The organism is Nocardia sp. NPDC058480, assembly GCF_042720495.1.
Lineage (GTDB): Bacteria > Actinomycetota > Actinomycetes > Mycobacteriales > Mycobacteriaceae > Nocardia.
This window is the reverse complement of the sequence record NZ_JBHXMN010000003.1, coordinates 524,195-626,848: the sequence shown is the minus strand read 5'-3', so window position 1 is coordinate 626,848 and position 102,654 is coordinate 524,195. Positions and strand designations below refer to the sequence as shown.

88 protein-coding genes and 1 tRNA gene are annotated in these 102,654 nt (G+C 66.7%); 40 read left to right on the top strand and 49 right to left on the bottom strand.

Annotation, left to right across the window (positions count from 1 at the left end):
- Nucleotides 1-180: 180 nt before the first annotated feature.
- Together ACFWO8_RS11685 and ACFWO8_RS11680 are read right to left on the bottom strand one after the other, a co-directional pair.
- On the bottom strand, nucleotides 181-558 hold the full coding sequence (locus ACFWO8_RS11685) for a hypothetical protein (RefSeq protein WP_378948137.1): 378 nt from the start codon (nucleotides 556-558) through the stop codon (nucleotides 181-183).
- Between the two features lie 14 nt (nucleotides 559-572).
- On the bottom strand, nucleotides 573-1,097 hold the full coding sequence (locus ACFWO8_RS11680; protein WP_378948134.1) for a DUF3558 domain-containing protein: 525 nt from the start codon (nucleotides 1,095-1,097) through the stop codon (nucleotides 573-575).
- An 88-nt stretch (nucleotides 1,098-1,185) separates the two neighbouring features.
- Here ACFWO8_RS11680 and ACFWO8_RS11675 point away from each other — a divergent pair, with 88 nt between their 5' ends.
- Nucleotides 1,186-1,551 (top strand): hypothetical protein, encoded by a 366-nt coding sequence (locus ACFWO8_RS11675; protein ID WP_378948132.1) that lies wholly within the window; start codon nucleotides 1,186-1,188, stop codon nucleotides 1,549-1,551.
- A 7-nt stretch (nucleotides 1,552-1,558) separates the two neighbouring features.
- Here ACFWO8_RS11675 and ACFWO8_RS11670 read toward each other — a convergent pair whose 3' ends face one another.
- Nucleotides 1,559-2,203 carry a maleylpyruvate isomerase family mycothiol-dependent enzyme gene (locus ACFWO8_RS11670; protein ID WP_378948130.1) on the bottom strand — a complete coding sequence of 215 codons (645 nt, stop codon included), beginning with the start codon at nucleotides 2,201-2,203 and terminating at the stop codon, nucleotides 1,559-1,561.
- Nucleotides 2,204-2,262: 59 nt separating this feature from the next.
- Here ACFWO8_RS11670 and ACFWO8_RS11665 point away from each other — a divergent pair, with 59 nt between their 5' ends.
- Nucleotides 2,263-2,697, top strand: coding sequence for a MarR family winged helix-turn-helix transcriptional regulator (locus ACFWO8_RS11665; RefSeq protein WP_378948127.1), 435 nt, complete (start codon nucleotides 2,263-2,265; stop codon nucleotides 2,695-2,697).
- Nucleotides 2,698-2,865: 168 nt separating this feature from the next.
- On the opposite strand, the gene ACFWO8_RS11660 is transcribed toward ACFWO8_RS11665, so the two are convergent.
- Nucleotides 2,866-3,717 carry an alpha/beta fold hydrolase gene (locus ACFWO8_RS11660; RefSeq protein WP_378948124.1) on the bottom strand — a complete coding sequence of 284 codons (852 nt, stop codon included), beginning with the start codon at nucleotides 3,715-3,717 and terminating at the stop codon, nucleotides 2,866-2,868.
- A 187-nt stretch (nucleotides 3,718-3,904) separates the two neighbouring features.
- On the opposite strand from ACFWO8_RS11660, the gene ACFWO8_RS11655 reads away from it, so the two are divergent.
- Complete coding sequence (locus tag ACFWO8_RS11655) at nucleotides 3,905-4,240, top strand: helix-turn-helix domain-containing protein (protein WP_378948121.1); 336 nt, start codon at nucleotides 3,905-3,907, stop codon at nucleotides 4,238-4,240.
- Nucleotides 4,241-4,333: 93 nt separating this feature from the next.
- Here ACFWO8_RS11655 and ACFWO8_RS11650 read toward each other — a convergent pair whose 3' ends face one another.
- A complete protein-coding gene (locus ACFWO8_RS11650; protein ID WP_378948118.1) occupies nucleotides 4,334-4,912 on the bottom strand; it encodes a sugar O-acetyltransferase in 579 nt (192 codons plus the stop codon).
- A 234-nt stretch (nucleotides 4,913-5,146) separates the two neighbouring features.
- Here ACFWO8_RS11650 and ACFWO8_RS11645 point away from each other — a divergent pair, with 234 nt between their 5' ends.
- From ACFWO8_RS11645 to ACFWO8_RS11635, 3 genes are all read left to right on the top strand, one after another.
- On the top strand, nucleotides 5,147-7,402 hold the full coding sequence (locus ACFWO8_RS11645; RefSeq protein WP_378948115.1) for a serine/threonine-protein kinase: 2,256 nt from the start codon (nucleotides 5,147-5,149) through the stop codon (nucleotides 7,400-7,402).
- A 211-nt stretch (nucleotides 7,403-7,613) separates the two neighbouring features.
- Nucleotides 7,614-8,771, top strand: coding sequence for an FAD-binding oxidoreductase (locus ACFWO8_RS11640; RefSeq protein WP_378948112.1), 1,158 nt, complete (start codon nucleotides 7,614-7,616; stop codon nucleotides 8,769-8,771).
- Between the two features lie 29 nt (nucleotides 8,772-8,800).
- Nucleotides 8,801-9,559, top strand: a complete 759-nt coding sequence (locus tag ACFWO8_RS11635) for an FAD-binding oxidoreductase (RefSeq protein WP_378948109.1) — start codon at nucleotides 8,801-8,803, stop codon at nucleotides 9,557-9,559.
- 211 nt (nucleotides 9,560-9,770) lie between these two features.
- Here the strand turns inward: ACFWO8_RS11635 and ACFWO8_RS11630 are convergent, their stop codons facing one another.
- The 7 genes from ACFWO8_RS11630 to ACFWO8_RS11600 all read right to left on the bottom strand — a co-directional run bounded on the left by ACFWO8_RS11630 (nucleotide 9,771) and on the right by ACFWO8_RS11600 (nucleotide 17,354).
- Complete coding sequence (locus ACFWO8_RS11630; protein WP_378948106.1) at nucleotides 9,771-10,760, bottom strand: Rpn family recombination-promoting nuclease/putative transposase; 990 nt, start codon at nucleotides 10,758-10,760, stop codon at nucleotides 9,771-9,773.
- Between the two features lie 137 nt (nucleotides 10,761-10,897).
- On the bottom strand, nucleotides 10,898-12,067 hold the full coding sequence (locus tag ACFWO8_RS11625) for an FAD-binding oxidoreductase (RefSeq protein ID WP_378948103.1): 1,170 nt from the start codon (nucleotides 12,065-12,067) through the stop codon (nucleotides 10,898-10,900).
- Nucleotides 12,068-12,682: 615 nt separating this feature from the next.
- Nucleotides 12,683-13,084 carry a heat shock protein transcriptional repressor HspR gene (locus ACFWO8_RS11620; RefSeq protein WP_101468370.1) on the bottom strand — a complete coding sequence of 134 codons (402 nt, stop codon included), beginning with the start codon at nucleotides 13,082-13,084 and terminating at the stop codon, nucleotides 12,683-12,685.
- Nucleotides 13,084-14,280 carry a molecular chaperone DnaJ gene (dnaJ, locus tag ACFWO8_RS11615; protein WP_378948097.1) on the bottom strand — a complete coding sequence of 399 codons (1,197 nt, stop codon included), beginning with the start codon at nucleotides 14,278-14,280 and terminating at the stop codon, nucleotides 13,084-13,086. The genes ACFWO8_RS11620 and dnaJ overlap by 1 nt, the downstream gene beginning before the upstream one ends.
- Before the next feature lie 18 nt (nucleotides 14,281-14,298).
- A complete protein-coding gene (grpE, locus tag ACFWO8_RS11610; protein ID WP_378948094.1) occupies nucleotides 14,299-14,865 on the bottom strand; it encodes a nucleotide exchange factor GrpE in 567 nt (188 codons plus the stop codon).
- Nucleotides 14,862-16,727 (bottom strand): molecular chaperone DnaK, encoded by a 1,866-nt coding sequence (gene dnaK / locus ACFWO8_RS11605; RefSeq protein ID WP_378948089.1) that lies wholly within the window; start codon nucleotides 16,725-16,727, stop codon nucleotides 14,862-14,864. Before dnaK ends, grpE begins: the two co-directional genes overlap by 4 nt.
- A gap of 258 nt (nucleotides 16,728-16,985) precedes the next feature.
- The gene (locus tag ACFWO8_RS11600; protein ID WP_378948262.1) at nucleotides 16,986-17,354 is read right to left on the bottom strand and encodes a MarR family winged helix-turn-helix transcriptional regulator; all 369 of its coding nucleotides are present in this window, start codon (nucleotides 17,352-17,354) and stop codon (nucleotides 16,986-16,988) included.
- Here ACFWO8_RS11600 and ACFWO8_RS11595 point away from each other — a divergent pair.
- The 3 genes from ACFWO8_RS11595 (at nucleotide 17,322) to ACFWO8_RS11585 (ending at nucleotide 19,732) form a co-directional block, all read left to right on the top strand.
- Entirely contained in the window at nucleotides 17,322-19,010 is a 1,689-nt protein-coding gene (locus tag ACFWO8_RS11595) for an MFS transporter (protein ID WP_378948084.1), read from the top strand. The two genes, ACFWO8_RS11600 and ACFWO8_RS11595, sit on opposite strands and share 33 nt — an antisense overlap.
- A 54-nt stretch (nucleotides 19,011-19,064) precedes the next feature.
- On the top strand, nucleotides 19,065-19,367 hold the full coding sequence (locus ACFWO8_RS11590; RefSeq protein WP_378948081.1) for a hypothetical protein: 303 nt from the start codon (nucleotides 19,065-19,067) through the stop codon (nucleotides 19,365-19,367).
- A 92-nt stretch (nucleotides 19,368-19,459) separates the two neighbouring features.
- Entirely contained in the window at nucleotides 19,460-19,732 is a 273-nt protein-coding gene (locus ACFWO8_RS11585; protein WP_378948078.1) for a hypothetical protein, read from the top strand.
- Between the two features lie 62 nt (nucleotides 19,733-19,794).
- Here the strand turns inward: ACFWO8_RS11585 and ACFWO8_RS11580 are convergent, their stop codons facing one another.
- The 6 genes from ACFWO8_RS11580 to ACFWO8_RS11555 all read right to left on the bottom strand — a co-directional run bounded on the left by ACFWO8_RS11580 (nucleotide 19,795) and on the right by ACFWO8_RS11555 (nucleotide 30,146).
- On the bottom strand, nucleotides 19,795-20,082 hold the full coding sequence (locus tag ACFWO8_RS11580; RefSeq protein WP_378948075.1) for a hypothetical protein: 288 nt from the start codon (nucleotides 20,080-20,082) through the stop codon (nucleotides 19,795-19,797).
- Between the two features lie 40 nt (nucleotides 20,083-20,122).
- A complete protein-coding gene (locus ACFWO8_RS11575) occupies nucleotides 20,123-21,268 on the bottom strand; it encodes an LGFP repeat-containing protein (RefSeq protein WP_378948072.1) in 1,146 nt (381 codons plus the stop codon).
- A gap of 133 nt (nucleotides 21,269-21,401) precedes the next feature.
- Nucleotides 21,402-23,546, bottom strand: a complete 2,145-nt coding sequence (locus ACFWO8_RS11570) for a hypothetical protein (protein WP_378948069.1) — start codon at nucleotides 23,544-23,546, stop codon at nucleotides 21,402-21,404.
- A gap of 272 nt (nucleotides 23,547-23,818) precedes the next feature.
- On the bottom strand, nucleotides 23,819-25,288 hold the full coding sequence (locus ACFWO8_RS11565; protein WP_378948259.1) for a dynamin family protein: 1,470 nt from the start codon (nucleotides 25,286-25,288) through the stop codon (nucleotides 23,819-23,821).
- Nucleotides 25,289-25,377: 89 nt separating this feature from the next.
- On the bottom strand, nucleotides 25,378-27,216 hold the full coding sequence (locus tag ACFWO8_RS11560) for a dynamin family protein (RefSeq protein ID WP_378948066.1): 1,839 nt from the start codon (nucleotides 27,214-27,216) through the stop codon (nucleotides 25,378-25,380).
- A gap of 17 nt (nucleotides 27,217-27,233) precedes the next feature.
- The gene (locus ACFWO8_RS11555; protein WP_378948062.1) at nucleotides 27,234-30,146 is read right to left on the bottom strand and encodes an IniB N-terminal domain-containing protein; all 2,913 of its coding nucleotides are present in this window, start codon (nucleotides 30,144-30,146) and stop codon (nucleotides 27,234-27,236) included.
- A 292-nt stretch (nucleotides 30,147-30,438) separates the two neighbouring features.
- Between ACFWO8_RS11555 and ACFWO8_RS11550 the strand changes: the two genes are divergently transcribed.
- From ACFWO8_RS11550 to ACFWO8_RS11525, 6 genes are all read left to right on the top strand, one after another.
- Nucleotides 30,439-32,262 carry an Hsp70 family protein gene (locus tag ACFWO8_RS11550; protein ID WP_378948057.1) on the top strand — a complete coding sequence of 608 codons (1,824 nt, stop codon included), beginning with the start codon at nucleotides 30,439-30,441 and terminating at the stop codon, nucleotides 32,260-32,262.
- Entirely contained in the window at nucleotides 32,255-34,759 is a 2,505-nt protein-coding gene (locus ACFWO8_RS11545; protein WP_378948054.1) for a LuxR C-terminal-related transcriptional regulator, read from the top strand. Before ACFWO8_RS11550 ends, ACFWO8_RS11545 begins: the two co-directional genes overlap by 8 nt.
- A 44-nt stretch (nucleotides 34,760-34,803) precedes the next feature.
- Nucleotides 34,804-35,904, top strand: coding sequence for a hypothetical protein (locus tag ACFWO8_RS11540; RefSeq protein WP_378948050.1), 1,101 nt, complete (start codon nucleotides 34,804-34,806; stop codon nucleotides 35,902-35,904).
- A 122-nt stretch (nucleotides 35,905-36,026) separates the two neighbouring features.
- Nucleotides 36,027-37,460 carry an RNA-guided endonuclease TnpB family protein gene (locus ACFWO8_RS11535; protein WP_378948047.1) on the top strand — a complete coding sequence of 478 codons (1,434 nt, stop codon included), beginning with the start codon at nucleotides 36,027-36,029 and terminating at the stop codon, nucleotides 37,458-37,460.
- 132 nt (nucleotides 37,461-37,592) lie between these two features.
- Nucleotides 37,593-38,954 carry a S1 family peptidase gene (locus ACFWO8_RS11530; protein WP_378948043.1) on the top strand — a complete coding sequence of 454 codons (1,362 nt, stop codon included), beginning with the start codon at nucleotides 37,593-37,595 and terminating at the stop codon, nucleotides 38,952-38,954.
- Nucleotides 38,955-39,045: 91 nt separating this feature from the next.
- Nucleotides 39,046-40,368 carry a S1 family peptidase gene (locus ACFWO8_RS11525; protein WP_378948040.1) on the top strand — a complete coding sequence of 441 codons (1,323 nt, stop codon included), beginning with the start codon at nucleotides 39,046-39,048 and terminating at the stop codon, nucleotides 40,366-40,368.
- Between the two features lie 210 nt (nucleotides 40,369-40,578).
- Here the strand turns inward: ACFWO8_RS11525 and ACFWO8_RS11520 are convergent, their stop codons facing one another.
- From ACFWO8_RS11520 to ACFWO8_RS11510, 3 genes are all read right to left on the bottom strand, one after another.
- The gene (locus ACFWO8_RS11520) at nucleotides 40,579-40,977 is read right to left on the bottom strand and encodes a PIN domain nuclease (RefSeq protein ID WP_378948037.1); all 399 of its coding nucleotides are present in this window, start codon (nucleotides 40,975-40,977) and stop codon (nucleotides 40,579-40,581) included.
- Nucleotides 40,978-40,988: 11 nt separating this feature from the next.
- Complete coding sequence (locus ACFWO8_RS11515; RefSeq protein ID WP_378948033.1) at nucleotides 40,989-41,189, bottom strand: type II toxin-antitoxin system VapB family antitoxin; 201 nt, start codon at nucleotides 41,187-41,189, stop codon at nucleotides 40,989-40,991.
- A 135-nt stretch (nucleotides 41,190-41,324) separates the two neighbouring features.
- Complete coding sequence (locus ACFWO8_RS11510) at nucleotides 41,325-44,510, bottom strand: (Fe-S)-binding protein (protein WP_378948030.1); 3,186 nt, start codon at nucleotides 44,508-44,510, stop codon at nucleotides 41,325-41,327.
- 458 nt (nucleotides 44,511-44,968) lie between these two features.
- Here ACFWO8_RS11510 and ACFWO8_RS11505 point away from each other — a divergent pair, with 458 nt between their 5' ends.
- Complete coding sequence (locus tag ACFWO8_RS11505) at nucleotides 44,969-45,694, top strand: hypothetical protein (RefSeq protein ID WP_378948026.1); 726 nt, start codon at nucleotides 44,969-44,971, stop codon at nucleotides 45,692-45,694.
- Between the two features lie 80 nt (nucleotides 45,695-45,774).
- Here the strand turns inward: ACFWO8_RS11505 and ACFWO8_RS11500 are convergent, their stop codons facing one another.
- On the bottom strand, nucleotides 45,775-46,299 hold the full coding sequence (locus tag ACFWO8_RS11500) for a YdcF family protein (RefSeq protein ID WP_378948023.1): 525 nt from the start codon (nucleotides 46,297-46,299) through the stop codon (nucleotides 45,775-45,777).
- Between the two features lie 240 nt (nucleotides 46,300-46,539).
- Between ACFWO8_RS11500 and ACFWO8_RS11495 the strand changes: the two genes are divergently transcribed.
- Entirely contained in the window at nucleotides 46,540-47,862 is a 1,323-nt protein-coding gene (locus ACFWO8_RS11495; protein WP_378948020.1) for a UDP-glucose dehydrogenase family protein, read from the top strand.
- A gap of 177 nt (nucleotides 47,863-48,039) precedes the next feature.
- Nucleotides 48,040-49,281 carry an Hsp70 family protein gene (locus tag ACFWO8_RS11490; RefSeq protein ID WP_378948016.1) on the top strand — a complete coding sequence of 414 codons (1,242 nt, stop codon included), beginning with the start codon at nucleotides 48,040-48,042 and terminating at the stop codon, nucleotides 49,279-49,281.
- 107 nt (nucleotides 49,282-49,388) lie between these two features.
- Here the strand turns inward: ACFWO8_RS11490 and ACFWO8_RS11485 are convergent, their stop codons facing one another.
- The 3 genes from ACFWO8_RS11485 to ACFWO8_RS11475 all read right to left on the bottom strand — a co-directional run bounded on the left by ACFWO8_RS11485 (nucleotide 49,389) and on the right by ACFWO8_RS11475 (nucleotide 53,774).
- Nucleotides 49,389-50,660: a YibE/F family protein gene (locus ACFWO8_RS11485; protein WP_378948013.1), complete on the bottom strand. Its 1,272-nt coding sequence runs from the start codon at nucleotides 50,658-50,660 to the stop codon at nucleotides 49,389-49,391.
- A 414-nt stretch (nucleotides 50,661-51,074) separates the two neighbouring features.
- Nucleotides 51,075-52,319, bottom strand: a complete 1,245-nt coding sequence (locus ACFWO8_RS11480; RefSeq protein ID WP_378948010.1) for a pyridoxal phosphate-dependent aminotransferase — start codon at nucleotides 52,317-52,319, stop codon at nucleotides 51,075-51,077.
- A 183-nt stretch (nucleotides 52,320-52,502) separates the two neighbouring features.
- Nucleotides 52,503-53,774, bottom strand: a complete 1,272-nt coding sequence (locus ACFWO8_RS11475; RefSeq protein ID WP_378948007.1) for a helix-turn-helix domain-containing protein — start codon at nucleotides 53,772-53,774, stop codon at nucleotides 52,503-52,505.
- Nucleotides 53,775-53,977: 203 nt separating this feature from the next.
- Here ACFWO8_RS11475 and ACFWO8_RS11470 point away from each other — a divergent pair, with 203 nt between their 5' ends.
- Nucleotides 53,978-54,460 carry a hypothetical protein gene (locus tag ACFWO8_RS11470; protein ID WP_378948004.1) on the top strand — a complete coding sequence of 161 codons (483 nt, stop codon included), beginning with the start codon at nucleotides 53,978-53,980 and terminating at the stop codon, nucleotides 54,458-54,460.
- Here the strand turns inward: ACFWO8_RS11470 and dcd are convergent.
- Nucleotides 54,406-55,005, bottom strand: coding sequence for a dCTP deaminase (gene dcd / locus ACFWO8_RS11465; RefSeq protein WP_378948001.1), 600 nt, complete (start codon nucleotides 55,003-55,005; stop codon nucleotides 54,406-54,408). The genes ACFWO8_RS11470 and dcd overlap by 55 nt on opposite strands.
- Nucleotides 55,006-55,185: 180 nt before the next feature.
- Complete coding sequence (locus tag ACFWO8_RS11460) at nucleotides 55,186-55,647, bottom strand: hypothetical protein (protein ID WP_378948265.1); 462 nt, start codon at nucleotides 55,645-55,647, stop codon at nucleotides 55,186-55,188.
- A gap of 283 nt (nucleotides 55,648-55,930) precedes the next feature.
- Here ACFWO8_RS11460 and ACFWO8_RS11455 point away from each other — a divergent pair.
- Nucleotides 55,931-56,001: transfer RNA gene (locus ACFWO8_RS11455), tRNA-Gly, on the top strand.
- Nucleotides 56,002-56,136: 135 nt separating this feature from the next.
- Here the strand turns inward: ACFWO8_RS11455 and ACFWO8_RS11450 are convergent.
- The 5 genes from ACFWO8_RS11450 to ACFWO8_RS11430 all read right to left on the bottom strand — a co-directional run bounded on the left by ACFWO8_RS11450 (nucleotide 56,137) and on the right by ACFWO8_RS11430 (nucleotide 58,840).
- Entirely contained in the window at nucleotides 56,137-56,418 is a 282-nt protein-coding gene (locus ACFWO8_RS11450; RefSeq protein WP_378947998.1) for a hypothetical protein, read from the bottom strand.
- 436 nt (nucleotides 56,419-56,854) lie between these two features.
- Entirely contained in the window at nucleotides 56,855-57,193 is a 339-nt protein-coding gene (locus ACFWO8_RS11445) for a hypothetical protein (protein WP_378947995.1), read from the bottom strand.
- Between the two features lie 109 nt (nucleotides 57,194-57,302).
- The gene (locus ACFWO8_RS11440; RefSeq protein ID WP_266294373.1) at nucleotides 57,303-57,800 is read right to left on the bottom strand and encodes a flavin reductase family protein; all 498 of its coding nucleotides are present in this window, start codon (nucleotides 57,798-57,800) and stop codon (nucleotides 57,303-57,305) included.
- Nucleotides 57,793-58,314, bottom strand: a complete 522-nt coding sequence (locus ACFWO8_RS11435; RefSeq protein WP_378948254.1) for an NADPH-dependent FMN reductase — start codon at nucleotides 58,312-58,314, stop codon at nucleotides 57,793-57,795. The genes ACFWO8_RS11440 and ACFWO8_RS11435 overlap by 8 nt, the downstream gene beginning before the upstream one ends.
- 208 nt (nucleotides 58,315-58,522) lie before the next feature.
- Nucleotides 58,523-58,840 carry a hypothetical protein gene (locus ACFWO8_RS11430; protein WP_378947992.1) on the bottom strand — a complete coding sequence of 106 codons (318 nt, stop codon included), beginning with the start codon at nucleotides 58,838-58,840 and terminating at the stop codon, nucleotides 58,523-58,525.
- A gap of 114 nt (nucleotides 58,841-58,954) precedes the next feature.
- Between ACFWO8_RS11430 and ACFWO8_RS11425 the strand changes: the two genes are divergently transcribed.
- Entirely contained in the window at nucleotides 58,955-59,704 is a 750-nt protein-coding gene (locus ACFWO8_RS11425; protein WP_378947989.1) for a crotonase/enoyl-CoA hydratase family protein, read from the top strand.
- Between the two features lie 167 nt (nucleotides 59,705-59,871).
- Nucleotides 59,872-60,978 (top strand): DUF4185 domain-containing protein, encoded by a 1,107-nt coding sequence (locus tag ACFWO8_RS11420; RefSeq protein ID WP_378947979.1) that lies wholly within the window; start codon nucleotides 59,872-59,874, stop codon nucleotides 60,976-60,978.
- Between the two features lie 75 nt (nucleotides 60,979-61,053).
- Here the strand turns inward: ACFWO8_RS11420 and ACFWO8_RS11415 are convergent, their stop codons facing one another.
- Complete coding sequence (locus tag ACFWO8_RS11415; RefSeq protein ID WP_378947967.1) at nucleotides 61,054-62,379, bottom strand: MFS transporter; 1,326 nt, start codon at nucleotides 62,377-62,379, stop codon at nucleotides 61,054-61,056.
- A 218-nt stretch (nucleotides 62,380-62,597) separates the two neighbouring features.
- Here ACFWO8_RS11415 and ACFWO8_RS11410 point away from each other — a divergent pair, with 218 nt between their 5' ends.
- Nucleotides 62,598-63,269, top strand: coding sequence for a class I SAM-dependent methyltransferase (locus ACFWO8_RS11410; protein WP_378947964.1), 672 nt, complete (start codon nucleotides 62,598-62,600; stop codon nucleotides 63,267-63,269).
- On the opposite strand, the gene ACFWO8_RS11405 is transcribed toward ACFWO8_RS11410, so the two are convergent.
- Entirely contained in the window at nucleotides 63,270-63,872 is a 603-nt protein-coding gene (locus ACFWO8_RS11405) for an alpha/beta family hydrolase (protein ID WP_378947961.1), read from the bottom strand.
- 211 nt (nucleotides 63,873-64,083) lie between these two features.
- Between ACFWO8_RS11405 and ACFWO8_RS11400 the strand changes: the two genes are divergently transcribed.
- The 4 genes from ACFWO8_RS11400 to ACFWO8_RS11385 all read left to right on the top strand — a co-directional run bounded on the left by ACFWO8_RS11400 (nucleotide 64,084) and on the right by ACFWO8_RS11385 (nucleotide 67,886).
- The gene (locus ACFWO8_RS11400; RefSeq protein WP_378948251.1) at nucleotides 64,084-65,919 is read left to right on the top strand and encodes an acyl-CoA dehydrogenase; all 1,836 of its coding nucleotides are present in this window, start codon (nucleotides 64,084-64,086) and stop codon (nucleotides 65,917-65,919) included.
- A gap of 287 nt (nucleotides 65,920-66,206) precedes the next feature.
- Nucleotides 66,207-66,638, top strand: a complete 432-nt coding sequence (locus tag ACFWO8_RS11395; protein ID WP_378947958.1) for a HigA family addiction module antitoxin — start codon at nucleotides 66,207-66,209, stop codon at nucleotides 66,636-66,638.
- Between the two features lie 25 nt (nucleotides 66,639-66,663).
- Complete coding sequence (locus tag ACFWO8_RS11390; protein ID WP_378947954.1) at nucleotides 66,664-67,098, top strand: ImmA/IrrE family metallo-endopeptidase; 435 nt, start codon at nucleotides 66,664-66,666, stop codon at nucleotides 67,096-67,098.
- A gap of 74 nt (nucleotides 67,099-67,172) precedes the next feature.
- Nucleotides 67,173-67,886 (top strand): helix-turn-helix domain-containing protein, encoded by a 714-nt coding sequence (locus ACFWO8_RS11385; protein WP_378947951.1) that lies wholly within the window; start codon nucleotides 67,173-67,175, stop codon nucleotides 67,884-67,886.
- A gap of 58 nt (nucleotides 67,887-67,944) precedes the next feature.
- On the opposite strand, the gene ACFWO8_RS11380 is transcribed toward ACFWO8_RS11385, so the two are convergent.
- Together ACFWO8_RS11380 and ACFWO8_RS11375 are read right to left on the bottom strand one after the other, a co-directional pair.
- A complete protein-coding gene (locus tag ACFWO8_RS11380; RefSeq protein WP_378947948.1) occupies nucleotides 67,945-68,289 on the bottom strand; it encodes a hypothetical protein in 345 nt (114 codons plus the stop codon).
- Between the two features lie 456 nt (nucleotides 68,290-68,745).
- Nucleotides 68,746-69,720 carry a GlxA family transcriptional regulator gene (locus tag ACFWO8_RS11375; RefSeq protein ID WP_378947943.1) on the bottom strand — a complete coding sequence of 325 codons (975 nt, stop codon included), beginning with the start codon at nucleotides 69,718-69,720 and terminating at the stop codon, nucleotides 68,746-68,748.
- A 75-nt stretch (nucleotides 69,721-69,795) separates the two neighbouring features.
- Here ACFWO8_RS11375 and ACFWO8_RS11370 point away from each other — a divergent pair, with 75 nt between their 5' ends.
- From ACFWO8_RS11370 to ACFWO8_RS11355, 4 genes are all read left to right on the top strand, one after another.
- The gene (locus tag ACFWO8_RS11370; protein ID WP_378947940.1) at nucleotides 69,796-70,380 is read left to right on the top strand and encodes a cysteine hydrolase family protein; all 585 of its coding nucleotides are present in this window, start codon (nucleotides 69,796-69,798) and stop codon (nucleotides 70,378-70,380) included.
- 781 nt (nucleotides 70,381-71,161) lie between these two features.
- Nucleotides 71,162-71,611 carry a hypothetical protein gene (locus ACFWO8_RS11365; protein WP_378947937.1) on the top strand — a complete coding sequence of 150 codons (450 nt, stop codon included), beginning with the start codon at nucleotides 71,162-71,164 and terminating at the stop codon, nucleotides 71,609-71,611.
- A 1,105-nt stretch (nucleotides 71,612-72,716) separates the two neighbouring features.
- A complete protein-coding gene (locus tag ACFWO8_RS11360; protein WP_378947934.1) occupies nucleotides 72,717-72,911 on the top strand; it encodes a helix-turn-helix domain-containing protein in 195 nt (64 codons plus the stop codon).
- Between the two features lie 14 nt (nucleotides 72,912-72,925).
- Entirely contained in the window at nucleotides 72,926-74,101 is a 1,176-nt protein-coding gene (locus tag ACFWO8_RS11355; protein ID WP_378948248.1) for a type II toxin-antitoxin system HipA family toxin, read from the top strand.
- A 62-nt stretch (nucleotides 74,102-74,163) separates the two neighbouring features.
- Here ACFWO8_RS11355 and ACFWO8_RS11350 read toward each other — a convergent pair whose 3' ends face one another.
- From ACFWO8_RS11350 to ACFWO8_RS11340, 3 genes are all read right to left on the bottom strand, one after another.
- Nucleotides 74,164-75,462: an acyltransferase family protein gene (locus ACFWO8_RS11350; protein ID WP_378947929.1), complete on the bottom strand. Its 1,299-nt coding sequence runs from the start codon at nucleotides 75,460-75,462 to the stop codon at nucleotides 74,164-74,166.
- Nucleotides 75,463-75,740: 278 nt separating this feature from the next.
- Complete coding sequence (locus ACFWO8_RS11345; protein WP_378947926.1) at nucleotides 75,741-76,610, bottom strand: MaoC family dehydratase; 870 nt, start codon at nucleotides 76,608-76,610, stop codon at nucleotides 75,741-75,743.
- Nucleotides 76,610-77,965: a 3-oxoacyl-ACP reductase gene (locus tag ACFWO8_RS11340; RefSeq protein ID WP_378947923.1), complete on the bottom strand. Its 1,356-nt coding sequence runs from the start codon at nucleotides 77,963-77,965 to the stop codon at nucleotides 76,610-76,612. The genes ACFWO8_RS11345 and ACFWO8_RS11340 overlap by 1 nt, the downstream gene beginning before the upstream one ends.
- 206 nt (nucleotides 77,966-78,171) lie before the next feature.
- Here ACFWO8_RS11340 and ACFWO8_RS11335 point away from each other — a divergent pair, with 206 nt between their 5' ends.
- Nucleotides 78,172-79,509 (top strand): acetyl-CoA C-acetyltransferase, encoded by a 1,338-nt coding sequence (locus ACFWO8_RS11335; RefSeq protein WP_378947918.1) that lies wholly within the window; start codon nucleotides 78,172-78,174, stop codon nucleotides 79,507-79,509.
- Between the two features lie 71 nt (nucleotides 79,510-79,580).
- Here ACFWO8_RS11335 and ACFWO8_RS11330 read toward each other — a convergent pair whose 3' ends face one another.
- The 4 genes from ACFWO8_RS11330 to gnd all read right to left on the bottom strand — a co-directional run bounded on the left by ACFWO8_RS11330 (nucleotide 79,581) and on the right by gnd (nucleotide 83,070).
- Nucleotides 79,581-79,796, bottom strand: coding sequence for a hypothetical protein (locus ACFWO8_RS11330; protein WP_378947913.1), 216 nt, complete (start codon nucleotides 79,794-79,796; stop codon nucleotides 79,581-79,583).
- Nucleotides 79,797-79,935: 139 nt separating this feature from the next.
- Complete coding sequence (locus ACFWO8_RS11325) at nucleotides 79,936-80,913, bottom strand: alpha/beta hydrolase (protein ID WP_378947910.1); 978 nt, start codon at nucleotides 80,911-80,913, stop codon at nucleotides 79,936-79,938.
- Between the two features lie 109 nt (nucleotides 80,914-81,022).
- Nucleotides 81,023-81,721: a hypothetical protein gene (locus ACFWO8_RS11320; RefSeq protein WP_378947907.1), complete on the bottom strand. Its 699-nt coding sequence runs from the start codon at nucleotides 81,719-81,721 to the stop codon at nucleotides 81,023-81,025.
- 317 nt (nucleotides 81,722-82,038) lie between these two features.
- On the bottom strand, nucleotides 82,039-83,070 hold the full coding sequence (gene gnd, locus ACFWO8_RS11315) for a phosphogluconate dehydrogenase (NAD(+)-dependent, decarboxylating) (RefSeq protein ID WP_378947903.1): 1,032 nt from the start codon (nucleotides 83,068-83,070) through the stop codon (nucleotides 82,039-82,041).
- A 356-nt stretch (nucleotides 83,071-83,426) separates the two neighbouring features.
- Here gnd and ACFWO8_RS11310 point away from each other — a divergent pair, with 356 nt between their 5' ends.
- Nucleotides 83,427-85,286 (top strand): VanW family protein, encoded by a 1,860-nt coding sequence (locus ACFWO8_RS11310; RefSeq protein ID WP_378947900.1) that lies wholly within the window; start codon nucleotides 83,427-83,429, stop codon nucleotides 85,284-85,286.
- A 61-nt stretch (nucleotides 85,287-85,347) separates the two neighbouring features.
- Here ACFWO8_RS11310 and ACFWO8_RS11305 read toward each other — a convergent pair whose 3' ends face one another.
- From ACFWO8_RS11305 to ACFWO8_RS11295, 3 genes are all read right to left on the bottom strand, one after another.
- Nucleotides 85,348-86,649, bottom strand: a complete 1,302-nt coding sequence (locus ACFWO8_RS11305) for a DUF5685 family protein (protein ID WP_378947897.1) — start codon at nucleotides 86,647-86,649, stop codon at nucleotides 85,348-85,350.
- 113 nt (nucleotides 86,650-86,762) lie between these two features.
- The gene (locus tag ACFWO8_RS11300; RefSeq protein WP_378947894.1) at nucleotides 86,763-87,362 is read right to left on the bottom strand and encodes a TetR/AcrR family transcriptional regulator; all 600 of its coding nucleotides are present in this window, start codon (nucleotides 87,360-87,362) and stop codon (nucleotides 86,763-86,765) included.
- Nucleotides 87,363-87,448: 86 nt separating this feature from the next.
- Nucleotides 87,449-88,618 (bottom strand): glycoside hydrolase family 3 N-terminal domain-containing protein, encoded by a 1,170-nt coding sequence (locus ACFWO8_RS11295; RefSeq protein WP_378947889.1) that lies wholly within the window; start codon nucleotides 88,616-88,618, stop codon nucleotides 87,449-87,451.
- 114 nt (nucleotides 88,619-88,732) lie between these two features.
- Between ACFWO8_RS11295 and ACFWO8_RS11290 the strand changes: the two genes are divergently transcribed.
- The 4 genes from ACFWO8_RS11290 (at nucleotide 88,733) to ACFWO8_RS11275 (ending at nucleotide 95,031) form a co-directional block, all read left to right on the top strand.
- Entirely contained in the window at nucleotides 88,733-89,200 is a 468-nt protein-coding gene (locus ACFWO8_RS11290; protein WP_378947886.1) for a universal stress protein, read from the top strand.
- An 84-nt stretch (nucleotides 89,201-89,284) separates the two neighbouring features.
- On the top strand, nucleotides 89,285-90,409 hold the full coding sequence (locus ACFWO8_RS11285; RefSeq protein ID WP_378947883.1) for an isochorismate synthase MenF: 1,125 nt from the start codon (nucleotides 89,285-89,287) through the stop codon (nucleotides 90,407-90,409).
- 40 nt (nucleotides 90,410-90,449) lie between these two features.
- On the top strand, nucleotides 90,450-90,620 hold the full coding sequence (locus ACFWO8_RS11280; RefSeq protein ID WP_022566695.1) for a DUF2613 domain-containing protein: 171 nt from the start codon (nucleotides 90,450-90,452) through the stop codon (nucleotides 90,618-90,620).
- Complete coding sequence (locus ACFWO8_RS11275; RefSeq protein WP_378948243.1) at nucleotides 90,601-95,031, top strand: alpha-(1->3)-arabinofuranosyltransferase; 4,431 nt, start codon at nucleotides 90,601-90,603, stop codon at nucleotides 95,029-95,031. Before ACFWO8_RS11280 ends, ACFWO8_RS11275 begins: the two co-directional genes overlap by 20 nt.
- Before the next feature lie 7 nt (nucleotides 95,032-95,038).
- Here ACFWO8_RS11275 and ACFWO8_RS11270 read toward each other — a convergent pair whose 3' ends face one another.
- Nucleotides 95,039-96,256, bottom strand: coding sequence for an acyltransferase family protein (locus tag ACFWO8_RS11270; RefSeq protein ID WP_378947880.1), 1,218 nt, complete (start codon nucleotides 96,254-96,256; stop codon nucleotides 95,039-95,041).
- A gap of 74 nt (nucleotides 96,257-96,330) precedes the next feature.
- Here ACFWO8_RS11270 and ACFWO8_RS11265 point away from each other — a divergent pair, with 74 nt between their 5' ends.
- The gene (locus tag ACFWO8_RS11265) at nucleotides 96,331-97,509 is read left to right on the top strand and encodes a DUF3068 domain-containing protein (protein WP_378947876.1); all 1,179 of its coding nucleotides are present in this window, start codon (nucleotides 96,331-96,333) and stop codon (nucleotides 97,507-97,509) included.
- A 60-nt stretch (nucleotides 97,510-97,569) separates the two neighbouring features.
- Here ACFWO8_RS11265 and ACFWO8_RS11260 read toward each other — a convergent pair whose 3' ends face one another.
- Nucleotides 97,570-98,760 carry a polysaccharide biosynthesis protein gene (locus tag ACFWO8_RS11260; protein WP_378948240.1) on the bottom strand — a complete coding sequence of 397 codons (1,191 nt, stop codon included), beginning with the start codon at nucleotides 98,758-98,760 and terminating at the stop codon, nucleotides 97,570-97,572.
- Nucleotides 98,761-98,968: 208 nt separating this feature from the next.
- Between ACFWO8_RS11260 and ACFWO8_RS11255 the strand changes: the two genes are divergently transcribed.
- Both ACFWO8_RS11255 and ACFWO8_RS11250 read left to right on the top strand, forming a co-directional pair.
- On the top strand, nucleotides 98,969-100,831 hold the full coding sequence (locus tag ACFWO8_RS11255) for a hypothetical protein (RefSeq protein WP_378947873.1): 1,863 nt from the start codon (nucleotides 98,969-98,971) through the stop codon (nucleotides 100,829-100,831).
- 106 nt (nucleotides 100,832-100,937) lie between these two features.
- Complete coding sequence (locus tag ACFWO8_RS11250) at nucleotides 100,938-101,198, top strand: hypothetical protein (protein WP_378947869.1); 261 nt, start codon at nucleotides 100,938-100,940, stop codon at nucleotides 101,196-101,198.
- A 4-nt stretch (nucleotides 101,199-101,202) separates the two neighbouring features.
- On the opposite strand, the gene ACFWO8_RS11245 is transcribed toward ACFWO8_RS11250, so the two are convergent.
- Complete coding sequence (locus ACFWO8_RS11245) at nucleotides 101,203-102,366, bottom strand: glycosyltransferase family 4 protein (protein ID WP_378947866.1); 1,164 nt, start codon at nucleotides 102,364-102,366, stop codon at nucleotides 101,203-101,205.
- Nucleotides 102,367-102,654 lie beyond the last annotated feature (288 nt).

Genomic DNA, 102,654 nt, shown 5'->3' with positions numbered 1-102,654 from the left:
CGTCGGTGTAGTTCTTCTTGGGCATCGGGTAGATCTTCTCGCTTTTCTGGTCTGAGACCAAGATCAAGCGTGTCCATCACCCGGGGTCAAGGCCCGTCGTCGTCGGAGAACGGGGACATGACGAAGTTGCGGAGGTTGCCGAGTAGGTCGACGCCGCCGATGCTCTGCATGCCGGTCATGTCAGCTCACCTGCCCGGTGGCGTAGTCGAGGGCGTTGGCGTTCTCGATGTCTTTGCCTGCGATGCGTTTGAAGGAGATGGAGAAGACCTCACGCAGTTGCTGCACAGCCTCAATGTCCTTCCTCACCACGGCATCGATCGAGTTCTGATCTCCAGTCGCCTGAAGGAGGAACTTCTTCTCGAGATCCTTGCCTATCTGGAAGTCACCGAAGCCGGTGACGCTCTGGACTCGGCGGGTAACAACCAAGATCTCTTGCAAGTCTGCAAGTCGGTCGTCGCACGCCTTGAACATATGGAAGGCCGCAGCCTCGTCGTTCAGATAGACCTCGCCCGCCTTCGCCTGCGCAAGCAAATTGGTGTACGCGGTGTTTTCACTCATGAACCCTCCCCGGTTCAGCTCGGAAAGATCGGAACGAGCACTTCGCCCACACGCTCGAGGTACGTGCAGGGGTCATCCAGCCCCGTCTTCAGCGCCGAGTTGAAAATCTGCAACTGGACGACGCCTTGCTTCGCAGGAAAGACCACGTCACATCCGAGATCCTTCGACGCACCCGTGACCTTGAACTCGCGTCCTGTACGGCCCGCGATGGTCACGTCCCGGAAGTCGACATTGCCAGGCTTCTGCTCAAACTCATCCACAGGCTTGTTCGTCGTGTACACAGTGAGCGAGAAGTCTGGCCCAGCCCATCCGCAGATCTCCCACCCTGATTGCGGAACCCCCGCGACACCCTTCTCCTCCGTCGCCGGATCCACCCCCGCCTCCGTCAACGCAGCATCGGAAATCTCCGTGCACGGATTCCACAGAACCGGCTTAGCCGTAGTCGTCGCCCCCTTCGACGTCGACTCCCCCGAGTCACACCCGACCAGCCCGACAACCGCCAAACCGGCAACCAGCATCGCCGTGCCTGCGCGTTTCATCCCCACCCCTTCCGGCCGAGCACTGCCTTGACCAGGCACATTAGCACGGTCAGCCGCTGCGAGCCGGGGCCGCGTAGGTTGTGTGAGCATGAGCGAACTTCGACTTTCGGCGCCGTTCGACGGGCGTGATCCCCAGGGCAAACCGGTAGTGAACCGATCGGCGGTGGACTCCGACATCCAGGATCAGGTGCTGGCCTACCTCGAGCACGCACCGGTGATTCTGAGCGCCCGCAGCCACGACGCCGACGAGTTCGACCCCACCCAGCGCGACGTGCCGTTGAACTTCCACACCGACGGCGTCTTCGTCTGGCCGGGCGCTGTCGGGTACTACCTGCGCAAGTACGGACTGCCGCCGGAGCCCGCGCTGGTCCAGCACATCGTGGGCAAGGGGTTCGAGATCGGGGACGTCGATGAACAGGCGCGGCAGGCGGCCGTGCAGAAGGTCGTCGGCTGACCCGGTCTCAGCGCAGGCGGTGCGACAGCGCTTCGACGCCCGGTCCACGCAGGTTCGCCACGGCCACTGATCTGCCGGTCATCACGAGCAGTAGGTCGAGGATGGGGCCGTGCACCGGAGTGCCTGCGCCCGTTGACCATTCGATGTCGACGGCGGCCAAGCGCAGGCCGCGCAGGTGGCGCTTGGCCCAGAAGGGCCAGCCCATCGTCCAGACCCGTTGTGCGGCAACGGCGGCCGCGCGCGGGGCGACGTCGACGGTGCGGCCGAGCGGGCGGGCGATGTCCTGGGCGTGGACGATCACGTCGAAGAAGATGTTGCGGTAGCTGGTCACTGCGGGCAATCGGCGCGACGCCGCGTGCGCGCGGATCTCCCCTGCCAGGTCGGGGCGATCCGAATAGCGCACCGCTACATCGTGATTCATTCGATGGAAGCGGCCGCCCGCCTGGATCCCCAGCCGAACCATCGCGGCAGGCCCGGGCGGCTGCGGTGCCATCGCCAGATGTGCGGCGACATCGCGCACCCGCCAGCCCGCGCACAGTGACGGCGATTCCCATTCGGCCGGGGTGAGGTCGTCGAGTAGGTCGGCGACGGCGCGGCGCCGCTGTTCGATGACCTGCCACTGCTGCTCGCGATCCATGATCGGCCTCCGCACAATAGTCAGTGTATCTGACCAATATAGTCAGATACACTGACCGAAACAAGGAGGAGAGCATGGGCGACGAGCTCAACCTGGGCGTGCTCCTGTTCGTCCCGTACCGGGAAATGGAGCGCCGGGTATTCGCCGCGCTCACCGCGGGCGGTCACGCCGAACTCACCCCCGCCAAGGCCCGCCTGGTCGCCCGGATCGCCCCCGACGGCACCCGCCTCACCGACCTCGCCGCCCAGGCCCAAGTCACCAAACAAACCGCGAGCACCCTCGCCGACCAGCTGGTCCGCGCCGACTACCTCGAACGCGTCCCCGACCCCACCGACGGCCGCGCCCGCCTCCTGCGCCTCACCCCCACCGGCCGCGCCGCCGCCGACCTCGCCAACCGCACCGCCGACGAGGTTCAGTCCGAATGGCTCGCCCACCTGGGAAAACGAGCCTCCACCGAACTTCGCAAGACGCTCACCACCCTCCGCGAAATCACCGACCCGTACGCGTGAGCGCGGGTACTGGCGCCTAAGACACGGAGGGCGATCCGGCGGACTCGGCGTTCGATCGCCCCGCTCCGTGCTGCGCTCAGAAGGAGGTGGCCGATGCCGCGTCCTTGGTGGCTTCCGAGGGCGGCGTTGTTGCCGTGTGCGAGCAGAACGTTCCCCGGTGATGTCCGATCAGCGACGCAAGAACTCGATACTCACTCGTTCGAAGGCATCCTTGGCCTCGGTGTTCACCCAGTGGCCGCAGTTGGGGAACACATGCAGTTCGGCATCGGGGATCAACCGCAGTGGGATCGTCGCCATGTCCAGGGGGCACTGCCGGTCGTCGAAGCCCCAGGTGAGCAAGGTGGGGCACTGCACCTTGTGCAGCATCGACCAGTAAGGCGGCACATCCGAATCGGCCAGGAATTGTTGTTGCCGCGCAATCGCTTCCGAGCCGTACATCGCCCGTATTGTCCGCAGCGCACCCGGATCATTCGCCGCCTGCCAGCGCTCCTCGATCAGCTCGTCGGTGACCAATTTCGGGTCGAACAACATACAGTTCAGCCACCGAATCAGTCCGTCCCTGGTGGGATTATCGGCAAATTCCTGCAGCAGCCGCGACCCCTCGCTCGGCCCAGGACTGAAGATGTTGGTGCCCACGCCGCCGATAGCAACGAGCTTGTCGATCCGCGTCGCATGGTTGATGGAGACGTTCGCCCCGACGACACCGCCCATGGAATTGCCCACCACAGAAGCGGATTCGATGCCCAGCGCATCCATGAAGCGCACGACCGAGTCGACGGCAGTGAGGACCGGATGGCCCCGCACCGGGTCACTGACGCCGAATCCAGGGAACTCGAGCGCGTAGCAGTGAAAGTGTTCAGCGAACGCCGCCAGATTGCCGCGATAGTTTCGCCAGCCGTTGACGCCGATTCCAGAACCGTGCAACAGCAGCAACGGCGGCCCGTCACCGACCTCGTGATAGCGCAGCACCCCCTTCTCGGTGCCGACCTCCCTCAACGTGTTCTCGTATGTCACATCCACACATCCAGACTAGAACACGTTTCAGTTTCCGCACCAGGGCCTTACCCACTCGACCAGTTGCCGATCGCACCCACCTCCGATATACCATCAAATGCATGGCCTTGTTCGAGATCCGCGCCGAGCCGGAGGTAGTCGAGTGGTTGCGAGAGCTTGCTCCAGCTCAGCTGGCTCGAGTTGACGAGGTCGAATGATGAAGGGCCACAATCGAATGGCCGACGATCCAGTCTTGGCGGCGAAGCGAGACACCGACGAATATCGCGCAGCGCGAGACATCGCCAGAGTTGAAATCGCGCTCGGCCGGGCCGTTTTCACGCGACGCACCGCCTTGGGCATGTCGCAGACCGAACTAGCTCGACGAGCACAGATGACGCAGCCTGCGGTGTCGCGATTGGAGGGCGGAGGAGGCGGAGTACCGACGCTCTCGGTCCTGGATCGGCTCGGCCGCGCGCTCGGCGTCCGGTTCTCGGTCAGTGTCGGCGCGGACCCCGACACCGCAGAGGAAACACTCGGCCTCATCGCATAGTCAGGGCAGGACCGCGAAATCACCGACCCGTACGCGTGAGGTCGGCGCATTCCGTCGTAGCCGACGGTTCAAGCTGACCGACCGGACACCGCGCTACCAGCTTCGCTGCACAGCCGCCTTGGAGCCAGTCACCAAGCTATTAGCCGGAACGTCGTCGGCGACGATCGCGCCCGCGGCGATCACCGAGTCGCGGCCGATGCTGACGCCCGGCAGGATCATCGCGCCCGCCCCGATCCACACGTTGTCCGCGACGTCGATCGGTGCGCCGGTGAGGAATCGGCGCCGTTCCTCCGGGTCGACGGGGTGGCCCATGGTGATGAAGGTGGCCTTCGGGCCGACCATCACGCCCTTCCCCAACCGGATTCCGGCGTAGTCGAGAAACGTGCAGCCCTGATTGATGAACACCCGCTCGGCCAGGTCCAGGTTCAGCCCGTGATCGGTGTAGAAGGGCGGGTAGATGGTGAGCCCCGACGGGAGCGGGCGGCCCAGGATCTCTTCGAGCAGCGCCGCCTTCCCGGTCTCGTCGTCGAAGGGCAGCAAGTTGAGCCGGGAGGTCAACGCGCTGACCCGCAGAACCCGCTCGTGCATCGCCCTGAACTCGGCCCCGAGAACCCGCTCACCCCGGGCCAGAAGTTCAGGATCGTGAATGTCCATGAAGTTGTCGCTCGCCATCCCCCGATTCTCACACCCTGATCACCGGCGCACGACGTCGAAGACGAACCCCTCGATCGTGACTCCTGGCGCGAACGAGAACGCGATGCCCGTAGGCGCATGAGTCGAGGATCTAGCGGGTCGACCGCGAATCGCCGGGTGTTGATACCCCACCCGGTGCTTGTTCCGTGGCCCGTGCCGGTCGTTTCGAAAGCGATACCCTTGAGCAGGGAGGACTGGCACTGAGGAGATAATGTGGGGCAACCACGATCCTGGGCCGCGCGCGCAGCAGCCACGTTATCGCCCGAGCCGATCGACCTGGTCGATTCGGCTGAACAAACCCGCACCGCGCTTGCCACCGCCGTGGCACGGTTTTCCGAGGCTTGGGCCGCCGGATCCCCACCCGAGGTGTCGGCATACCTGCCCCGTGAACCGGCCAAGCGGCGAACGGTACTGATCGAACTGATCAAGATCGACCTCGAGTACCGCTGGCTTCGGTATCACTTTCCCAAACGACTGGTCGACTATCGTGCGGAGTTCGCCGAGCTGCAAGATGGTCCGCTGCCAGCCGAGCTGGTCTACGAGGAATTCCACGCAGTGCGCCGTGGTTCACCCGCCCCCGATCCGGCTATCGCCGAGGTCACCGACGCGGCGGCCGGCTCCGAGCTCGTCGGAGTCACCGACGATTACCGCAGCACATTGATCGCGCGGCCGAATGCCCAAGTAGTGCTCGACGCCATCGCTGTCGGACACCATGTCGAGGACTTCGACCTCTTGATGCGGATCGGGGCGGGCGCCTTCGCCCAGGTGTATCTCGCTCGGCAGCAATCGATGCAACGATTGGTCGCGGTCAAGATTTCCCACAATCACGGCACCGAGCCGCAGACCCTCGCGCAATTGGACCACGAATACATCGTGCGCGTCTTCGACCAGCGACTCATTGCCGATGGCGAGCTGAAACTGCTCTACATGCAGTACCTACCCGGGGGCACACTGCTCGATGTGCTGCGCTTGGTGCGCTCGACGCCACCGGAACACCGCAGCGGGCAATTGCTGCTCGATGCCATCGACAAGGTACTGGAGAAGAAGGGCGAGGTTCGACCGACAGAATCAGCTGTTCGGATACGGACCGCCGCATTGACGTGGCCGGAGACCATCGCCTGGTTGGGCCGCCGACTCGCGGACGCGCTCGAGCACGCGGCTGAACGGGGGGTATTGCATCGAGACATCAAACCCGCGAACGTGCTGTTGAGCGCCGAGGGGATCCCGAAGCTGGCCGACTTCAACGTCAGCTCCAGCACAGGCGTCAAAGGCACAAATCCCCTGGCCTACTTCGGCGGATCGCTGGCGTACATGTCGCCCGAACAGCTCGAAGCCTGCCATCCGGACCTGCCGACGACCGCCGCCGACCTCGACACTCGAAGCGACATCTTCGCGCTGGCCGTGATGCTGTGGGAGTTGCTCACGGGACACCGCCCCTTCGCGGACGAAACGGCCGCGGGCGAGACGGAGACGTCGCTGTCGCGCATGCTCGAACTGCGGCGCAGACCCGTCGACTCCGAGATTCTGTCGGAGCTTCCGCCCGATTGCCCCATGGCGCTGCGTCTAGTGCTGCTGAGGTGTTTGTCGCCGCACCGCGAAGACCGCTACTCCAGTGGCACGGAATTGGCCCAGCAGCTCGACTTGTGTCTGGAGGAGCGGGCGCGCGACCTGGTCTATCCGCCGCCGAACAGCTGGCGGGCACGACTTGCACGATGGCCGACCCCCATCCTGTGGTCATCGTCGCTGGTCGGCGTCGGCCTGGCTACGATCTACCTGGCGGTGCACCTCCAGGAACTGATCGCCGAGCGCCTGCCCGCTGCCACCGCCGAGCGGCTGTACAACGGCACCACCATTTTCATCCTCTGTGTCTTACCGCCGTCGGTCCTCATCTACCGATACATATCGCGCAATTTGCTCGCTGTCCCTCGCGGTTTGCGCGATGGCAGGCGCTACGACGAGGGAACGCTCGCGCGGGTGCGGTCGCGAACATTGTTGTGGGGCGACCTGTGTGCGATGAACACCCTGTTGTTCGCGGTGCTCGCAACCGTGATGGGGGTGATTCTGCTCGTCTGGTTCACCGAGCTCCCGACGCGGCTGCTGGTCCATGCGGCAACGACGGTTCTGGTGACGGGCACCATCTCGGTCGCCTACACGTTCTTCCTTTCGACGTTCTACATCGTCCGCTGTGTCTATCCCATCTACCTGCGCCACGGCCCCACGACGGTGAACGACTCGGATGAAGTTCGGGCGCTGCGCCGCAGAGCCACGGTCTATCTCGCGGTGACGGCGTCGGTGCCGGTGGTCGGGGTTCTGGCCGGATTCAGCGCCCTCGAACCCGAGGAGCTGCCACTCGTGCGCGATTCGGTTCTCGGTTTGTGCGCGGCCTCCGGGCTCGCGTTCGTCGCCGTCTACTGGTTGTTCAGGAAGCTGGATGCAGACCTGCGCGCGCTCGAGCGGGTGGTCGTGTAAATCAGCCGTGGCTGCTCCGAACAAGATCACTGACACGTATCGATGGCGGGGAGATCGTGCTGATCGGGAGTGGGCGGTTTAGGATCCGTGCGGTTGGGCAAGGCGTGACGAGCATCCCTGCACCAAGACGGCAGTTTCGGGGGATACTGGGAAGGGCGCCACCCACGGGTGAGCCACATTGCGGCAATTGCAGAGAATGGAGCTTGACGACGTGGATGCGCGTTCGCTTGCGCTGGTCCGCGCCGATTTCCGCGGGGTGTCGGAGACACCTGGCGGGTCCGAGCGGCTGATCAGCGCCTTTTACGGTCACCTGTTCGCGCAGGACCCGAGATTGCGTGAGCTGTTTCCGCCTGCCATGGACATGCAGGCCAAGCGGATCACGACGGCGGTGCAGTTCGTCCTCGACCATCTCGAGGACTTCGAACGAGCGCAACGCTTCCTCGAGCAACTGGCCCGCGACCATCGCAAGTACGGGGTCGAAGCCGACCACTACGACCTGGCCGGACGCGCGCTGCTCGCGGCGCTGCGCACCTTCCACGGCAACCGCTGGACCAGGGAGCTCGACGAGGGCTGGCGCGACATCACCCTGTTGATCTCGGCGTCGATGGCGATCGGCGCCAATGAGGACACGTCGCAGCCGTACTGGGACGCCACCGTGGTGGGTCACCGGCGGGTGCTCGACGATCTGGCGATCGTGCGGTTGCAGGCCGACGGGCCCATTCCGTTCAAGGCCGGTCAGTATGTGCCGGTCGCGGTGCCGCAGCGGCCGAATATGTGGCGCTACTTCTCCCCCGCCATCCCCGCGAACCCCTATGGCGAAATCGAATTCCATGTGCGGCGGATCAGTGGTGGCTGGGTGAGCCCGGCGATCGTCAACGACACCAAGGTCGGCGATCGGTGGAAGATCGCCGGACCGCTCGGTGGTTTGCACGTGGACCGGGAGTCGGGGCGCGATGTGCTGATGATCGGCTCCGGCACGGGGATCGCGCCGTTGCGGGCGCAGCTGATCGAGATGAGTCAGCGTGGGATCAATCCGCGCGTGCACTTCTTCATCGGCGGGCGCTATCCCGGCGACCTCTACGACGTGGACAACATGTGGCAGCTCTCGCAATCCAATCCGTGGCTGACCGTGGTGCCGGTGTGCGAGGAACACACCAATCCCTGGTGGTATCCCCAGGATTCGGGCGAGGCGCCGATGGGCATGCCGCGTCGGCTGGTCGGTAATCTAGGAGCGGTGGTGACCAGCTTCGGCGCGTGGTCGGACCGTCAGATCCAGATCGCGGGATCGCCGACGATGATCGCCAACACCCGTTACGCGCTCCAGCGAGCCGGTACACCGAGTGAGATCATCGCCGCCGACCCTGTCTGAACCCGCCCTTCTCTTCGCGAAAGAGGCTGATGAGCAACGCTTTTCCAGACCCCGCATGGACGGCGACCGTCGTCGGTCACCACCGCTTGCGCCACGACCTCGCCGTGATCCGGCTGATCGGCGATTTCGTGCCGTTCGAAGCCGGGGGTTCGGTAGAGGTGGAGGTGCCACAGCATCCCGGAGTGCGGCGGCGGTTCTCCCCCGCGCTGCCGCCCTCGCTGGACGGCAAGCTCGAGTTCCATGTGCGGACGGTGCCCGGTGGGTGGTGTTCGAGTTCTATCGTCGCCGACACCAAACCCGGTGATCAGTGGCGAATCAATGCTCCCCATGGGGTTTTCGCGGTTGATCCCGATGCTGTCGAGGTGGTGATGATCGCCGGCGGTACCGGACTGGCGCCGATGCGCGCCCAGATCCTTGACCTGGCCCGCCGCGATACTCCGCCGCGCACCTATTTGTTCTTCGGCGGACGCTCGCCGCGCGACCTCTACGCCAACGACATGCTGTTCCTGCTGGCGGGCGAATTGCCTTGGCTTTCCGTCATTCCGGTTGTCGAGAACCCGGATGATCCTGCGGTGCGCGATGAATGGCATGAGCAGACCCGCTCCGACGTGGGCTTCGGTCCCGAGGAAATGCTCTACGGCACCCTCGCCGATGTCGCCGCCGCGCACGGTCCGTTCACCAAACACCAAGTCCTGGTGTGCGGCTCACCCGCGATGGTTCGCACCACCGTCGACCGCCTGATCGAATCAGGCACTCCCCCAGCGAACATCATCTCCGAAGGCGCCTGACATCCGCCGTAGGGATCAGCGATGGGTCGACGACAAACGGTGCCGACCTCAACGAGCGGGCCCGCAAGTGGGCAGGAACGATCGGGTTGGACGCCGAGTTCGAGGCTGCCGTCGATGCGATCGATCAGTATGCGATCGCCGACAAAGACAGCGACCCGCGGCAAACCTGATCCTCGATATGGGCGGCTGGTTGGCTTACCCTCAGCAGGGATTATGCGATACGCATGTCGCTCAGAGAGGTGGCGGTCGCGGATCTGGTCGTCCATCGACGCAACTGCTCCTGGTCGGCCCTGGATACCGCGTCGGTGATCTTGGTGGGTAGGTTACCGAACTTGATGGTCAACAGTTCGGTCAGCATCTCTCGCAGAGCGGCAATCCGCCCTTCGACCCGGCCTTCAGCCCGGCCTTCGGTACGTCCTTCGGTTCGGAGTCGGTCGGCGGTTGTCACGAAGGCCTCCTTCGCTTCGGGTCCGATGCTGTCAACGATGGGCTGCAGGCGCTCGTCAGGAGTGTCGCCCACACTCACAATGTACGTCAGGATCGCGATCAAGTCATCGCCAACCAACGCCATCAGGGCTGGTAGCAGCCGTTTGAGATCACTATCAAGGCGCTGATTGTCCGGAGCGGTCTTCAACAGCACTTGCAAGGCAAGGGTCTCGGGGATGTTGGGACGGGCGTAGAGCTCATCGATGGTCGCGGCGGTGAGGTCATCGAGGAGAAATCGTAGGTGGGGAACATGCTGGTCGAAAGCGGCCCGCAGGTCGGGACCGAGGTCGATCAGGTCGGCAACATCGGTCGGGGCGGTCCACCGCTTCCCATCGGGGCTGGCGTGGACGACGATCGGGATAACCAGCGGAAGGGTCTTGCTCTTCGGGTGATCACGCAGGTACCTGTTCCAGATCGACACCATGTAGTCGAGCATGCGTAGCGACATGAAATGGTCGCTGCTGGACTGGTGTTCCAGCAATAGGTAGAGGTATGCGTCACGGCCATCGAAACGGGCGCTGAACAACAGATCACTGTAGGTTCCGCGCAAGTGCCGGGAGACGAAGCTGATCGACTCGAGGGCGAGGCTGGACCAGTCGATGCGCGCGGCTAGAGCGGATGTGATGACCGGGCGAGCTTGGGCGGCTGCGTTGCTCGGCTGGCCGATGAAGTGCCGGAAGAGAGCATCGTGCGGTTTCGCTGCTGAATCCCCCATAGCGACAAGCTATCTCACGAGCTGGCGGCCGCCAAATGCGTGAAGCCGCACCAACCACCAGATGGCAATCCGCTCACCGCTCAGAACAAGGGATCGTGGCGGATCGATTGGGCTTGGGTGCCTGCTGGAATGACAAGTCAGAACAAGGGATCGTGTCTGATCGACTGGGCTTGGGTGCCTGCTGCCATCAAGCGGAACTTGGTGGTTTGGACCATCGAGGGGGAGCCGACTATTTGGACGTCGCGGTCTGCCCAGGGGCCGTAGCTGGCTACTACCTTGCCGATTTGGCCGGTCATGCGGGGTTCGAGGCCGGGGAGTTCGGGGTGGGGTTCGCCGGAGTCGTAGTACCACCAGGGGTTTTCGTCACTTTCGGTGACGGGGGTGACGGTGAGCCATTTGTTGGTGATGGCGAGTTGGCTCAGGACCTGGAGGTCGTAGAGGTCGCAGGGGTGGTGGCCGCCGACGAACAGGTGGACCTTCGGGTTCACCCGGCGCTGGGCCATCGCCATGATCTGGGCGCGCAGGGGGGCGATGCCGGAGCCACAGCCGACCATCAGCATCTTGCGTTTGGTGTTGCGTGGCACGCCGAGGCCGCCGAGGGGCGAGCCGAGTCGCCACTGGTCGCCGACGGCGGTGTGCGCGACCATCGCGGGGCTGACCCAGCCGCCGAGCACTCCGCGAATGTGGAACTCGATCTCGCCGTTGGCATTAGCCGGGTTCGCGGGCGAGAGATAACGCCACATGCGCGGCCGCGAGGGGATCTGCACGCTGAGGTACTGGCCTGCGGCATACTGCATCGGCTCGTCGAGCTGTACCCGGACGATCGAGAGATTGCGCAGCACCTCGCGATGTTCGACGACGGTGCCCGTCCAGGTGGCCGGTGTCGTTTCCTTGTCGGCTGCGCTGATCATCGCGCCGCTGATGGTGGCCAGGCCCTCATCCCACGCGCTGGCGACCTCGTCGGTCCACATCTCCGCACCGGCGAACAACCGCAGCGCCGACTTCAGCGAGTTGGCCACGGCCACATAGTGCGCCGGTTGCACGCCGTACTTGCGATGGTCGCGCCCGAGCTGGGCCAGGAACGGCAGCAGCTTGTCGGGCTCCTCCAGTCGTTCGAGGGCGTAGGCGATCGCGGTGACGAGTCGGTCGCGCTGGGCATCCATGGCAGCCGGGAAGTAGTCGCGGACACCGGGGTAGTCCGTGAAGAGGATCGAGTAGAACGAACTCGACAGCTTCTCGGACCCACCTTCTTCCGCAGCAACCGCCTTGAACGTAGTACGGATCAAAGCGATAGTCCGCGAATCCATATGTGTCACAACCTCGTTTCGCCATCGAACGCTAGCCGCGCCGGCGAGTGACGGGCTGGGAGGACACTCGTCAGCAGCCGATGCGAGAAGTCTAGGCGAGGTTTGCCAGCTTAGGAATCGTACTCTTAAACATCACGCATGTAATTCTTGAAATACCAGGCGGTTCCTAGTAGTTTCCCATGAAAACATACCCGAAGACCGTTAATTGCGGGTGAACACCTGCCCATGATTCCTCAAACCGCCCCGCATGCCAGACACCTGGAAACCAAAATGCCTGGTAGAGCGACTCTTCCGCTACACCTGCCGCCTGCCACAATCCGACGCGCCGGGCCATGACACGCCAGGTAGGTGCACCGGAGTGGCTGGGCGGGCACGGTGAATTGCGTTCCGTTTGATCCGAATTCAGCATCCCGGCAGCAAATTTTTGGACGTCCAGGGTGATAAATCCGCACCTCAGCGCGCCGCGGCACTACTTCCGATCAGCAAGATCATGAATAAGTGAGTTGCTGAATAGTCGCTGTACGGTCGCCGGGGGTTGACCGGAGACGGGCGAGCCCCCGGCTCGCATCCACCGCAGCGGATGTCGAACCGGAGGCTCGTCGCATCGAATACTGCTCAGCGCCGATGCCGTGGCTGCCACACCACGAGCGCGGTACTGCGCGCCGGCGGCGACAGATCGGGCCGGTAGCCCGCCCGCAACCGCTCCAGCTCCGCACTCATCTCCTCGACGCGCTGCTGCAACGCCTCCACCTGATTGGTGAGCTCGATGATGCGCTTGATGCCGGCGAGATTGACGCCCTCGTCCTGTGACAGGCGCTGCACTTCGCGCAGCACCTCCACATCGCGGGCCGAGTAACGGCGTCCGCCACCCGAGGTCCGTTGTGGGGTGACCAAACCCAGCCGGTCGTAGGTACGCAACGTCTGCGCGTGCATCCCCGCCAGCTGAGCCGCCACCGAGATCATGAAGAACTCGGCACGCGAGGTAGCACCCGAAACGGACTTCGGATCATCGGACATCAAGCACCCGCCCATCCTCCACGCGGTTCGAAGCCACTGGCCTTCTCCGCTTCCTGATAGCGCTTGAGCGCATCGGTGGCGTCGGAGTCGAGCGATTGCGGGACCGCGACCTTCACCGTGACCAGCAGGTCACCGGCGCCGCCTGCCGCACCGCGCTTGGGCACACCACGACCGCGAACCCGCAGGATACGCCCGTCGGCGGTGCCCGCGGGCACCTTCACGCCGACCCGGCCGTCCAGCGTCGGCACGGAAACTGTTGTCCCCAGTACCAATTCGCTGTAGCTCACCGGGAGCACCAGGGTGAGGTCGTCGCCCTGACGGCCGAAGACCTTGTCCTGGCTGACGTGCACGGTGACATACAGATCGCCCGAAGGCGCACCGCGCAGACCCGCCTCGCCCTGACCGGCGAGCCGGATCTTCTGCCCATCGCTGACGCCCGGTGGGATCCGGACGGTGATGGTGCGGGTGCGGTTCTGGATACCGGTACCCGAGCAGTCGGTGCACGGGTCGTCGATGATCGACCCGGTGCCGCGGCAGTCGTCGCAGGGCTCGCTGAAACCGAACGCGCCCTGATTACGGCTGACCACGCCAGCACCGTTGCAGTGCGGGCACACGCGCGGGCTGGTGCCCGGCTTGGCACCACTGCCGTGACAGGTGGTGCACGGCGACGGACTTGTCATCCGCAGCGGAACGGTGACGCCCTGGGCGGCCTCGCGGAAACCCAGGGTCGTCTCGGTCTCCACATCGGCACCGCGGCGCGGACGAGCCGCCGCCCGGCCGCCGCCACCCCGGTTGAACAGCCCACCCAGCAGATCGCCGAGCCCGCCGTCGCCCGCGGCGGCACCGGTGCCACCGGCCTGACCGAAGATGTCACCGATGTTGAAGTCCTGCGAAAAGCCGCCGCCGGCACCGGGGTTGAACCCGCCGCCGCCGTAGGCCCGGCCGCCACCGCCGCCGCCCGCGAACAGGCGGCGCGTGTCGTCGTACTCCTTGCGCTTGGCCGGATCCGACAGCACCGCGTTGGCCTCGCTGACGGTCTTGAACCGCTCCTCGGCCTTGGTATCACCCGGGTTGGAATCCGGGTGCAGGTCGCGGGCGAGCTTGCGGTAGGCCTTCTTGATCTCGTCCTGCGAGGCGCCAGAGGAGACACCCAGCTCCTTGTAGAAGTCCTTTTCGATCCACTCCCGTTGACTCACCGGGCATCTCCTCCTTTCTTATTCCTCGTTCGCGGCGGCATCCGCGTCCGATGCCTCCGCGTCGGTTACCCCGACCAACGCGTGCCGAAGCACCCGGTCGCCGAACCGATAGCCCTTGCGCATGACGATGCCGATCACCGGGTCGGCGCCCGAACCCTCGTGCTGCACTGCCTCGTGCAGCGTGGGGTCGAACGGGTCACCGGTGGCACCGAATTCGACGAGACCCTGCTTGGTGAGCGCGGTCTCGAGCTTGTCGGCGACGGACTTCAGCGGGCCGGAATCGAGGTCGCCGTGCGCCCTCGCCCGATCCAGATCGTCGAGCACCGCGAGCAATTCGGTGACCACCGACGCCTTGGCGGCGTCGATGTTGGCCTGCCTGTCACGCTCGACCCGGCGACGGTAGTTCGCGTATTCCGCGGTCAACCGCTGCAGGTCGGCCGTGCGCTCGGCCAGCTCGTCGTGCTCCGGTTCGACGACTTCGGCGTCGAGCGCGGAGTCCGCCGGGGCGGCCTCCGCGTTCTCGTCGGCAGTGTCGTCCAGGATTTCGGTGACCAACTCCTGCTCCGAGGAGTTCGCCTCGGTCACTTCTTGTCCGTGTCGACCGGCTCGTCCACGACCTCCGCGTCGACGACCTGGTCGTCGTCGGCCTGGCTCGGGCCCGCGCCGTTGCCGGACTGCGCGTCGGCGGCGGCACTGGCCTCGTAGATCGCCTGGCCAAGGGCCTGCGACTCGGTGGCCAGCTTCTCCACGGCCGACTTCACCGCGGAGATATCGGTGCCCTCGAGCGCCTGCTTGGCCTCGGTGACCGCGTTCTCCACCTTCGCCAGCTGATCGGCGGAGACCTGTGCGCCACCCTCGCTCAGCTTCTGCTCGTTGATGAACTTCTCGGTCTGGTGCACCAGCGACTCGGCCTGGTTGCGGGTCTCGGCCTCTTCACGGCGCGCCTTGTCGTCGGCGGCGTGCGCCTCGGCGTCGGCGACCATGCGCTCGATCTCTTCCTTGGACAGACCGGAGCCGTCCTGGATCTTGATCTTGTTTTCCTTGCCGGTGCCCTTGTCCTTCGCGGTGACGTGCACGATGCCGTTGGCGTCGATGTCGAAGGTGACCTCGATCTGCGGCACGCCGCGCGGGGCCGGGGGCAGGCCGGTGAGCTCGAAGGAGCCGAGCAGCTTGTTGTGCGAGGCGATCTCGCGCTCACCCTGGAACACCTGGATCTGCACCGAAGGCTGGTTGTCGTCAGCGGTGGTGAAGGTTTCCGAGCGCTTGGTGGGGATGGTGGTGTTGCGCTCGATGAGCTTGGTCATCACGCCACCCTTGGTCTCGATACCCAGCGACAGCGGGGTGACATCGAGCAGCAGGACGTCCTTGACCTCGCCCTTGAGCACGCCGGCCTGCAGCGCGGCGCCGACGGCGACGACCTCGTCCGGGTTCACGCCCTTGTTGGGCTCACGGCCGCCGGTCAGTTCCTTGACCAGGTCGGACACGGCGGGCATACGGGTGGAGCCACCGACGAGCACGACGTGGTCGATATCGGCCACGTTCAGGCCCGAGTCCTTGATCACGGACTGGAACGGCGCGCGGGTGCGATCCAGCAGATCGGAGGTGATCTTCTGGAACTCCGAGCGGGTGAGCTGCTCGTCGAGGAACAGCGGGTTCTTGTCCGCGTCGACGGTGATGTAGGGCAGGTTGATCGAGGTGGACTGGCCCGAGGACAGCTCGATCTTGGCCTTCTCCGAGGCCTCACGCAGACGCTGCATGGCCATCTTGTCCTTGGTCAGGTCGATGCCCGAGGACGCCTTGAACTTGTCGACCAGCCAGGACACGACGCGCTCGTCCCAGTCGTCGCCACCGAGGTGGTTGTCACCGGAGGTCGCGCGGACCTCGACGACGCCCTCACCGATTTCCAGCAGCGAGACGTCGAAGGTGCCGCCACCGAGGTCGAAGACCAGGATGGTCTGCTCTTTGTCGCCCTTGTCCAGGCCGTACGCGAGCGCGGCCGCGGTGGGCTCGTTGACGATGCGCAGCACGTTCAGACCGGCGATCTGGCCGGCTTCCTTGGTGGCCTGACGCTGGGCGTCTTCGAAGTAGGCCGGGACGGTGATCACGGCGTCGGTGATCTCCTCGCCCAGGTAGGCCTCGGCGTCGCGCTTCAGCTTCATCAGCGTGCGCGCGGAGATCTCCTGCGGCGTGTACTTCTTGTCGTCGATCTCCACGTTCCAGTCGGTGCCGATGTGGCGCTTGACCGAGCGGATGGTGCGATCGACGTTGGTGACCGCCTGGTTCTTCGCGGGCTGACCGACGAGAACCTCGCCGTTCTTCGCGAAGGCGACGATCGAGGGGGTGGTGCGCGAGCCTTCCGAGTTCGCGACGACGACCGGCTCGCCGCCTTCGAGCACGGCGACGACGGAGTTCGTGGTCCCGAGGTCGATTCCGACCGCACGAGCCATAGTGGTTTCCTCCTGTTTGACGTTTCGGTTGATGCAACGCTGAGCGTAGTGGGCTCAATCCTGCCTGCGAGATCCACCGCGAGTCAACCCGAAGTTGAGTCAGGGTCGCTCATGTTGTTGATCAGCACAACCAGTAGCTGCGGCGATTCATTCCCGCCACCCGAAAAAATTTCCCGACCCCCGAGCCATTCTTGCCACGAGTGCGCTCAACTGCAGCCCCTGATGCGCGATCGTGACGGTCCGGAGACCAACGACGGGCTATCGGGTGAGGCCGGGATGGATGCCGGGGCGAAGGCCGTTGCCCTCGGCGGTTCGGCGCAGTAGGTCGAGGAAGACGGCACGGTCCCCGGGAGACAGCGGAGACAGGACCTCGGCGTCCAGCTCGACCACTCGCTGCTCGGCTTCGGCCAAGAGGGCATGCGCGGCGGGCAGGAGATAGAGGGCGTGGGCTCGGCGGTCGCTGGGATGGCGGCGGCGTTCTACCAGGTCACGTTTCTCCAGTTCATCGACCAGTCCGACCATGACATTGCGGTGGATACCCAGCGCCTCGCCGAGCTCCTGCTGAGGGGTTCCCCTACTCGAAGAGAGACGATCGTGACTACCTCCCCCACTCCCCCCGCCGCGGATCCGCGGCGCTGGATCGCGTTCGCGGTGGTGCTGGCCGCCGGCTTCATGGATCTACTCGACGTGACCATCGTCAATGTGGCCGTGCCGAGCATTCGCAACGACCTGCGGGCCGAGTACTCACAGCTCGAATGGATCATCGCCGCCTACGTGCTCGCCTTCGCCGCGGTGTTGATCACCGGCGGGCGACTCGGCGACATCTACGGTCGCAAACGCGTCTTCCTGACCGGCATGGCCGGTTTCACGATCGCGTCGGCCGCCTGCGGACTGGCCACCGATCCGACCGTGCTCATCGGCTCCCGCTTCGCGCAGGGCGCGATGGGGGCGCTGATGGTGCCGCAGATTCTGGCCATCATCCAGACCACGTTCCCGAAAGAGGAGCGGGCCAAGGCGATTGCCGTGTACAGCGGTGTCGGCGGGTCCGCCTCAGCGGTCGGGCTCGCGCTCGGCGGCGTGCTGGTGCAGGCCGATCTGTTCGGGTTGGCTTGGCGGCCGATCTTCTTGGTGAACATCCCGGTCGGGATCGCGGGGTTCATCGCGGCGTGGTTCGTGATGAGCGATTCGAAGTCGGCGAAGCCGCCTCGACTGGATCCGGTCGGGATGGTGCTGGCGGTTTCCGCCGTACTGCTGCTGGTCTATCCACTGACCGAGGGGCGTCGACTCGATTGGCCTGCTTGGACTTTCGTGATGATGGGTGCGGCTCTCGTGGTGTTCGCCGCCTTCCTGTTCTATGAGCGCGGGCTCGCGCGGGCGGGGCGATCGCCACTGGTCGACCTCGGGCTGTTCCGGTCTCGGCCGTTCGCGATCGGGCTCGGCGCCTGGTTGCTGTTCTGGATCGCGATGGGTGGATTCTTCCTGGTGTGGACGTTGTTCATGCAGGGTGGTCTCGGGTGGTCGCCGTTGCGGGCCGGGCTCACTTCGGCGCTGTTCGCGGTGGGTGCCGGTGTGGGAGCGGGGCTTTCGGTCGGGGTGCTCGCCGCTCGCTACGGGCGCAAGGTGTTGATGATCGGGGCCCTGGTGAACGCGGCGGGATTCGCGCTGTACGGGGCGATGGGAGTGCGGTACGGGAGTGAGTTCACCTCGTGGCAGATGGCGTTGCCGTTGCTGATCACCGGGGCCGGGTTCGGGATGGTGGTCGCGCCGACGCTCGAGCTGCTACTCGGGCAGGTGCCGATTCGAGAGGCCGGGTCGGCGTCCGGCTTGCTCAACACGGGGCAGCAGTTGGGGACCGCGCTGGGTGTCGCGCTGGTCGGCGTGCTGTTCTTCACCGCACTGGACCGGGATTCGGATCGCGGGGTGGAATCGGTGACGCCGCAGATCCGGGCGGAGTTGGCGGTCGAAGGAGTGCCGGTGGGGGTGCGGGATCAGATCGTGGCCGGGTTCGCGGCGTGTGTGCACGATCGGTCGGCCGAGGACGACCCGGCTGTGGTGCCTGCCAGCTGTCAGCCGAATTCTGTTGGTGACGCGGCAGTTTCGCGAGTTCTCGCGGAAGCGGGCACCGAGGCGAACGCGGTGAACTTCGCCGAGTCGTTCCGGCACACGCTGTTCTACGGCATCGGGATGCTGCTGTTGGTGTGCCTCGGATTCCTCGCCCTGCCGAAGGCCGCGAAGCTGGAACAACGGGTGCTCGATGATGAGCGGGAAAACGTCACAGTATGAAACGGCCAGGGGCGTACGGATTGCCGTGCGCCCCGGCACTCTGGAAGGAATCGCATGTACACAGTTGATTTGCTTGCCGTCGGGCGTGGTCGCGAAGTTGTCGATGCCGCACTCGGCTATGTCGGCGGGCTCGGATTCCGCGTTCTCGGGTCGACCGCCGACGAGGAGGCTCTTGCGGTTCTCGGGCGAGAGCGGGTTCGTCTGCTGGTGATCGGCGGTGGGGTCGAAGCCGAGTCTCGGAAGGTGTTGACGGCTGCGGCCGAGGCGCACGGCGCCACCGTTGTCCAAGCGGAGCGTGCCGGGCGTGGGATCGAGCAGTATCTCGCGGAAGAGGTCGTGCCGGTGCTGGGTGGGTGACCGCACGCTCGAGTCCAAACCTCGCTTTGCCCTTAATATTCGGGGCATCGATACGGGTGCGAACCAGTTGTGGCGGCACTAGTTTCGGGGGTATGCGTGCATTGAGCAAGGTTCAGTGGAAGCGGGCGTTCGGCGGGGTCGCTGTGATTGCCGCGTTGGCCGGGGGCGGGATGGTCGCGTCCGCGGGAAGTGCCGTGGCTGACAGCGGGGTCGCCATTGCCGATGACGGGTGCACGTTTTCTTCGCTCGGCGGGTCTTGCAGCGATCCGGGACCGGTGGGGCATGCGCTGATCGCGGTTCGGGAGTTCGCGAAGAGTCTGGGGTACGGGACCGGAAGTTCTTCGGGCACTGCCTATTTCATCTGACGGCTGTCGGCGACACGACATCGGCGGGCCTGCCAGTGGCAGGCCCGCCGATGCTGACCGACTCACCTGGTGGGGTGGGGCGTCCTGGTGAGGTGGTCAGTGTTGCGGCCTTTCATGGTCAGGCCGATGACCGTCGTCAGGACGGCTCCGACGGCGCCGCCGCCGCCGACCTGACCGATGATCTGACCGAAGTCGAGTCCACTACTGGTGGCCGCCTGGATGATTCCGCCCGTGATGCCGCCGCCGACCGCGCCCGCGGCGCTGCTGGTGGCGACATTGAGGCCGGGTTTACCGAAGCCTGCCAGATTGCCTCCGACGAGTCCGCCGAGTAGGCCGAGTAGCCATTCCATGGTGCTCTCCTCGCGTGGGAACGGGTGAAGCGTTGGGGACCTATCGACGGTGCGGATCGCTCTTGTCGTCGGCGCTGCGCTGATTGCTGCCGACCGCGTTGTTCTCATAGGTAACCGGGATCTCGCCACTGGGTAGGTCGTCGATGTGGCCCATCGCCGGTGCCGCGGCGCGATCCAACGGCGCTCGGCGAACTTCGTCACCGATCGGGCTGCGCTTCTGCCCGGTATCCACCTTGCCTATTGTGTTGGGCCGCAACCGTTCCGTTGATTCGGTCATGCGAGGAGCGGCCACCTTCGGCGGGGTGGGAACGGCCGGCTTCGGGGTTGCCGGACGGTCGAACCGGGGCGGGGCGGGAGCGGCGGCGGTCTGCGGTGCGGTGAACCCACGCGCGTGGGCAGGCGCGGAAACCTCGGCCGTACGACGACGGCGACCGATCATCGCCATGAGCCCACCCGCGAGCGCCGCGATCGCCAATCCGATCGGCAGGCCCCACCATTTGTTGATCCCTGAGTCGTCGGCGACTACCGGGGCGGCCGCGGGCGCGGGGGCTGGCACGGGTACGTTTCCTTCCACATTGGGTGCACCGGCCCGGAATCCGGGCAGGGTCGCCGCGAGTGCGGCAGGCACGGTGGTCAATCCACCGGCTTCCGACCAGTTGATCTCAGTACCCTCCGGACCGGCGAACTGCGCGGTATCGACTCCCTCGGCGCTCACCATGTCGGCGGTGGGGTAGCCGAACGGGCCGGCGACGTCGCCGCTGGCGCGCCAAGCTCCCAGCACCGGGCCCTTGACCACCCAGGCTTGCGATCCCTCGTTCCAATAGATCGCGGCCCCACCGGGTGCGGCGAAATCATTGAAGCGACCTGCGCCGTCACTGGTGGCGGCTTCGTCATTGGTGGGGAACCCGAGAGCACCCTCCGGACCGCCCAGAGCGCGGTATTTGTCACCGATCGCGCCGTACATCACTTTGGCGCCGTTATCCGGCGAGTAATAGATGTATCCACCGGTATAGGCGCGTTCAGCGCCGCCGGGCAGCTCGGTCGCGGCCTCTAGCGGCTGACCGAGGAGTGAACCGGCGCCACCGAAGGCCTCGTATCGGGCGTCGATAGCACTGACCGCATCCGCGCTCGGCTGGGCCATAACGCTCGGCGCGGGGCCGAGCAGCCCGACAGCGAGCACCGTCATGCCACCGATAGCGAGAATACGGCTACGTCGATGGTTTTCGGGTCGGCGATAATGCGCGAGAATACTCATTTTCATAACTCCTCTTCCAGAGTTGCCGCCGCAGCGGTGAAACGCATCTCGAATTCCGCCCGGCTCAACGGCGATGACGGCGGTCCTTCTTGTCGCTCGGCGGGACGTCCTTCCTCGGCTGGCCCGGATCGGCACGGTGAGCTCCGGCCTTCGGCCCATTGCCGGCGATGTTGTCGGCAGGGTGCTCACCGGTCGACCGTTCCACCCATTCCGTGCGCGGTGCCCGATGGCCGTCACCGACATAGATCGCGTGCACGTCCTTGTCCTGCGCCTCCGACTCGTGGACGAACGTGGACGTGGTGTCACCACGGTGCTCGACCACCCGCTCGACCGGGCGCTCCACGTACTTGTGCACGATCACCGGCTTCTCGACGACGACCTCGACGATCTTCTCCACCGGCTTCTCGACAACCCGCTCGACCTCCTTGTAGACCGGCCGTTCGACGATGCGTTCGACGATCGTTTCGATGGGATGCTCGACCACCCGCTCCTCGACGATCTCGACGTCCTTGTGGACAACCTTCTCGATGAGAATCGGGGTCTGCACGGTCTTCTCGAACACCTTCTCCACCGGCTTGTCGACCACCTTCTCGACGATCTTCGGCTGCTCGACAACCTTCTCCACCACCCGATCCACCGGCTTGTCGATCACCTTCTCGATGATGTTGGGCATCTCGACGACCCGGTTGACCACCCTGTCGACCGGCTTCTCGACGATGTTCTCGACAACATGCGGCTTCTCCACGACGGTATCGACGATGCGGTCGACGATCTTCTCGATCACGTTCTCGACGATGTTGGGCTTCTCCACCGTCTTGGCGACCGGGCGGTCCACCGGCTTCTCGATCACCTTCTCGATGATGTTGGGCTTCTCGACAATCCGGGAAACCGGCCGATCGACCAGCTTCTCGATGATGTTCTCGATCAGGTTGACCTTCTCGACCACCTTCTGCACGATGCGGTCGACCGGCTTCTCCACCACCTTCTCGACCACATGCGGCTTCTCGACCACCCGCTCGACCACGCGATCGACCGGCTTCTCCACCACCTTCTCGACGATGTTGGGCCGCTCCACGACCTTCTCGACCACGCGATCGACCGGCTTCTCCACCACCTTCTCGACGATGTTGGGCCGCTCCACGACCTTCTCGACGACACGATCGACGACCTTCTCGACCGGCTTCTCCACGATTCGCTCCACGAGCACTTCCCGCGGCACCTCGACGATCTTGACTACCGGCTTCTCGACGACCACCTCGACGATCCGCTCGACCGGCTTCTCCACGGTCTTGTAGACGATCTTCTCGACCGGCACCTCGATGATCTTCTCGACGATCTTCTCCACCGGCTTCTCGACGATCGTCTCGATGATCTTGTCCACCGGCTTCTCGACGACCCGTTCGACGATGCGCTGGACAGGTACTTCGACGACCTTGTCGACGACCGAGACCACCGGCTTCTCGACCCGACGCTGGACCTTGACCGGCTTGTCGACCACGTTGTCGCGAATATCGACGATCAGATTCTCGACCAGGCGCTGCACCTCGGTGGGCCGGGTCTGCACGTTGTCGACGATGTTGACGACCAGCTTCTCCACCAGTCGCTGCACGTCGACGGGCTTATCGGTGATCTTGTCGACGATGTTGACCACCGGGTGCTCGACATTGCGCCGCACATCGATCGGCTTATCGGTGACCTTGTCGACGATCTTGACGATGGGGTGCTCGACGAGGCGGTGCACATCGATCGGCTTGTCGACGACGTCGTCGACGACGTTGACCACCGGCCGTTCGATGCGGCGGGACACCCGCACCGGCTTGTCCACAACCTCGTCGACGATGTGCACGGCCGGCCGCTCTACCAGGCGGTTGATGGTCACGGGCTTGTCGACTACGTCGTCGTGCACCGAGACCACCGGATGCTCGACCATGCGGTTGACGGTGACGGGCTTGTCGACCACGTCGTCGTGCACAGACACCACTGGATGTTCCACCATGCGGTTGACGGTCACCGGCCGGTCGACCACGTTGTCGACGGTGTCGACAACTAGCCGTTCGATCAGGCGCTCCATCGTGACCGGCCGGTCCACCACCGTCTCAACTGGCTGCTCGACCAGCCGCTGCACGGTGTAAGGGTGGTCGACGACATTATCCGTCACGTTCAGCGGCTGATTCTTCGGCTGCTGCGGTCGATTATCGAAATTAGCCATGACGCCTCCGAGGTGAATTCGTCGTGAGAAACCTCAACGACGGTCAAGAAGGGTGCTACCTGACGATTCCGGTGAACGATGCATCGGATTACAGCCTCCCACCATGCCAAACGGAATGAAAGGCGAGTCACCGACACGTATAGAATTCCTTTTGATAACTTCTTCGCAAATACGCGTGTCGGTCCCGATAGGGGCATCGCCGGGAGAATACACACATAACCCGGCGTAGCGAATAACGATTCCGCATCTCACATCGAATTGATATTCGATATTCAGGCGCGGAATTCGGCTAGAATTCCTTCCGCACTGCGGGCCGCGGCACGGCACGCGGTGGTGGTGGCTTGGTCGGCGAGCGGGTGGGCGGCTCGCGTTCGCCAGGTACGGACGGCGGCGAAGGCCGTGGCGCGCAGGGAATCCGGGTCGGCCTCGGCGGACAGCCCCAAGCGAAGATGCGCCGCCACGCCCGCGCCGCCGAGAATGCGGTGCAGGTCGGCGAGAACTGTTGGGGGCAGGGGTAATTCGTCGGTGCGCAGGCGTCCGAGCAGCCGGAGCTCGGTGAAACCGTGTACGTCGGCGAGCCGGGCCCGCACGCGCGGCCGCAGGCGATCTGCTTCGGTGCCGGGGTAAGCGGCCAGGATCCGGTCCAGCGTACTCAGCGCCGAATGCGCCTTCAGCTCCTCGGCGCGCTGGCCGAACTGGACCTCGAGGACCGAACGTAGTTCCTCGATGCCACTGCGGGCCGCCAATTCCGCTGCCAGCGAAGAGGAATCGCGGACGCCGAGTCGAATCAGCATGGTGGCCATGCGAATACCGAACAAGCCGAAGCGATCCGCCAGCTGCGCACGCAGTTCGGGGGCGACCGGCAACGCGATATCGGCGCGGGCGAATCGGTCCGCCGAGAGCAACGCGATCCCGAGGTCCTCCGCGGGCACCGCGGACAGCGCCTCGAACGCCGCGAACTCCGGCTGCCGCAGCGTCGAAGCGGCGAACGCGAGCAAACCTGCCACCGGAATCACCGCCTGGCACAGGCCGGTTCGTTCCAGCTCGCCGGCGAACCGGGCGGCGACATCGCGGGCCGAATGCAGCGCGTCGATGCGGCCAGAACCGATCTCGTCGGCGCGCGAGACCACCCCGATCACGCCGAGCGGGCCCGCACCACCGGCGCCCGCACCGATCTGCTCGAGAAAGCGCACGTCGGCGGCATCGAGACGGCGCAGCAGATAGACGACGGCGTCGGCGCCGGACACCGAGATCGGCGCGGCGCCTGTCCGCGAATCGTCCTGGGCGTCAGCGGGAGTGAGCAGCCGCGCGGTGCGCAGCGACACCTCACGCGACAGCGACGAGGTGCCGGGGGTGTCGATGATCGTGGTCTGCGACAAAGCCTGCGACGGCCAGCCGACCTCGAGATGGTCGACCTCGCGGGGGCCGCGCGCATCCCAGCGCAGGCCGTTCAGGTCGAAGGTGAGTCCGTGCGCGCCGCTACCGCGTCGCACGATCACATTCGCGCGCGAGCCATCGGCCGCGTGGGCGGTGACCGTGGGGGTGGCGCCGTCGCGGTACCAGGTGACGACGCGAGTGCACTCGGTGGCATCGGTCGGGGCGACCGCCTGGCCGACCAGCGCGTTCAGCAACGTCGACTTGCCCGCCTTGATCGAACCGGCCAGCGCGACGCGCAGCGGCTCACGCAAGCGGTACTCGCATTCGGCGAGCAGGGTGCGCGCGTACTCGTCGCGGCCGAACATCCGCGCCGCCGCGCCGATCAGCTCGTGCGCTTCGGCCAGGATCGGTAGTGTGGTCCGGTCGCCGGGCGCGGCGGTGTCGAAACGGTGGGTCACCCAGATACCGTACCGTCGGCCCGTCTCAGTTCGACCTGCATCGATTCCGCGTAACGGCGCAGCTCGGCGACCGCGTGCAGTTGGCGTTCCAGCACCACAGTGCGCTCGGCGCGGTGCGCGGCCGCCATCGCCGCCGCGTCCTGTGCGGCGCGCAGGGAAGCGTCGATCGAGCGCAGGCTGCGCTCGGCCACTCCGGCGAAATGGTCGCGCAGCGCACGGTGGATGCGGTGCAGCCGGTCCTTGGTGTCCTTGGCCGCCTGGAATGCCACGTCGTCCAGGAACCGGCGCACCTCGCCGTTGGCTTCGATGCGGCGGCGCGCCAGTCGGGCCGACTTGTCATCGCGATAGGCCTTGCCGCCGACGATCAGGCCCGCGCCGAGCGAGATCGGGTTCAGCATGGCCAGGCCGGCGAAGGTCGTGGCCAGACCGATCATCAGCACGCCGCCGTAGGAGCCGCGCATGCCGACCAGCACCTTGCTCGTGAAGCCGATATCCGGCTCGAGATCGGCCAGCGAACCCGAGCTCACCAGGCCGCTCTCGTCGTCCATCCCGGCGCGCACCTCCGGCAGCTCGACCGCGCCGACCTCATGGAAGTGGCCCGCGATCCGTTCGGCGAGCAGTTCGGCTCTGTGGTGGGTGAGCAGCAGGTTGTCGCCGAGCGCGGTGTCGACGGTGCCGGTGAGCCATTCGGTGATCGCGCCCCAATGCCTGCCCGGGTCGTTCTCGTCGATCCACTCCTGGCCGGTGCGGGCGATGCCGCGCAGGCGGTCGCGCAGGTCGTGGTCGACGTCGCCGACGAGATCGGTGATGCCATCGGTGAGGGTCTGCTGCCAGGTCGCGGTCCGTCGCTGCAAGTCCTCGGCGGCGGCGCGGGCCGACTTCAGCTCGTTGACCGCGGCCGTGCCGCTGGCCGGATCGCGCAGCGCGACCAGCTCGCTGCCCAGCACCAAAGCCAGATGTTCTGCCGCCGAATGTAATTCGCGAGCCACTGCCTGCCGGGTGACCGCCTGATCGCGGGCGACCACCCGATCCCGCAGGAAACCGAACAGCACGCCGAAACCGGACTCCATGCCCAGCTCCGCGTCCTGCAGTCGCAGGGCGTGCGCGCGCAGCAGCGCCGACACCGGGATCAAGGTGACATCGGTTTCCGCGCGCAGCAGATGGGCGCGGTCGGCTTCGAGCACCTGGCGCCAGTGCGGGTACAGGTCGGTCTTGGTGAGCAGGACGGCGACGGCGGGACACATTTCGCGGATCTGCCGGACGAAGGTGAGCTCGGGTTCGGTGAGCTCGGTGGAGGCATCGGAGAGCACGAGCACCGCGTCGGCGGCCGCGGCGAGGCTGAGTACACCTGCGGCGCAAGCACTTCCGTGTCCGCCGACGCCCGGGGTATCGATCAGGACGATGCCGTCGGCCAGCAGTTGGCTGGGGAGCTCGGCCTCGATCCGGACGACCTGTCTGCCCTGCGCCAGTGGGCTGCGGGCATCGATGTCGCCGATCTCGTCGAACGGGATCTCCACCCGCGATTCGTCGGTACCCGGCGCGGCGAGCACCAGGTACGCGCGCTGCTGCGCGCCGTCGGACAGCTGCAGGGGCAGCATGGTGGTCGCGTCGTCGCCGACCCGGCACACATCCAACCCGAGCAGTGCGTTCACGAACCGGCTCTTGCCCTGACCGAGCTGCCCGGTGACGACGATCCGGTGCCGCGGGTCGCGTACCCGCTCGGCCACCTTCTCGAGGCGTCCGACCAGGTCATCGCGGCCCGCGGCGTGTGCCGCCGCGACGGTGTCGGACAACACCGTCGTCAGCGGCACAGCGTTCGGTGCGAGAATCGCCATCGCAGCGCCCGTTTCGCTCAGTGGAACAGTCCGTCGGTGTGCACGTCGGCACCGGTATCGGTGACGGTACTCGATTCACCGAACAGCGACGCCTCGGTACCGCCGAGACTGGAACCGTGCAGGCCGGAACCGAATGCGCTCGATACGTCGACCGCGGACCAGGTGTCGGCCGCGGTGGTGACCGCGCCCTGCGTGGTCGCGCCGGACGCGTCGGCCTGAGTCGTCGACGTCGCGGTGGTCTGGCCGGTGAGGCCGCCGGTCGCGGCGGTGCTGCCCTGCGCGGAACCATCGAAGGCGGACGCGAGGCCGCCCGCCACCTGGGTACCGCCGGTAGCCGCGCCCGACAGTCCTGCGCCGAGTCCGGTCTCGAGACCGGTTCCGGCTTGGGCACCGCCGGTCAGGTCCGCTCCGGTCGCCGCGGCGCCACTCAACCCTGTCTGCGCACCGCCGACAGCGGAACCCGCGAGTCCGGCGCCGACATCCGCAGCACCGTTCAGACCCACCTGTGCACCACCGGCCGCCGATCCAGTCAGGCCGGCACCGGTCTCGGCGAGCCCGCCCAAACCAGCCTGCGCACCACCGCCCAGACCCGCACCTGTCTCGGCGAACCCGCCCAAACCAGCCTGCGCACCACCGCCCAGACCCGCACCTGTCTCGGCGAACCCGCCCAAACCAGCCTGCGCACCACCAGCCAAACCAACACCCGATTCGACAGCACCGGTCAACCCTGCCTGCGCACCCGAAGTGACCGAGCCCGCGACGTCGGTGCCGAGAGTCGCGGCGGTGCCGAGACCGCCTTGCAGGCCGGTGGTCAGGCCGATGCCCGTCGTGGTGGACACCGCTGACTCCAACCCGGTCGTGACCTGGGCGCCACCACCGCCGGTGACCAGTCCGTCGACACCGAAGCCGGCACCCGACTCGCCGCTCGCCCCACCGGTGAAGCCACCGATCAGACCGGTACCCGCCGACGCGGCACCGCCGAACCCGGTCTCCAGGCCGGTGCCGAAGTCCCCACCCGCGCCGACCACACCATCGAGACCGGTGATCGCCGTGGTGGTCGCGGCAGCACCGAGCCCACCCGCGGCCTGCGCCCCCGCGTTCGCCGCCGCCCCGAGCCCACCGCTGACGCCTGCCCCCAGTCCACCCACCGCGCCGGTCGCACCGCTCAGCCCGGCATCGAGGCCACCGCCGAGCCCAGCAGCGACATCGCCACCAACCCCGACCGCGCCATCCAAGCCACCGGCGACATCGCCCCCCGCATCGACAGCCCCGGTCAACGCACCACCAAGACCAGCACCCGCACCGACCGCACCCGACAACGCACCACCGAGACCAGCACCTGCACCAGCGGCGCCAGACAACGCACCACCGAGACCGGCACCCGCACCGACCGCACCCGACAGCGCACCACTGAGGTCGGCACCCGCACCAGCCGCACCGGTGAGCACACCGCCAAGGCCGACCCCGGCACCAGCCGCACCATCGAGGGCCGCGTCCAATCCGGTTTCGAGATTTGTGCCCGCACCCACCGCGCCATTCAACGCACCATCGAGCCCAGCGCCGACCGCACCACTCAACGCACCATCGAGGCCCGCACCGAGCCCGGCACCCACACCCGTCACGCCATTCAGGGCACCACCGAGCCCAGCACCGAGGTCCGCATCAGCGCCGACCGAACCATCGAGGCCCGCACCGAGCCCGGCGCCCACACCCGTCACGCCGTTCAGGGCACCGCCGAGGCCGGCAGACAGGTCTCCACCCACGCCAACTGCACCGTTCAGGGCACCACCGAGATCGCCACCTGCGTCGACTCCACTGTTCAGCGCACCGCCCAGACCAGCAGCGAGATCGCCATCGAGGGCACCACCGAGGGCGGCAGCAAGATCGCCACCCGCGCCAACCGCACCGTTCAAAGCTCCATCGCCACCCACACCGACCGCGCCATTCAAAGCACCCCCGAGGCCAGCAGCGAGATCGCCACCCGCGCCAACCGCACCATTCAATGCACCACCGAGATCGCCACCGATGCCGACTGCACCATTCAGCGCACCGCCCAGGCCAGCGGCGAGATCGCCATTGAGGGCACCACCGAGGCCGGCTGCAAGATCGCCACCCACGCCAACTGCGCCGTTCAGGGCGCCGCTGAGATCGCCATCCACGCCGACCGCGCCATTCAAAGCACCACCCAAGCCGGCAGCAAGATCGCCACCCGCACCGACCGCACCATTCAGAGCACCACCCAAGCCGGCAGCAAGATCGCCACCGACGCCGACCGCACCATTCAGAGCACCACCCAAGCCGGCAGCAAGATCGCCACCGACGCCGACGGCACCATTCAGAGCACCACCGAGGCCGGCAGCAAGATCGCCACCGACGCCGACCGCACCATTCAGAGCGCCGTTGAGGCCTGCGCCGAGGTTCGCGCCGAGGTCTGCCGCGCTGTCGATCGCGCCGGTCAGGCCGAGGCCTGCGCCGAGGGCGCCGGTCAGACCGGCGGACAGGTCGGCGCCGAGATCGGCGTTCACGTTGGCGCCGGTGACGGCGTTCAGTGCGACGTCGAGGCCTGCCCCGACCTGCGCGGCGGCTTCGGCGACGACCGAGGCTACGGCGCCGAGGCCGACATCGAGGCCGAGGTCGACATCGGCGTCGGCTGCTGCGGCCGCTGTGACGGCGGCGGCGGCTGTCGCGGTGGAGGCGAGGGCCGCGCTGGTGCTCGCCGCAGCGCCGGCAGCCACGATCGCCTGCAGCTGGGAGCCGCCGCTGACCAGTGCGGATTCCGCCACCATCGGGGCGACCGCGGAGATATCCTCCGGGGTAACCACCAGGCCTGCCTCAGCGAGCGCAAGGCAGGGGTTGGCGCAGTAACTTGCCGCGGCCTCCGGGTCGCGCAGCAGATTGAGGATGAACTCCAGAATCGCGTTCGGTGTCATCGAGATCAGCTCCTCCAGATCATGGGCGGTGGTGCCCGATCTGTTTGTCGTTGGAATGTCTTTCACGCTAGGTGGGTCCGTCGTTACAGGTAACGGGGCGAATACCTAGTTCACGCCGGGGTGCCCCATTAGGGGCCCACCGCCGATTAGGGGAATTTCCCCGTACTTGTCCCATCGCAGGTAACAGCTGCTCCCCAGCAACCGACAGATCGGATGGGACGCCCGCCATCGGCGATCTCGCTGTACACAAGCGTTACCGGTCCACCGGAAGTCCTGCGAACGGGGTTGTCACATGACAGAGCGTCTGGCGCTCGGCATCACTGTCGGAGCGGCGAATTCGGTCGCCGTGGCCACGACGGCCGACGGGACCGGAGCCACTGTTCGCGCACACCGCAGCGCGCTGTTGCTCGGCGCCGACGGATCGGTGAGCTTCGCCGACACGACGCGCCATCGTCGCGGAGTGGTCGTCGACGACTACTTGTCCAGAGTCGGCGATCCGGTAGATCTGCTGGCAGAGGACGGTTCCACCCACGACGCGGCCGATTTGGTCGCCGCCGCGACCAGCGCGCTGATAGCCGAACTCGCCGGCACCGCCACCGACGCGCCGACCACCGTCGCGTGCTGCCCGGCATGGTGGCCGGAGCAGACCGTCGAGGCGGCCAGGTCCGCGCTCGCGCGCTCGGGTCTGCCCGAGGTGACGCTGGTACCCGAGCCGCTGGCCGCGGTGCGCCGATACGAGATCGAGCACGGACCACTCGACGACGGCGCGCTGGTCGTATACGACCTCGGCGCCGGTGGATTGACGGTGACCGTCCTGCGTACCGGCGAGCAGGCCGGGCTGCTCGGCGCCCCGGCGCACAGTACCGCGATCGCCGGTTCGGAATTCGACCTGCTGACCATGCGCTACGTGCTGGCAAATGTTCTGGACGGAAACGATATCGATCCATTCGATCCCGTTGTCGAAGACGAATTGTCAGCATTGCGGAAACGCTGCGGAATTGCGAAAGAAGAACTTTCCAGAATTACCGCGACGGCGATTCCGGTCGGCATGCTCAGCCCTTCCGTCCACACCGAACAGGTCCGACTGACCCGGGGCGAACTCGAAGATCTGCTGCGTCCGATCCTGCTCGACTCGATGAGCCTGCTCCAGGACGCGGTGCGCCGCGCCGAACTCACCCTCGGCGATATCAGCCAGGTACTGCTCACCGGTGGCGGTGGCGCGATCCCCCTGGTCGCCGAGCTGATCTCCACCGAATTCGGCCTGCCCGTGATCGCCTGCGCCGACCCGGCGACCTGTGCGGCACACGGCGCGGCCGAGATCGCCCTCGACGTCGCCGCGATCAGCGTGCCCACCGTGGCCATCCCGGTAGTGCGGGTGGCACCGGCGGCAGCGGCCGCGGCACCGGTCGTCGAGGAACTCGCGCTGCCACCGTCCGAGCCCGTCCGGACCAAGATGTTCACGGCCAAACGCTCGGCGATCGTCGCGGCGGCGGCCTTGACCATGGCCGCGCTGGCCACCGGCACCCTCGCTCTCGGTGGCGCCACACAGTTCTCACCCACCGGACCCGCCGCGACCACCGGCGCCCCACCGGTCCCCGGTGTACCCGCGACGACCAGCACGGGCGGCGCGGCCGGAACAGCGAATGCCACGAACTCCGTGGTCACCGACCCCGCCAGGCCAGGCGCGACCAGCACCGCGGCGCCGTCGGGTGCGATCCCGGTCGGCACGACCGACGCGGGGACTCCTGGCGGCACGCCCGAGGCGGGAACTCCGGCATCCGCGGGAGCACCCGCCGCGGGAGCACCCGCCGACGGAACACCGGCGCCCGCAGGCCAGCCAGGTCCCGCCGCGCAGCAACCGCCGCCCGCTGGGCAGGACCCCGCACCCGCCCCAGCCCCAGCGCCGGCTCCGGCTCCTGCCCCCGCACCAGCTCCCGCTCCCGCTCCGGCTCCTGCCCCCGCTCCGGCACCTGCTCCCGCACCAACCCGGCCGCAGGTTCCCACCATCAAGGTCGACCCCGGTGGTCTGCTCGACGGCGTGGGCGGCGCGGTCGACGAGACCCTCGAATCAGGCACGCAACTGCCGGGCCGGGTCCTCGGAGGCAACGGTGGCTGAGATCGCCCACGAGACCTTCCCGCACGCCCGAACCGTTTTCCGCGATCTCGACACCGCCGCCAAGCAGACGGTGCTGCTGTTGATCCGCGGCCGGGCCGGAACCGGGAAATCGTTCCTGCTCAACGCCATTCGCGCACACTTGCGTGGCCGCGGCATACCGGTCGTCGAATCCGCCGACCACGGCGAGAACCGGGTTCCCGACCGGGCAGTGCTCGTCGTCGACAATGTCCACCGCTACAGCGATGCTGAGCTTCACGCACTCTGTACGGCAATCGAAACCGGGCAACGCTCCGTCGTGCTGACCACCCAGCCTCGCCCACACGATCCCCGGCTGCGCGCGCTGGCCGACGCGGTGGCGCGCAACGGCCGCACAGTGGATCTGCGGGCACTGGGTAGTGCCCACATCACCTCGTTCGCCAGGGAACTCGGCGTGGCCGTTTCCCAGCCGCTCGCGTCGCACATCCATCAGCTGACGGCGGGAATTCCCGGCGGTGTCGTCGCGGCACTGGCCGGTGCCCGCGGGGCGACGCTCGAGACCTGCGAGACAGCGGTCAACGAAGCCGTCACCGCCTGGACCAGGTCGCTGCTGGAGTCGATCGAACCCGAACTGCTCGAAACACTGGTCATCGCGGCGACCGGAACCGGTTTGGACGCGACCGAACTCACCGAGGTGCTCGGGGTCGACACCGCCACCGCGCACGAGCTGATCGACCGTGCCAGGGCGGGCGCGCTGGTCACCGATGCCGACCTGCTCCTCTCGCCCGCCGTCGGTCCGCTGCGGACGCTGCTCGGCGATCGCCGCTACGTCGATGTGCAGCGCAGGCTGCTCACCGCGCGCCTCGACGCCGGTCTGCTGCGCGATCGCACGGCACTGATCCTGGCCGAGTCCGGCGTCGTCGACGCCCGGCTCGCCGAGTTCCTCTGCCGCACAGCCGAGAAGTCGGATCAGGCGGCCCGCTGCTACGCGGCCGCGGCCGCGGCGGGCGCCCCGGTGGAGTCGATCGCGGTGCGCTGGGCCGAGGCCGCCGCGCACGCGGGTGACACCGACACCGCGCTCCGCCTGGCCGAACCGCTGCTGACCGCGGACAACATCGCACGCACCGAACTCGTCGCCGCGGTACGAATCTGTGCGGGCGTGCTCACCCGACGAGGCCTGGTGAGCCGTGCGGCCGGACTGTACAACTGGCTCGGACCCGAGCGAATCGGCGCCGACTGGGCGCCCGCGGCCATGGTCCTCACCCTGGCCGGTGAACAGGCCGCCGCCGCGCGCATGTCCGAATCCGCACGGCACTGGCCGCCGACCGAGGCCGACGCGGGCGCCCGGCTGATCGCGGGTGCGCTCGACGAATCGCTCGACCCGCACGGAACCGGCACGGTCACGGCGATCTCCGCGCTGATCCAAGCGGGCAACACCGACAACGTCGATGATCGCTATCTGCCCTGCTCCGCTGTCTCGATCGCCACCCTGCTCTGTCTCGGCAGCGGCGAGCCCCGCCGCGCCGGTGACGCGCTGCGCCGGGCGGCGGGCATGGGCGGTGGCCGCCAGCTTCCGGTACTCACCGCGTGGACCGCGCTGCTCGGCGGCGACGAACGCCGCGCCGCGAGCACCCTCGCCGAAATCGACATCCCCGCCCTCGCGCCACGCGATCAACTCCTCGCCCATGCCCTCACCGTGGGTCTGGCCCGCCGCGGCGGCGATCACGCGGTCCTGGCTCGCGCGTGGCAAGCGGCCTGCCCACTGTTCGACGAACTGGAAGCCGACCTGCTGAGTCTGTTGCCGATCGGCGAACTGTGGCTGGCGGGCGTCCGCCTCCGCGATGTGCGCCCGATCGAGCCGCTCGTCGCCGCGGCAAGGGCGCTGGTGCGCAAGCTGGGCCGCGCGCCGGCCTGGACCAATTCCTTCCACTGGTACGGGGTGCAGGCCGCGCTGGCCGACGAGTCGCCGAGCACGCTGCTGCCGCACGCCCACGCGTTGAAGACGTCAGCAGAAGCGGGTGACCGGCAGGCAGGCGTGCTGGCCGACGCCGGGCGCACCTGGGTGCTCGTGCTGCGCGGGCAGGTGGTGGCGGCCGATGTTCAGGCCGCGGTGTCGGCGCTGGCCGAACTCGGTCTCACCTGGGATGCCGCCCGCCTGGCCAGTGAGGCCGCCCTCGCGGCGGGCGATTCGACGACCGCCACCGCGTTGCTCAAGCTCGCGCGCTCGGTGCGCGCCCAAGCCCAGCCGGTCGAAACGCCGCGGCCGACCACTCAACCGCTGCCGCAGGCACCCGCCGCGCCGCTGACCAGCGAGGCGGGCACGCTCAGCGACCGCGAACGCGAGGTGGCCGAGCTGGTCCTGCTCGGTCTGACCTATCGCGAGATCGGCGCGAGGCTGTACATTTCCGCGAAGACCGTGGAGCATCACGTCGCGCGAATCCGACGTCGACTAGGCGCGCGCTCACGATCGGAATTACTGTCAATGCTGCGCGCGATGGGACACGGCCAATTGCTGGTGTGACTCGCGCGGACGATGTCGACGCCGAAATGAGGGGTGTTCCGCCGATGGCCACTGGGGTCGGCCTGCGTATCGCCGATGACGAATGCATCGCCGCGGTGGTCACCGAGGACGGCACGGTCCAGGTCATCGAGCGTGCTTCGGTCCTGCACATGTCCGACGACGGTGACGCCGCCCTCGGCGGACCCGCGCCCACCGGACACGCCCACTCGATCGCCGGTTTCGTGCGCGCGATCGGTGACCCGGCCGGTGTCGATGTCGACGGCGGCGAGGCCTACCGCGCCGAAGACCTGCTCGCGACGGCCATGTTCTGCCTGATCGATCTCACCACCGAGCACCTCAGCGGTCCCGCCGAGTTCTACGCGACCCACCCCGCGGGCTGGTCGCCCGAGGTCGTGCGTGGCGTGCGCGAGGCACTGGACTATCTGGGATTGAAGTCGGTGGCCCTGCTCGGCGAGGACGAACTGCCCCAGCCCACCGACGGCGCCGATCCGGGCAAGACCTTCGCCAATGCCGCCGCCCAGGCCGCGCTGGTCGCGGTGCTGGCGACCCCGGCGGGCGCGACCCCGCCCGATCCGATCGTCACCGAGAACGCCACGGTCGCCACCGATGTGATGCCCGCGCTGCAGCAGCCCGTGGCGATCGCGCAGGCCTATTCGGCGGCGCTGCCGGTCTCACCCCTGCCGACGAAGGCGATGGCGCCGATCGCACCCGAGCCGATCGCTGAGCCCGCGGTGGTGCCCGCCGCGAAACCCGCCCGCAGTAAAACGCCCTTCCTGATCGCCGCCGCCGCGCTCATCGGCCTGCTGCTCGGCGGTGTCGCGGTCTCGGTGCTGATCCGCGATCCCGAAACAGTCACGCCCCCGACGATTTCCGATGCCCGCCCGGAAACCCTGCCCCCTACTTCCGCACCCGCGCCGCCCCCACCGCCGGTCATCGAACCGACCACGCCCGCGCCGGTCACCACGACCACCGACGAGCCGGAACCGACGACCACCACCGAAGCGCCACCGACGACCACCCCGGAACCGACGACCACCCCGCCGTCGACCACCCCGGCCCCCTCCCCCACCCGCCCTCGGCTGCCCTTCGGGACCTACCCGCCGGGCACTCTCCCCGAGCCCATGAGGATCCCGGGTTACCGCTGAATCCAGCAGCGGGACCGTAACCGCGCCAGCTGGGCGAGCGTGCATTTCAGATACGTTCTCAACGCATTCCGAGGGAGCGCACGCACGAAGCGTGTCGGTGGCCTGTGTCACACTCGTCGACGATGAGCCGTCACACGACTTTCCGGTACTGCCTCGATCCCACGGTCGAGCAGTCCGTCGTGCTCGCCCGGCACGCCGGGGCGGCCAGGTTCGCGTTCAATCAAAGCCTGCATTTCGTGAAGACCGCGCTCACCACACGCAAAAGCTGCCCAGAGTCTCCGGTCCCGTGGACCAGGTTCGATCTGATCAACGCGTTCAACACCTGGAAGAAGACCGAAGCCGCAGGACGGATCTTCGCGGTCAACGCGGCCGGGGTCACCGAAGTGCGAGTGACCGGGCTGGCGTGGCGTACCGAAGTGTGCCAACAAGTCTTCGAGGAAGCCGCCGTCGACTGCGGTCGTGCGCTGACCGCGTTCTCCGACTCTCGGACCGGTAAACGCGCGGGTAGACGGGTCGGGTTTCCCCGATTCAAGAAAAAAGACAAAACTGTTCCGGCGTTCCGGATCCGCAACAAACACACCAAGGCGGGGCGGGCGGCGATTCGAGTCGGTGACCAGGGCACAGTCCGCTCTGTGACGTTGCCCGGGATCGGCGCACTCCGGGTGCGCGACGACACCCGCCGGTTGCGGCGAATGCTCACCAAAGGCCGGGCGAAGATCCTCTCCGCCACCGTCTCCTATCGGGCGCGACGCTGGTGGATCAGCCTGACTGCCGAAGCATCCGATCTACACACAGCTCACCATCACCGGCCCCGCGAACATGGCGATGACGGTGGTTGGGTCGGGATCGACCGCGGGTTGAACGCGTTCGTTGTCGCCGCGAACGCCGACGGTACCGAGGTCGTCCACATCGACACCGCTCCCAAACCACTGGCCGCGGGACTGGATCGGCAACGACAGCTCGCGAAGTCGGTGTGCCGGAAACAGCAAGGATCCCTCAACCATCGGCAGGCGGTCGCCCGGCTGGCCCGCCACCATCACAAGGTCGCGAATATTCGTCGTCATTTCGCTCATCAGGTCGCTAACCAGTTGGTCAAGGCTCACGACCGGCTCGTTGTCGAAGACTTGAACGTGGCGGGGATGCTCGGCAACCGTCGTTTGGCGCGTGCGATCAGCGATGTCGGCTGGGCCGACTTCGCCCGGCTGTTGGTTTACAAGCAGCAATGGCGTGCTGGCGAAGTCGCCGTGGCGGATCGTTGGTATCCGTCGAGTAAACGGTGCTCGGCTTGCGGCACACTCAACCCGACGCTGTCGTTGGCGGATCGCGTGTTTGTATGCGTCTGCGGGTTTCGCGCCGACCGTGACCACAACGCGGCGGTCAACCTCGCACTTTGGCCGACGATCAACCAGAACCTTTCACGATCCCCGGACCCCCGAGCAGGAGGCCGGGTTACCAATGTCCGCCGACGGGAAGGCGCTGACCGACACCTCATGGGTGTCGGTGAAACCGGCCCGGATGACGCGGGAACCGAGGTTCACACCACGCTGGTGGCGTGAACCGACGACGCCCGAGAAGGGCGGTGTCCGGAGACCATCCAGGTTTCCAGACACGCTGTTAGAGTGATGCGCTGACCGACATGATCGCCGCCGGCGGTGTTCTCGGTCACTGGTTGTAGACGAAGGGATTTCATGCGCAAGCTGGTGGCGCGTCGCGCCGCGGTCAAGGCAGCCTCCGCCGGGTTCGCCGCGACTGTTCTACTCGCACCCCTGCTCGGATCCGGTATTGCGTCATCGGAACCTCCTGCGCCACTACAACTTTCCGCTGATGCGCTGCCCGGCGAGCTGGTGACCGCGCTCTCGCGTGATCTCGGGATGACCCCCGCCCAGTACCTCGATCGTGCCGCGCGCGCCCAGCAGCTGCGCGACTACGCGAACGATTTCCGCGCCGCGAACCCCGACACGTTCGCCGGTGCCTGGCTCACGCCGGAGGGCAAGGCCGTCGTCGCCACCACCGATGCCGAGGCGGGCAAGCTCGTCACCGCCGACGGCTACCAGGCCCACCTCGCGCCGATCTCGGCCGGCGGACTGGAAGGCGCGCTGGTGCAACTGAGTCAGTGGATCGCGAGCCTGCCGCCCGCGATCTCCGCGCCGATCAGCTCGATCGCGATCGACGCGCTCAACAGCCAGCTGGTGCTCAACGTGGCCAACACCCCCACCGGCCACATGCTCAACCTGCCGACCCTGATCGCCACCATCAAGGTGGTGCTCTCGCCCGGCGGCGGCGGTCCGGTGGAGTACAAGCCGATGGGCGGCGACACCTACATCACCGCGAAGAAGGACCTGCACGACGCCGACCTGCGTGGCGTCGATGTCTGCTCGTTCGGTTTCAACAGCACCGACGCCGCGGGCAACGCGCTCAATATCTCCGCGGGCCACTGCAATCCGAATATCGACGGCGGCGGCTCTGCCGCGGTCTACGTACCGAACGTGCGCGATATCCCCAACAGTCCCGAGGTCGGCTCGTTCACCCATTCCGTGCTGGGCGGCGCCGCCTCGCTCGACTACTCGGTGATCAAGCTCAACGAGCGCGCGGTGAACGCGGGCATGGACCAGCCGCGGGTGCGCGGCGCCGAAGGCACCACCCTGACGCTCACCGGCACCGCCGAACCCGTCACCGGCGCACCGGTCTGCAAGACCGGCCAGTCCTCCACCTTCACCTGTGGTTTCGTCTCGGCCGACCACGTGGAGACCCAGCTGTTCACCGAGGCGGGCGTCAGCAAGACGATCCGCGGTTTCGCCAGCACCGCCTGCACCCTCGGCGGTGACAGCGGCGGTGCCATCGTCTCCGGCACGCTCGCCCTCGGCATCACCAGCGGCTCGAACGCCTCGGCCGCGCCCAATTGCACCGAAGCCAACACCCAGCTCGCCCCCTACGGCGGCACCGCCTCCCTCGGCATCCCGATCCGGCCCATTCTGGCCGATATCGAGGCGACCTCCGGTGGCGGCGTCGGCAGCGGAATCATGGTGCGCACCAAGCCCAACGCGGGCTGAACGGGGACAAATCACCGACCGGACCGGGTGAGCGAAATCTCTTGCCCGGTCCGAGTAGGCATAAGTCGCTCGAGCCCATATAGTTCGGATCATGCTCCTGCCACGTATGGGTCGTACCCCGTCCGCGCGAAGCTCGAGAAGAGCTCGGAAATCCGTACTCGCCGCTTCGGCGGCGTTTCTGCTGTTCGGCCCCACGATGGCGGTTGCCGATGCGCAGCCCGCACCCGCAGATCTGCCCGCCCAGCTCATCGAGGCGGTCACCCGAGATCTGAAGATCTCCCCCGACGAGTACCTGCGCCGCGCCGATGTCGCGCAGCAGGTTGCCGCGTTCTCCACCACCGCGCAGCGTCAGTTCCCGCAGGTCTTCGCCGGTTCCTGGCTGAACGACCAGGGCAACGCCGTCGTCGCGCTGTCGCATGGCCCCGGCACCGACCAGGCCCGCGAAGCCGCGCAGTCGGCCGGTTTCGAGGTCCGCAACGTCGCCAAGAGCGAGTCCACCCTGCGCGGCGAGAAGACCGCCTTCGAGAACTGGCTCGCCGCCGCACCGCCGGAGATCTCCGCGCTGGTGCGTGGCGTCGTCGTCGACACCGTGAACAACTCGATCGCGGTGCGCGTGCAGCAGGCCGGGCTCCCGCTGCCCAGCTTCATCGACCCCTCCCGCGTCATCGTCACCGCTCCGCCGGTGGCAGGCGAGCGGATCGACCTGTCCGCCACCCCCGTCGCCGGTGACGGCAACGGCGCGCTGGCGGGCGGCGACGGCTACGCCTCCGTGATCGGCCGCAGCTCGCTGCGCTGCTCGCTCGGCTTCAACGGCACCGACCGCGCGGGCAACGTCATCAACATCTCGGCGGGCCACTGCAACCCCGACCTCGAGGCTGCGGGCACCGGCAACGCGGCCGCCGTGTACGAGGTCAACGGCGACCGTGCCGGTGCCCAGCTGGGCACCTTCCAGAAGTCGGTGCTCGGCGAGCAGGACTACTCGATCATCCGGGTCAACGACAACGCGCGCGCCCGCTTCGAGAACAACCTGGTCCGTGTCCCCGGCAACGCCCCCATCGCCGTCGACGGCGTGGCCGTCCCCGTGGTCGGTGCCCCCGTCTGCAAGTCCGGTGCTCGCACCGGCTTCAGCTGCGGCGTGATCAACGGCATCGATCAGACCGTCCAGGTCGGCGACCGCCAGCTCACCCAGAGCTTCTCGGCCAATATCTGCGCCCTCCCCGGCGACTCCGGCGGCGCCATCGTCACCGGCCGCCTTGCCCTCGGCATCTCCAGCGCGTCCTCGGTCGCCGACTTCCCCATCTGCGAGATCCCGAACATCATCGGCGCCATCACCGGCGACACCCCCCAGCTGTTCGCCCAGCCCCTGACCGTCGTCCTCTCGGACAACCCCGGTCTGTCGGTCCGCACCAACTGACTGTCCCGCCTCTCCGCGACTTCAGCGTGTCGTCCGGAGCTCGACCGTGAGCTCTCGGCCCTACGTCACCTGCGCCGCGACTGAGAGGTGGTCGGGAAGTTACCCATGTACTCACGCGATCAGTAGTAGGCAGTAGAGCAGCCACAAAAGGCCGGTAGCGTTCGCGCTACCGGCCTTTTGCTTGTCCGCCACCGGTTGTTCCGGCGCGAATCAACCCGTCGGGAGACGGTGGTGGGGCTGGCCGGTGATCTCAGCGATCGTTTCGTAGTCGCTGTCGACATGCATGATGGTTGCGCCGTGCACTTCCGCTGTCGCAGCAGTGATCAAGTCGGGGATCGGGAGGCGGTGAGCACCGCGTTCGGCGAGGAGGCCCTGCACCGCCAGGGCTCGATCCATCGCCTCCTCGGTAACAGGCAGCCACACCAGCGACTTCTGATGCCCGATCTTCGCGGAATAGTCCGCTAACGAGCGGGCCGAATACCCGACCTCCAGCGCGGTGAGGTGACATGCCGCGACGAGGGTGCCCGGCTTCTTGGTGACAGCATGGAAATCCGCTGCGGCAGCGGGGTCGCGGAGAACCCACTCGATGGCAGATTTGTCCGCCAGCATGAATATGGTCCTCAGCGCCAAGCCCCCTTCATTCCTTCGGGTGAGAGGTCGGTGTCACTGTCGCGGAACTGTTGCAACATGTTCGCGACAGCACGCCGATTCGCGACTTCACGCAGAGCCGCGTTGACGGTAGCCACCTTGGTCTTGGTCCCCAGCTCTTCCGCCGCGAGGTTCAGCGCGTCGTCGTCGATGTCAATCAATGTCCGGGACATAGCCCACCTCCAGATATCAAAACTATCGACTTCATGATATCAAAACCGGCCGTATGGAGGTACGGGTGCCCAGACAAGCAGTGAGGCGCGGGTTCCGGGGAATCCGCGCCTCACTGGTTGTCGGTGTTCAGTTTGTTAGTTCTTGCGACCCGGAGACTTCGCACCGGACTTGAAGCCGAGGCCGCCGGGCTTGGCGGTCGGCGGAGCCACCGAGGTGCCGTTGCCGTTGGTCGGCTCGGCCTGGGCGGCCGACTCCGCCGCGGGCGCTTCCGGCTCAGCCGCGGGTTCCGCCGGGGCTTCGGGTTCCGGTGCCGCGGCAGGTGCCGCAGCGGTGCCGGGAGCCTTCGGGCCGGGGCGCTTGAGGCCGGACTTCATGGCCAGACCCTTCGCGGGCACCGACGGCTTGGATTCGGCGGGAGCCGAGACCTCGGAGGCGACTGGAGCTTCAGCGGGAGCCGCCTCGGGGGCCGGAGCTGCCGCGGGGGCCGATGCTGTCGGAGCCTTGGCACCCGGAGCCTTGGCCTTGCCCTTCATACCGAGGCCCTTGACCGGCGCGGCCGGTGCGGGAGCGGCTTCGGCGGCAGGGGTTTCCGCGACGGGAGCGGCCGGAGCCTTCGCGCCGGGAGCCTTCGCACCACCCTTCATACCGAGCCCGCCACCGGGAGCCTTCGCTCCACCCTTCATACCAAGACCCTTGACCGCGGGAGCGGGAGCTTCGGCAGCGGGGGCAGCTTCAGCCGCAGGCGCCTTGGCACCGGGGGCCTTGGCGCCACCCTTCATACCGAGCCCACCGCCGGGAGCCTTCGCTCCACCCTTCATGCCGAGCCCCTTGGCCGGAGCGGCCGCAGCGGTTTCGGCGGGGGCAGCCTCAGCGCCGGCCTTCGCACCCGGTGCCTTGGCAGCACCCTTCATGCCGAGCCCACCACCGGGAGCCTTCACGGCACCCTTCATACCCAGACCACCACCGGGAGCCTTGGCAGCACCCTTCATGCCAAGACCGCCACCAGCAGGAGCGGCCTTCGGCGCGGCCGCAGCGGCGACCTCGGCCACCGGTTCCGGTTCCGGCTCGGGTTCCGGCTCAGCCTTGGGCTCCTGGATAACAACCAGATTCGCCGACAACTCAGCAGCGTCGATACGAGTGATCGAGTCCAACATCAGCTGCGAAACATCGACAACCTCGACGCCCTCGCCCTGGCCCTGCTCCTGACGGGCGGTCACACCATCGTTGAGCATGACCCGGCAGAACGGGCAACCCGTCGCGATCTTGGTTGGGTTGGTCGACAACGCCTCATCGACCCGATCGACGTTGATGCGCTTGCCGAGCTGCTCTTCCATCCACATCCGAGCACCACCGGCACCACAGCACATGGAACGTTCGCCGTGCCGCGGCATCTCGATCAGATTCGACCCGGAGGCTTCCATCAGCTCACGCGGTGCGTCGTAGACCTTGTTGTGCCTGCCCAGGTAGCACGGATCGTGGTAGGTGATGTTCTGCGAGACCGTGGCGACCGGGACCAGCGCCTTCTGGCGCACGAGCCGGTTCAGCAGCTGGGTGTGGTGCACGACCTCGTAGGTCCCACCGACCTGCGGGTACTCGTTGTTGAGCGTGTTGAAGCAGTGCGCGCAGGTGACGACGATCTTCTTCTTGGACTGCTCGACACCCTCGAACACCGAGTTGATGACCTCGATGTTCTGCAGAGCCAGCTGCTGGAACAGGAACTCGTTACCCGCACGACGAGCCGAGTCACCGGTGCAGGTCTCTTCCGCACCCAACACCATGAACTTGGTCCCCGCGGTCGCGAGGAGCTCCGCGACCGCCTTGGTGGTCTTCTTCGCACGGTCCTCGTAGGCACCGGCACAACCGACCCAGAACAGGTACTCGTACCCGTCGAAGCTGTCGGCGTCTTTACCGAAGACCGGGATGTCGAAATCGACTTCGGAGATCCAGTTCAGGCGGTCCTTGGAGTTCTGACCCCACGGGTTGCCCTTGTTCTCCAGGTTCTTGAACAGACCGGCCAGCTCGGAGGGGAACTCCGACTCGATCAGCACCTGGTAGCGGCGCATATCGATGATGTGGTCGACATGCTCGATATCGACCGGGCACTGCTCGACACACGCACCACAGGTCGTGCAGCTCCACAGCACCTCGGGGTCGATGATGCCGTGGACATCCTCGCCACCGACCAACGGACGATCGGCCTCGGCACGGGCGGCCTCGGGAATCTTGGCCAGCGCGGCCTCATCGGGCTTGCCATCTGCGTCGACCAGGCCGATCTCGTCGCCACCGGCGTCCTTGCGGCCACCGGCCAGCAGGTACGGGGCAGCGGCGTAACCGTGGTCGCGCAGCGACATGATCAGCAGCTTCGGCGACAGCGGCTTACCGGTGTTCCAGGCGGGGCACTGCGACTGGCAGCGACCGCACTCGGTGCAGGTGGTGAAGTCGAGCCAGCCCTTCCAGGAGAAGTCCTCCATGCGGCCGGCACCAAGGGTGTCGACCTCGGGGTCGACGTTCTCCATGTCGAGAACCTTGCCGTTGGAGATCATCGGCGCGGCCGCGCCGAGGGCGACGCTGCCGTCGGCCTCGCGCTTGAAGTAGATGTTGAAGAAGGCCGAGAAGCGGTGCCAGGCCACGCCCCAGGTGATGTTGCGGCCGACCAGGTACAGGAAGGCCATGCCCGACATCAGCTTGATGAACGCGAAGATCGACACCATGGTCGGGCTCGCGGGCAGCAGCTTCGCGATCTGCATGGTGAAGAAGTCGGTGGAGGCGTGCCCGTTCCCGTAGGTGGCGATCTTGCCCGCCTTGACGAAGATCATGCCGAGGCCCTCCATCAAGACGATCGTCTCGATGACATAGGCGGGCGCCATCTTGGAGCCGGTGAAACGCGACAGGCGCGCGGGAATCCGCGGGTGGTTCAGCTGACGGATGATGATCAGCGCGCCGATGCCGACCACGGTGCCGATGCCGAGGATCTCGTCGGTCAGGTGGTAGATCGCCCAGTTGCCGATGATCGGCCAGTGGAACGAGCCGTCGAAGGTCTGGCCGTAGGCCTCGAACCACAGGATCGCGCCGAGGATGAAGCCGGTCATGACCAGCCAGTGCGCCCAGCCGACGGTGCGGAACTTGTTCATCCGCGTATGGGCCGCGACCTCGATGAACATGTTCTTGAACCGCGGGAAGAACGGTCGCCAACGATCGGGAGCTGACTGGCCGATGGTGATGGCCTTGCCGATGTTCCATGCGCCGCCGATAAACGACGCCCAACAGAACAGGCTGAGCACAGCTCCAATCGTGCCCAACGTGATTGTCAGGGCATTCATGTCGCGACCTTTCTTTCGAGGCAACACGAGGGTCTGAGCGAGGAGACCTCACCCGATTGCTCGTATCGTAACCGCCACTAAGTTACCGGCCAGTAACTACAGCTGTCCACCGTAGGATCGGCTTTTGCGCTCTGACCTTGTTTACTGGGATTTGACCTGTGGTTTGCCTGTGAGCAATCTCACAAAATTGTTTGCTAGGGGGTTCCCGTAACACCTGCTGAACACCGTAAACCGTGCGTGAACTGCGGTGAAGCTAAGGTCAGGCTTACTAACTCCGCCGAAATTCCTTCTGGTCTCAGGGGATTCGGTCCATTAGGCTCCAGCTGTTCTGCATGCTGTGCCGGTCTACACACTGCTCGGGGAGAAGTGGGAGACATCTCATACGGATGCCCTGCTTGACGAGATCTCGCGTGTCGCTCGATCGCACGCCGCACCACACCTGATGGATTGGAACCTGAATGAACTTCCGTAGGACCACTGCGGCTGCCGCGCTGGTTATCGGGGCGATGACCGTTGCCATGGGCACTGCTCATGCCGAAGAGGCACCGCAGGACATCAAGTACTCGGTCAAGCTGGTCGACAAGACCGTCGTCGCCACCGTGAAGAACGGCACCTTCTCGATCGTCGAGCAGGATGGCGAGACCCCCGAGGCGCCCAAGACCAAGATCGCCGAGATCAAGGACACCAGCGGCGCGGTCGTGATCGCCCTGCCGATCGCCTTCTCGATCGGTGGCGCGGAGATCCCGACCAAGACCGAGGTCGTCAAGGACTCCACTGTTCTGGAGCTCACTCCGGAGCGGCCGGCCGGCGTGGCCATCGGCCAGCAGGTCGTCAGCCCGAAGCCGGTCCTGAAGGACATCGCGTCGGCGCAGGAGAACCAGAAGGCGATCAACGACTTCTCCAGCAAGTTCAGCATCGGCACCGCCATCGGCACGTTCGTCGGCACCGCCGTCGGCGCGCTGATCGGCTGCGTCGTCACCATCCCCGTCGGTTGCATCCCCGGTCTGACCGTCGGTGCCGCTGTCGGTGGAATCGTTGGCATGATCGCCATCGGTGGTCCGACCATGGCCGTCACCGGCTGGGAGCTGCTGCAGGTGCTGCAGGCTCCGGACGGCACCACGGTGTGGGCCGACAAGCCGAAGGCCGTCGCGGCTCCGGCTCCTGAGGTCGCTCCGGCCAACTGATAGGGCTTACGCCCCAACAGTTTTCCCGCTAAGGCCCCGCTCCTGTTCGGAGCGGGGCCTTACGCGTTCGGCGATCCCCCTCAGCAATCGGCGAACCAGGCCTTCACGTACCCCGCCGACTGATATACGTAGTCCCACGCCCAGCGGGCGGGCGAGAGGTGTGGTTCGGGGTCGACGAACAGCAGCTCCCCGTCCCAGCATTTCCCGAGGATGTAGCGGGCGCGGGAGATGTGCGGGGTGAAGGTGACCACGATGACGCGGTCCCAGCCGGCACCGAGCCGTGCCAGTTCGCGGCCTTCGCCGAGGGTCGTGCGTGGGTCGGGGTCGAAACAGATGACCTCGAAGCTGTAACCCCCGTGGCAGATTCGATTCACCATCGGGCTGCGGTCGTAGGGGTTGGAGACCAGGACGCGGGGCGCGTACCCCTGCGCGGCCAGCCGCAGACCGAGTTGTTCGCGGCCGTCGTGCGCCCCACCGAGGACGAGAATCGCGTCGGCCATCCGCGGGTCATCCGTGCGCGGCCGCACATACACCGGCCACAGCGCGACCACCGCGATCAACACCACGACCAGCGATCCACCCGTGGCGAACAGGATCCGGCGCATCAGCAAATGCTAGTGAACCGGCATCGACCACGGTCTCGCCCACCGCACCCGGACCTCCCACTACCCGAACAGTGCAGGCCGACGATCCGAACCGTGCACTGTCCGCCACACGCATCACCGCAGGTAGAACACCTGAGCGCCAACCACCCCATCGCGCGTTTCCCCCTGTACACCAGATGTTGCGCCCCCTCTTGCCTCGCTGACGCGGCGTAGCCACGCGCGCCGCTTACCAACAGAACTATGCGATGCACAGTCTTCGGAACGGGGTACCTCGGAGCCACGCATGCAGCGTGTATGGCCGAGTTGGGACACGACGTGGTCGGGGTGGACGTCGATCCCGGCAAGGTGGCCAAGTTGGCCGATGGTGTGGTGCCGTTCTTCGAGCCGGGACTCGAGGAGGTCCTGCAACGCAACCTCGCTGCCGGCCGCCTCCGGTTCACCACCGACTACTCCGATGCCGCGGCCCACGCCGACGTCCACTTCCTCGGTGTCGGAACACCGCAGAAGAAGGGCGAGTACAGCGCCGATCTGAAATACGTTCACGCGGTGGTGGATACGCTCGCCCCGATGCTGGAACGCCCGGCGATGATCGTCGGCAAGTCCACAGTGCCGGTGGGAACCGCCGCCGCCCTTGGTATTCGGGCCCGCGAGCAAGCGAATGTCGAGGTCGAGGTCGCCTGGAACCCTGAGTTCCTGCGCGAGGGTTTCGCGGTTCAGGACACCCTGCGTCCCGACCGCCTCGTCCTCGGTCTCGACCACGACCGCGAACGTTCGGCGTGGGTGGAACAGCACATCCGCGAGATCTACGCCGACCTCATCGCCGCCGAGATCCCCTTCCTGCTCACCGACCTGGCCACCGCCGAATTGGTGAAGGTCTCGGCGAATGCCTTTCTGGCGACGAAGATCTCGTTCATCAACGCCGTCTCGGAGGTCTGTGAGGCCACCGGCGCCGATGTCACCATGCTGGCCGACGCGCTCGGCTACGACGCCCGCATCGGCCGCCGATTCCTCAATGCCGGACTGGGTTTCGGCGGCGGCTGCTTACCCAAGGACATCCGCGCCTTCATGGCACGCTCGGGCGAACTCGGCGCCGATCACGCCGTCGCGTTCCTGCGCGAGGTCGACAACATCAATATGCGCCGCCGCACCAAGGTCGTCGACATGGCCACCCGCGCCTGCGGCGGTTCCCTGCTCGGCGCGAATGTGGCCGTCCTCGGCGCGGCCTTCAAGCCCGAATCCGATGATGTGCGCGATTCGCCTGCCCTGAATGTGGCGGGCATGATCCAGCTGCACGGCGCCGTCGTCACCGTGTACGACCCCAAAGCGGTGGAGAACTCGCGCCGCGTGTTCCCCACGTTGAACTACGCCACCTCGGTCTCGGAGGCCTGTGATCGCGCCGATGTGGTGCTGGTACTTACCGAATGGAACGAATTCACCGCTTTGACTCCGGCCGACCTGGACCCGGTGGTACGTTCCCGTTCGATCATCGACGGTCGCAACTGCTTGGACAGCGCGGCCTGGCGTCAAGCCGGGTGGGTGTACGCCGGACTCGGTACCCCGTAGAGTAGCGAGCCAAGCGGGGGCTGGGCGAATTTCGTGCAGCACGGACGAGATGGGCAGTGGATGAGTTCGGTTCTGGGAGTATCGGTGGGGGCCGGGACGGTTCGCCTCGCGCGTCCGCAGCACGGTGGCCCGCACGATTCCGTCCCACCGTATTCATTCGAGCTGCAATCCATCTCGATGCCCGAACAGCGGGCCGAGGAGTCCGCCGCCGACGCGATCGCCGCCACGCTGGCCGCATCGCCGGAGGTCGTCGCCACCACCGTCACCTTCCGCAGTGAGCCGCAGGCCAGGGCGGTCCGCGCCGCGATGGCACGGCGCCAGCTCACCAACTACCAGCTCGTTCCCGAAGCCGTTGCCGCCGTGCACTTCGCCCACGCCACCAGCGATATGCGCGAAGTATCCACGCTGGCCGTGTACGACCTGGGCAGTTCGGGTCTCACAGTGAGCGTGATCAACGCCCGCACCAGCGATGTGTACCAGTGCGAGCGGATCAGCGACATCAGCGGCGACTACCTGGATTCGCTGATCAGGGAGCAGCAGATCGCCTCGGGCCGGATCGCGCATCCGGCCGACCCGGCGGGCCTGGCCGCCCTCGACGCGCTGTGCCGGGCCGCCAAGGAGCAGCTGTCCAACAGCAACGCGGTGGCGTTACCCAGCGAGCAGGGTCTGGTCCTGCTCACGCAGGAGAACTTCGAAGCGCTGATGATGCTGGCGATCGAATCGTCGGCCCGGATGACCCGCGATGTCATCATCCGCGCGCAGCATCCGGTGCAGGCGGTCATGGTTCTCGGTGGTGGCGCCCGGATTCCGTTGATCGCGCGCGTGCTCGAGCGCACGATCGGCGTGCCGGTGATCGTGCCCGCCGAGCCGGAGACCGCGCTGGCCCGCGGTGCCGCGCTGCTCGCCCGGCCCGCCCAGGTCCAGCAGGCACCCGTCGCCCCGGTGCCGATCCCGATGGGCGAACACGACGACCCGACGCCCGCGTGGCTGACCGCGCCCACCCGCGGCCGCCGCCCGCTCAGCGCACTCACCAACCGCGCTCATTCCCGCCGCGAGCTGAACGTGGCGGTGCTGACGGTGAGTTCGCTGGTGGTCGTCGCGGCGATCGGCCTCGGCCTCGGCTACGGCCCCGAAGTGCTGGAGCGTGGTTCGTCGACGGACGGTTCGCAGGCCGTCCCCGCGTCCACTCCGCCGCGCCCCAGCGCCGTCGGCCCGACGACGGCTCCGGTCGCGACCACCGAGGCCCAACACGAAACCGTCGCCGCCCCACCGGCCAATCCGCGCCAAGCGGAGGTAACCACCACCGCGCCGCCCGCCCAGGGCCCCAACACCTTCACCGTGGTCCCCGGCCTGCCCCCGGTCGTACTGCCCACCCTGCCCCCGGTTGTCCTGCCCGGGTTCCCACCCGCCGGTCAGTAACCGCTCGATTCGAAGGCCTGCCGAGTTCCGGGCGCGGCCCGTGGCCTGCCCCAGTTCCCGGCGCGGTATGCCGAACTGAATTCCGGGTGCCGGTCCGACGCTCGGATTCAGTTCCGGGCGTGCCTGGCCCGCGCGGGCGCCACCGCTGCCTGCTTCGACCCGAACGGCCGGGCCAGCATCACCGCGATCGCCGTCGTCAACGGCACCGACAACGCCAGCGCGATACCACCCACCGCCGATCGGGTGATCTCGATGGCCACCGCGTCCCCGGTCAGCACATCGGTGATCGACCGCCCCGCCACGCTGAACAGCAGCAGCAGTGGCAGCGCCCCACCCGCATAGGCGAGCACGAGCGTGTAGACGGTACTGGCGATGTGGTCGCGCCCGACCCGCATGGCCGCGGTGAAGATCTCCCGCCGCGTCGCGCCTTCGTCGAGCGCGGCTAGTTCGAAGGCCGCCGAGGCCTGCGTGATGGTCACATCGTTGAGCACACCGAGCGAGCCGATGATGAACCCCGCCAGCAGCAACCCGGTGATGCTCACGTGCTGAATGTAGGTCGCCACGTTGGTGTTCTGTTCCTCGGACAACCCCGTGAGGTGCGTGACCTCGATCGCCAGCCACGACAGCACCGCCGCCACCACCATCGACGCGAGCGTCCCCAGCAACGCCGAACTGGTCCGCAGATTCACCCCGTGCGCGAGGTAGAGCACCACGTAGAGAATCAGCGCCCCCGACACCAGCGCGACCGGAATCGCCGACTTCCCGTCGAGCAGCGCGGGCAACAGGAACATCACCACCACACCGAACGCGAAACACAACCCGACGAGCGCCCGGAATCCCCGCCACCGCGCGACCACACAGATCACCACGACGAACGCGAGCACGATCAGGGCCAACGGCAGCCCGCGCGAGTAGTCCTCGAAGCCGTACATGGTGACGCCCGCCGGATCCGCGGCCCGCACCACCCGAATGTCGTCGCCCGCCCGCAGATCGGGCTGCCCCGGCCCCGGCGCGATCTCGAACAACGTCTTCTGGCCCTCGTCGGGTCCCGACCTGAGCTCGATGATGCTGCGCTGACACGTGTAGGAGGCGGTCCGCGGCGGTTGCGGCGTGTCCGCGAACACCTTCCCGTTCGACGGACTCCCACAGGGACCGATGTCCTGCATCACAACGGTTCCGGCCTCGGTCTGCACCGCCTCACCGGACATGGTCTGCATCGGCAACGGAATCTCGACGTGCTGCGCGCTCGGCCACAAAATCACCGTCGCGACCAACACCACCGCCCCGATGATCGCCAACAACCCGACTACAACCTTCGCCGCAGTGTCACTGATGGCAATCGGCCCAGAATGGTCGTGATGGTGATGATGCTCGCTCACGGCCGAAGCTTAACGGATCTCGTTTTCAAGAACACCCCACACGCCCCGCCTCTCCGCGAATGGCGTACACAAAAAACTCCCCGGGTCTAGGTCTGACCTAGACCCGGGGAGGCGGGTTTGTGGGCGGCGGAGAGCAGGGGGGTGTCTCCGCCGCCGGAGGCAGGCGCCCAGGGGGGTAGGCGCGCGTACCTAAGGCTCTCGGTTGTCCAGGGGGGGTAGACAACCGGGCCAGGGCGCCGAAGCGCCGAGGTCTACTGTACACAAAAGATGGACATTTGCACTAGTAGATCTTCAAAACATCCAACATTCCGAACTCGCAGTCTGTTTATACGGGGGATACCAGGAACCCCATCCTGCCTACAACCCCGGAAACTCACTGGTCAAAGCCGTGACAAGTGAGTATCACCTGTAACCCTACTGCCGGTAGCTGGCCAGAAAATTGCCGAATCGCTCGATCGCCACGGCCAGATCGCGCGCCCACGGCAGGGTCACGATCCGCAGATGGTCGTTCGCGGGCCAGTTGAAGCCGGTCCCCTGCACCATCAGGATCTTCTCCTGCAACAGCAGATCGAGCACGAGCTTTCCGTCGTCGTGAATCTCGTGCACATTCGGATCGAGCCGAGGGAACGCGTACAGCGCGCCACGCGGCTTCACACACGACACACCCGGGATCATGTTGAGCCGCTCCCACGCCACATCGCGCTGCTCGAGCAGCCGCCCACCGGGCAGGATCAGATCCTCGATGCTCTGATGTCCGCCGAGCGCCACCTGGATGGCGTGCTGAGCGGGCACGTTCGGGCACAGTCGCGAGGACGCGAGCAGATCGATGCCCTCGAGGAAACCGGCCGCGTGCTCCTTGGGCCCGGTGATCGCGAGCCAGCCCGAGCGGTAACCGGCCACCCGATACGCCTTCGAGAGCCCGTTGAACGTCAGGCACAGCAGGTCGGGGGCGAGCGAGGCCAGCGAGATGTGCTTGGCGTCGTCGTAGAGGATCTTGTCGTAGATCTCGTCGGCCAGCAGCAGCAGCCGGTGCTTGCGCGCCAGGTCGACGATCTGCTGCAACACCTCCGCCGAGTACACCGCACCCGTCGGATTGTTCGGGTTGATCACCAGCAGGGCCTTGGTCTTGTCGGTGATCTTCGATTCGATATCGGCGATATCGGGCTGCCAGCCGTTCTCCTCGTCGCACAGGTAGTGCACCGGAGTACCGCCGGCCAGGCTGGTCATGGCCGTCCACAGCGGGTAGTCGGGCGCCGGGATCAGCACCTCGTCGCCATTGTCGAGCAGGGCCTGCATGGTGACGGTGATCAGCTCGGACACCCCGTTGCCGAGGTAGACGTCGTCCACATCGAGCTCAGGGAAGCCGGGCACCAGCTCGTAGCGGGTCACGATCGCGCGCCGCGCCGACAGGATGCCCTTGGACTCGGAGTACCCCTGGGCATACGGCAGGGCGGCGATGATGTCGCGCATGATCACATCGGGCGCCTCGAAGCCGAAGGGGGCCGGGTTGCCGATGTTGAGCTTGAGAATGCGGTGGCCCTCGGCCTCCAGGCGTGCTGCCTGTGCATGAACCGGCCCACGGATCTCGTAGACCACGTTCTGCAGTTTCGTCGACTGCTCGAGAACGCGCGGGGGCACATGCGAATGCTGGCTACTCACCCGTCTAGTTTGCACCAGCCATCAAGCGGATTTGATGACCCGTCTCCCCTGGACGCCTGATCGTCGAGCAACGCGGGCAACTCTCCGGAATCTGGTCGGACCCAGGCGCGAGGGCGCACACGCGCACCCGGACCCATGCCGATTCGCCTCACGGACTACCTCATATGCGCGCTTGACCAGCTATTACATGGCCGCCGACGGTCGCGGATGACTGGCGAGGGCCGCGGTCGCGACACAGAACTCTTCGATTCGCTCGTCCAAGCCGCGCGCTTCCACAGCGTCGCGGTAGGTCGGGGCGGCGATGCGGCGGCGGAGGCCGACGAGGCGTTCGCTCAGCTGGGCGATGCGTTTGTCCTCGGGGAGGTCGAGGACCGGGCGCAGGGCGTCGGCGGCGCCGTCGATGCTGCCGTTGATGAGGTGGGCGGCCGCGTTGTCGACGCGGGCCAGCGATTCGGCGCCGTAGGAGCGTTGTAACGGCGGGCCGCTCGAGTAGAGGGTGATGGCGCGTTCGGTGGCGGCCAGTGCCTGTTCGGCGCGGCCGAGCTGGATGCAGGTAGCGCCCGCGTAGTAGGCGGCCTTGGGCGGGCCGAAACCGAACACCCCGCCGATCTCGTCGTGCAGTTCGTCGCGCCGGTCGCCTGCCGCCACCTCGGCCGCGCGCAGGCACCGGTCGGTCTCGGTGTCGCTACCGAGCCGCGCCCACACCCTTGCCTCGATATTGAGCAGCCGCACCCGGCCGAGGCCGGGCCCCACGAATTCCTGTCCGCTGCGCGCCAATTGGACGGCGTTGCGCGGCCGGTCGGACCAGTTCTCGATCAGCGCGTGCATGCCGCGGGTCCACGCGCGTAACCCGTTGTGCCCGCTCAGTTCCGCGTAAGCCCAAGCGGCCCTGATCTGTTCGCCCGCGGCGTCGAGATAGCCCAGGTCGGTACTCGCGTTCGCCAGCAGCCCCGACAACGTCCCGGCCAGCAGGTAGAGGTGGCTGGTGTCGACCGGCTTCTGCTGCCCGTCGAGTAGTCGATACACCCGCCTGCGCACCCGCAGCATCTCCACCATCATCGGTGCCGGTGCGGCATGGACGTATTCGTTGGCGATGCGCCGGACGTCGGCGTCGAGCTGGGCCAACGTCGTCGCCCCCACGTTGGTGCCCTCCGCGGCGGCCGCGTGTTCGCTGGCCTCGTGCGCAGCCGCCATGATCAACTCCCTCTCCGACAACACCTCGGGCACAGCACCTTTGACAGTTCCCGCATCGACGAACGCGAGCAGATCGGCATCACCCGCGGGCGCCAGCAGGGTCGAGAATCGCGCGCGCACAACATCATCGGAGCGGGCCAGTGACGTATCGAGCGCGGCCTGATTCACCGGACGTGGGCGCACCCGCACCCCGCCTGCTTCCCATTTCGACACCAGCCGTTCGTGCACACCGAGATGAGCCGCGAACTCCCGGATGCTCATTCGTTTGGCATCGCGAAGAGCTCTGGCCTCTCTCCCTGTCCACTCTCCGACCACGGCGTCACCTCATCCGACTAACAAACTCCTTCCAGAGTACGAGCGTGACAGTGAGACACACCACAAGTTCGCGGAATCGGTTGCCAGAGGCAGTGAAAGGGCGGTGCGGGGCAGTGGTCACGCGCTCGCGCGTGGGCGATTCTGGAAGCGTGGAAGCCAGAACTGTCGACGACTGGGTGCGGTGTTACCAGCGTGAATTCCGGCTACCCGTCCGCGAGCGCGGCGGCTTTGTGATGCTGCCGATCACCGACCGGCTCTGCGTGGTGCACCTACCGACCACGCGCGCCGAGAAGGTGCTCACGGCGTTGCGCGAGCAACGCTGTGACGGTCCGGTGCTGGCACGCCAGATCCGCTGGAGTGTGCTCGCCGTGCCCGACGCCAGGCCCTCCGAGGAAGAGGCCGCCGAGCTCGCGGGGCTCGATATCGACATCCCCGGCACCGGCAGCGCCGTGATGCTGCCGACCAATCTGGGCCGCTGGAGCCGCGAGGGCTGTCACTGGGTGCGGCCACCGTCCGGCGGTGGCGACACCCTCCCGGCACTGACGCTGGTGCTGAGTCTCGCCGTGACGGCGGGCCCTCAGCGGGTCTCGACCGCGCTCAGCGAATCGGGCGAGAGGGGAAAGTTGAGGTAGGACCGCGACGGCGTCGGCCCCCGCTGACCCTGATACTTCGACCCGGCTCTGGCGCTGCCGTACGGGTGCTCGGCCGGGCTGGACAGCCGGATCAGGCACAGCTGCCCGATCTTCATCCCCGGCCACAGCGTGATCGGCAGATTCGCCACATTCGACAGCTCCAGGGTGATGTGCCCACTGAACCCCGGATCGATGAACCCCGCCGTCGAATGCGTGAGCAGCCCGAGCCGCCCCAGACTCGACTTGCCCTCCAGCCGCCCCGCCAGATCGTCGGGCAGCGAGCACACCTCGAGCGTGGACCCGAGCACGAATTCCCCCGGATGCAGCACGAACGGCTCACCCGGCTTCGGCTCCACCAGACTGGTCAGCTCGTCCTGCTGCTGCGCCGGATCGATATGGGTGTAGCGGCTGTTGTCGAACACCCGGAACAGCCCGTCGAGGCGCACGTCGATACTCGACGGCTGAACCATCGACTCGAGCATCGGTTCGACACCGAGCCGCCCAGCGGCGATCTCGGCCCTGATGTCACGATCGGAGAGCAGCACCGGCCCAGTGTAGGCAGCTGCGGCGCAGGTAGGGCCCCCACCCCTGCGGGCGACGCGTCAGCCACTCCGCCAGGCGACCTCGTCCGTTCCGCGGGTGAACCGGAGTCGCGTTCACCCGCGGGCTGGACTCGAATGCCATCGTCGCCGCGTCGGCCCGCCATGATCTCCCAGCTCGGCGAACTACGGCGTCGGCGCCACGATGTCGCCCGGGGAGGTCGGCGGCTTCTCGATGGTCGGGTTCACCAGGGCGCCGGGCGAGGTCGGCGGCTTCTCCGAAGTCGGGTTGACGATGTCGCTGGGACCGGTGGGAACCACCGTCGGCTGCACCGGCGTGCCAACCTCGGAGGTCTCCACCGGATCGCCACCGCCGTGGTTCGGGTTCGTACAGATGGTCCCCTCACACGGCACCCACGTCCCGTCCCCGTTCGGGTTCGGCATCATGTTCGGCCCCGGCGCGGGCGCCGTCGTGTGCACATGCCCCGGATCCCCGTGCCCCTCATCATGGGCAGCCGTGGTCGTCGTCGGCTTCACGGTGGTGGTGGTCTTGCTGGTGGTCTCGGTCTTGGACCCGGAATCATCCGAGCATCCCGCGCCGAGCACCGCCAACGCCGCGATCACCGAAACGAACAGAACGCGCTTCATCAAGTCAGCCTTTCGCCGTTCCGGCCATCGACCCAACCCACCGAGCCGAACCCTCGAGCCGGAGAACTAGTTACGCCGCACGACACGGCATGGCCGGATCCCGCACGAACGCTGACGAAAATGTGCGAAACCCGCTGCCCGCACTCTAGATCCACCCACCGACAACCACGGCCGAATCGCGCCCGATCCCCAACGATGCGCCGACCACCCCCACAGACGCGGCAACAGTTGCATCGCCCCACGCGAGTTCTGATAGAGTCGCGAGAGCCCCCAGTGGCGCAGTGCCGATGTAGTTCAATGGTAGAACTTCTGCTTCCCAAGCAGATGGCGCGGGTTCGATTCCCGTCATCGGCTCAAAACACAAGACCCCCAGGTCAGCCTGGGGGTCTTGTTGTTTCTGTTGATCTTGTCCGAGCACTCAGTCCTTCGCCATCTGCGAAAGATCGTCGGCTATGCGACGTTCGGCGTCATCGGTTGCCCGCTGGTAGATCAGCGCGGCCCGCATATCGTCGTGGCCATCCGCGACATCAGATCCTTGGTCGACATCCCCGATTTCGAGGCCCACAGGCCCCCGGCATGGCGCAAGTCGTGAATGTGGATGCCCGGCGGCCCTACCGACATGGTGGCCACCTTCCAGGTCGCGTTCTTGGTGAAGTTGGACCGCCGCATCGGATTTCCCCTCAACCCGGTGAACACGTAGGCATCCGGCCGGTTGTCGACGTACTTCTCGAGGTGAGCCAGGATGTCCGGCCGGATGGCTTCCGGGACCATCAGGGTTCGAACACCAGCCCGCGACTTGGGGCGGGATTCGCGAATAGGCTCGGAGTGTGGAGTACGAGGCGGTCTACTCGGTTATCTATCGCGCGGTGGACGAGGGCAGCGATGACCCGGACTATCTGTATGCCGGTGTGCGATTCGTCAGGGAGGGCGAGGCGCTCGCGCATGCCGCGGCTCCGCCCGGACGCGTTCCCGTTTGCGGAACGACCACACCATTCATCGTTCCGGGTTTGCCCTGGTCGGATCCTGTTTCGGGTGAGTACAGACGTTGTCCGGAATGTGAGGTGCTTTGCCCGTTGTAGCCGATGTTCGTGTCGAGCCGTCGGCCAACTCCCCTGGGTGAGTGCTCAATGTCGACCACTGTGCACGAAACTCGGCATGAGCGCAGGTCAACCTTGGGGTCTTGTCGTTTCTGCCGGTCTGGCCCGAGTCAGTAGGTGGTGAAGACCCAGGAGCCGTCACAGCCCCAGTCGGTGTTCCGCGCGGAATCGAAGTACCACGTGCCACGTGGCGGGGTTCGCACCACCCAGCCATCGTCGGAGGCGATCGCCTGGTCGCCCACTGTCAATATCGTGGTGGTGAAGGGGGCCACCTCCCACCATTCGTCCTCGAACGCATTCTCCAAGTGGATGACAACAGTGTCGGGAAGCTGGTTCGCGACCGTCAGGCACGCATTCGAGTCCGGGCCTGCCTGGGCAGGTGCGGACACCAGAAACGTTGCGCCGACTGCGATACACACCGCACCCACACGACCGACAAACGAACTCATCAGAATCTCCCCGTTCACTGGAGTGGACAGGCACAAACGCTGTCCCCGGTGACAGATTTGTCGAGATCCCTTGGCGAAAGCTGGTGAAACGCTTGCTGTTACGCGGCGATCAGCCCGCGTGCAAGGTGCGGAACTTGCTGCCGTGGAAGACCAGTGGGTCGATGTCCTCGCGGGCGGCGACGCGGTTCACGCGCAGGATCACCACGAGGTGGTCGCCCGCGCTGACCTGTGTCTCCGGGACTCCTTCGATCCAGGCGGTGGCGCCGTCGATGAAGACCGCTTCGCCGGTTCCGCGGTGCAGGGCGGTCTCGCGGAAGCGGTCGCCGTTGCGGGCGCCGAGCGCCTTGGCCGCGGCTTGCTGGTCGGTGCCGAGCAGGCTCAGGCCGAGGTGGCCGGCACCTGCCAATTTCGGCCAGGTCGACGACGAGTTCTGCACGCAGAACGAGACGAGCGGCGGATCGAGGGAGACGGGGACGAAGGTGCTCACCGCCAAACCGTGTGGGACGCCGTCGATCTCGGCGCACACGGCCACCACACCGCTGGGAAAGTTGGCGAAGGCGCGGCGCAGGCCGTTGCCGTCGGCGGGAAAGTCCAAGAGCTCATGCATGATTCGTTGCCTCCACCGGCCTACCCGCCGGATCTGTCAGTGCCGCGACGACGGGTCCCCATCGCCGCGCGTATTCCTCGATGACGCCGTCCTCGCCGAAAGTCCGATCGGAGAGGTAGAGCCCTGGCAGTGCGGCGGTGCCGCCGATCTCCACCAGGACGGGCTTGAGCAGCAGGTCGGGCGCGAGCGCGTGGGCCGGGCCCGCGCCGAGCATCACCGGCACGGTCACCACACCGGCCAAGCCGGTACCGCCGTCGAATTGTTCGAGGAACAGTTTCAGCAGTCCGGTGTAGGTGGCCTTGAAGGTCGGACTCGCGAACACGACGAGCTCGGAGGACGCGACGGCGCGCGCGGCCGCAGTCACCGCCGGGTCGCCCCAGCCGAGCAGACCGGGCCCGAGAGTGACCAGGTCGATTACCGCGGGCTCGGTGCCGGGGCGCAGTGCCCGCGCGACCTGCACGGCCGCGGCCAGGGTGCGCGATGCGGGTTTCGGGTTTCCGACGACGACCGTCACTGTGTAGTCGAAATCCCAGCTGGTGCGCTGCTCGATATCGCTGGTCACCAGCCCGCCACTGACGTTGGCACCCAGTAGGCGAACGAGACCTGGTCGGCGATTCTCTCCGTGGTCACGGCTGCTCCTCCTCGTCGTCGGCTGTTCCAGTGCAACACCGGCAGCCGACCCCGACGAGGGTTTGAATCGGCGCGATCGATACGCGCTCGGGTCAGCTGCCCACGCGCACGCAATCCGCCGCGATCTTCGACTGCGCCGCGCTCACTTTGGCCGCGTCGCCTTCGCCGAGCAGCTCGGCGGGATCGCCGGACTGCGCGTTCGACACCATCACCCGCAGCCCGTCCTGCGACATCCCCGAGTCGAGGAACACCTTCGCCGCGCAGTCGGCCAGCGCGGGATTCTTCAACCCCTTGTCCTGCAACGACTTCGACAGCTCGGCCTGAGTCACCGCAGGTGCTTCGTCGCCACTGCCGCAGGCCGAGAGCACCGGCAACGCGAGCAGTGCCGCGGCCATCAGACAGATCCGCATTCGGGGAGTCCTCTCGATCGTCGCGCGCCGAACGACGCGCGATGCGTTCGGATCATGCCGCACCATCGTCCGCGTGGCCACCCACTCGAACTGACTCACGAGTAAGATAGGCACATGGGAGACAACATCACCGTCCGTTTCGACGACAATCGCGCCTATGTCGAACTGAACAGGCCCGGCAAACACAACGGGCTCACCCTGGAAATGCTCCGCGATCTTGTCGACGCGGCCCGAAAAGTGGCCGACCGCAAGACAACCCGCGCCGTCATCATCACCGGAAACGGACCGAGTTTCAGTAGCGGACTCGATATCGCCGCCGCCACCCGCAATCCGGTGGCTATCGTCAAAGAATTCCTGCCCCGACCCTTGCGCGGCACCAATACCTTTCAGGAAGCCTGCTGGGCCTGGCGCCGCCTCGACGTCCCGGTGATCGCCGCCGTCCACGGGCGCTGTTTCGGCGGCGGCCTCCAGATCGCACTGGCCGCCGACTTCCGGATCGCCGCCCCCACAGCCGAATTCTCGGTGATGGAGGCCGCCCACGGGCTGATTCCCGATATGACAGGCCCCGCCGCATTGTCACAGCTCATCGGCATCGACCAGGCCAAGCTGCTGGCGATGACCGCCGACTCGATCGACGCCGATTACGCGCTTCGGATCGGCCTGATCACCGACGTCGCCGACGACCCGGTGAAGGCCGCGCAGGCTCTAGCCGACCGCGTCACCGCCCGCGACCGCAACGCCGTCGCCGCCGCCAAGCACCTGTTCGACCGTTCGTGGCAGCACGGTTCCCGCGCCACCTTCGCCGCCGAGCGAATGGCCCAACTGCCATTGCTGCTGCGTAAGGCCATGAGCAGTAGCGACTGACAAGCAACCCACCGGGGAATTTATGCCAACTACCGAAGGTATGTGCCGCACCTCACTGTTAGCGGCTGTTAGCATCGCTTCGATTCGCTGACCAGTCGAAGAGTGGTACGTGACGGCAAGCCTGGACCGTGCCTGGATTTCGGCCTGACCCGGAGGCTCGAACACCTGTGAACAAGACCGGCTCCGCCCTGTTGTCCGCACTCACAGGTATTACGGCCTTGCTGGTGAGCGCGGCACCTCCCGCCGTGGCGAACCCGAACGCCATCAACCCGATTCCCGTTCTCAACGGCACCCATGGCCTGCCCGTTCTGCACGGACGCACCCAGGCGGTGTTCCAGGTAACCGGCATGGCCAGCCCCAACAACACCCAGAACTACAACGTCCTCGGCACCGACCTCGGCATCATGTGGGACAACGGGCGCGGCGAGATGCTCACCGCCTTCGGCGACACCGCGGGCCTCGGCTTCCCCAACCTGCTCGCGGGCAGTACCTGGGCGTGGCGCTCCAACATCCTGGTCCGCAGCCATGACCAGAACCCGTCCGACGGGATCATGTTCGACGGTGTCGTGCGCGATGTCATCGGCCAGGCGCGCGACCTGATCCCCAGCCCCAAGATCCCCTTCCTGGAGATCAGCCGCATCCCCACCGCGGGCATCTCGGCCAACGGCGTGCAGTACCTGTCGCTGATGTCGGTGAAGACCTGGGACGCGCCCGGTGAGTGGACCACCAGCTTCTCCGGCCTGGCCGCGTCGGCCGACAACGGCGAGACCTGGGCGGATCTCGGCCACACCCGCCGTCCCGACGAGGGTGGCAACGCCAACTTCCAGATGAACAGCTTCGTGAAGGACGGCGGCTTCGTCTACGAATACGGCACCCGCGCCGGCCGCAACAACGATGCCTTCATCGCCCGCGTCCCCGAAGCCCAGATCGAGAACCTCGGTGCCTACGAGTACTGGGACGGCCACGACTGGAAGCTCAACGAGGTGAACGCGGCAGCCCCCATCATGGGCGGCGTCGGCGAACTCTCGGTGATGTACAACGAGCACCTCGGCCAGTTCATCTCCCTCACCACCGACCCGTTCAACTCCGTGGTGATGCGCCGCGCGTCCTCCCCCGTAGGCCCGTGGAGCGGACCGGAGGTACTGATCGACGCCCGCGATCTGCCGACCGCCTACGCGCCATCGATCTTCCCGTACCAAACCGGCAGCGACCTGTACTTCATGACCACGATCCACACGCAGTACAACGTCGTCCTCATGCGCACCAGGCTTTGATTTTCGGCGGCCCACGGCGCCAACGCACGCGCCCCGTTCGATGACGAACGGGGCGCGCCGCGTGATTTCCGGGTCCTACATGGCCTGGTCCTTGGTCTCGACCAGTGCCTTGGTGCAGACCAGGCTGAGCACGGCGAGCCCGGACAGCATGACGCCGATCGAGATGCTGCCGAAGGACGCGGACAGCGGTGCGGCGATCAGCGGGGGAATCGCCCCACCGAGTACGCCGGCCAGGTTGTAGCCGAGTCCGGCGCCGGTGTACCGGAAGCGGGTCTGGAACATCTCCGGCAGTAGCGCGCCGCAGGGCCCGTAGGCGATGCCGAAGATCGCCAGTGTGATCCCGACGCCGATCGCGAAGGCCACCGGGGATTTGGTGTCGAGCAGCGGGAACAACATCAGCGACCAGACGACCGCCAGCCCGGACGACACCATGATCACCCGGCGGCGACCGAGGCGGTCCGAGTACAGCGCCGAGACAATGATCGCCGCGCCGAAGATCAGCGCGGCGCCGATACCAACGGTCAGTACGAACGGCCTGCTGAAGCCGAGGGTCTTGGTCCCGTAGCTGGTGAGGTACGCGGTGCCCATATAGAAGAAGGCGAACAGCAGAGCCAGCGAACCGGCCGAGAGCAGGATCTCCTTGGCCTGGAAGCGCCAGGCGTCGAGGAACGGCAGGGCGTTCGGCTTGCTCGTGTCGAGTGCCCGCTGCGCCTGGTTCGCGCGGAACACCGGCGTCTCCTCGATCGCCAATCGCATGTACAGGCCGATGGCGACCAAGACAATGGAGAACAGGAACGGGATGCGCCAGCCCCAGGTGAGGAAGGCGTCGTTCGCGTCGCCGAGGACCGCGCCGGTGATGAGGAAGGTACTGCTGGACAGGATGAAGGCGAAGGCCGGTCCGATCTGCGGGAACATGGCGTAGAGGCCGCGTTTGCCCGGCGGGGCGTACTCAGCGGTCAGCAGGGTCGCGCCTGCCCATTCGCCACCCACCGCGAACCCTTGGCCGAATCGCAGCAGCACCAGGATGATCGGCGCGGCCACGCCGATGGTGCCCGCGCCGGGGAGCATCCCGATGAGCACTGTGCACAGACCCATCAGCAGCAGAGTCGAGACGAGCGTCTTCTTGCGGCCGATCCGGTCGCCGTAGTGCCCGAACAGCACGGCGCCGACCGGCCGCGCGATGAAGGCGACAGCGAAGGTCGCGAAGGAGGCGAAGGTCCCTGCCGTCGACCCGAGGGCAGGGAAGAACACCTTCGGGAACACCAGGGCCGCGGCGGTGCCGTAGATGAAGAAGTCGTAGAACTCGATCGTGGTGCCGATGCAACTCGCAATGGCCACCTTGCGCATACTCGTAGCCGGCGTCGTCGGGGTTACCGCCGCCGTCACTGGAGACACTTTCATAGCTGTGTTCCTTTTCTCTGCCCGTTGCGGTGCCCGATCGGCTCGCTGGGTAAGAGCAAAGTAGTGATCTGGCTCACGTAGCAACTACCCCCGAAAAGGGGTGGATGTCCCGTGAGCCCATGGGTAACCACCGGGAACGGGCTACCATGACTCCAGGCCGACCGGCGGCCGCGGCGCTGCGAACACGCCTGAGTCCGGCCACGAATCGGGGAGGCGGAATGCGCGCAGCGGATTGGGACGCACGGTATGCCCGCAGCGAATTGGTGTGGGGCGCACCGCCGAACAGCACCGTTGTCGAGCACGTCTACGGTCTGGACCGCAGAATCCCCCTGCTCCCCGATGAGTCGGGGGTCGCGCCGTCGCTCCCCCGCGCGCTGGACCTGGCCTGCGGTGAAGGCCGCCACGCCCTCTGGCTCGCCACTCACGGCTGGCAGGTCACGGCCGTCGACTTCTCGCAGGTGGGGATCGACAAGGGCAGAACGGTGGCCGCCCGCCTGTCGCGCTCGGTTCGGTCCCGCGTGCACTGGCAAACAGCCGATATCACCGAACTCGAAGCCGCCGAGATCACCGGCCCCTTCGAACTGATCCTGATGGTCTTCGTCCATCTCCCCGCCGACGAGCGCCGCGCCCTGCTGCACCAGCTGTCCGACATGCTCGCCCCCGGCGGCATGCTGCTGATCCTCGGTCACGCCACCCGCAACGTCACCGACGGCTACGGCGGCCCCCAGGAAACCGAGATCCTCTTCTCCCCTGAAGATCTACGCGCCGACCTGGCCCGCGACGACATCACCATCAGCCTCGCCCACGAAGTGTTCCGCCCCACCGAAGGCCCCGACGCCATCGATTCGCTGCTCATCGCCGAACGCCCCCTCCCAGAGACCACCGACTGATCAGGCGTTCAGCTTCCAGCGTGCGAACCAGGTGGCCACGGTCGCCTCGATGACGTCGAATCCGGTGCGGAACGAGTGCGCTTGCTTGGGGATCACCCGTACTTCGGCGGCATCGGCGGCATCGGGCACCCCGAACGGGTCACTACCCCCGTTGATCACCACGACCTCGATATCCCCGGGCGCCAGCAGCTCATCGCGCCTGCTCTTCTCGGGCTTGCCCGGCGGATGCAACGGGAACGACAGCGCGATCACGCCCCGCGCATCTACCTCAACGGCCGTGCGGCAGGCAACCCGAGCCCCGTTGCTTCGACCCCCCTGAACAACCGGCACCCCGGGAAATCTCGCCCGCAACGCCGCCACGATCTCGAGCCAGGCCTCGTCCTGCTTGTCCGCGTTCCCCGGCGCCCGTCGACCGGCAACCCGATAGGGCTGCACGACCCGAGCTACCGTGCCACCCGCTTCGACTGCCGAATCACGCACGGCCAGAATGTCTTTCGCATCGACGCCACCACCGGCTCCGTGCGTGATCACCAGCAGGAATGCCGGATCACGCACGTCGTCGAGCTCGATCTCGGCCGGTCCAGCAGTCGTCTCGATGCGCACATCTCACGGTAGCCCCGAGCTCGCGGCGAGCAACGTTGCGGCACCCGCGCGTGTTTTTCACATCACATTGCCGCCCACCCCTTTGCCGAGACGATTACCCACCGGTAATATGGTCTATAAGTTACCCGCGAGTAGCATGCGGAAAACCGGCGACGGGCGGGAACGGCACACCACCGACCGCACCAGAACTCAATGGAGAGTGAGTACTCACATGGGCCACTACAAGGCAAACGTCCGCGACCTCGAGTTCAACCTCTTCGAGGTCCTCGGCATCGACAAGGTGCTCGACGCAGGCGCCTTCGGCGACCTGGACACCGACACCGTCAAGGAAATGCTCTCCGAGGTCCGCCGCCTGGCCGAGGGCCCGCTGGCCGAGTCCTTCGCCGACGCCGACCGCAACCCGCCCGTGTTCGACCCGAACACCCACACCGTCGCCATCCCCGAGTCCTTCAAGAAGTCCTACAAGGCGCTCGAAGACGGCGAGTGGGCCAAGGTCGGCGTCGTCGAGGAACTGGGCGGCCTGAACGCACCGTCGGCCGTCACCTGGGCCCTGTCGGAGATGGTCCTCGGCGCCAACCCGCCCATCCAGATGTACGCCGCGGGCGCCGGTTTCGCGCAGGTGTTCTTCAACAACGGCACCGAAGAGCAGAAGAAGTGGGCGGCCAAGATCGCCGACCGCAACTGGGGCGCCACCATGGTGCTGACCGAGCCCGACGCCGGTTCCGACGTCGGCGCGGGCCGCGCCAAGGCGATCAAGCAGGAAGACGGCACCTGGCACATCGAGGGTGTCAAGCGCTTCATCACCTCGGGCGACTCCGACGACATGTTCGAAAACATCATGCACCTGGTGCTGGCTCGCCCCGAGGGCGCCGGACCGGGCACCAAGGGCCTGTCGCTGTTCTACGTCCCGAAGACCCACTTCGACTTCGAGACCGAGACCTACGGCGACCGCAACGGTGTCTTCGTCACCAACGTCGAGCACAAGATGGGCATCAAGGCCTCGGCCACCTGTGAGGTCACCTTCGGCGGCCACGGCGTGCCCGCCAAGGGCTGGCTGGTCGGCGAGGTGCACAACGGCATCGCGCAGATGTTCGACGTCATCGAGAACGCTCGCATGATGGTGGGCACCAAGGCCATCGCGACCCTGTCGACCGGTTACCTGAACGCGCTGGAGTACGCCAAGACCCGCGTCCAGGGTGCCGACCTGACCCAGATGACCGACAAGGCCGCGCCCCGCGTGACCATCACCCACCACCCGGACGTGCGTCGTTCGCTGGCCACCCAGAAGGCGTACGCCGAGGGCCTGCGCGCGATCTACCTCTACACCGCCGCCCACCAGAACGAAGAGATCGCGCTCGCGGTCTCGGGTGCCGACTCCGACGTCGCGTTCCGCGTGAACGACCTGCTGCTCCCGATCGTCAAGGGTGTCGGCTCCGAGCGCGCCTACCAGTACCTGACCGATTCGCTGCAGACCTTCGGAGGCTCGGGCTTCCTGCAGGACTACCCGATCGAGCAGTACATCCGCGACGCGAAGATCGACTCGCTCTACGAGGGCACCACCGCCATCCAGGCGCAGGACTTCTTCTTCCGCAAGATCGCGCGTGACCGCGGTGTGGCCCTGGCCCACGTGGCAGGCCAGATCCAGAAGTTCCTGGAGTCCGACTCGGCCAACGAGCGCCTCAAGGGTGAGCGCAAGCTGCTCGCCACCGCGCTCGAGGACGTGCAGACCATGGCCGCCACCCTGACCGGCCACCTGATGGGCGCGCAGGAGCAGCCGACCGAGCTGTACAAGGTCGGCCTGGGTTCGGTGCGCTTCCTGATGTCGGTCGGCGACCTGTTCATCGGCTGGATGCTGCTGAACCAGGCCGAGATCGCGCTGACCGCGCTGGACAACGGCGCCACCGGCTCCGACGTCGCCTTCTACACCGGCAAGGTCGCCTCGGCGCAGTTCTTCGCCCGCAACATCCTGCCCGAGCTGACCGCCACCCGCGCGATCCTCGCCAACCTGGACAACGACATCATGGACCTGGACGAAGCCGCCTTCTGATCTGTTCCGCCTCTCCGCGTATTTTGGCCAGACTCAGGTGGGTCTTCGGCTCGAGCGCGCGGCCGGAGGTAGGTGGTGCGGGGAGTTAGCCGGTTCCCGGTGAGTTACCCATGTTCTTGCGAGACCAGTTGAACGGTCCGGAGTCTCAGACTCCGGACCGTTTTGGTCTCCGGTGCTGAGCTCGGCGTACCCTGGGATTGCCGTCGGCGCGGGGTGAGCTCGGGGGTTGCGACCGGTGAAAGTGCTGCGTTCCTACCACTGATCTGCCGTGAGGGGAGGCCTGAGAAATGAATGAAGATGCCGGGCTGCCTGCGCAGGCGTTTCCGGCAGGCGAATACCTCCGGGACGAGATCGAGGCACGCGGCTGGACCGTCGCCGAGTTCGCCCAGATTCTGGGTAGGCCGACACAGGCTGTTTCCGAGATCCTCAACGGGCACAAGGAGATCACCGCGGAAACTGCGCTGGAAGTCGCGGCAGCAACCGGCACGGAGGCTGCCACCTGGCTACGGCTGCAGAACACCTACCGGTTGTGGAAGCTGTCTCGCACCGCAGGGTCGGAGCGAACAGTCGTGGTTTCGAGGCGGGCCCGTCTCGCACAACTCGTTCCGATGCCAGAACTTCGGCAACGAGGGATCGTCCCCACTGGGGGACGTCCGGAAACTCGCGGGCGATGTCGTCGAGCACGCGCGCGTGCCTTCCGCGCTCGCCGCGTTGTCTGACCTGTTCCGGCAGTAGGGCATTCGCTTGGTCTATGTAGCGCCGTTCAAGTCGGGAAAGATCGACGGCGGCGCCTATCTGGACAAGTCGGGGGCGCCGGTAGTCGCCCTGTCCGGCCGCATCCAGCGTATCGACAGTGTCGTATTCACCCTGCTACATGAACTTGCGCACGTGCACTTGGGGCACCTGTCCAGTGGCATCGCGTTGGACTCGGACGTGTGCGCGGCCACCCAGAACGAAACAGAACACGCCGCCGACAAGCTCGCTATGGAATGGGCGCTGCCCGGCAGACTCGAGTTCTCCACACCGATTTCCAAACGCGCGGTCACCGACCGCGCGGCATCCATGGGCGTTCACCCGGGACTCATCGTCGGCAGGCTTCAGCACCAGGGCAGACTGCCGTGGTCGCACCTACGAGACCTGACCCCCAATGTCAGGAACTATCTGAGCGCCTGGGTATGACGTTTCAGAGGTAAGGTCCCGAACCCGGCGTATCCTGGAATTGCCGTCGGTCGGGGCGAGGCTCGGGGGTTGCGATGGGTGAAAGTACTGCGCTCAGTGCGTATTTGCGCGAGCGGCGGCTGGCGGCGGGACTCGCGCGAACCGAGCTCGCGGCGCGAGCGCAGATGGCTCCGTTGCTGATCAGTCAGATCGAGTCGGGCGCGCTTGTCCCGAATCACGCTATGCTGCAACGCCTTTTCGATTCCCTCGATGTGCCGCACTGGTATCGCAAGCACATCCTGGTACTCGGCCTGCCCGCCGTCGAATCCGGTGCCGTCGCAACCGCCCCTTCGGCCGAGGACCTCGCCGACCTGGCCAGCCTCACCCACCCCGCCTGCCTCACCCGCTTCCCCACCATGGACACGCTGGCAGCGAACTCCGACTACCAGCGCCTTTTCCCCGGTCTAGGCGCCGGCGTGAACATGCTCGAGTGGATGTTCCTCAACCCCGTGGCGAAGAAGGTCTACCTAGACTGGAACACCGAAGCCCAGCTCCTGGTTCATGCCTTCCGCATGCTGGCCCCGCTCGCCCCCACCCAGCGCGTCAGCGCCATCACCGCATCGTGCGGCGAGTCCCCCGACTGGGATCCGGTGTGGACCAGCGAAGTTCGCCCCCAAGACATCGCCCGGCGCCACCTGCGTCTGCGCGAACGCAGTACCGGTCTGGAGCGCCGCATGATGCTGCGCATCTACGACCCCGCGTTCCCGAGCCGTCCGTGGTGGCTCTACCGCCTGATCCCCGTGCGATGAAGCAGTGCGGCACCCGTCGATCCGACGGGTGCCGCAGGTACAGCGCTCAGGGTTCGAGCTACTCGGTTTCCGCTGCGGCCGTGCCGGTGGTGAGCTGCGTCAGCAGCGCGGCGAGGTCCAGACCTTCGGCGGAACCGGTGGCAGGCTCCTCGGCCACAGGCTCGGCCTCACTCGACCCGGAGGTCAGCAGCGCCAGCAGCGCGGCGAGGTCCAGACCTTCGGCGGAACCGGTGGCAGGCTCTTCCTCGACCACAGGCTCAGTCGCACCCGTTCCGCTGCTGAGCTGCTCGAGCAGCGCGGCCGAGCCGGTGGCCGGCTCCTCGGCGGACGCCACGCCCGCGCCGAGTACCGTGACGCTGGCCACCGCCGCAATCGCTACACCGAAGACACGAATCTTGCTCATTATGAACCCCTCATACTTCAGATTTGCCGCGGATTTCCGCCGCACAAGATGTTTAACAGCAGAACAACCCCGGACAGAAGACCGATGAAAGGGGGGCAAGACAAGCCCGCCGAAAGACGTGGTGGAGAAGGCAGGCGACGGCATCGTTCGCATCACCCGCGATGCCGAAGATCTGATCCTGATGCGGGCGGGCCATCTGGAGCGCCAAGACGCGGGTATCGCGTTGGCCAGCCGACCGGGACTGCCGAGGCATATGCGGCGGGCCTGCCAGTGGCAAGAACTATCGGTGACCTGTTCAGGAACCCAAACCGCGCACCAGCAGCTGCAATAGTCCTGTCATTCCCCACAGCATCGTCGTCGCCGACCCGGTCGGCAATTGCTCCACGATACCCATATCCCGAAACCCCTTGTAGCTCAATCCATCACCGACAACCTCTCGACCAAGATCATAGTGAGTCACCCGATCCGGAAACGGCGGCGGTACTCGTTCGGGGTCGTGTCGAGCTGGCGACGGAAAGCACGCGCGAGCGTATCGATGGTGTTGAATCCGCAAGTGGCGGCGATTCGTTGGAGCGTTTCGTCGCTCGTCTCGAGCCGATGCCGCGCCACCTCCACCCGCGCCGACTCGATGTAGGCCGCGGGCGTCATCCCGAGTTCGGTGCGAAAGATTCGTGTGAGCTGGCGATCACTGACATGAACCTGCTCGGCCAGCTCGGTGACAGTGAGCGGACTGGCGATATTGCGGGTGATGTAGTGCCGCAAATCCTCGATCCGCCGGGTGGTGGACACCGGCTCGAGCGACACACTGAACTGGCTCTGCCCACCCGGCCGTTTCAGATACATCACCAGCTGGCGAGCAACCCGCAACGCCAGTTCATCCCCGAAGTCATCGGCTACCAGCGCCAGCGTGAGATCCAGACAAGCCGTGAGTCCCGCACCCGTCCATACGTTTTCGTCGCGAATGTAGATCGGATCGGCATCGACGAGGACCTTCGGATGCTCGGCCGCCAACTGCTTCGCGGTCGACCAATGCGTGGTCGCCCGCTTCCCATCGAGCAGCCCCGCCGCCGCCAGAATATGCGCACCAACGCACACCGAAGCCACCCGCCGAGCCCCCTCGGCCAACCGCGCCACCGCCGCGACCACCCCCGGATCGACCACCGCGCTGACCCGCCGCCGACTATCCACCTCCACCGCCCCGGGCACCACCACTGTGTCCACCCGCCCCAACTCGGCGAACGTCACATCCGGCAGAATCCGCACCCCCGCCGAGGTAGTAACCGCCGCCATCGACTCGGCGGCCAACACCACCTGATATCCGGTCGGCTCATCCATCTCCCGCTGCAACAGCGAGAAGACCTCCGGTGGCCCCGTGACATCGAGCAAATCCACCCGATCGAACAACACGATCACAATGAGCCGCTCAGTCATCCCGCAACCTCCATGTCCGAATCTGCAGGTTACATGACATTGCCGACACAACGCACCGTCCATAACGTGGATCCCATGACCTCCACAACGCTGCGCGCACTCAACGGCTTCGACGAAACCCCCGCATCACTGACCAACTCCACCCTCGTCCTGATCGACTACCAGAACACCTACACCCAGGGCGTCATGGAACTGACCGGTTGGGAACAGGCCCTCGACGCGGCAGCCGAACTCCTCACCGCGGCCAGGGCTGCGGGCACCCCCGTCATCCACGTCATCAACGACGGCGGCAAAGACACCCCCTACGACATCACCACCGACATCGGCCGAATCCATCCCCAGCTCTCCCCAACCCCCGGCGAACCCACCGTCGTCAAATCTGTCCCCAACGCCTTCGTAAACACCGAGCTCGCCGAATTGATCGACGCCACAGGCAAACCCAACCTCATCATTGCCGGCTTCATGACCCACATGTGCGTCACCTTCACCACCGAAGGAGCTTTCCTCCGAGGCAACACCCCGACCATCGTCGCCTCAGCCTGCGCCACCCGCCCCCTGGGCGATGTCCCCGCAGCTCAACTCCACGCCAGCGCCCTGGCCATCATCACCGACCTCTACGGAATCGTCGTCCCCACTCCCACCGACCTCCGGCAGTTTTAGAACTAGCCCTCAGCCGATTCCAGGTCAGACGAACCCGCCAGTGCTATGACTGCAGAACACCTACCGCTGTCTCGCACCGCAGGGTCGGCACGAACAGTCGTGGTTTCGAGGCGTGCCCGTCTCGCACAGCTCGTTCCGAAGCCCGAACTTCGACAACGAGGAATCGTCCCCACCAGCGGACAGTCCGGCTGAATCCGTCAGAGCTAGCTCCGCCGGGGGCGCTACCCCGCCCACATCGCGGTGATAGTGTCAGGCTCTTGACCGGATCGGAACTCGTAGAGTTGCCAGCACGCCGAGGTACCGGACCAGAATGCGATTCGCGGATCGGTGATCACCCGCCGGTCACCGTCGGGCAATGAGATTGTGGCGGTGCCCCGTCGCGGTTGTCGGCCGCGGAACGTGCGTGCACCAGCCGCACCGCTTCGAGAACTGGCATGGCGTCGGAGGTGATAGCGGCGGCTCGTTACGTGTATCCGTCGATCTGCGTGGGTAACGGCCCGTCGGGTAGCTCGGCGAAGTCGACCGCCAGCGGCGCGCTGTGATCGCTCGGCACAGGCCCGAGTCCCCGGGATATGCCGCGAACTCAACTCCGCCGCGCGCTCATAGCCGTTCCGTGGATTTGTCCAGGCGACCAGGATCGGATAGAACTTGATCGCTGTCATCAGCAGCACAGCGAAACATTCAGCACGCCAACGGATTGCGGCGTGTACAGGGGATAGGAAAATCAATGCGTCGGACTACCGGCAAATTATGCCGTCAGGCTCTAATCGCGGCACTTCCCATGGCGGTCGCGGTAGCTTTCGCGGGAGCAGGAACAGCTTCCGCCGACGTCGCGGGCGTTGCCCCGCAGCAGACCCCGGTCATTCAGCTGGTCGCGGCTTCGCAGGATCCGGTTCCGGTCCAGTTGGCTCCGGTCGTCGCGCAGTCGGCCGCTACAGTCGCAGAGCAGCCCAACACCTCGGCTGCCGCACAGGCTGCCACTCCGGTCGCGGGTACGGTTCCGCAGGAAATCGCCACCAATCCGAATGCGGCCAACCACGATCCGATGGCCAATGGGGCGGCCGCGGGTGCGATCGTCGGGGCCGTGATCGGCGCTACTATCTGCGCCGTCACCATTGTCGGCATTCCCCTCATCCCGCTCTGCGCCCTCGGGCCAGCTTTGCAGGGTGCCCTGGTCGGTTTGATCGTAGGTGCGGTTGCCCCGGACGTCATTCCGCAGATCCTTCCCTGATCCCTGGGAATTGAACGAATATCGTTTCCCGGTAGCCGAATTGAGTTCGGCTACCGGGAACGCGCTACCGATGTGCGCATCACTGATCACGACAGCGAGCCTATTCGTCCTGTCACTGAACCGCATTGCACCGCATTGCGATTGATCGTCCACTAAGACGACAAAACGGCCCGCACACCCTTTCGGGAGTGCGGGCCGAGCACTGGGGTTCCAGTGCGCACCAGTTCCGTCGAGAAACTGTCGAGATGCCGGGCTGTCAGACCCGGTTCGGCGGGTAGTCGCTATCAGACTGGAACAGTCACGATGGCTACAGCAGAACTCGGAGTCTTCCTCGAAAAACGCAGTGGCACCGGGCATCCCGGACTCACTGACCTCGTCGCTCGGCGGCTCACCGAGGTGGCCAGCCGCACGGTCGGGCAGAACGCCGCGGCGAATCAGAAGGGCCTCCTTACCCGCCAGCGCGTTGCTCGGAATCTCCCACCACCTTGCCCGCGACGTTCTTCGACTAGTTCAGACTCCATGGGGCACAACACTATCCAGCCCGACCGCCAGGCGTCTCGCGGTCGCCTACGTGGCGACCAAGCTGTCGGTGCTGTTCGCAGATCATCATTCGGCATTGCTGGCGCGGACCCGAAAACGATCATCATCGCTGGACATCGATCGATCGCATCACGCGAAGCTCGGCCAAGGCGTAGAACCGAGGCCGAGCAGCGCGCCTGCGCCGAACCTTTTGTTATATCCAATTAATGATCGGCAAATACCACGATTGATCTCACTCGAAAACCAGGCAATACCAGGACGACTGTAAACGATTGCGGCTCAGCCGCATTCATACATTCCTCACCCCGACCAGGACTTGCCGCACCGGCGATTTTCCGCCCGATAGCTGGGAAGAACACCCTCGCACCCGAGCGAACCGGCCATCAGACAGGGCGCTTCGACATGTTTCGGCAATATTCTGCCGATCCGGTGGACCCGCGCGACAAACAATTGCCAACCGACCCAATTTCGGCAGGATTCTGCCGATTGGTCGAATTCTGAGGTATGCTACCGGCGAAGGCACCCAATTCGGCAATATTCTGCCGACTAGTATCAGGTGGTGGACATGTTGACCGACATAGGCGCGAAGATTCGAGCTGAGCGGCGACGTCACCAGTTGACGCAGGAGCAGCTGGCCGAACTTTCGGGTACCTCCACGCGCACGGTCCGCGATATCGAACACGGCCATGGTTCCACCAGCATCGGGACAGTCGCCGCCGTCGCCAGCGCACTCGGGTTGGCACTGACGGTGACGCCGTGACCGACTTCGATGCGATGCGAAGGATCACCGCCGCCGACATCTACAAGGCCGGTTGTCTTGCCGCCTCGATCAGCAGGAGAGCGGACGGCAGCACCGAATTCCGTTACACCCCTGGGTATTCTGGGGATGCAATCGCTACGACTTTGCCGCTCGGTGCCGACCCGGTTATCAGCAGATCCGGGTCGGTGCCGCCGTTCTTCGCTGGCCTGTTACCGGAAGGACACCGCTTGACCGTGCTTCGTCGTGCGGTCAAGACCAGCGCTGATGACGAACTCAGTCTGCTACTCGCGGTCGGCGCCGACGCACCAGGCGACGTTCAGATCTTCCCCACCGGTGCCGAACCAGTTGACGCTCCCGCGCTTGTCGACTGCATGTCAGCCGAGGAGCTCGAATTCGACTGCCTCGTAGACGATGTCGACCGACAGTCGATCCCAGGTGTCCAGAACAAGGCAAGCGCGTCGATGATCAGCACACCGATCGCCGCGGGATTCGGCCGATTCATCCTGAAGCTATCGCAGTCGGGATACCCGCACCTGATCGAGAACGAAGCCGCGCATCTGGCGGCGGCCCGCACATTGAAGTTGGCGGTCGCTGATTCGAATCTCGTGCACGATAAGTCCGGCCTGCCAGGGCTGCTCGTCCGCCGTTTCGACCGTGTCCACGAGGGAGACACGTGGCGTCGTCTCGCGTTCGAGGATGCCACCCAAGTGCTCGGGTTGCCGCCCGCATCGAAGTACAACGTCGATTCGGTCCAGGTGGTCGGAGCGCTGGTCGGCATAGTGGGCGCCCCGCTGCTCGCAGCACGAAATCTCTACTTGCAGTTCCTGTTCGCATGGTTGACCGGCAATGGCGACCTGCATGGCAAGAACATCGGGGTACTGCGGGACAGCGTGGGGCGCTGGGATATCGCGCCGATTTACGACATTCCATGCACCCTGGTCTACGACGACGACTCGATGGCGCTACCGATCGCCGGACGAACCAAGAATCTACGTGCGAAGCACTGGACCGAATTCGCCGCAGAAATCGGGGTACCCACCAAAGCCGCGAAGTCGGCGCAACAACTCGCGCTCCGCGCCGCCACGGCGGTCGATCTCGATCAGCTCCGGATAGCCGGTTCGCCGTTGAACCGAACTCGACGTGAACTCCGGCTTCGCCGAGGAGAATTGGAGCAAGCGCTCGACGCGTGACGGGGCAAGCCGAACGACGAAAGCCCCGCCGGAAGCGGGGCATTCGTTCGGTAGGCGTTGGGTCAGTCGGCCGGGGTTGCTGCCGGTTGTGCTCGCGCGTCCATCTTGTCCATCAGACGGCGACCGAGGTTGTGGAAGGGCTTCTCGATCGTGTGGTAGGTCAAAGTCGCGAGAGCGATCGAGCCGATCACCCAGGTGCACCAGGTGAGCCAGGCTGCGGATATCCCGAGTACCGATGTTGTCCACGGGTTTATCGCGCCGAGCACAAGGGCGTGCATGAGGTAGAGCGAGAAACTGATCCGCCCCAGGAACAGCAAGGGCCGCGGGAAGGAGTACTTGCGCAACAGCAGTGCGACAGCGAACAGCAGGTAAGCGCAGATCATGGTGACGGCTTCCTTCCACCAGGGGATCCACACGCCGGTCGACGGGTCCAGATGTGGCTGTTCGACGACGAATTTGAACGCGAGGATCACGCATGCGGCCAACCCGAACATTCGCCAGCCGAGCGCGGTGCTGATCTCGCCCGCCGTCATTCGGTAGAGCACCGTACCGACGAACATCGTGGCGAAGATCGTGGCGGAGTACGCAGACGGACCGGGTTGGTTGAGAACCAACGGGACGGCGATCGCTGCGAGCAGGACCGCTGCGACGGCCGAGCGTCTTGCGGTTGCACGGCGAGCGAAGAACACCGCGACGGCCACTGTCGCTATTACGACCGTCAGGCGACTGGCAAGGCTCGACTCTGGGCCATTGACCATCGCGACCGGCAAAAACAGTGCGGCGACGATCGAGCCGATCGCGAGGACGGCCAGCGGCACCGATCGCCGGTTGAGCCCACCGAGGAACAACAGCGACACGAACAGGTAGAACACCAGCTCGTAGGACAGCGTCCACGCGGCCCCGATCACCTGAGTATCCGGTGGGCCGAGGAAGAACTGCGCCATGGTGACATTCGTGAGAATGTGCCATCCGGGGTCGGCCAGAAAGCCCGCTTGCAGACCGAACCGGCCGACGGAATGCAGGATCATCGCCGCGATCAGACAGCCCCAGAACAGTGGGAACAGTCTGAAGAACCGGCCGACCCAGAACGCGCCGAGCGAACGCCCTCGCTCCAATGATGCGGGGATGATGAAGCCGCTGACGATAAAGAAGACAAAGACCCCGAACATCCCGGCCCCGAAATATGACGACGAGAACCGTGCGTATTCAGGCCACAGTCGCTCCCCACAATGCCCGATCACCACCGCCAAAGCCGCCAAACCCCGGAGCGCATCCAGAAACTCGAACCGGCCACCACGGGTACGTACTTTTTCTTCGACCGGTGCTACCGGATCGAAAACCGCTTCATCAGATTTCGTCACACCACACCGCGAAGAGTTCGAACAAGGACAACCACACGCATAGCAAGTGATCCTAGCGCCGGCCGACCGCGGCGACCGGGCGCAGCAGCACTGGGCATGAAATGACGTATACCCAGTTCATCGCGGGTCCCACACTCCCTGAACTCTCACCGTCGACGACGACCCCGCGGGCAGCGAATCACTCGGGATCCGGTGCCCTGGTGTGGTTGTCGCCGACATCTCGAATACAACAAGGCCCGCACACCCCCCTGGAGTGTGCGGGCCTTGTCGAGGAGACCTCAGCGCAAGGTGGCGGTGAGGTGGGGGTAGCCCTTTTTGGGGTGCAGGATGGAGAGGTCCCAGCCGGATCCGACCTGGTCGGCGTAGATGTTCACCGAGGACGGGAGGAAGATCGGCTTGCCGAATTTGACCGCGTAGGTGGCCTTTTCGGGAACGCGGCCCTCGATGGTGCTGAGGATCGCGGCGGCGGACCACATGCCGTGGGCGATGGTCTGGGGGAAACCCATTGCCTTGGCGCCGATTCCGGAGACGTGGATCGGGTTGTGGTCACCGGAGGCGGCGGCGTAGCGGTTGATCATCTTCTGATCGACGCGCTGCACGCGCAGCGGGGGCGGCGGGACCTCGTCGGCGGGAGGTGCCGACTTGGGGCCGCCCGAGAGTGACGTGCGCTGCTGGTGCAGGAAGGTGGTCACCTGGCGCCAGACGAGTTCCCGGCCGACGCTGATCTCCGTGATCGCGTCCACCAGAAGGCCTTTCGGGTGTTCGCGGAGGTTCTCGATATGGGCGGAGAAATCGAGGGGCTCGGCGACCGAGATCTCGCGGGTGCGTTCGATGACGTTCTCGAAGTGCACCGAACCGATCGCGCTGAACGGGAAATCCCGTGCGACTACCAGTTGCATCGCCAGCGGGAACGCCAGGATGAACGGGTAGGTCAGCGGCAGGGTGTCGCTGAAACGCAGGCCGGTGGCATGGCAGTAGGCGGCCAGGTGGTCGGGGTCGACCCGCACGCCTTCGAGGACTACTCGACGGTCGGGCAGGGTCGGCTTGCGAGCCGACAGCGGAGCGGGCAGCGGGATGGCGCCCAGCGCGGCCTTGGCGTACAGGCCGCCGTTGCGGGGAACCTCGGTGAGGGTGATGGTCTGGGTCATCAGGCGCCGATCAGGCTCTGACCGCAGACGCGAACCACGTTGCCGCTCACCGCGTTCGACGCGGGGCTCGCGAAGTAGGCGATGGTCTCGGCGACGTCGATCGTCTGGCCGCCCTGCAGCAGCGAGCTCATCAGACGACCCGCCTCACGGGTACCGACCGGGATGGCGGCGGTCATCGCGGTCTCGATGAAGCCCGGCGCCACCGCGTTGATGGTGATGCCCTTCGCGGCCAGCAGCGGGGACTCGGCGTCGACCATGCCGATGACGCCAGCCTTGGAGGTGCCGTAGTTGGTCTGGCCACGGTTGCCCGCGATGCCCGCGATGGAGGACACGTCGATCACGCGGCCACCTTCCTTGAGCACACCCTTGGCGACGAGGCCGGAGGTGATCCGGTGCGGTGCGGCGAGATTCACGTTGATGACCGAGTTCCAGCGACCATCGTCCATGTTGGCGAGCAGCTTGTCGCGGGTGATACCGGCGTTGTGCACGACGATGTCGATGCCACCGAAACGCTCGACGGCGAACTCGGCCAGCCGCTCGGCGGCGTCGGCGGCGGTGACGTCCAGGGCCAGCGCGGTGGCGCCGATCTTGTTCGCGGTGTCGGACAGCGCCTCGCCCGCGGCGGGGATGTCGGCGACGATCACGGTGGCGCCGTCACGGGCGAACACCTCGGCGATGGTGGCGCCGATACCGCGCGCGGCACCGGTGACCACGGCGACCTTGCCCGCGAGGGGCTTGTCCCAGCTGGCAGGGGCGACGGAGTCGCCGGAACCGACGCGGATGACCTGGCCGTCGACGAAGGCCGACTTGCCCGAGAGCAGGAAGCGCAGGGTGGACTCGAGGCCGGTCGCGGTGGCGCCCGCTTCGGGGTGCACGTAGACGAGCTGGCCGGTGGCGCCGCGCAGCAGCTCCTTGGCGATCGAACGGGTGAAGCCCTCGAGCGCGCGCTGGGCGATCTGCTCGTCGACCGAGCCGACCAGTTCGGGGGTGGTGCCGAGAACCACGACACGGCCCGAAGGGGCGAGGTTGCGCATGGCGGGCTGGAAGAACTCGAACAGCTGGGCGAGCTTGTCGATCGAGTCGATGCCGGTGGCGTCGAAGACCAGCGCGCCGTACTTGGTGCCCGAGTCGAGCGAGTCCGCGACGGTGTAATCCGACAGCAGCGCGCGGACCGGCTCGGCCAGGCGGCCCTTGCCACCGAGCAGGACCGGGCCCGGCAGAGCGGGCTCGCCCGCCTTGTAGCGGCGCAGCTCAGCAGGCTGCGGGAGGCCCAGCTTGCTCGCGAGGAACGCGCCGGGGGCGGAGTGGATGAAAGATCCGTAGAGGTTCGGTGCACCCTTGCTCTTGGCTGCCACTGTTCCTACCTTCTCTGTGCTCGACGAGTTGTGTGACCGTGCTCCGCCCAGTGTCCCCCGTGTGAGCGCACACTTGCGGGTACGGTGTCGACAACGAACTTACTCCGGAGTAAGTTTAATGTAAACCGATACGACGCTGTACCCGCACGGGGGCCTGTTCCACCGGCCGGCGTTACCCGGAACCGACGAGACCATGGAGAACTCGAGTGACAAGCAAAGCCCGCTCGGCGACCGCCAAGGCTGCAGCTAACACTGCCAAGGCCGCCAAGACCCAGCGCCCGGTTGCCATCGTTGGCGGCAACCGCATCCCGTTCGCGCGCTCCGATAAGGCGTACGCGAAGGCGTCCAACCAGGACATGTTCACCGCCGCCATCGATGGTCTGGTCAGCCGGTTCGGCCTGCAGGGCGAACGGCTCGGCATGGTTGTCGGCGGCGCGGTCCTCAAGCGTGTCGGCGAGCACAGCCTGGTCCGCGAGAGCGTGCTCGGCTCGAAGCTCTCGCCCTACACCCCGGCCCACGACCTGCAGCTCGCCTGTGGCACCGGCCTGCAGTCGATCGTCACCGTCGGTGACGCGATCGCCCTCGGCCGGATCGAGTCCGGCATCGGCGGCGGCGCCGACACCACCTCCGATGCGCCGATCGGCGTGAGCGAGGACATGCGCGAGTGGATGCTCACCGCCAACCGCGCCAGGACCACCAAGGACAAGCTCAAGCTGGTCGGCCAGCTGCGTCCCTCGATGCTCGGCATCGAGATCCCGAAGAACGCCGAGCCGCGCACTGGGCTGTCGATGGGTGAGCACGCTGCCATCACCGCCAAGGAATTCGGCGTCGCCCGCGAGGCGCAGGACGAGCTGGCCTACCTCTCGCACAAGAACATGGCGGCCGCCTACGACCGTGGCTTCTTCGACGACCTGATCACCCCGTTCCTCGGCCTGACCCGCGACGACAACCTGCGTCCCGGCTCGACCGTGGAGAAGCTGTCGACCCTGAAGCCGGTGTTCGGCGTCAAGGCCGGCGAGGCCACCATGACCGCGGGCAACTCGACCCCGCTCACCGATGGCGCGTCGGCGGTGCTGCTGTCCACCGACGAGTGGGCCACCGAGCACAAGCTGCCAGTGCTCGCGCACCTGGTCGACTCCGAGGTCGCCGCGGTCGATTACATCCACGGCCCCGACGGTCTGCTGATGGCGCCCACCTACGCGGTGGCGCGCCTGCTGGCCCGCAACGGCCTGACCCTGCAGGACTTCGACTACTACGAGATCCACGAGGCCTTCGCCTCCGTGGTGCTGGCCACCCTGGCCGCGTGGGAGTCCGACGCCTACTGCAAGGAGCGCCTCGGCCTCGACGCCGCGCTCGGCTCCATCGACCGCAGCAAGCTCAACGTCAACGGCTCCTCGCTCGCCGCGGGCCACCCGTTCGCCGCGACCGGCGGCCGCATCGTCGCCTCGACCGCGAAGATGCTGGCGGAGAAGGGCTCCGGCCGCGCGCTGGTCTCCATCTGCGCCGCGGGCGGCCAGGGCGTGGTGGCGATCATCGAGCGCTAGTCCGCACTGATCACAGCGACGGCGGGTGGTTTCCGGTTATCCGGAGACCACCCGCCGTTCGTTGTCAGACCTCAGCGGCACATCGGGTTCGGATGCGGCTCGGCGGACGCCCACGGACCGCAGATGATGAATTTAAGAATGCCGAGCGGAAGGTCCACCAGCGCGGAACCGGTTCCGGCGGAACCCAATTCGGCGACGACGGCCGGTTGGGCGGGAGCGGCGAGCGCGGGTGACGCGCCTGCCGCGATACCGGCGACAGCCGCGGTCGCGACCAGGATTCGGATCATTCGACGATGCATAACAAGCCTTTCGAGGGGAAATCTGAGCAAAGCTAATAACCACATCGGGTGCCTCGACGCGATCGTTATCCATAGATTCCGGGGGCTTGACTACCTGAATTCCCCAGTGCTAGAAGACATTCGAATGTCAGCTCGCACCGATAGCCGCGGCGAGAAGTGGCCAGGATTTGTGTAGATCTTGTTCCCAATACTGCCAGGTATGGGTGCCGGCGGAGCGAAATTCGGTGTGGGCGGGGATGTTCAGCTCCGCGAGGCGGGCGGCCAGGCGCTGGGTGCACAGGTTGGCGGCCGCCTCGATGGCGCCGCCGAGGAGGATCTGGTCGGTCATGCCGATGACCTTTCCCGGCGTCGCACCGGGCGGGAGAGTTTCGGCGGGGCCGGGCAGACCGTTCGCGCTGGAGAGGTAGATCGCCTTGCCGCGCAGCCGTTCCGCATTGAGATAGGCGTCGTTCGCACGCCAGGCCGGGTCGCCGGGTTGGCCCCACATGTTGGCCGGGTCGGCTCCGCCACGGGCGAGAACGAGGTCGATGTAGGCGCGGCCCATCGGGTCGTCGACCGAGGCGCAGCCACTGTAGGCCCCGACGGCGCGGTAGCGATCCGGGGCGGCGATAGCCAGGTTGAGCACCGCTGTGGCCGACATCGACAGGCCCGCGATGGCATTCACGCCGGTGGTGTTCAGGGTGGCGTCGATGATCGGCGGGAGTTCCTCGGCGAGGAAGGTCTGCCACTTGTTGCGGCCGAGCTTCGGATCGTCGCGCTGCCAGTCGGTGTAATACGAGAAGGCGCCCGCGGCGGGCGTGACGACGTTGACGTTCTTGTCGGCGAAGAACTGCACGATGTCGGTCTGGTTGTACCAGTTCGCGATGTCCTCGCCGCCGCCCGCGCCGTTGAGCAGGTACAGGGTCGGCCGTGGCGCGCTGGTGTCGTGCGGCGTGATGACCCGCAGCGGGATCACCCGGTCCATCGACGCGGAGTACACGTGCAGCGTCTGTTGCCGCTGGCCGGGTCGTTCGATCCGATCCAGCTTCGATCCGTCCGCACCGGCGGTCCCGATCGAAGCGACCGACACCGCGATGACAGCGAGCGCGGTCAGCACTGTCCGCATACAGGTGAACACGAATCCTCACAGAGTTCGAAACGAATGACGCCACAAAGAGAATGGTGCGCCGGGACGGCAGCGCGAGAGACGTCCCGGCGCACCACGCGCTACGCGATCAGCTACCGATCAGATTGCGCAGCACGTCGGAGATGATGTCGCTCAGCGAGCCGGTGGAGCTCAGCTGGCCATCATCGGAACCGAGCCCGTTGTCACCGAGGCTGCCGATCACGGTCTCGCCCGCGTTGGCGCCACGTGCGGTGAAACAGGCGGTGAGGCCGGGCATTTCATTGCTGACGCCGACGGTGCCCGCCACCCCGACGCCACCACTGGTGACCATCTGGCCCACCTTGATGTCGCTCGGCACCGGGTAGGTAATGGTCATGGTGACCGGGTTGCCGGAGTTGACGAACCAGCCGGTGCTCGTCACCTTCCAGCCGCCCGCGTTGGGCTCGGCGGTGACGTCCTCGGTGACCTGGCCGCCGACCGCGTGATAGGCGGTGATGGTGGTCTTGATCGGCGCCCCGAAGCCGACCGGCGGGAAGTCGGTGATGGTGTTGACGTACGGGTTGCCGATTCCGGTGGTCCCGACGATCACCTTGTAGGTGACCGAGGTGCCGACGCCGATCTGCTCGGCGCTGGCGATCTTGTCGTAGACGTGGGTGACGCCGACGGTGCTCGCATCTTTCTTCTGCGCGTGGGTGCTCACCGCACAGTCGGCGGCGGCGGCAACGCCGGATCCAAGGCCGACACCGACACCGGCGACGACCAGAGCGGTGGTGGCGACGCCCGCGGCGATACGCGAAGTCCGGAACATGATTTCCTCCAAAGCCCCGGCGAGACGGCCGGGACTACTTCCTCATCAGGTGGGCTGTCCCCCCCTCTGACCACAAGGTATAGGTCAGGCTGGACGCTTGTCCTGGAAAATAGGAACGTGTTCTTATTTTGTGGAACATCGTTATTTTACTCTTGGAGGCGGGTAGCATCCGAGGATTTTCGGTCATCCGAATCGATCCGAAAACGCGACAACCGGCCTCCGTCTGGCGACGAAAACCGGTTGCGGGGCGTATAGGGGGCTACTTCTGCGGCAGCTCATTGTGGCCACCGAACGCCTTGCGGAATATGCGCGTCTGGCTACTTCTGCGGCAGCTCATTGTGGCCACCGAACGCCTTTCGCATGGCGGAGAGCATCTTGTCGGCGTACAGGGCTTGGCCGCGGGAGGAGAAGCGCTGGTAGAGGGCGGCGGAGAGGATCGGGACGGGGACCGCGGTGTCGATCGCGGCGTCGACGGTCCAGCGACCTTCGCCGGAGTCGGAGACGCGGCCACCGTAGGAGTCCAGGTCGGGGTCGGCGACCAGGGCCGATGCGGTGAGATCGAGGAGCCAGGAGGCGACGACCGAACCGCGACGCCACACCTCGGTGATGGCCGGGATGTCCAGGTCGTACATGTAGTACTCGGGGTGCTCCATCGGCGTCTCCTCGGCGGAGTGCTCACCGTGCAGATACGCCGAGCCCGCGTTGGCGTGCTTCAGGATGTTGAGACCCTCGGCGTAGGCGCCCATCGCGCCGTATTCGATGCCGTTGTGCACCATCTTCACGAAGTGGCCCGCACCGTGCGGACCGCACAGCAGGTATCCCTTCTCCGCCTGCGACGGCTCCCCGGTACGCCCAGGGGTGCGTGGGGCCGATTCGTAGCCGGGGGCGATGGTCTCCAGCAGCGGCTCGAGGTAATCGACCTGGGCCTTGTTCCCGCCGATCATCAGGCAGTAGCCGCGCTGTAGGCCGAACACGCCTCCCGAGGTGCCGATGTCGAGGTAGTGAATGCCCTTGGGCTCCAACGCCTTCGCGCGCTTGATGTCCTCATGGTAACGGCTGTTACCACCGTCGATGATGATGTCGCCGGGCTCGAGCAGCTCGGCGACGTTCTCGATCACCGCACCGGTGGCACCGGCGGGGATCATCACCCACACCACGCGGGGCACCTCGAGCCTGCCGATGAACTCGGCCAGGTCGGTCGTGCCGCTGAACTTGTCGCCGAGCTCGGCTTCCAGCTCGGGAATGGGGCCTTGGTGGCGCTCGTAGCCGACGGCCGTGTGCCCGTCGCGCACGATCCGGCGCACGATATTGGCGCCCATCCGGCCGAGGCCGATCATTCCCAGCTGCATCAGTTCTCCTCGCTGTCCGCACCCCGTGGTGTCGATTCTCACGTCGATTGTCTCGCGAGCTCGAGACGCGACGAAGGGCGGGCGTCGCCCCACCCGCCGAAATTCTTCCGAATGGGCTGTAACGCCCCGCTCCGGGCCACGATAAACAGATCGGCTCCGTGTAGTTGCCAGACCCCCGACCCGGCAACTACACGGAGCCTTTCCGCTGCCTAGTAAGCTGTCAGACCCCGATCCGTCATCCACACGGAGCGTTTACATAGTCCCCACCCGGTTGCCGAGCTGCCGAGCGCGCCGAAGCGCGTTACCCTCGGGCCGGACCCCGCAAACATCGGGGCCAACCTAACGGAAGGACCTCCGTGCCCAGCGAGTCGACCGCCGGACAACCGGCCGACCGAAGGGGCGAGGTCGGATTACGCAAGCTGCTCGATTCAAATCGCACTTTCGATCCGGACACCACCGCCCTCACCCAGCCTTTGACCACCGTGACCCGCGATCGCTGGTCACCCACTCCCGGCCCGGCAGGCGCACAGCCGCCGACCCCGCCGGACAACCAGCAGCTGGTCAAGCGGGTCGGGATCGCGGTCGGCGCCGTGCTGGCCGTCGGCACCGCCGCCTACCTGGCCGACCTCGCGTTGAGCACGGGTGAGGTGGCGCGCGGCGTCGTCGTCGCCGGTATCGAGATCGGCGGGATGGATCAGGCCGAAGCCGACGCCCTGCTCCACACCGAGCTCGGACCCAAGGCCGAACGACCGCTACCTGTGCGGATCGGTGACGTGCAGGCGAGCATGGTGCCCGCCGCCGCCGGTCTGTCGGTGGACTACGACCGCACCTGGGCCGCGGTCGGCAGCCAGCCGCTGAACCCGGTGAGCCGGCTGATCTCACTGTTCGGTACCCGCGAGGTGCCGGTGGCGAGCATCGTCGACACCGCGGCCCTCGACGCACAGCTCGCGGATTTCCGCGTACACGACAATCCGACCGTCGAAGGCACGGTGCGGTTCGAGAACGGCAGGCCCGTCGCGGTCGCGCCGGTACCGGGCCGGGTGCTCGACACCGACGGCGCGCGAGCCACCATCACCGAGCGGTGGGCCGCCAGCAGCGAGCTGGATCTGCCCGTGGTTGCCGCACCCGTCGCCGTGCGGATCGATGCCGTGCAGGCGGCGTTGCGCGATATCGCGACACCGGCCGTCGCGTCACCGATCACTGTGTCCGGCAAGGACGTTCAGGGATCGCTGACCACCGATCAGATCGCCGATGTGCTCGGTTTCGTGCCCGACGGCAACGGCGGGCTGGCACCCCAGATCGACAACGACGCCGTGATCGCCCTGCTCGCACCGCAATTGGCGAAGTCCGAGGTGGAACCCAAGGACGCCACCTTCACCGTCGTCGGGGGCAAGCCGACCGTCGTGCCCGCCGTGGTCGGCGAGAAGGTCGACTGGCCCAAGACGCTGGAGAAGCTGCCCGCCCTGCTCACCCAGCCGGGTCCGCGCACCAGCCCGGTGGTGTATCAGCGCATCGAGCCCAAGCTCACCACCGAGGCCGCCAGTGCGCTCGGGGTCAACGAGAAGATCGGCGAGTTCACCACCGGCGGCTTCAGCGGACCCTCCGGGGTGAACATCCGCACGGTCGCCGCCAAGGTCGACGGTGCGGTGATCAAGCCGGGAGATACGTTCTCGCTCAACGGGTTCACTGGTCCGCGCACCACCGCGGAAGGCTATGTGGAGTCCGGCATCATCGACCACGGCAGGCCGAGTACCGCGGTCGGCGGCGGCATCAGCCAGTTCGCCACCACGCTCTACAACGCGGCCTACTTCGCCGGGATGGAAGACGGCGGACACACCGAGCACAGCTACTACATCTCGCGCTACCCGGCCGCACGGGAAGCGACCGTGTTCGACGGCGCGATCGACCTGGCGTTCCGCAATACCGGCACGACCGGTGTCTACATTCAGGCGGTCGCCACCGGATCCGAGATCACCGTGCGGTTGTGGGGCACCAAAACCGTGAACGTGGAATCGATTACGGGTGAGAAGTCGAAGCCGACCGAGCCCAATGAGGTCGTCCTGCCCAAGGGCAAGGACTGCATCGCCTCCGAGGGTGCGCCCGGCTTCACCATCTCCGACACCAGGGTGATCACCGATGCCAAGTCCGGCACCCAGGTGTCGCGACACACGCGGACCGTGAAGTACGACCCGATCCCGGTCGTCAAGTGCGAGTAAGGGTTCAGCGTTGAGAGGCTCGCGCGAGCAGGCGGATTCGCCACCGCGCGAGCCTTTTTCGTCAGCAGCTACAGTCGCAACCGCAACTGTCGCAACCGCAACCGCTGCAGCAACCGTCCTCGCCGCAGCAACCACCGCAGCACTCACCGCAATCGCAGCAACTACCGCAATCGCAGCGCTTGGCCCAGGCATCCTTTTTCTCGCCGGTACACGGGCTGGTGTGGTCGAAACAGCAGGCCAGACCGGTGCAATAGATGCCCATGACCACACCGAGCGTCTCGAACGGACCGGGCCGGTTCGGTCGCTGTTCGGGCGGGGACGGGAATTCGTACGGCGAACGCTGTTGCGCCGTGACGGAAGCGCGGCAGACGTGGCCGACCACGATGCCCAGACCTTTGCCGAGGTTTCGCAGCAGGCTCGCCAGCGGATCGAGCAGCGCCCAGCGCACGGTCGGCAGCTGGTCGAGTTCGGTCTCGGCCGCGACCTGCCGAATTCGGGACTCGCTCTCGCGCAACAGATCATAGGCGCGGGGCATATCGGTGCCGGTGGCCTCGAGCGGATTGAAACGGCCGCGCGCTCGGTCGCGCTCGAGGTCTTCGATGGCATCGGCCAGATGCGCGATTCGGCCGACGTGACGCCCGATCTCCTGCAGGGCCGCAACGTTTTCCGGTCGACCGGCCAGCGTCGCGGTGTGGCCGAAGAGAGTGGCGGCACAGAGCTGCGTCGGCCCGGTGAGTTCGTCGAGAGTGATCACTTCGACCATCGACGGCGACAAATCCCGCCGTGCCCCAACGGAATCCGACGCATCGATCGCAGCCGGAAGTGCCGGATCGGACGCACCAACGGCGGCCGAGACTGCGCGCAGTTCGGTCGACGACCGCGCCGCGCGCGCTTCCACCGCGCCCTGGGTGGCGATCGCCGCGAGCAGCGGTGCCACATCGAGGCCGATCTGTGCGGCCTGCCGCTGCGCACGTGCCGCCCAAGTGCTCGAAACCTTGCGCATCGGCCGGCGGGCGAAGGCGGCGGCGTCACCGTCCTCGACATGATCGCCGATCTTGGCCGCGCCCAGCAACAGTGACGCCGTGGCAGCCAGCTGCACGCCCGGCGAACTCGCGGCGACCACCGAAGCGCGCTTCATCCCCCGCAGCGGACACGGGCCCGCGGTCGTGCGCGCACCCGCACCCGACTGCGCCTCGGTGAGCACACTGAGCACGATCGCATCGGTATTCGTCGCGGCACGGGCCAACTGACCGTGCCCGTCACGCAGACCCAGACACAGCCCGCACATATGTGCCTGCCACTGCCCCGGATCGATGCCGTATTTCGCCGCACCGTGCGCACACGGCTTCAACACACCGAACACTGATATCCGCCTGTCGTAACGCCTGCCGAGCTCAGGCGCACAGGGCCGGAGCGAAAGGCGCGGGAGAACGCCTAACCCTGCACCCTCGCAGCCGGAGGGGACGACCGCAACCGCTACTCGGACTTCTTGCGCCCGGCCAGACCGCGCCAGGCGAGATCGTCGAGCAGGTCGACCGCCTCCGCTACTTCGATCCGCCCGCTCGCGACCCGGTCGGCGATGGCCTCGCCCGCGCCGATCACCGCCGCCGCGACGACCTCGAAATTGGTACCGGGGTCGGCGTTCTTGGCACTGGATTCCAGCAGCTTCGCGGTGAGTTCGATGACGCGCTCACGGGCATTGTCGATTTCCGAGGCGAAAGTTTGCTGACCGATCGCCTGACGGTAGAGGACCTGCCAGGACTGCCGGTTGCGGTCGACAAAATCGAGGAAGCCCTCCAGTGCGGTGCGAACCTGCTCGTGGGGGGTCAGCTGCGGGTTACCCGCGGGCGCGACGGCCTCGATGAAACGTAGACCCTCGCGCTGGATGCAGGCGCGGAAGAGTTCGTCCTTGGAGCCGTAGTACAGGTAGAGCATGGGTTTGGAGATCTTCGCCTCGGCGGCGATGGCATCCATCGACGTGTCATGGAAGCCTTTGCGCGCGAACACCTCGACAGCGGCATCGAGCATCTGCTGCTCGCGAACCGCCCGGGGAAGTCGCTTGGTCCCGCCTGCCATCCACTCTCCTACCGCAGGGTGAACCACCTATCTTACTTGAAGGTAAGTTAACCCGCGCTCATTTGCCGCACAGTCGCCGGGTGCGATCAGCAGCCCAGCGCTACGCCCTTGTAGCGCGCCATCCGCAGTACGGAAGTGTCGACCCGGTCGGCGGGCAGTTTGCCACTCGCGACCGACTGTTCCAAACGGTCGAGTACCTGCGGCACCGCATCGGTACTGATCCACAGGGCATTGTCGGCGCCCGCGACGAGCGTGGCCTCGACCGCCTCGGCGATGGACATGCGGGCGGTGATGGCGGCCATGCCACTGAGATCGTCGGTGAAGATCGGGCCGTCGAACGGCGGGGCACCGTAGCCCTTGCCCTCGCGCAGCAGCGTCATCACGGCCGGGCTGATGCTGGCGGGCACGTCGGGTTCGGTCAGGCCGGGGACGTCGAGGTGACCGACCATCACCGCCGCGCCGGAGTTCACCAGGTCGCGGAACGGCACCAGGTCGGAGTCCTGCAACTGATCCAGGGGTGGGGTGGTCACGGCGCCGGTGTGCGAGTCGCCGGAACCGGAACCGTGGCCGGGGAAATGCTTGATGACCGAGCCGAGGCCCACCTCGTTGGACGCGCGAATGTAGGCGCCGGCGAATTCGGAGACGACCTTCGGGTCGTCGCTGTAGGAGCGGTCGCCGATCACGCTGTCGGCGGGCTGGCTGCTCACATCGGCATCGGGCGCGAAATTGACAGTGACGCCGACGTCCTTCAGTGCCTTCGACCTGGTCAGGGTGAACTGGTAGTACTCCTGGGGCGACATGGTCTGCGCGACCTCGCGGGCCGACGGCGCGGCGCCGATCACGTTCTTCGCGCGCGAGACCCGCCCGCCTTCTTCATCGATGGTCACCATCAACGGCACCTTGGCCTGCGCTTTCACCGCGTCCAGTGCCGTCTTGTCCAGCAGGCTCGGATCGGTCCAGCTGCCGACGAAGATGCCGCCCACCTGCTCCGAACTCACCACGTTCGAGGCATCCGCCGAACCGGTGATGCCGACAGTCAACAACTGGGCGAGCTTCTCTCGCTGGGAGAGTTTGGCGAGATAGTCCGCGCCACAATTGCTTTGGGTCGGTGTTGCCGAGGCCGGATCCCCGGCGGCCGACGGGGCAGCCACTGCGCTGCTACTCGCCGCGGGCGACGTCTCGTTAGACGAACCTCCCGAACAGGCGGTGGCAACGGCGGCGAGGACTGCGAACACGACCACAGGCGATTTCCGCATGCGCTCCACGGTAGCCCGCTCCGGCGCCAACCCCACCACTCCGGTTCGGATTGATACACCCCGTCCAGGGGTAATCTGATGGAAAAGCCGCTCCGACCAGCGCAGGAGGTCGTCATGGCATGCGATCGGATGCTCATCGCCTACGACGGTTCCGAACACGCCAAACGAGCCATCGAGTACGCGGGGCGGTTCCTGACCGCCGAACGCGCGATTCTGCTCACCGCGTGGGAACCGATGGTGCGCCAGGCCGCGCGCATCTCCGGGCTCGCCGGGGTGATGCAGCCGGACTGGGTGCCCGACGAGGAGGTGGAGGACATCGCCTACACCGATGCCCGCAAGATCAACGCCGAGGGCGTGCACCTGGCGAAACTGGCCGGAATCGACGCCGAGCCGCGCACCGCCGAGTGCACCACCACGATCTGGAACGCCATCGTGGATTGTGCCGATGAGCTCGACGTCGACATCATCGTCGCCGGTACGCGCGGTTCCACGGGGCTGCGCGCGCTGTTGCACAGCAGCGTCGCCGAAGCGGTGCTCAAGCACGGTCATCGGCCGGTCTTCCTGGTGCCGCCGGAGCAGTAGCGGTTCGTGGTGGCGCCGAGCAGTTGAGAGTTCGGTCGCTCTCCTGGATCGGGGCCACGGTCGCGGCGTTATGGTCGAAGAACCATGAACGAATTCCTGCTCGCTCGACCCGACGCGGTATTACGGACCTCGGGCGTGCGCGCGAGGTATTCGGATCCCCGGCAGGCGGCCGAGGCGTTGCGCCGGACCGCCGCCCCGAAGCTGATCGTCGGCGCGCTGCCGTTCGATCCGCGGGCGGCGGCCGCGCTCTGGCAGCCCGAGAGCGTGCTGCACACCGCGGGTCCGTGGCGGCCCGCCGCGCTGCCCGCTTTGCCCGGCGTGCGGGTAGTGGCCGAGATACCCAGTGCACCAGAGCATGTGGCGCGGGTGACGAAGCTGGTCGAGCAACTCGGCGACCCCGCGAACGAGCTGCGCAAGGTGGTGGCCGCGCGGTCGATGGTGCTCGAGGCCGACGCGCCGCTCGACCCGGAGGTGCTGGCCGGACACCTGCTCACCAGGCATCCGAATGCCGCCGTATACGCGGTCGAGCTGTCCGCGGCGGGGCGCGACGGCGAGACGCTGATCGGCGCGACGCCCGAAGTGCTGGTCGCACGGCACGGTGATCGCGTGAGTCTGCATCCGCTGGCAGGCACCCTCCCCCGCCTCGCCGACCCAGCCGATGACGCGGCGCAGGCTCGAGAGCTGTTGTCCAGCACCAAGAATCACGCCGAGCATGCCTTCGTGATCGAGTGGATCCGCCAACAACTGGCGCCGGTCTGCGCGGAGCTGCACATCCCCGACGCGCCCGAGCTTCTCAGCACCGAACAGGTCTGGCACCTGGCCACGCCCATCCACGGCGTGCTGCGCGATCCGTCGACCACCGCACTCGACCTGGCACTGCTGCTGCACCCGACGCCCGCCGTCAACGGCACGCCCTTCGCCGCCGCGCTCGACGCCATCACCACCGATGAACCGTGGCGCGGGTTCTATGGCGGGGCGGTGGGCTGGTGTGGCGACGACGGCGACGGCGAATGGGTCGTCGCGATTCGCGGCGGCGAACTATCGGCCGATCAGCGCGTTCTGCGCGCCAGCGCGGGCGGCGGGATCGTGGCTGCCTCCGATCCACTGGCCGAACTGGCCGAGACCACCGCCAAACTTCGCACCCTGCTCGGCGCGCTGCGTTGCGAGCTGCCCAACGACCGACTGAGCTCGATAGACCTGCTAGGTTGACCGGAGACAGGCCCCGACGTCGAGCGTATTGGAGTGCGCGATGAAGTTTGCTGTTCCGGCTGTTGCCAGCGCGGTCGGCGGCGCCCTGCTGAGCGCGATCGCCGTCTTCGCAATCACGGCGGCCGTCCAGCAGAACACGGCGCCCTCGATCGACCGCAGCGGTGACAAAGACTCCTCGCTGCTCAACGCCCCTGAATACGGCAGCCGCTGAGGCTGACGCCCGCGCGTCGCGCCCCACCTCGGGGCAACCGGACAAGGCGCCACTCGGTTGGCGCTGGCTCGTCGGCTCGGTAGTAGCCGCCTTCGTACTGACCTTCGCGCAGGCGCCCGGCCTCACCGTCGCCGACACCAAATACGACCTCGCGCAGAACCCGCTCGGTTTCCTCGCGCGGGCGTCTCACCTGTGGAGCAGTCAGGCCCCGATGGGCCAGGTGCAGAACCAGGCCTACGGCTACTTCTTCCCCCACGGCACCTTCTTCTCCGCAGGGCACCTCCTGCACCTGCCCGCGTGGGTCACCCAGCGCGTCTGGTGGGCGCTGCTGCTGCTCGCCGGGTTCTGGGGAATCGTCAAGCTGTGCGAAACGCTCGGCATCGGCTCGCGCGGGTCACGCGTGATCGCGGGCATCGCGTTCGCCTTGTCGCCGCGCGTGCTGACCACGCTCGGCTCGATCTCCTCGGAAACCTTGCCGATGATGCTGGCGCCGTGGGTTCTGCTCGCGCCCGCGGCGCTGGGCGTCGCCGTGAAAACGCGGCGCGGCGCGGCGGCACTCGACCAGGCGCAACCCGGCGACCCGGCCGGCGACCGTGTGGCATCCGATACCGAGAAACCCTCGACGCGCCGAGGCGGCCCGCTGTCTCCGGCGGGAAGCGCGCTCGCACTGGCGTTGATGGGATCGGTCAATGCTGTCGCGACCGTGGCGGCGTTCCTGCCCGCGGCGCTGTGGTGGGCCTCCTACCGGCCGAATCGGCAGTGGTGGCGGTTTACCCGGGCGTGGATTCCGCTGCTGGTCCTTGCCACTTTCTGGTGGGTGGTGCCGCTGCTGCTGCTCGGCAAGGTGAGTCCGCCGTTCCTCGATTTCATCGAGTCGTCGGGGGTGACGACGCAGTGGGCGGCGTTGAGCGAGGTGCTGCGCGGGACCGATAGCTGGACACCGTTCGTCTCGCCGGAGCGGATCGCCGGTGCGGTGCTGGTAACCCAGCCCGCCGCGGTGCTGGCGACCGGCTTGCTCGCGGCGGCGGGAATGGCCGGACTCGCGCGGTCGTCGATGCCGTATCGGGGCAGGTTCGCGCTGATCCTGTGCGTGGGGCTGGCGGGGATCTGTGCGGGGTATGTCGGGACGCTCGGGGGGCCGTTCGCCGAATCGGTGCGGATCTTCCTCGACGCCGGCGGTGCGCCGCTGCGGAATGTGCACAAGCTCGAACCGCTGATCCGGCTGCCACTCGTGGTGGGGCTGGCGCACCTGCTCGGCCGCGTCGCCCTGCCCGCTTCCGTACCGATGCCGGTGTGGCGCAGCTCTTTCGCCCATCCCGAGCGCGATCGGATGGTCGCGGTCGCCGCGCTGATCCTGGCCGCGCTCACCCTCGCGACCTCATTGGCGTGGACCGGTCGGCTCGCCCCGCGCGGCGCCTACGACCGGGTGCCCGCCTACTGGACCGATACCGCCGACTGGCTGGCCGACAATGCCGCCGACACCCGCGCGCTGGTCGTGCCGGGTGCGCCGTTCGGCAGTCAGATCTGGGGACTCACCCGCGACGAACCGCTGCAGGCCTTGGCGAGTACCCCCTGGGCCGTGCGTGATTCGGTTCCACTGAATCCGCCGGGCACGATTCGCGCGATGGATTCGGTGCAGCGGCTGATCGCCGACGGCAGACCGTCGACCGGTCTCGCCGCCACTCTCGCCGACCAGGGCATCGGAATCCTGGTGTTGCGCAACGACCTCGACCCCGAGACGTCCCGTTCCACGCGCCCGATACTGGCGCACCGCGCGATCGAGGGCTCGCCGGGGTTGACCAAGGTTGCCTCGTTCGGCGCGAACATCGGGCCGCGCGCGGCGGATGCGGGACTGGTGGTCGACAACGATCTGCTGCCCGCCTATCCGGCGGTCGAGATCTACCGGGTCGACGTGCCGCCGCCCGGCACTCCCGTCGACGTGCGCAGCGGCACCGGGGCACCACCCGGATTCCCCGGCGCGTACACGACCCCGCTGGATTCGATCCCCGTCGTCCGAGGCGGTCCCGAAGTACTGGAGCGAGTGCGCCGAGACAGCGAGAACCCCACGGCGCCAGTGCTTCTCGAAGCGGATGCCCGGCGTGCCGGGTTACCGCCGCAGCCCGTCCTGGTGACCGACACCCCGATGGATCGCGAGACCGACTTCGGCCGGGTCGACAACCACAGCTCGGCGGTCCGCGCCGCCGACGACGCCCGGCGCACCCACAATCTGGTCCCCGACTACCCGGTCGACGGCGCCGAACTCGTGCAGGGCGAGTGGTCGGGCGCGAAGGTCACCGCGTCCAGCTCCGCCGCCGACGCCACCCAGATCGGCGGGGCAGCACCCGGTAGCTCGACCGCGGCCGCCGTGGACGGCGATCCGAGTACCGCCTGGATCAGCAATGGGTCGGAATCGGCTCTCGGGCAATGGCTTCGACTCGATCTCGACAAGCCGATCGCCAACGGTTCGCTGCGCTTCACCACCACGGGGGCGGCGCTGGGTGATCCGGTGAAGTGGGTCGAAGTTCGCACCGCACGCGGGACGGTGTCGGCGCGGATCACCGAACCCGGTGAGCCCGTGTCTGTCGCGCTACCCGCGGGCAAGTCCGACTGGGTGATGATCTCCGCCGCCCGCACCGAAACCGGCACTCGTGGTGGGCAATTCGGGATCAGCGAGCTCACGCTCGACGACTACTCGAATCGGGAAGCGCCGGTGCGTGTCGATATCCGGCATCGGGTCGTGCTGCCCGATGTGGCCGCGGGAACGATTGTCAGCGGGTGGGATCTCGGACAGGAATTCCCTGGTCGCAGTAGCTGTTTCGACGGTCCCGACCGCGTGCACTGCAGTAGGGGACTCGGTCTGCCCGCCGAGGAACCCGGCATCTTCGGCCGCACTCTCTCGGTGCCGGAGCCGCTCACCGTCGGCACCGACCTCACCGTGCGCACCCGACCCGGGCCCGCGCTGGAGGCGTTGCTCACCGACCCGACCAGGCCGGTGGCACGCGGTAAAGCCGACATCGCCGACCTGCGCGGTGCCGCCTTCGCCGCCACTGATGGCGACCCGAAGACCACCTGGACCGCACCGGAGTCCACCGTGCGCGGGCTCGCGGGCGGCAAACCCACACTGGTACTGGAACTTCCGGAGCCGACGATGGTGACCGGACTCGACATCACCACCGCATTGGGCGGACTGCCCGCGACAGCTACCGCCGTCGCGGTGAACATGGGCAACGGCCCACAGATCCGGGAACTGCCCGAACGCGAGCACGGCGAACCTGCCCGAATCTCGCTGTACCCCACCGAAACCGATCGCATCGAGATCAGCATCCAGAGCTGGAACGAGGTTCTCGACCGCACCGCACTCGGCTTCGTCCTCACCCAGCCCACCGGGCTGGCCGAAGTCGAAGTGCTCGGCCCCGAGTACCCCGCACATGCCCCCGGCGACCGGCTCGTCACCATCGGCTGCGACGCGGGACCGGTGATCGCCATCGGTGGGCGCGCCGTCCATACGACGATCACCGCCACCGCCGACGAACTCCGCTCCGGCGCTCCGGTTTCCGCGCAACCGTGCCCACAAGACGCGGCCGACATCGAACTCCTCCCCGGTCACCCCGACCTCACCGTCGCCCCGACTGAGCTGTTCACCGTCGACCGACTACGCCTGCCCCGGACCGACCACTACCCGGGCAAAACCAGCACACCGACCGCACCGGAAACCCCTGCCGAACTCAGCGAAACACCTACCGATGCCGCACCGGAAACCCCCGCCGAACTCAGCGAAACCACGGCCGCGCCCACGGATGTCACGCCGGAAACCCCCGCCGGTCCCGGACACTCGGCGACGGGTACTCAGCTGCTGGTTCTGCCGCTGAGCACCAATGTCGGCTGGCAGGCGCACACCGCCGACGGGCGGGAACTGTCGCCCATCGTTGTCGACGGTTGGCAGCAGGCTTGGCTCGTTCCGCCCGGGACCAGCGGGGAGATCACGGTGTCGTTCCCGGCGGACCGCTGGTATCGGCTGGCGATCTTCGGCGGGCTGTTGCTGCTGATTCCCCTTGTGCTGCTTGCGATTCCGCGCCGACGTGCGGTTTCCGACGCCGGGCCCGCTCCGAGCACTTGGGGTGTGCGCCCGATCGCGGCTATCGGGCTGACCGGCGTGATCGCAGTCATCTCCGGACCGTTCGGTGCGGCGTTCACACTGATCGCGTTGGGCTGCGCCTACTTCCGGCCCGCAGTGACCGCTCGGACCCTGCCCTGGCTCGCGGGCCTCGGGACACTGATCTCGGCGGCGGCCCTGTCGACCGGGACCTGGCGTTCTGGCACCGAATACATGGGCGGCTCGCTGTGGGCTCAGGCACCTGCGGCCATCGCGGTCGTCGCCGTCGGGGTGGCGGCACTCCCACGCCGCCGCTGAACGGGACTCAGCGCACCGCCGAACTGTCGACCGATTCACGTTCGGCGTGCGCGGACGCGGCCCGCCGATCCCAGCGGGCTGCCCAGCGGCGGGCGGGTTCTTCGATCAGGGCGAAGCTCGCGGCGGCCAGTGGGAGGGTGAGGGCTGTGGTCAGGATGATCACGTAGAGGAAGTGGCCGTTGAAGGGCATGATCCCGAAAACCGGGAAGACCACGGTGAGGACCACCAGGTGCCAGAGGAAGATGCCGTAGGACCAGCGGCCGAGGATCGCGGCGGTTCGCGATTCCAGCCAGCGGTGCGGGGCGTCGGGTCGGGCTATCACCAGGGGCGCGAGCAGGCAGAAGCCGAGGATCATGCCGAGCACCATCTTCATCGCGTACTGCCACGGTTGCGCGCGTTCCAGACCGGCCGGGCCGCCGAACTCGGTCGCCGAGAGCAGAAGCGCCGCGAGCGCGACCGCCCACATCAACGGCTGACTCGACATAATCCGGGCCCACCGCACCTCAGGTCGCACCAGGTGAATCAGTTCCGCCAGGAGCATGCCCGCCGCGAACCACGGCAGATAGGCGGGCAACCAGTTGTCGGCGTGGATCGCGTCCGGCGTGGGGATCGGCCACAGATTCCAGGTCAGACACACCGCGACCAGCCCGCACAGCACCGGCACCCGCCACCGGGCCGCGGGGCCGCGCAGTCGCACGACCAGCCATGCCAACAGCGGCAGTACCAGGTAGAACGCCATCTCCACCGACAGGCTCCACATCTGTGTGAGGCCATCGGTCAACGTCAGCGGTATGAACACCTGCAGCAGGTTCAGGTTCGACAACCACACCCGCAGGTTCGCCGAATGCGCCGCGCCGGGCAGCAACAGCAAGACGAACACCACAACGACCCAGTACGCGGGCATCACCCTGGCCACCCGGTGCAGCAGGTAGCGGGAGGTTCTCGGCGCGCGGCCGAGTCCGTGCGCGGCCGCGGCGTGCGGGCGCCACAGCAGGAAACCCGACAGCGCGAAGAACACCGCGACCGCCATATCGAAGCGTTCCAGGATCGGGCCGAGGACCGGTATCCGGCTCGTTCCGGTCTGGAAGGCGACGTGCGTGACCAGCACTCCGAGCGCCGCCATTCCGCGCATCCCTTCGAGGGCGGGAATGAAGGCGCGCGGGGGCGAAACAGGGGCGGTGGCGGTCGTCATCATGGTCCAGTCTGCCGTGTCGGCGATTTCCATGGCACAGCACCGCAACCTTCGAGGCCTGGGCTGTTAGTGTCGGGCCATCCGTGTTCGAACGACGAGGAGTTTGCATGGCACTGAGTGCCGGTACCAGAAGAACGGTCGCCTGTGTGCTCGTGGGTCTGGGCGCGGCATTACTCGTCGCCGCGCTGATGATCCCCACCTACACGGTGAGCAAAGTCGCCAAGACTCCACTCGATCTCGAGATCACCACGATCGCGGAGAATCAGCCGGGCGAGGAAAGCCTCGTCCTCGACTCCAAGTCGCTGACCTCCGGTGACGGTGCCGCCGTGGTGAACAAGGATGTGCCGCTGATCTCCCAGCGTTTCGTCACCGTCGAGGAGCCCTCCGACGCCGACGAGATGACGCTGCAGGCAGGCACGACGCTGCGACGCACCGACGTGCAGGGCGACACCGGCCTGCTCACCGCCGCCATCGACCGCGTCACCATCTCGCGCACCACCGGCATGCCGGTGGATACCGAGCCCAACGGGTCGATCGCGGTGACCGTGAACAAAGAGGGCAGCGTCATGGAGCCGGTGCAGCACACCGGCATCGGCTACCGCTTCCCGATCGGCACCGAGAAGAAGACCTACCCCTACTTCGACATCAACGTGCGCGAGTCCTTCGACGCGAACTTCATCGAAGAGACCGAGATCAACAACATGAAGGTGTACCGGTTCCAGCAGACCGTGCCGGTCACCAGCACCTGGGATGTCGTGCAGTCGCCGACCAACCGGCTCACCCTGCCCGCCGCCAAGTGGGGCGTGGAGGGTGGCGACACCCCCGTCACCATGACGCGCTACTACGCCAACGTGCGTGACCTGTGGGTCGAGCCGCAGACCGGCACCGTGATCAAGGGTGGGGAGTCGATCCACCTGTTCTACGCCCGGTCCGGCGACAAGCCCGAGGTCACCGCACTGAAGTCGCACCTGGTGTTCGACGCGGCGACCGTCGAGTCACAGATCGCCATCGCCAAGGAGAACACCGACAAGCTGTCGCTGTTCGGGCGTGTGGTGCCGATCGTGTTCGGCGTGCTCGGTGTGTTGGCATTGCTGGCCGGGTTGTTCTTGGGGCTTCGCGGTGGTGGCACTCCGGCTCACGCGAGTCCTCGCGGGTCGCGTCCGACGCCCGCACCTACCGCCGCGCCTGATGACAGGTGGGATGGCGATGACGCGCCGACTACGCAGTTCCCCCGTGGGGACTATGACACCCCTACTGAGCAGATTGACATCGACAAGCGTCCCTGAGTGGAAATAGCTTTCGACGGCCCCGGTCATAGACCGGGGCCGTCTTCGTTTCGGGGGGGTTCAGCTGGGTTTCGGGCTGGCGTTCGGCTGGGTCCGGGGGGCTGTTCGGAGGACGACTACCGCGACGATTGTGGTGGTGACGGCGGCTATGGAGACAGCGGTGCCGATCACGGATTCGATGGTGCGGGCGAAGGTGAGCATCAGGGTTATCTCGATGGCCAGGCCTATCCAGGTGACGGCGGCCAGAGCGGTGCGTTCAACGGCGATCGCTGAGAGCAGGGCGCCCTGGAGGACCGCCAGGATCGCGCCGTGCAGGGCGAACAGCCACAGCATGCCCTGAACGGGTGCGTAATCGGCGCCGGCGAACAAGGGGGCCAAGGGGGCGGCCAGCGCGGCGCCGATCACCGCGACCACGCCGATCAATGAGAGCACCGAGAGTGCGTCGCGGATCGCGCGGGCCGAATGGGTTGGCTGGGCCATCCGGGGATACAGCACCACGCCGACCGCTTGTGGCAGCCAGAACGCGATCTTGGTGGCGATGGTGCCGAGCGAGTAGCGGCTCGCGTCGACCTCGTCGAGGACGATGCGGACCACGATCAGGTCGACCGAGGACAGTGCCATCAGCGCCGCCTGCACCTGGACAGCGCGCAGCACCGGCATGACGCCGACAGAGGTGGCCGTGGCCCCGTTTTTCGTACCGCTGCTGTCATCGATCGGCAGATCCGCTGCCGCGGTCGTCGAGCGAGCGATTCGACCGGCGACGATCGCCGCGCCGACGATCCCCACCGCACCCGCCCACAGTGCACCGGCGGCACCGCCGCCCAGCGCGAGCGCGATCAGCGCGGGCACCACCCGTGCCGTACCCGCCATCGCGAGCACCGTCGCGAGCGCGCGGAAGTGGTTGCTGCCCTGCAATATTCCCTGCTCGCCGGACAGGATCACCAACGCGGGCGCCGCACCGAGCGCGGCAGCCGCGGCCCACACACCTACGTCCAGCACGCCTGCCACCACCGGAATCAGGACCACCGCGACCGCCGCGACCAACGCGGCGCACCGCCACATCATCGCCCGCACCGCCCGCGGCGACGCGCCACGCACCACCTCTCGGGCGACCACGTTCTGCATGGCCAGCGCGGGGACCGCGCACAACAACTGCACCGCGAGCAGACTCGCGAACTCGCTGTACCCCTCGACCCCCAACCAGCTCGCCGCCAGCAACTGCAGCAGGTAGCCGGCGACGTTGGCGGTCATCGCGCCAGCCGTCACCCAGGTCAGATCGGCAACGACGGGCGGGCGGCGGACTGAGGACACGCCCCATCGTCGCACCTCACTGTGTTCGCCATCACGGCTACCCCGAAAATGTGAGTCCGAGCGGACTCACCTCGAGCGATTCCACCCCGAACAGCGCCTATTCGCCCCCGGCCACGGCGCGGCTCGACGGGACGTAAGGTGCGTGGACGTGACGAGTAGCGGGCGAGCCAGGGCCTTGGTGGCCGGATACTGCGCGCTGCTCACGATGATCATCGTCGGACCGCTGGCCGGATCGGGCTACCTGCTGCTGCGGGACGCGGTGAGCACCCCGCGCTCGTACCTCACCGATTCAGCACTCGGCTTGGGCGCCGCCGCACCCCGCGCCGTCCCGCAGGACGCCTTGCTCGCGGCGCTCTCGCCGGTCATCGACGGCGGGATTCTGGTGAAGGCGATCCTGATCGTCGCACTGTGGTCGGCGGGATACGGCGCGGCGGTACTCGCACGACGATTCATCTCCGCTTCCACCGGAGCACAATTGGTCGCCGCGACCCTCGCGTTGTGGAATCCCTATGTCGCGGAACGACTTCTGCAGGGGCACTGGAGCCTGCTCGCCGGATACGCCGCCCTGCCATGGACCGCCCTGGCCGCCGCGCGCATCCGAACAGCCACGGACGGAACAGAACCCACCCGCCTCTTCGGGTTCGGCGGCCACACCGGATCGCTCGGCGGGTGGGCCGCGCTGACCGCGAGCTTCGCCGCCGCCGGATTGACTCCGACGGGCTCGTTGCTGGCCGCTGTCATCGGGCTCGCGCTGGTCGGACGGCGGGCCTTTCTCCCTGCCATCGTTGTCTGGATCGCGACCTGTGCGCCCTGGCTCACCGCGACCGCGCTCGGATCGGGGGCCGATCCTTCGGACCCGGCCGGGGTCTCGGCGTTCGCGGCACGTGCCGAACCGTGGCTCGGCACGCTCGGCAGCCTCGCCGGGCTGGGTGGGATCTGGAACGGCGAGGCCGTGCCAGCGAGCCGCACAACCCCGCTCGCCCTGGTCGGCACGCTGTTGCTGCTCGGCATCGTCGCCTGCGGGGTGCGGGCCGTATGGGCGCTCGGCCGTGACGGGCGGGCCCTGCTGGTGATCGCCGCGGTGGCGATCGTGCTGCCCGCCCTCGGCGCGACCAGCTGGGGACTGGCGGCCGGGGAATGGTTGATGGTGCACGTTCCCGGCGCCGGGCTGCTGCGGGATACGCAGAAGTACGTCGCTTTGGCGATGCCCGCGTACGCGCTGTGCGTCGCCGCCGCGTGCCGCACCGTCGCTACGGCGAGCCGGCGACTGCTGACCGATGGGCAGCCGGACAGCGATCCGGACGCGGACTCAGCAGACACCGAGCCGGAATCCGTTGCCCACTCGAAAACCCACCGACGCGACTTCGGAATACGGGCCACCGCAACCCTTTTCATCCTTCTCATAACCCTCCCCTTGGCCGACCTGGCCTGGGGAGTCGGCGGCGCCATGCGTCCCGTCCACTACCCCGCAGGCTGGCAACAGGTCGTCGACCACATCGACGGCCCCGGCGACGTAGCCGTGCTCCCCGCGGGAATGTTCCGCCGATTCCCCTACAGCGGAACAGCTCCCGTACTAGACCCCGCTCCCCGTATCCTCCCCAACGATGTCCTGCAAACCGGCGAACTCCAAGTCCGCGGCTACGCGGTAACCGGCGAGGGCAACCGCGCCCGCGCGGTAGAGGAAGCACTACTCCGAGGCGCCCCATCCACCGATCTAGCAGCCATGGGCGTCGGCTGGATCCTCATCGAGCGCACCACCCCCGGCCGCCTCGGCACCTCCGAAAACACCCTCGCCACAGCCGAACTCGAATACCAAGACACCGACCTAGCCCTCTACCGCATCCCCTCCCCCACCCTCCTCGACACCGCCACCCCATCCCAACGCCAAGCCTCCACCGCGGCCCACCTCGTCTGGGCCATCCTGCTACTCGCAGGCCTACTCGTCGCCGGGCTCCGCCCCCACCGCACGCCACCGGAGTGTCACCCGGCGAGCCAACCGAGTGTCACCTGACACGCCGGTAAAGAGAACAGAATTCCCATTAACGATCTAGAGTCGTCGCTATGGTCAGCTCACAGCATGAGGCGACGCACCGGGTATTCCGGCATGACGCATGTCTGTGGATCTCTCGTTCTTCCGTTCCGAGACCTCGCAACGTCTGCGCCAAGAGGGCCTGGAAAAGGGCCTCGAAAAGGGCCTGGAGGAGGGCCACGATCAGGGGGTGGCAGACAGCATTCTGCGGATCCTCGCCCGGCGCGATGTGCCGGTCCCTGCTGCGGCGGAAGCCACGATCTCCTCGTGCCACGATCGGGATCAACTGGTCGTCTGGCTCGACCGTGCGATCACGGCTGAAAGCATCGACGAACTGTTCCGCGACTGAGCGGTCAGTCGCGCGGTGCGACCAACCCGGAGACCCGTTCTCCGCAGGCTGCGGCGGCCAGAACCGTGTGCACCCCGGCGCCGGTCTGTTCCCAGGAGAACTCGTTAGCGCGGGCTCGGGCTTTTTCGCCCATGACCAGTCTGATCTCGGGATCGGCGAGGAGGTCGGCGGCGGCTGAGGCGAGCGCGGGGGCGTCGTCGACCAAGAGACCGGTGACGCCGTCGACGATGGAGTCGGTGAGGCCTCGGGAGCTGCGGTAGCCGATGGTCGGCACGCCGTGCTGGGCGGCCTCGATGACGGCCAGGCCCCAGCCTTCCTTGCGCGATGGCATCACGTGGACCCAGGCGGTCGAGAGGATCTCGTGTTTGCGGCGCTCGTCGACGTGGCCGTGGAAGGTGACGGCGTCGGCGATGCCGAGCGAGTCGGCACTGGCGCGCAGGTTGGGGGCCCACCAGCCGTCGCCGATGACGTCGAGGTGCACGCCGGGGAAGCGTTCGCGCAGGTGGGCGACGGCGGTGAGGGCGTCTTCGATCTGCTTGTGCGGGACGAGGCGCGACAGCACCGCGATGCGCGGGTGGGTGGCGCGGGTGGCATCGGCACCGGGGACGACCTCGGCGGGGACCGGTTCGGCACCGTTGCGGACCACGGCGATGCGCTCACGGTCTACCCCGAGCACCGACAGCTCCTCAGCGGAGGGCAGCGACACAGTGAGGTACTGGTTGTCGCGGTGCACGCGCGGGGACAACGTGGATTCGATCCACCAGCCGATCCGCCCGACCAGGCGACCGGCGACCGGCCACTGCTCGCGGTGTCCGTGGTGCACCAGCACCACCGAGGGCACGCCCGTGGCGGTGGCGAAGAAGGGGATGCCGTTCTGGGTGTCGATCACGACGTCGGGGCGCAGGCCGCGCAGCGGGCCGAAACCGAGCCGACCAGCCACGATGGCGGCCAGGGCGCGGGGGTACACGGTGAAGCGCCCGCCCGCGCGACTGATGTCGATCCCGTCGATCCGCTCGCGCTTGGGCGCACCGGGATAACCGGCCGTACGCAGGGTGACCTTGATGCCACGCGCGGCCAACTGCGCGCCGACCTGCTCCAGATACCGCTCGCTGCCGCCGCCCTGTGGGTGCCCGGTGTCACGCCAGCAGAGTAGGAGGACTTCACGCACGGTCGCTTCTCACATTCGAGTCGGTGGCAGACAAACGTCGGCCCCCACCCTAGCGGGTGTGCTCCACACAACAACCTCAAACTGACACCGCGTCGGCCCGCATTCGACAAACTCCCCCCTCACCGCACTACCCAGCCACCGTCAAACCCCAATTCCGCCATGACCGCACTCCCAACCCCCACGACCCGACCTCGAGGAGGGTCCCGCCGCGCAGCGGCGGTAGCGGCCCGGCCGCGAGTTAGCCGCCGTTGCGTCCCCGGCCCACCCGCCCCCCACCCCGGCGCACAC

Excerpts from the sequence above, each read along its gene's own strand:
- ACFWO8_RS11685 (WP_378948137.1), bottom strand. The coding sequence starts at position 558 with ATGAGTGAAAACACCGCGTACACCAATTTGCTTGCGCAGGCGAAGGCG.
- ACFWO8_RS11680 (WP_378948134.1), bottom strand. The coding sequence starts at position 1,097 with ATGAAACGCGCAGGCACGGCGATGCTGGTTGCCGGTTTGGCGGTTGTC.
- ACFWO8_RS11675 (WP_378948132.1), top strand. The coding sequence starts at position 1,186 with ATGAGCGAACTTCGACTTTCGGCGCCGTTCGACGGGCGTGATCCCCAG.
- ACFWO8_RS11665 (WP_378948127.1), top strand. The coding sequence starts at position 2,263 with ATGGGCGACGAGCTCAACCTGGGCGTGCTCCTGTTCGTCCCGTACCGG.
- ACFWO8_RS11655 (WP_378948121.1), top strand. The coding sequence starts at position 3,905 with ATGATGAAGGGCCACAATCGAATGGCCGACGATCCAGTCTTGGCGGCG.
- ACFWO8_RS11650 (WP_378948118.1), bottom strand. The coding sequence starts at position 4,912 with ATGGCGAGCGACAACTTCATGGACATTCACGATCCTGAACTTCTGGCC.
- ACFWO8_RS11635 (WP_378948109.1), top strand. The coding sequence starts at position 8,801 with ATGAGCAACGCTTTTCCAGACCCCGCATGGACGGCGACCGTCGTCGGT.
- ACFWO8_RS11630 (WP_378948106.1), bottom strand. The coding sequence starts at position 10,760 with ATGGGGGATTCAGCAGCGAAACCGCACGATGCTCTCTTCCGGCACTTC.
- ACFWO8_RS11625 (WP_378948103.1), bottom strand. The coding sequence starts at position 12,067 with ATGGATTCGCGGACTATCGCTTTGATCCGTACTACGTTCAAGGCGGTT.
- ACFWO8_RS11620 (WP_101468370.1), bottom strand. The coding sequence starts at position 13,084 with ATGTCCGATGATCCGAAGTCCGTTTCGGGTGCTACCTCGCGTGCCGAG.
- dnaK (WP_378948089.1), bottom strand. The coding sequence starts at position 16,727 with ATGGCTCGTGCGGTCGGAATCGACCTCGGGACCACGAACTCCGTCGTC.
- ACFWO8_RS11590 (WP_378948081.1), top strand. The coding sequence starts at position 19,065 with ATGTACACAGTTGATTTGCTTGCCGTCGGGCGTGGTCGCGAAGTTGTC.
- ACFWO8_RS11585 (WP_378948078.1), top strand. The coding sequence starts at position 19,460 with ATGCGTGCATTGAGCAAGGTTCAGTGGAAGCGGGCGTTCGGCGGGGTC.
- ACFWO8_RS11580 (WP_378948075.1), bottom strand. The coding sequence starts at position 20,082 with ATGGAATGGCTACTCGGCCTACTCGGCGGACTCGTCGGAGGCAATCTG.
- ACFWO8_RS11575 (WP_378948072.1), bottom strand. The coding sequence starts at position 21,268 with ATGACGGTGCTCGCTGTCGGGCTGCTCGGCCCCGCGCCGAGCGTTATG.
- ACFWO8_RS11570 (WP_378948069.1), bottom strand. The coding sequence starts at position 23,546 with ATGGCTAATTTCGATAATCGACCGCAGCAGCCGAAGAATCAGCCGCTG.
- ACFWO8_RS11565 (WP_378948259.1), bottom strand. The coding sequence starts at position 25,288 with ATGTTCGGCCGCGACGAGTACGCGCGCACCCTGCTCGCCGAATGCGAG.
- ACFWO8_RS11560 (WP_378948066.1), bottom strand. The coding sequence starts at position 27,216 with ATGGCGATTCTCGCACCGAACGCTGTGCCGCTGACGACGGTGTTGTCC.
- ACFWO8_RS11555 (WP_378948062.1), bottom strand. The coding sequence starts at position 30,146 with ATGACACCGAACGCGATTCTGGAGTTCATCCTCAATCTGCTGCGCGAC.
- ACFWO8_RS11550 (WP_378948057.1), top strand. The coding sequence starts at position 30,439 with ATGACAGAGCGTCTGGCGCTCGGCATCACTGTCGGAGCGGCGAATTCG.
- ACFWO8_RS11540 (WP_378948050.1), top strand. The coding sequence starts at position 34,804 with ATGGCCACTGGGGTCGGCCTGCGTATCGCCGATGACGAATGCATCGCC.
- ACFWO8_RS11535 (WP_378948047.1), top strand. The coding sequence starts at position 36,027 with ATGAGCCGTCACACGACTTTCCGGTACTGCCTCGATCCCACGGTCGAG.
- ACFWO8_RS11530 (WP_378948043.1), top strand. The coding sequence starts at position 37,593 with ATGCGCAAGCTGGTGGCGCGTCGCGCCGCGGTCAAGGCAGCCTCCGCC.
- ACFWO8_RS11525 (WP_378948040.1), top strand. The coding sequence starts at position 39,046 with ATGCTCCTGCCACGTATGGGTCGTACCCCGTCCGCGCGAAGCTCGAGA.
- ACFWO8_RS11520 (WP_378948037.1), bottom strand. The coding sequence starts at position 40,977 with ATGCTGGCGGACAAATCTGCCATCGAGTGGGTTCTCCGCGACCCCGCT.
- ACFWO8_RS11515 (WP_378948033.1), bottom strand. The coding sequence starts at position 41,189 with ATGTCCCGGACATTGATTGACATCGACGACGACGCGCTGAACCTCGCG.
- ACFWO8_RS11510 (WP_378948030.1), bottom strand. The coding sequence starts at position 44,510 with ATGAATGCCCTGACAATCACGTTGGGCACGATTGGAGCTGTGCTCAGC.
- ACFWO8_RS11505 (WP_378948026.1), top strand. The coding sequence starts at position 44,969 with ATGAACTTCCGTAGGACCACTGCGGCTGCCGCGCTGGTTATCGGGGCG.
- ACFWO8_RS11500 (WP_378948023.1), bottom strand. The coding sequence starts at position 46,299 with ATGCGCCGGATCCTGTTCGCCACGGGTGGATCGCTGGTCGTGGTGTTG.
- ACFWO8_RS11495 (WP_378948020.1), top strand. The coding sequence starts at position 46,540 with ATGCGATGCACAGTCTTCGGAACGGGGTACCTCGGAGCCACGCATGCA.
- ACFWO8_RS11490 (WP_378948016.1), top strand. The coding sequence starts at position 48,040 with ATGCCCGAACAGCGGGCCGAGGAGTCCGCCGCCGACGCGATCGCCGCC.
- ACFWO8_RS11475 (WP_378948007.1), bottom strand. The coding sequence starts at position 53,774 with ATGAGCATCCGGGAGTTCGCGGCTCATCTCGGTGTGCACGAACGGCTG.
- ACFWO8_RS11460 (WP_378948265.1), bottom strand. The coding sequence starts at position 55,647 with ATGAAGCGCGTTCTGTTCGTTTCGGTGATCGCGGCGTTGGCGGTGCTC.
- ACFWO8_RS11450 (WP_378947998.1), bottom strand. The coding sequence starts at position 56,418 with ATGGTCCCGGAAGCCATCCGGCCGGACATCCTGGCTCACCTCGAGAAG.
- ACFWO8_RS11445 (WP_378947995.1), bottom strand. The coding sequence starts at position 57,193 with ATGAGTTCGTTTGTCGGTCGTGTGGGTGCGGTGTGTATCGCAGTCGGC.
- ACFWO8_RS11440 (WP_266294373.1), bottom strand. The coding sequence starts at position 57,800 with ATGCATGAGCTCTTGGACTTTCCCGCCGACGGCAACGGCCTGCGCCGC.
- ACFWO8_RS11430 (WP_378947992.1), bottom strand. The coding sequence starts at position 58,840 with ATGCGGATCTGTCTGATGGCCGCGGCACTGCTCGCGTTGCCGGTGCTC.
- ACFWO8_RS11425 (WP_378947989.1), top strand. The coding sequence starts at position 58,955 with ATGGGAGACAACATCACCGTCCGTTTCGACGACAATCGCGCCTATGTC.
- ACFWO8_RS11415 (WP_378947967.1), bottom strand. The coding sequence starts at position 62,379 with ATGAAAGTGTCTCCAGTGACGGCGGCGGTAACCCCGACGACGCCGGCT.
- ACFWO8_RS11410 (WP_378947964.1), top strand. The coding sequence starts at position 62,598 with ATGCGCGCAGCGGATTGGGACGCACGGTATGCCCGCAGCGAATTGGTG.
- ACFWO8_RS11400 (WP_378948251.1), top strand. The coding sequence starts at position 64,084 with ATGGGCCACTACAAGGCAAACGTCCGCGACCTCGAGTTCAACCTCTTC.
- ACFWO8_RS11395 (WP_378947958.1), top strand. The coding sequence starts at position 66,207 with ATGAATGAAGATGCCGGGCTGCCTGCGCAGGCGTTTCCGGCAGGCGAA.
- ACFWO8_RS11385 (WP_378947951.1), top strand. The coding sequence starts at position 67,173 with ATGGGTGAAAGTACTGCGCTCAGTGCGTATTTGCGCGAGCGGCGGCTG.
- ACFWO8_RS11380 (WP_378947948.1), bottom strand. The coding sequence starts at position 68,289 with ATGAGCAAGATTCGTGTCTTCGGTGTAGCGATTGCGGCGGTGGCCAGC.
- ACFWO8_RS11375 (WP_378947943.1), bottom strand. The coding sequence starts at position 69,720 with ATGACTGAGCGGCTCATTGTGATCGTGTTGTTCGATCGGGTGGATTTG.
- ACFWO8_RS11370 (WP_378947940.1), top strand. The coding sequence starts at position 69,796 with ATGACCTCCACAACGCTGCGCGCACTCAACGGCTTCGACGAAACCCCC.
- ACFWO8_RS11365 (WP_378947937.1), top strand. The coding sequence starts at position 71,162 with ATGGCGGTCGCGGTAGCTTTCGCGGGAGCAGGAACAGCTTCCGCCGAC.
- ACFWO8_RS11360 (WP_378947934.1), top strand. The coding sequence starts at position 72,717 with ATGTTGACCGACATAGGCGCGAAGATTCGAGCTGAGCGGCGACGTCAC.
- ACFWO8_RS11355 (WP_378948248.1), top strand. The coding sequence starts at position 72,926 with ATGCGAAGGATCACCGCCGCCGACATCTACAAGGCCGGTTGTCTTGCC.
- ACFWO8_RS11345 (WP_378947926.1), bottom strand. The coding sequence starts at position 76,610 with ATGACCCAGACCATCACCCTCACCGAGGTTCCCCGCAACGGCGGCCTG.
- ACFWO8_RS11330 (WP_378947913.1), bottom strand. The coding sequence starts at position 79,796 with ATGATCCGAATCCTGGTCGCGACCGCGGCTGTCGCCGGTATCGCGGCA.
- ACFWO8_RS11325 (WP_378947910.1), bottom strand. The coding sequence starts at position 80,913 with ATGCGGACAGTGCTGACCGCGCTCGCTGTCATCGCGGTGTCGGTCGCT.
- ACFWO8_RS11320 (WP_378947907.1), bottom strand. The coding sequence starts at position 81,721 with ATGTTCCGGACTTCGCGTATCGCCGCGGGCGTCGCCACCACCGCTCTG.
- gnd (WP_378947903.1), bottom strand. The coding sequence starts at position 83,070 with ATGCAGCTGGGAATGATCGGCCTCGGCCGGATGGGCGCCAATATCGTG.
- ACFWO8_RS11300 (WP_378947894.1), bottom strand. The coding sequence starts at position 87,362 with ATGGCAGGCGGGACCAAGCGACTTCCCCGGGCGGTTCGCGAGCAGCAG.
- ACFWO8_RS11295 (WP_378947889.1), bottom strand. The coding sequence starts at position 88,618 with ATGCGGAAATCGCCTGTGGTCGTGTTCGCAGTCCTCGCCGCCGTTGCC.
- ACFWO8_RS11290 (WP_378947886.1), top strand. The coding sequence starts at position 88,733 with ATGGCATGCGATCGGATGCTCATCGCCTACGACGGTTCCGAACACGCC.
- ACFWO8_RS11285 (WP_378947883.1), top strand. The coding sequence starts at position 89,285 with ATGAACGAATTCCTGCTCGCTCGACCCGACGCGGTATTACGGACCTCG.
- ACFWO8_RS11280 (WP_022566695.1), top strand. The coding sequence starts at position 90,450 with ATGAAGTTTGCTGTTCCGGCTGTTGCCAGCGCGGTCGGCGGCGCCCTG.
- ACFWO8_RS11270 (WP_378947880.1), bottom strand. The coding sequence starts at position 96,256 with ATGGAAATCGCCGACACGGCAGACTGGACCATGATGACGACCGCCACC.
- ACFWO8_RS11265 (WP_378947876.1), top strand. The coding sequence starts at position 96,331 with ATGGCACTGAGTGCCGGTACCAGAAGAACGGTCGCCTGTGTGCTCGTG.
- ACFWO8_RS11260 (WP_378948240.1), bottom strand. The coding sequence starts at position 98,760 with ATGACCGCCAACGTCGCCGGCTACCTGCTGCAGTTGCTGGCGGCGAGC.